This is a genomic window from Halosimplex marinum, from assembly GCF_051414075.1.
Classification (GTDB): Archaea; Halobacteriota; Halobacteria; order Halobacteriales; family Haloarculaceae; genus Halosimplex; species Halosimplex marinum.
Map to the genome: position 1 here is coordinate 653,408 of NZ_JBLKNY010000003.1, position 112,577 is coordinate 765,984.

General features: G+C 70.4%; 99 protein-coding genes and 1 pseudogene (1 of these 100 cut by a window edge). 44 read left to right on the top strand and 56 right to left on the bottom strand.

The window, feature by feature from the left end; genetic code table 11:
* Positions 1–149: 149 nt before the first annotated feature.
* Positions 150–605, top strand: coding sequence for a GNAT family N-acetyltransferase (locus tag ACMGFI_RS04365; RefSeq protein WP_436907624.1), 456 nt, complete (start codon positions 150–152; stop codon positions 603–605).
* Here ACMGFI_RS04365 and ACMGFI_RS04370 read toward each other — a convergent pair.
* Positions 600–797, bottom strand: a complete 198-nt coding sequence (locus ACMGFI_RS04370) for a hypothetical protein (protein ID WP_436907625.1) — start codon at positions 795–797, stop codon at positions 600–602. The genes ACMGFI_RS04365 and ACMGFI_RS04370 overlap by 6 nt on opposite strands.
* A gap of 106 nt (positions 798–903) precedes the next feature.
* Between ACMGFI_RS04370 and ACMGFI_RS04375 the strand changes: the two genes are divergently transcribed.
* The 7 genes from ACMGFI_RS04375 to ACMGFI_RS04405 all read left to right on the top strand — a co-directional run bounded on the left by ACMGFI_RS04375 (position 904) and on the right by ACMGFI_RS04405 (position 6,890).
* The gene (locus tag ACMGFI_RS04375) at positions 904–1,461 is read left to right on the top strand and encodes an HIT family protein (protein ID WP_436907627.1); all 558 of its coding nucleotides are present in this window, start codon (positions 904–906) and stop codon (positions 1,459–1,461) included.
* Positions 1,462–1,575: 114 nt separating this feature from the next.
* The gene (locus ACMGFI_RS04380) at positions 1,576–2,907 is read left to right on the top strand and encodes an erythromycin esterase family protein (protein WP_436907628.1); all 1,332 of its coding nucleotides are present in this window, start codon (positions 1,576–1,578) and stop codon (positions 2,905–2,907) included.
* Between the two features lie 62 nt (positions 2,908–2,969).
* Positions 2,970–3,908 carry a cation diffusion facilitator family transporter gene (locus tag ACMGFI_RS04385; RefSeq protein WP_436907630.1) on the top strand — a complete coding sequence of 313 codons (939 nt, stop codon included), beginning with the start codon at positions 2,970–2,972 and terminating at the stop codon, positions 3,906–3,908.
* A gap of 54 nt (positions 3,909–3,962) precedes the next feature.
* Entirely contained in the window at positions 3,963–5,420 is a 1,458-nt protein-coding gene (locus tag ACMGFI_RS04390) for a carotenoid oxygenase family protein (RefSeq protein ID WP_436907631.1), read from the top strand.
* A 44-nt stretch (positions 5,421–5,464) separates the two neighbouring features.
* Entirely contained in the window at positions 5,465–5,689 is a 225-nt protein-coding gene (locus ACMGFI_RS04395; protein ID WP_436907633.1) for an antitoxin VapB family protein, read from the top strand.
* Positions 5,686–6,069: a type II toxin-antitoxin system VapC family toxin gene (locus ACMGFI_RS04400; protein ID WP_436907634.1), complete on the top strand. Its 384-nt coding sequence runs from the start codon at positions 5,686–5,688 to the stop codon at positions 6,067–6,069. The genes ACMGFI_RS04395 and ACMGFI_RS04400 overlap by 4 nt, the downstream gene beginning before the upstream one ends.
* A 56-nt stretch (positions 6,070–6,125) precedes the next feature.
* Positions 6,126–6,890 (top strand): hypothetical protein, encoded by a 765-nt coding sequence (locus ACMGFI_RS04405; protein WP_436907636.1) that lies wholly within the window; start codon positions 6,126–6,128, stop codon positions 6,888–6,890.
* 18 nt (positions 6,891–6,908) lie between these two features.
* Here the strand turns inward: ACMGFI_RS04405 and ACMGFI_RS04410 are convergent, their stop codons facing one another.
* On the bottom strand, positions 6,909–8,165 hold the full coding sequence (locus tag ACMGFI_RS04410) for a tRNA (N(6)-L-threonylcarbamoyladenosine(37)-C(2))-methylthiotransferase (RefSeq protein WP_436907638.1): 1,257 nt from the start codon (positions 8,163–8,165) through the stop codon (positions 6,909–6,911).
* A 91-nt stretch (positions 8,166–8,256) separates the two neighbouring features.
* Positions 8,257–8,946, bottom strand: a complete 690-nt coding sequence (gene deoC, locus ACMGFI_RS04415; protein ID WP_436907639.1) for a deoxyribose-phosphate aldolase — start codon at positions 8,944–8,946, stop codon at positions 8,257–8,259.
* Positions 8,947–9,142: 196 nt separating this feature from the next.
* Between deoC and ACMGFI_RS04420 the strand changes: the two genes are divergently transcribed.
* Positions 9,143–9,985, top strand: coding sequence for a DUF63 family protein (locus tag ACMGFI_RS04420; protein ID WP_436907640.1), 843 nt, complete (start codon positions 9,143–9,145; stop codon positions 9,983–9,985).
* A gap of 296 nt (positions 9,986–10,281) precedes the next feature.
* Complete coding sequence (locus ACMGFI_RS04425; RefSeq protein ID WP_436907641.1) at positions 10,282–11,007, top strand: guanosine phosphorylase; 726 nt, start codon at positions 10,282–10,284, stop codon at positions 11,005–11,007.
* 93 nt (positions 11,008–11,100) lie between these two features.
* On the opposite strand, the gene ACMGFI_RS04430 is transcribed toward ACMGFI_RS04425, so the two are convergent.
* Positions 11,101–12,300, bottom strand: a complete 1,200-nt coding sequence (locus tag ACMGFI_RS04430; protein ID WP_436907642.1) for an NAD-binding protein — start codon at positions 12,298–12,300, stop codon at positions 11,101–11,103.
* Positions 12,301–12,434: 134 nt separating this feature from the next.
* Between ACMGFI_RS04430 and ACMGFI_RS04435 the strand changes: the two genes are divergently transcribed.
* The 3 genes from ACMGFI_RS04435 to ACMGFI_RS04445 all read left to right on the top strand — a co-directional run bounded on the left by ACMGFI_RS04435 (position 12,435) and on the right by ACMGFI_RS04445 (position 16,012).
* Positions 12,435–13,685 (top strand): potassium channel family protein, encoded by a 1,251-nt coding sequence (locus tag ACMGFI_RS04435; protein WP_436907643.1) that lies wholly within the window; start codon positions 12,435–12,437, stop codon positions 13,683–13,685.
* Complete coding sequence (locus tag ACMGFI_RS04440; protein ID WP_436907644.1) at positions 13,682–15,667, top strand: DUF8167 domain-containing protein; 1,986 nt, start codon at positions 13,682–13,684, stop codon at positions 15,665–15,667. Before ACMGFI_RS04435 ends, ACMGFI_RS04440 begins: the two co-directional genes overlap by 4 nt.
* Positions 15,668–15,736: 69 nt before the next feature.
* Complete coding sequence (locus ACMGFI_RS04445) at positions 15,737–16,012, top strand: ubiquitin-like small modifier protein 1 (protein WP_436907646.1); 276 nt, start codon at positions 15,737–15,739, stop codon at positions 16,010–16,012.
* Between the two features lie 48 nt (positions 16,013–16,060).
* Here ACMGFI_RS04445 and alaS read toward each other — a convergent pair whose 3' ends face one another.
* Positions 16,061–18,835, bottom strand: coding sequence for an alanine--tRNA ligase (gene alaS, locus ACMGFI_RS04450; protein ID WP_436907647.1), 2,775 nt, complete (start codon positions 18,833–18,835; stop codon positions 16,061–16,063).
* Positions 18,836–19,070: 235 nt separating this feature from the next.
* Here alaS and ACMGFI_RS04455 point away from each other — a divergent pair, with 235 nt between their 5' ends.
* A complete protein-coding gene (locus ACMGFI_RS04455) occupies positions 19,071–19,592 on the top strand; it encodes a hypothetical protein (RefSeq protein ID WP_436907648.1) in 522 nt (173 codons plus the stop codon).
* Positions 19,593–19,658: 66 nt separating this feature from the next.
* Here the strand turns inward: ACMGFI_RS04455 and ACMGFI_RS04460 are convergent, their stop codons facing one another.
* Positions 19,659–20,864, bottom strand: a complete 1,206-nt coding sequence (locus ACMGFI_RS04460; RefSeq protein WP_436907649.1) for a DUF4382 domain-containing protein — start codon at positions 20,862–20,864, stop codon at positions 19,659–19,661.
* 316 nt (positions 20,865–21,180) lie between these two features.
* Here ACMGFI_RS04460 and rnz point away from each other — a divergent pair, with 316 nt between their 5' ends.
* Complete coding sequence (gene rnz / locus ACMGFI_RS04465) at positions 21,181–22,125, top strand: ribonuclease Z (protein ID WP_436907651.1); 945 nt, start codon at positions 21,181–21,183, stop codon at positions 22,123–22,125.
* 408 nt (positions 22,126–22,533) lie between these two features.
* On the opposite strand, the pseudogene ACMGFI_RS04470 reads toward rnz, so the two are convergent.
* Positions 22,534–23,277 (bottom strand): annotated as a pseudogene (locus ACMGFI_RS04470) (DNA alkylation repair protein); the annotation flags it as partial.
* Positions 23,278–23,354: 77 nt separating this feature from the next.
* Between ACMGFI_RS04470 and ACMGFI_RS04475 the strand changes: the two are divergent.
* The gene (locus ACMGFI_RS04475) at positions 23,355–24,062 is read left to right on the top strand and encodes a CDP-alcohol phosphatidyltransferase family protein (RefSeq protein WP_436907653.1); all 708 of its coding nucleotides are present in this window, start codon (positions 23,355–23,357) and stop codon (positions 24,060–24,062) included.
* A 22-nt stretch (positions 24,063–24,084) separates the two neighbouring features.
* Here ACMGFI_RS04475 and ACMGFI_RS04480 read toward each other — a convergent pair whose 3' ends face one another.
* The 3 genes from ACMGFI_RS04480 to ACMGFI_RS04490 all read right to left on the bottom strand — a co-directional run bounded on the left by ACMGFI_RS04480 (position 24,085) and on the right by ACMGFI_RS04490 (position 26,298).
* Positions 24,085–24,882 (bottom strand): PHP-associated domain-containing protein, encoded by a 798-nt coding sequence (locus ACMGFI_RS04480; protein WP_436907654.1) that lies wholly within the window; start codon positions 24,880–24,882, stop codon positions 24,085–24,087.
* Positions 24,883–24,988: 106 nt separating this feature from the next.
* Positions 24,989–25,444 carry a ribonuclease BN gene (locus tag ACMGFI_RS04485; protein WP_436907656.1) on the bottom strand — a complete coding sequence of 152 codons (456 nt, stop codon included), beginning with the start codon at positions 25,442–25,444 and terminating at the stop codon, positions 24,989–24,991.
* On the bottom strand, positions 25,441–26,298 hold the full coding sequence (locus ACMGFI_RS04490; RefSeq protein WP_436907657.1) for a YihY/virulence factor BrkB family protein: 858 nt from the start codon (positions 26,296–26,298) through the stop codon (positions 25,441–25,443). The genes ACMGFI_RS04485 and ACMGFI_RS04490 overlap by 4 nt, the downstream gene beginning before the upstream one ends.
* Before the next feature lie 173 nt (positions 26,299–26,471).
* Here ACMGFI_RS04490 and ACMGFI_RS04495 point away from each other — a divergent pair, with 173 nt between their 5' ends.
* Positions 26,472–26,873, top strand: a complete 402-nt coding sequence (locus ACMGFI_RS04495; RefSeq protein WP_436907659.1) for a hypothetical protein — start codon at positions 26,472–26,474, stop codon at positions 26,871–26,873.
* Between the two features lie 37 nt (positions 26,874–26,910).
* Here the strand turns inward: ACMGFI_RS04495 and ACMGFI_RS04500 are convergent, their stop codons facing one another.
* The 9 genes from ACMGFI_RS04500 to hemC all read right to left on the bottom strand — a co-directional run bounded on the left by ACMGFI_RS04500 (position 26,911) and on the right by hemC (position 36,215).
* The gene (locus ACMGFI_RS04500; protein ID WP_436907661.1) at positions 26,911–28,029 is read right to left on the bottom strand and encodes a tRNA (guanine(26)-N(2))-dimethyltransferase; all 1,119 of its coding nucleotides are present in this window, start codon (positions 28,027–28,029) and stop codon (positions 26,911–26,913) included.
* Positions 28,030–28,131: 102 nt separating this feature from the next.
* Complete coding sequence (locus ACMGFI_RS04505) at positions 28,132–29,169, bottom strand: metallophosphoesterase family protein (protein ID WP_436907663.1); 1,038 nt, start codon at positions 29,167–29,169, stop codon at positions 28,132–28,134.
* A complete protein-coding gene (locus ACMGFI_RS04510; protein WP_436907664.1) occupies positions 29,166–30,188 on the bottom strand; it encodes an ABC transporter ATP-binding protein in 1,023 nt (340 codons plus the stop codon). The genes ACMGFI_RS04505 and ACMGFI_RS04510 overlap by 4 nt, the downstream gene beginning before the upstream one ends.
* Positions 30,188–31,105, bottom strand: a complete 918-nt coding sequence (locus ACMGFI_RS04515) for an ABC transporter permease (RefSeq protein ID WP_436907665.1) — start codon at positions 31,103–31,105, stop codon at positions 30,188–30,190. Before ACMGFI_RS04515 ends, ACMGFI_RS04510 begins: the two co-directional genes overlap by 1 nt.
* Positions 31,102–32,082, bottom strand: coding sequence for an ABC transporter permease (locus ACMGFI_RS04520; RefSeq protein WP_436907667.1), 981 nt, complete (start codon positions 32,080–32,082; stop codon positions 31,102–31,104). The genes ACMGFI_RS04515 and ACMGFI_RS04520 overlap by 4 nt, the downstream gene beginning before the upstream one ends.
* On the bottom strand, positions 32,082–33,221 hold the full coding sequence (locus ACMGFI_RS04525; protein WP_436907669.1) for an extracellular solute-binding protein: 1,140 nt from the start codon (positions 33,219–33,221) through the stop codon (positions 32,082–32,084). The genes ACMGFI_RS04520 and ACMGFI_RS04525 overlap by 1 nt, the downstream gene beginning before the upstream one ends.
* A gap of 161 nt (positions 33,222–33,382) precedes the next feature.
* Positions 33,383–34,150 carry a uroporphyrinogen-III synthase gene (locus tag ACMGFI_RS04530; RefSeq protein WP_436907670.1) on the bottom strand — a complete coding sequence of 256 codons (768 nt, stop codon included), beginning with the start codon at positions 34,148–34,150 and terminating at the stop codon, positions 33,383–33,385.
* Positions 34,147–34,989, bottom strand: a complete 843-nt coding sequence (gene cobA, locus ACMGFI_RS04535; protein WP_436907671.1) for a uroporphyrinogen-III C-methyltransferase — start codon at positions 34,987–34,989, stop codon at positions 34,147–34,149. The genes ACMGFI_RS04530 and cobA overlap by 4 nt, the downstream gene beginning before the upstream one ends.
* Positions 34,986–36,215 carry a hydroxymethylbilane synthase gene (gene hemC, locus ACMGFI_RS04540; protein ID WP_436907672.1) on the bottom strand — a complete coding sequence of 410 codons (1,230 nt, stop codon included), beginning with the start codon at positions 36,213–36,215 and terminating at the stop codon, positions 34,986–34,988. The genes cobA and hemC overlap by 4 nt, the downstream gene beginning before the upstream one ends.
* Positions 36,216–36,445: 230 nt before the next feature.
* Between hemC and ACMGFI_RS04545 the strand changes: the two genes are divergently transcribed.
* Positions 36,446–36,991 (top strand): GrpB family protein, encoded by a 546-nt coding sequence (locus ACMGFI_RS04545; RefSeq protein WP_436907673.1) that lies wholly within the window; start codon positions 36,446–36,448, stop codon positions 36,989–36,991.
* Between the two features lie 208 nt (positions 36,992–37,199).
* Here the strand turns inward: ACMGFI_RS04545 and ACMGFI_RS04550 are convergent, their stop codons facing one another.
* On the bottom strand, positions 37,200–37,745 hold the full coding sequence (locus tag ACMGFI_RS04550; protein WP_436907674.1) for a CDP-2,3-bis-(O-geranylgeranyl)-sn-glycerol synthase: 546 nt from the start codon (positions 37,743–37,745) through the stop codon (positions 37,200–37,202).
* A 134-nt stretch (positions 37,746–37,879) separates the two neighbouring features.
* Here ACMGFI_RS04550 and ACMGFI_RS04555 point away from each other — a divergent pair, with 134 nt between their 5' ends.
* Together ACMGFI_RS04555 and ACMGFI_RS04560 are read left to right on the top strand one after the other, a co-directional pair.
* Positions 37,880–38,716: a proline dehydrogenase family protein gene (locus ACMGFI_RS04555; RefSeq protein WP_436907676.1), complete on the top strand. Its 837-nt coding sequence runs from the start codon at positions 37,880–37,882 to the stop codon at positions 38,714–38,716.
* Between the two features lie 145 nt (positions 38,717–38,861).
* Positions 38,862–39,500: a DUF502 domain-containing protein gene (locus tag ACMGFI_RS04560; RefSeq protein ID WP_436907678.1), complete on the top strand. Its 639-nt coding sequence runs from the start codon at positions 38,862–38,864 to the stop codon at positions 39,498–39,500.
* Positions 39,501–39,569: 69 nt separating this feature from the next.
* Here ACMGFI_RS04560 and ACMGFI_RS04565 read toward each other — a convergent pair whose 3' ends face one another.
* Complete coding sequence (locus tag ACMGFI_RS04565) at positions 39,570–40,124, bottom strand: CBS domain-containing protein (RefSeq protein WP_436907679.1); 555 nt, start codon at positions 40,122–40,124, stop codon at positions 39,570–39,572.
* An 82-nt stretch (positions 40,125–40,206) separates the two neighbouring features.
* Positions 40,207–40,689: an 8-oxo-dGTP diphosphatase gene (locus tag ACMGFI_RS04570; protein WP_436907681.1), complete on the bottom strand. Its 483-nt coding sequence runs from the start codon at positions 40,687–40,689 to the stop codon at positions 40,207–40,209.
* A 224-nt stretch (positions 40,690–40,913) separates the two neighbouring features.
* On the opposite strand from ACMGFI_RS04570, the gene ACMGFI_RS04575 reads away from it, so the two are divergent.
* The 4 genes from ACMGFI_RS04575 to ACMGFI_RS04590 all read left to right on the top strand — a co-directional run bounded on the left by ACMGFI_RS04575 (position 40,914) and on the right by ACMGFI_RS04590 (position 45,229).
* Positions 40,914–42,041: an ORC1-type DNA replication protein gene (locus tag ACMGFI_RS04575; protein WP_436907682.1), complete on the top strand. Its 1,128-nt coding sequence runs from the start codon at positions 40,914–40,916 to the stop codon at positions 42,039–42,041.
* A 214-nt stretch (positions 42,042–42,255) separates the two neighbouring features.
* Positions 42,256–43,332, top strand: coding sequence for a metal ABC transporter substrate-binding protein (locus tag ACMGFI_RS04580; protein WP_436907684.1), 1,077 nt, complete (start codon positions 42,256–42,258; stop codon positions 43,330–43,332).
* Complete coding sequence (locus tag ACMGFI_RS04585) at positions 43,329–44,147, top strand: metal ABC transporter ATP-binding protein (protein WP_436907685.1); 819 nt, start codon at positions 43,329–43,331, stop codon at positions 44,145–44,147. The genes ACMGFI_RS04580 and ACMGFI_RS04585 overlap by 4 nt, the downstream gene beginning before the upstream one ends.
* Positions 44,144–45,229, top strand: coding sequence for a metal ABC transporter permease (locus tag ACMGFI_RS04590; RefSeq protein ID WP_436907686.1), 1,086 nt, complete (start codon positions 44,144–44,146; stop codon positions 45,227–45,229). The genes ACMGFI_RS04585 and ACMGFI_RS04590 overlap by 4 nt, the downstream gene beginning before the upstream one ends.
* A gap of 80 nt (positions 45,230–45,309) precedes the next feature.
* On the opposite strand, the gene ACMGFI_RS04595 is transcribed toward ACMGFI_RS04590, so the two are convergent.
* The 3 genes from ACMGFI_RS04595 to ACMGFI_RS04605 all read right to left on the bottom strand — a co-directional run bounded on the left by ACMGFI_RS04595 (position 45,310) and on the right by ACMGFI_RS04605 (position 47,202).
* The gene (locus ACMGFI_RS04595; RefSeq protein WP_436907687.1) at positions 45,310–45,726 is read right to left on the bottom strand and encodes a universal stress protein; all 417 of its coding nucleotides are present in this window, start codon (positions 45,724–45,726) and stop codon (positions 45,310–45,312) included.
* A 21-nt stretch (positions 45,727–45,747) separates the two neighbouring features.
* Entirely contained in the window at positions 45,748–46,383 is a 636-nt protein-coding gene (locus ACMGFI_RS04600) for a DUF8054 domain-containing protein (protein WP_436907688.1), read from the bottom strand.
* An 81-nt stretch (positions 46,384–46,464) separates the two neighbouring features.
* Positions 46,465–47,202 (bottom strand): glycerophosphodiester phosphodiesterase, encoded by a 738-nt coding sequence (locus ACMGFI_RS04605; protein WP_436907691.1) that lies wholly within the window; start codon positions 47,200–47,202, stop codon positions 46,465–46,467.
* A 136-nt stretch (positions 47,203–47,338) separates the two neighbouring features.
* On the opposite strand from ACMGFI_RS04605, the gene ACMGFI_RS04610 reads away from it, so the two are divergent.
* Genes ACMGFI_RS04610 through ACMGFI_RS04630 form a run of 5 tightly spaced genes read left to right on the top strand, consistent with a single transcriptional unit; the run spans position 47,339 to position 52,250 of the window.
* Positions 47,339–48,913, top strand: coding sequence for an extracellular solute-binding protein (locus ACMGFI_RS04610; protein ID WP_436907694.1), 1,575 nt, complete (start codon positions 47,339–47,341; stop codon positions 48,911–48,913).
* Between the two features lies 1 nt (position 48,914).
* Entirely contained in the window at positions 48,915–49,892 is a 978-nt protein-coding gene (locus tag ACMGFI_RS04615; RefSeq protein WP_436907695.1) for a carbohydrate ABC transporter permease, read from the top strand.
* On the top strand, positions 49,892–50,842 hold the full coding sequence (locus ACMGFI_RS04620; protein ID WP_436907696.1) for a carbohydrate ABC transporter permease: 951 nt from the start codon (positions 49,892–49,894) through the stop codon (positions 50,840–50,842). Before ACMGFI_RS04615 ends, ACMGFI_RS04620 begins: the two co-directional genes overlap by 1 nt.
* A gap of 2 nt (positions 50,843–50,844) precedes the next feature.
* Entirely contained in the window at positions 50,845–52,047 is a 1,203-nt protein-coding gene (locus tag ACMGFI_RS04625) for an ABC transporter ATP-binding protein (protein WP_436907698.1), read from the top strand.
* Positions 52,047–52,250, top strand: coding sequence for a DUF8005 family protein (locus ACMGFI_RS04630; RefSeq protein WP_436907699.1), 204 nt, complete (start codon positions 52,047–52,049; stop codon positions 52,248–52,250). The genes ACMGFI_RS04625 and ACMGFI_RS04630 overlap by 1 nt, the downstream gene beginning before the upstream one ends.
* Before the next feature lie 406 nt (positions 52,251–52,656).
* Here ACMGFI_RS04630 and ACMGFI_RS04635 read toward each other — a convergent pair whose 3' ends face one another.
* Together ACMGFI_RS04635 and ACMGFI_RS04640 are read right to left on the bottom strand one after the other, a co-directional pair.
* The gene (locus tag ACMGFI_RS04635; RefSeq protein ID WP_436907701.1) at positions 52,657–53,382 is read right to left on the bottom strand and encodes a hypothetical protein; all 726 of its coding nucleotides are present in this window, start codon (positions 53,380–53,382) and stop codon (positions 52,657–52,659) included.
* A 1,144-nt stretch (positions 53,383–54,526) separates the two neighbouring features.
* Positions 54,527–55,285 (bottom strand): IclR family transcriptional regulator, encoded by a 759-nt coding sequence (locus ACMGFI_RS04640; protein WP_436907702.1) that lies wholly within the window; start codon positions 55,283–55,285, stop codon positions 54,527–54,529.
* Positions 55,286–55,406: 121 nt separating this feature from the next.
* Between ACMGFI_RS04640 and ACMGFI_RS04645 the strand changes: the two genes are divergently transcribed.
* The 3 genes from ACMGFI_RS04645 (at position 55,407) to ACMGFI_RS04655 (ending at position 59,476) form a co-directional block, all read left to right on the top strand.
* Positions 55,407–57,737, top strand: coding sequence for a glycoside hydrolase family 3 N-terminal domain-containing protein (locus ACMGFI_RS04645; RefSeq protein WP_436907703.1), 2,331 nt, complete (start codon positions 55,407–55,409; stop codon positions 57,735–57,737).
* Between the two features lie 94 nt (positions 57,738–57,831).
* Entirely contained in the window at positions 57,832–58,557 is a 726-nt protein-coding gene (locus ACMGFI_RS04650) for a DUF7260 family protein (RefSeq protein ID WP_436907704.1), read from the top strand.
* Positions 58,558–58,666: 109 nt separating this feature from the next.
* Positions 58,667–59,476 (top strand): SDR family NAD(P)-dependent oxidoreductase, encoded by an 810-nt coding sequence (locus tag ACMGFI_RS04655; protein WP_436907706.1) that lies wholly within the window; start codon positions 58,667–58,669, stop codon positions 59,474–59,476.
* 50 nt (positions 59,477–59,526) lie between these two features.
* Here the strand turns inward: ACMGFI_RS04655 and uxaC are convergent, their stop codons facing one another.
* The 6 genes from uxaC to ACMGFI_RS04685 form a co-directional block, all read right to left on the bottom strand.
* Positions 59,527–60,891, bottom strand: a complete 1,365-nt coding sequence (gene uxaC, locus ACMGFI_RS04660) for a glucuronate isomerase (RefSeq protein WP_436907707.1) — start codon at positions 60,889–60,891, stop codon at positions 59,527–59,529.
* A gap of 69 nt (positions 60,892–60,960) precedes the next feature.
* Positions 60,961–62,382, bottom strand: coding sequence for a family 4 glycosyl hydrolase (locus ACMGFI_RS04665; protein WP_436907709.1), 1,422 nt, complete (start codon positions 62,380–62,382; stop codon positions 60,961–60,963).
* A 221-nt stretch (positions 62,383–62,603) separates the two neighbouring features.
* Entirely contained in the window at positions 62,604–62,864 is a 261-nt protein-coding gene (locus ACMGFI_RS04670) for a hypothetical protein (RefSeq protein WP_436907710.1), read from the bottom strand.
* 89 nt (positions 62,865–62,953) lie between these two features.
* The gene (locus ACMGFI_RS04675; protein ID WP_436907711.1) at positions 62,954–63,982 is read right to left on the bottom strand and encodes an LLM class flavin-dependent oxidoreductase; all 1,029 of its coding nucleotides are present in this window, start codon (positions 63,980–63,982) and stop codon (positions 62,954–62,956) included.
* Between the two features lie 2 nt (positions 63,983–63,984).
* Positions 63,985–65,190, bottom strand: a complete 1,206-nt coding sequence (locus ACMGFI_RS04680; protein ID WP_436907713.1) for an enolase C-terminal domain-like protein — start codon at positions 65,188–65,190, stop codon at positions 63,985–63,987.
* 99 nt (positions 65,191–65,289) lie between these two features.
* Positions 65,290–66,318: a zinc-dependent alcohol dehydrogenase gene (locus ACMGFI_RS04685; RefSeq protein WP_436907714.1), complete on the bottom strand. Its 1,029-nt coding sequence runs from the start codon at positions 66,316–66,318 to the stop codon at positions 65,290–65,292.
* Between the two features lie 335 nt (positions 66,319–66,653).
* Here ACMGFI_RS04685 and ACMGFI_RS04690 point away from each other — a divergent pair, with 335 nt between their 5' ends.
* Positions 66,654–68,648, top strand: coding sequence for an ABC transporter substrate-binding protein (locus ACMGFI_RS04690; RefSeq protein ID WP_436907716.1), 1,995 nt, complete (start codon positions 66,654–66,656; stop codon positions 68,646–68,648).
* A gap of 355 nt (positions 68,649–69,003) precedes the next feature.
* On the opposite strand, the gene ACMGFI_RS04695 is transcribed toward ACMGFI_RS04690, so the two are convergent.
* The 4 genes from ACMGFI_RS04695 to ACMGFI_RS04710 form a co-directional block, all read right to left on the bottom strand.
* Positions 69,004–69,276 carry a hypothetical protein gene (locus ACMGFI_RS04695; RefSeq protein WP_436907718.1) on the bottom strand — a complete coding sequence of 91 codons (273 nt, stop codon included), beginning with the start codon at positions 69,274–69,276 and terminating at the stop codon, positions 69,004–69,006.
* 170 nt (positions 69,277–69,446) lie between these two features.
* Positions 69,447–70,493: an ABC transporter permease gene (locus ACMGFI_RS04700; protein WP_436907719.1), complete on the bottom strand. Its 1,047-nt coding sequence runs from the start codon at positions 70,491–70,493 to the stop codon at positions 69,447–69,449.
* 70 nt (positions 70,494–70,563) lie between these two features.
* The gene (locus ACMGFI_RS04705; RefSeq protein WP_436907721.1) at positions 70,564–71,619 is read right to left on the bottom strand and encodes an ABC transporter permease; all 1,056 of its coding nucleotides are present in this window, start codon (positions 71,617–71,619) and stop codon (positions 70,564–70,566) included.
* A 96-nt stretch (positions 71,620–71,715) separates the two neighbouring features.
* Entirely contained in the window at positions 71,716–73,953 is a 2,238-nt protein-coding gene (locus tag ACMGFI_RS04710) for an ABC transporter ATP-binding protein (protein WP_436907722.1), read from the bottom strand.
* A 163-nt stretch (positions 73,954–74,116) separates the two neighbouring features.
* Here ACMGFI_RS04710 and ACMGFI_RS04715 point away from each other — a divergent pair, with 163 nt between their 5' ends.
* Positions 74,117–76,201: a hypothetical protein gene (locus ACMGFI_RS04715; protein WP_436907723.1), complete on the top strand. Its 2,085-nt coding sequence runs from the start codon at positions 74,117–74,119 to the stop codon at positions 76,199–76,201.
* A gap of 42 nt (positions 76,202–76,243) precedes the next feature.
* On the opposite strand, the gene ACMGFI_RS04720 is transcribed toward ACMGFI_RS04715, so the two are convergent.
* Both ACMGFI_RS04720 and ACMGFI_RS04725 read right to left on the bottom strand, forming a co-directional pair.
* Positions 76,244–77,092: a phytanoyl-CoA dioxygenase family protein gene (locus ACMGFI_RS04720; RefSeq protein ID WP_436907724.1), complete on the bottom strand. Its 849-nt coding sequence runs from the start codon at positions 77,090–77,092 to the stop codon at positions 76,244–76,246.
* A gap of 156 nt (positions 77,093–77,248) precedes the next feature.
* On the bottom strand, positions 77,249–78,223 hold the full coding sequence (locus ACMGFI_RS04725; RefSeq protein WP_436907725.1) for an endo-1,4-beta-xylanase: 975 nt from the start codon (positions 78,221–78,223) through the stop codon (positions 77,249–77,251).
* A 175-nt stretch (positions 78,224–78,398) separates the two neighbouring features.
* On the opposite strand from ACMGFI_RS04725, the gene ACMGFI_RS04730 reads away from it, so the two are divergent.
* Positions 78,399–79,247, top strand: a complete 849-nt coding sequence (locus tag ACMGFI_RS04730) for a fumarylacetoacetate hydrolase family protein (protein ID WP_436907726.1) — start codon at positions 78,399–78,401, stop codon at positions 79,245–79,247.
* A gap of 77 nt (positions 79,248–79,324) precedes the next feature.
* Here the strand turns inward: ACMGFI_RS04730 and ACMGFI_RS04735 are convergent, their stop codons facing one another.
* The 4 genes from ACMGFI_RS04735 to ACMGFI_RS04750 form a co-directional block, all read right to left on the bottom strand.
* A complete protein-coding gene (locus ACMGFI_RS04735) occupies positions 79,325–82,579 on the bottom strand; it encodes a family 78 glycoside hydrolase catalytic domain (RefSeq protein ID WP_436907727.1) in 3,255 nt (1,084 codons plus the stop codon).
* Positions 82,580–82,923: 344 nt separating this feature from the next.
* Entirely contained in the window at positions 82,924–85,125 is a 2,202-nt protein-coding gene (locus ACMGFI_RS04740; protein ID WP_436907729.1) for an LUD domain-containing protein, read from the bottom strand.
* Entirely contained in the window at positions 85,118–85,609 is a 492-nt protein-coding gene (locus tag ACMGFI_RS04745; protein ID WP_436907731.1) for an LUD domain-containing protein, read from the bottom strand. Before ACMGFI_RS04745 ends, ACMGFI_RS04740 begins: the two co-directional genes overlap by 8 nt.
* A gap of 110 nt (positions 85,610–85,719) precedes the next feature.
* Complete coding sequence (locus ACMGFI_RS04750) at positions 85,720–86,589, bottom strand: amidohydrolase family protein (protein ID WP_436908840.1); 870 nt, start codon at positions 86,587–86,589, stop codon at positions 85,720–85,722.
* Between the two features lie 567 nt (positions 86,590–87,156).
* Between ACMGFI_RS04750 and ACMGFI_RS04755 the strand changes: the two genes are divergently transcribed.
* Positions 87,157–87,867: a class I SAM-dependent methyltransferase gene (locus ACMGFI_RS04755; RefSeq protein WP_436907732.1), complete on the top strand. Its 711-nt coding sequence runs from the start codon at positions 87,157–87,159 to the stop codon at positions 87,865–87,867.
* A gap of 64 nt (positions 87,868–87,931) precedes the next feature.
* Here the strand turns inward: ACMGFI_RS04755 and ACMGFI_RS04760 are convergent, their stop codons facing one another.
* The 3 genes from ACMGFI_RS04760 to ACMGFI_RS04770 form a co-directional block, all read right to left on the bottom strand.
* A complete protein-coding gene (locus tag ACMGFI_RS04760; RefSeq protein ID WP_436907734.1) occupies positions 87,932–88,675 on the bottom strand; it encodes a helix-turn-helix domain-containing protein in 744 nt (247 codons plus the stop codon).
* Positions 88,676–88,763: 88 nt separating this feature from the next.
* Positions 88,764–89,891, bottom strand: coding sequence for an acyl-CoA dehydrogenase family protein (locus ACMGFI_RS04765; RefSeq protein ID WP_436907735.1), 1,128 nt, complete (start codon positions 89,889–89,891; stop codon positions 88,764–88,766).
* A gap of 70 nt (positions 89,892–89,961) precedes the next feature.
* A complete protein-coding gene (locus ACMGFI_RS04770; RefSeq protein ID WP_436907736.1) occupies positions 89,962–90,528 on the bottom strand; it encodes a rhomboid family intramembrane serine protease in 567 nt (188 codons plus the stop codon).
* Positions 90,529–90,707: 179 nt separating this feature from the next.
* Between ACMGFI_RS04770 and ddh the strand changes: the two genes are divergently transcribed.
* Positions 90,708–91,649 carry a D-2-hydroxyacid dehydrogenase gene (gene ddh, locus ACMGFI_RS04775; RefSeq protein ID WP_436907737.1) on the top strand — a complete coding sequence of 314 codons (942 nt, stop codon included), beginning with the start codon at positions 90,708–90,710 and terminating at the stop codon, positions 91,647–91,649.
* Between the two features lie 120 nt (positions 91,650–91,769).
* On the opposite strand, the gene ACMGFI_RS04780 is transcribed toward ddh, so the two are convergent.
* Together ACMGFI_RS04780 and ACMGFI_RS04785 are read right to left on the bottom strand one after the other, a co-directional pair.
* The gene (locus ACMGFI_RS04780; protein ID WP_436907738.1) at positions 91,770–92,735 is read right to left on the bottom strand and encodes an NADPH:quinone reductase; all 966 of its coding nucleotides are present in this window, start codon (positions 92,733–92,735) and stop codon (positions 91,770–91,772) included.
* A gap of 403 nt (positions 92,736–93,138) precedes the next feature.
* Positions 93,139–93,588 carry a TRAM domain-containing protein gene (locus ACMGFI_RS04785; protein WP_436907739.1) on the bottom strand — a complete coding sequence of 150 codons (450 nt, stop codon included), beginning with the start codon at positions 93,586–93,588 and terminating at the stop codon, positions 93,139–93,141.
* A 408-nt stretch (positions 93,589–93,996) separates the two neighbouring features.
* Between ACMGFI_RS04785 and ACMGFI_RS04790 the strand changes: the two genes are divergently transcribed.
* Positions 93,997–95,304 carry a geranylgeranylglyceryl/heptaprenylglyceryl phosphate synthase gene (locus ACMGFI_RS04790; protein WP_436907740.1) on the top strand — a complete coding sequence of 436 codons (1,308 nt, stop codon included), beginning with the start codon at positions 93,997–93,999 and terminating at the stop codon, positions 95,302–95,304.
* A gap of 32 nt (positions 95,305–95,336) precedes the next feature.
* Here ACMGFI_RS04790 and ACMGFI_RS04795 read toward each other — a convergent pair whose 3' ends face one another.
* From ACMGFI_RS04795 to ACMGFI_RS04810, 4 genes are all read right to left on the bottom strand, one after another.
* Positions 95,337–96,632 (bottom strand): hypothetical protein, encoded by a 1,296-nt coding sequence (locus ACMGFI_RS04795; RefSeq protein ID WP_436907742.1) that lies wholly within the window; start codon positions 96,630–96,632, stop codon positions 95,337–95,339.
* 74 nt (positions 96,633–96,706) lie between these two features.
* The gene (locus tag ACMGFI_RS04800; protein WP_436907743.1) at positions 96,707–97,495 is read right to left on the bottom strand and encodes a hypothetical protein; all 789 of its coding nucleotides are present in this window, start codon (positions 97,493–97,495) and stop codon (positions 96,707–96,709) included.
* Positions 97,496–97,500: 5 nt separating this feature from the next.
* Positions 97,501–98,985 carry an MATE family efflux transporter gene (locus ACMGFI_RS04805; protein ID WP_436907744.1) on the bottom strand — a complete coding sequence of 495 codons (1,485 nt, stop codon included), beginning with the start codon at positions 98,983–98,985 and terminating at the stop codon, positions 97,501–97,503.
* Entirely contained in the window at positions 98,985–99,584 is a 600-nt protein-coding gene (locus tag ACMGFI_RS04810; RefSeq protein WP_436907746.1) for a TetR/AcrR family transcriptional regulator, read from the bottom strand. The genes ACMGFI_RS04805 and ACMGFI_RS04810 overlap by 1 nt, the downstream gene beginning before the upstream one ends.
* A gap of 177 nt (positions 99,585–99,761) precedes the next feature.
* Between ACMGFI_RS04810 and ACMGFI_RS04815 the strand changes: the two genes are divergently transcribed.
* On the top strand, positions 99,762–100,352 hold the full coding sequence (locus ACMGFI_RS04815; RefSeq protein WP_436907748.1) for a TetR/AcrR family transcriptional regulator: 591 nt from the start codon (positions 99,762–99,764) through the stop codon (positions 100,350–100,352).
* A 92-nt stretch (positions 100,353–100,444) separates the two neighbouring features.
* Here ACMGFI_RS04815 and ACMGFI_RS04820 read toward each other — a convergent pair whose 3' ends face one another.
* The 3 genes from ACMGFI_RS04820 to ACMGFI_RS04830 form a co-directional block, all read right to left on the bottom strand.
* Entirely contained in the window at positions 100,445–100,876 is a 432-nt protein-coding gene (locus tag ACMGFI_RS04820) for a DUF7575 domain-containing protein (RefSeq protein WP_436907750.1), read from the bottom strand.
* 60 nt (positions 100,877–100,936) lie between these two features.
* The gene (locus ACMGFI_RS04825) at positions 100,937–101,818 is read right to left on the bottom strand and encodes a VOC family protein (RefSeq protein ID WP_436907751.1); all 882 of its coding nucleotides are present in this window, start codon (positions 101,816–101,818) and stop codon (positions 100,937–100,939) included.
* Positions 101,819–101,897: 79 nt separating this feature from the next.
* On the bottom strand, positions 101,898–102,926 hold the full coding sequence (locus ACMGFI_RS04830) for an LLM class flavin-dependent oxidoreductase (RefSeq protein ID WP_436907753.1): 1,029 nt from the start codon (positions 102,924–102,926) through the stop codon (positions 101,898–101,900).
* 111 nt (positions 102,927–103,037) lie between these two features.
* On the opposite strand from ACMGFI_RS04830, the gene ACMGFI_RS04835 reads away from it, so the two are divergent.
* From ACMGFI_RS04835 to ACMGFI_RS04855, 5 genes are all read left to right on the top strand, one after another.
* A complete protein-coding gene (locus ACMGFI_RS04835) occupies positions 103,038–103,940 on the top strand; it encodes a DUF7351 domain-containing protein (RefSeq protein ID WP_436907755.1) in 903 nt (300 codons plus the stop codon).
* A gap of 199 nt (positions 103,941–104,139) precedes the next feature.
* Complete coding sequence (locus tag ACMGFI_RS04840) at positions 104,140–104,892, top strand: class I SAM-dependent methyltransferase (protein ID WP_436907756.1); 753 nt, start codon at positions 104,140–104,142, stop codon at positions 104,890–104,892.
* A gap of 328 nt (positions 104,893–105,220) precedes the next feature.
* On the top strand, positions 105,221–106,222 hold the full coding sequence (locus ACMGFI_RS04845; protein WP_436907758.1) for a hypothetical protein: 1,002 nt from the start codon (positions 105,221–105,223) through the stop codon (positions 106,220–106,222).
* Between the two features lie 144 nt (positions 106,223–106,366).
* Positions 106,367–109,996 (top strand): tetratricopeptide repeat protein, encoded by a 3,630-nt coding sequence (locus ACMGFI_RS04850; RefSeq protein WP_436907759.1) that lies wholly within the window; start codon positions 106,367–106,369, stop codon positions 109,994–109,996.
* 332 nt (positions 109,997–110,328) lie between these two features.
* The gene (locus ACMGFI_RS04855; RefSeq protein WP_436907762.1) at positions 110,329–111,657 is read left to right on the top strand and encodes a M28 family peptidase; all 1,329 of its coding nucleotides are present in this window, start codon (positions 110,329–110,331) and stop codon (positions 111,655–111,657) included.
* 364 nt (positions 111,658–112,021) lie between these two features.
* Here the strand turns inward: ACMGFI_RS04855 and ACMGFI_RS04860 are convergent, their stop codons facing one another.
* On the bottom strand, positions 112,022–112,577 hold the 3' end of the coding sequence (locus ACMGFI_RS04860) for a M20/M25/M40 family metallo-hydrolase (protein ID WP_436907764.1). 809 nt of this gene lie beyond the right edge of the window; 556 of the gene's 1,365 nt are visible here — the last part of the coding sequence; its start codon lies off the right edge, out of view — the gene reads right to left on this strand; it ends in the stop codon at positions 112,022–112,024.

Here is a 112,577-nt window from a genome sequence, read left to right on the forward strand (position 1 = left end):
GGGACGCGCGGGTCGCCGATAGCCCTTCCGGCGGGTCCGGACGGCCGTCCGGCCGTTCGCCATCCCCCGGCGGCTGACCGTCCGCCGGTGGTGTGCCGCAGTACCACGCCCCAGAAACCGTTTTGCCGGCCCGAAGCGACGAGTCGTCCATGCCGACCGAGGTTCGCGAGGTGACGACCGACGAGGGGTGGGACGAGGCCGTCCCGATACTCCGCCAGCTGTGGAGCCACGTCGACGACGCGTTCGTCCGCGGGTGGCGCGAGGAGGACGACTACCGGCTGTTCGGGCTGTACGAGAGCGGCGGGACCGACGACCCCGACGACTCCGGCCCAGCGGGGGATACGCTCGTCGCGGTCGCGGGCGTCTCGGTCCAGCGGGTGCTCCACCACGAGCGGCACCTCTGGGTCCACGACTTCGTCGTCGACAAGTCCCGGCGCGAGGAGGGCTACGGAACCGAACTGCTCGACTGGCTCGACGAGTGGGCCCGCGACCGGAACTGCGAGAACCTCGCGCTGGCGTGCTGGGACGGGAACGACGCCGGCCGCGAGTTCTACGAGTCCCGGGGGCTGGAGGTGTGGGGGCAGGTGATGGAGCGCGAATTATAGCCCGATGTCGGGGCCGGCGTAGGCGATGTAGACGCCGATGGCGGCGCCGACGGCGTAGCCGAGGCTGCCGAGCGCCGCCCGCTCGACGGGGTCGCCGGCGACGGTGACGCCGAACAGCGTGACGGCGAGGGCGCCGGCGACGAACGCCGCCGCGGCCGCCCGGAGGGGCTGGGTCCGGAGGGAGGGGGACATACCTCCCGCATCGTTCGCCCCGGTCAATAGGTTTTTATTATCGGTTCCGTCGGGGCCGCGAACGCGAGCCCGTCGGGGTTTAGTGGGTCGGTCCCGCAGGGCCGGCATGGACCAGATCTTCGCCCCGTGGCGCATCGAGTGGGTCGAGCGCGAGGGCGGCAACGACGACATCGACGGCTGCGTCTTCTGCGCCTTCGCGGAGGGCGACCCCGCCGAGGACCGCGAGCGGCGGGTCGTCGCCCGCACCGACCACTCGTTCGTCCTCCTGAACAACTACCCGTACAACCCCGGCCACGTGATGGTCATCCCCCACGCCCACACCGGCGACTACCGAGAACTGGACGACGAAGTTCTGCTCGACCACGCCCGGCTGAAACAGCGGACCTTCGACGCGCTGGACGAGGGGCTCGGCCCTGACGCCTACAACGCCGGGCTCAACCTCGGCGGGGGCGCCGCCGGCGGCTCCATCGACGACCACCTCCACACCCACGTCGTCCCGCGCTGGGAGGGCGACACTAACTTCATGCCCGTCATCTCCGACACCCAGGTCATCGTCGAGGCCGTCGAGGACACCTACGAGCGGTTGCACGAGGCGTTCGCCGAACAGGACGACGCCGCGACCGAGGGGGACGACCACGCCGTCCGGCTCGCTCTCGACGGGTGAGCCGTCGCAACGAATAAGTGTCGGCTAATTGATCCACGAGCATGAAACTCGTCGGTCGCGTCTGACCGCCGCCCCGAGCCCGCCTCGCCCGTTGACCGACCAGTGACGACCATCATGACAGACGACACGACGACCGACCGAGCGACCGACGGTGAATCGACAGCCGACGACTGGCTCCCGGCGGACGCGACCCACCCGCTCGCCGACCGCCTCGCGGCCCACACGATACCGATCGACACGACCGACCCCGCGGACGACCCGGACGACCTCGCGCCGGTGACCGACCGCCTCGCGGACGCCCGCGTGGTCGGCCTCGGCGAGGCGACCCACGGGACGCGGGAGTTCTTCCGGTTGAAACACCGGCTGGTCCGCCTGCTCGTCGAGGAACTCGACTACCGGCTGTTCGCGCTGGAGGCCAACTTCACCGAGACGCTCGCCATCGACGAGTACGTCGTCCACGGCCGCGGCGACCCAAAGGAGGCGCTCGACGGCATCTACTTCTGGACGTGGGACACCCGGGAGGTGCTCGCGCTCGTCGAGTGGCTGTGCGAGTTCAACGAGGGCCGGCCGCTCGGCGACCGCGTGCGGTTCTACGGGGTCGACGCGCAGTTCACGGCCGGACCGGCCGGGGCGCTCCTCGACTTCTTCGACGACCGGGACGCCGACTGGCCGACCGAGCACCGCGAGACGCTATCGGCGCTGGCCAGCGACGGGCTGGATGTCGACGAGGCGCCCGCCGAGGTCGACGAGCCACGGCTCGCGGCCGCCGAGGAGACCGTCGCTGCCCTCGACGGGTGGTTCGAACGCGAGGCGACGGCTGGGGACGAGCGGGCGTTCGCGTTGCACCGGCGGCACCTGCGGACGCTCGAACAGACCATCGAGAGCGCGCGAGCGGGGCGCGACGAGGGTCTCCAGGCGAAGGCGCGCCGGCGCGACCGCGCGATGGCCGAGAACCTCTCGTGGGCGCTCGACCGCGAACCCCACGACCGGGTCGCGGTCTGGGGTCACAGCGCCCACGTCCAGCGCGACGGTCGAGACGAACACTGGGGGACCGGGACGCCGATGGGCGCCCACCTCGCCGACCGATACGGCGACGACTACTACGCGCTCGGGTTCGACTTCGCCGGCGGACAGTTCCGGGCGCTCGACGTGAGCGAAGGCCACGAACTCCGGGCGTGTTCGCTCGGCCCGCCGCCCGAGGACGCCGCGACGCGACTGTTCGCCGCGGTCGACGACCCGCCGTGGTTCCTCGACTTCGACGATGTCGACGACGAACGACTGGCCGACTACTTCGAGTGCGAACGCCCCGTGCGGTCGGTCGGGGCTATCTACGACCCCGAGGACGAACACGACCGGCTACACGACGAGTTCCGCCTGCCGCTCGCGTTCGACGGGCTGGTCTTCGTCGCGGGGACGACGCCGGCGCGGCCGGTCGAACGGGAGTGACCGCGCCGCCGGACAGGTCGCGGGCCGACACCGCTTTGACCCGCCGGAGGCAATCCCCGCCGATGACAGACGACCGGCCGCGGGTGCTCCGGCGGGTGGGCCTGTTGTTGCTCGGGGCTAACGTCGCCCTCGCGCTGCTGAAGGGCGGCGCCTGGTTTGCGACGGGGAGCCTCGCGGTCCAGTCTGAGACGGTCAACAGCGCCTCGGACGCCGTCTACTCGCTGGTCACCGTCGCCGGCCTCTATCTCACCACGCGGCCGCCGGACTTCGAACACCCCCACGGCCACGAGCGCATCGAGCCGTTCGTCGGACTGTTCGTCGCGCTGGGCATCTTCGCCGCCGGCGGCACGGTGCTGTACCAGTCCGCGACGGCGCTCGCCTCGGGCGACGTGACCGTCTCGCGCGGGCCGACTGCGGTCGCGGTGCTGGCCGTCGCCGCCGTCGCGAAGTTCGCCCTCTATCGGTACGTCCTCGCGGCGGCCGACCGGCACAACTCGCCGGCGCTGACCGCCACCGCCGTCGACAACCGCAACGACATCCTGACCGCGAGCGCGGCCATCGTCGGCGTCCTCGGCGCCGGCGCCGGCTACCCGATCCTCGACCCGCTGGCCGCGATGGTCGTCGCCGTCGGCATCGTCTACACGGGGATCGAGGTCGTCCGCGACAACCTCGGCTACCTCCTCGGGCGCGCGCCGCCGGAGGAGCTGCGCCGGGAGATCATCCGCCGGGCGCTCGAACACCCGGACGTGGAGGGCGCCCACGACGTGATCGCCCACTACGTCGGCCCGGAGATCGACGTGTCGCTGCACATCGAGGTCGAGGGCGAGCGGACGCTCTACGAGGCCCACGACATCGAGTCGGCCGTCGTCGACTCGATCCGCGAACTCCCGGAGGTCGACGACGTGTTCGTCCACGTCGACCCGCGGGAACTCGACGAGTGGAAGGCCGACGAGGAGGTCGACCAGTTCGCCGACGACCGCTGGCGCTCCCAGCAAGAGTAGCGCCGGGACGGTCCCACCGCCAGCCACTCCCCCCTGGCCGCCCAACGAGCGGGTATGTCGATGGAGGCCGGCTTCGAACTGGGGTTCGCGACGCTCGACGACGAGGTGGGCGACCGCCCGCTCGCGGTCGAGGGGTCGCTGCCGGACTGGCTCGACGGCGCGCTGGTCCGCAACGGTCCCGCTATCTTCGAGGTCGGCGGCGACCGCGTCGCCCACTGGTTCGACGGGCTTGCGATGCTCCACCGATTCTCCTTCGAGGGAAGTTCCGACGGGATCCGCTACACCAACCGCGCGTTGCGCTCGGAGACCTACCGCCGCGCGATGGCCACCGGCGAGATATCGGGACAGTTCGCGACGGGCGGCGGCTACCTCCGTCGCGTCCGGCAACTCCTGTTCGGCGAGCCGACGGACAACTGCAACGTCCACGTCGCCCGCGTGGACGACTCGCTGGTCGCGATGACCGAGGTCCCCCGCTTTCGCTCCGTCGACCCCGAGACCCTCGAAACTCGCGGGGAGTTCGCCTTCGCCGACGCGCTGACCGGCCACGTCAACTGCGCGCACGTCCTCCCGGACCCCCACCGCGGCGAGACGGTCGGCCTCCTCACCACCTTCGGCCGGCCCAGCGAGTACACGCTCTACCGGCTCCCCGACGGCTCGCGCTCCCGCGAGCGGATCGCGACGCTGGCCGCCGAGGACCCGGCGTACGTCCACAGCTTCGCGCTGACCGAGCGGTACGTCGTCCTCACGGAACACCCGTTCGTCACGAACCCCGCCTCCTTTCTCCTCCCCGGGTCGGACAGTTTCGTCGACAACTACGACTGGGAACCCGAGCGGGGGACCCGCTTTCGTGTCGTCGACCGCGACACCGGCGACGTGGTCGCGGCCCGCGTGACCGACGCCTGGTTCGTCTTCCACCACGTCAACGCTTTCGAGGCCGAGGCGGAGAGCGCGACGGGCGACGCCACGACTGGCGGGGCGGCCGGCGACGCCGACGAACTCGTCGTCGACCTCGTCGCGTACCCGGACGCCGACGTGGTCGAGGGGCTGTACCTCTCCGAGGCGGCCGACTGGTTCGAGAGCGGGCGGGACGGCCACCTCCGGCGGTTCCGGGTCCCGCTCGACGGCCGCCCGGTGACGAGCGAACGCATCTACGACGGGCTGGAACTCCCGCGGGTCACCCCGGGCGACCGGACGAAACCGTACCGCTATGCCTACGCCCAGGGGGCCGCCGAGCGCGACGGCAACCACGTCGCGAAGGTCGACGTGGAGTCGGGCGACTCCCGGCGCTGGGAGCAGTCCGGGCTGTTCGTCGAGGAACCGGTGTTCGTCCGCGCGCCCGACGCCGAGCGGCCCAGCGACGAGGGGGTCGTGCTCGTGACCGCGCTGAACACGAACGAGGAGCGGACCGACCTGCTGGTGCTCGACGGCGAGACGCTGGCGGAGCGAGCGCGGGCACCGCTGCCCCACGCCGTCCCGTTCGGGTTCCACGGGCGGTACTTCCCGGAGTGGTGATGGCGGCCGACGATTTTTGTAGACGTACGTCCAGACGTACACATATGGGAACGAAGAGCCTCACGATCACGGAGGAGGCCTACGAGCAGCTGAAGGCGCACAAGCGGGAGGACGAGAGCTTCACGGAGACGATCCTTCGACTCACCGGGGAGGAGCGGGACCTGATGAAAGGGTTCGGAACCATGCGCGACGTGGATGGGTTCCGCGAGGCCGTCGACGGCGCGCGCGGCGACCTCGACGACCACCTCCGGCGGCGCACCGAGCGATGATCGCTCTCGATACCAGCTTCCTGCTGGACTACCTCGACGGCGTCGACGCCGCGGCCACGTATCTCGAAGCCCGCGAAGACAAACCCTTCTTCGCGCCGTCGCTGGCGCTGTTCGAAGTGTACCGCGGCGCGGCCCGCACCGACGGCCGCGAGGGGATCGAGCGGGTCGCGTCCGGCCTCGACTGGGTGGAACCGCTCCCGCTGTCGGAGTCCGCGGCGAGGGAAGCGGCGCTCGTCGAGGCGGAACTGCTCGACGCCGGCGACCGGATCAACCTCGGTGACGCGCTCATCGCCGGGGTCTGTCGCCACCACGGCGCGCGGATCGTCACCCGCGACAGCCACTTCGACCGGGTCGACGGGCTCGACGCCGAGGAGTACTGAGTCCGCGATCGACCCCACCGGTTTAAGCCCGTCCTGATCGAAGGCGGGACCTACGGATGCTCCGGACGGTCCGCGCGCTGGTCACAGCCCCCGCCGAACCCGCCGCCTGGGAGGCCGCGGAGCGCCACCCGGTACTGGGCCGACCGGCGCTGGTGCTGTTCGGCCTCGGCGTCGCGACGCTCGTCGCCGCGTTCGCGCCGGTCCTGTTCGTCGGCCCGGGGAATCTGCCCGACGACACCCTGGTCACCTACGCGCTGGGCGACCAGGTCGTCACGTTCCCCCGACGGCTCGTCGAGACCGTCCTGCTTCTCTTGGCCGTACCGTTCGTCTTCTGCCTCTACGTGACCGTCCTGACCTACGTCCCGACCGCAGTCCTCGGCGCGGTCGCCGCCGTTCGCCGCGGCGAGGCGTCAGTCCCGGGCGGACTCGCGAGCGACCCGATCGGGGTCACGCGTCGGCAGGCGCGGTCGTTCGCGCGCACCTACGGGCTGGTAGCGCTCGGGTTCGTCCCCCAGTTCGCGGCGACGCTGTTCACCGGCGCGGCGCTCGTCGCCGCGCTCGCCGGCGGCGCCGACGCCGCCGACGGCCTCATCAGGGTGACGCCGGCGGGCCACCTCGTCTCGGTCGTCGACGGCGCCCCCGCGCTCACCGCGGCGACCCACGCCGTCGGCGCGGCGGCGACGCTGGTCAGCGGCCTCCTCTGGACGGGCGCCGTCGGCCGCGGCGCGGGCGTCTCCCGACGGGCCGCCGCGGCCGTCGCCGTCCCGGTCACGCTCCTGCTGGTGTACGTCTCCGACCTCGCCGGCCACTTCGGACTCTGAAACGCGTGATCCCGCTCGTCAGGCCAGTTCGCCCAGCGCGTAGACCGTGTTGTGGCCCGTGACCTCGACGTCCACGGTGTCGCCCAGTTCCACACCCTGGTTCTGCGCGTCGGGGACGGCCACCTGCCGATACGCGCGGTCGTAGCCCACCAGCGAGTCGTCGGTGCCGTCCTCGGTCAGCAGCACGGAGCGAGTCTCGCCGACCATCGACTCGTAGACCTCGTCCATCACGTCCATCTTCAGCTCGGACATGGCCTTCGACCGTTCCTTCTTGACGGTGCCGCCCAGCCCCTTCATGTCGGCGGCGTCGGTGCCCGGTCGCTTCGAGAAGCGAGTCACGTTGATCTTCTCCGGGCGAGTCTCCCGGAGGAGGGCCATCGACTGCTCGAAGTCGCGGTCGGTCTCGGTGGGGAAGCCGACGATGAAGTCCGTCGAGAGGGTCCACTCGTCGAGGTGCTCGTCGAAAGTCTCGACGACCTCGACGTACTCGCTGACCTGGTGCTGGCGGCGCATGTCCCCGAGCACGTCGTCGCTGCCGGACTGGACCGGCGCGTGCAGGAAGCTGTAGAGCTCGTCGTGCTCGGCGAACACTTCCGCGAGTTCCTCGCGGATGCCGTGGACGCCCTTGGGGTTGGCCATCCCAACCCGGACCCGGAACTCGCCGTCGATCTCCGAGCAGATCCGGTCGAGCAGGACGTGGAGCTTGCGCTCGCCCTCGTCCCAGCCGTAGACGCCGGTGTCCTGGCCGGTGATCCGGATCTCCTTGGCGCCGGCGTGGACCAGCGCGCGGGCCTTCTCCAGGTTCTCCTCGACCGAGGGGGAGTCTATCTTCCCGGTCGCGTGCTTGGTGATGCAATAGGAGCAGTCGCTCATACAGCCGCGAGCGATGGGGAGGATGCCGACGACGCCGTCGAGGACGGGTTCGGTGTCGGGCGTCGTCGTCGGGCACTCGCCGTTGCGGACGTACTCGGGCACCTCGTCCCAGTGGAGGACCTCGGCCTCCAGGTCGGCCCGCTCGAACTCCTCGCCCTGGGCCAGCGCCATGCAACCCGTCACGACCAGATCGGCGGGTGTCTCGGCGTCGAGTTCTTCGGCCCGCCGGAGCATGTTGCGCTCCGTCTTCTCGACCACGGTGCAGGTGTTGAGGATCGCAACGTCGGCCTCCTCGGGGCCGTCGGCGGGGTGGTGGCCGCCGTCGCGGAGCGCCCGCTCGATCTGTCGGCTCTCCCCGCGGTTGGCCGTGCAGCCGTAGGTCTCGATGTGATAGCGGGCCATCGCGTTACTCCACTCTTGGCGCTCGCGGCCAAAAGCGCGACGGATCGGGGCAGGGATCGCAGTGTCCGCCGCGTCCGCCGACGGACCGGAGCTAGTCGTCCCAGCCGCTCACGTCCGAACGCTCGGCGGTCCCGTGCTGGTCGAGGTACTCGCGAGCGATGGCGTCCCCGCTCGAAGCCCCGATCCGCTCGGCGCCGGCGTCGAGCATCGCCTCCATCTCGGCCCACGACCCCACGCCGCCCGAGGCCTTCACCGGCAGGTACTCGGCGAGCAGTTCCACGTCGGGGACGGTCGCACCGCCCTCCGAGAAGCCGGTGGCGGTCTTGAGGTAGTCGGCGTCGGCTTCGAGCGCGCACTCCGCGGCGCGGCGCTTCTCGGCCTCGTCGGTCAGCAGCGGCGTCTCGACGATCACCTTCACCGGGACCGGGACGGCCGCCACGACCTCCTCGATCTCGTCGGTGACGGCGTCGTCTTCGCCCGCCCGCAGGCGCCCGACGTTGATCACCATGTCCAGTTCGTCCGCACCCGCCTCCCAGGCGTCCTCGGCCTCGGCGACCTTCGTCTCAGTCGTGTGCTGGCCGTGGGGGAAGCCGACGACGGTCGACAGCGGCACCGTCGGTGCGTAGCTGTCCGCCAGGTCGAGGTAGCACGGCGGGATACAGGCCCGCAGGCCGTACTCGATGGCGGCGTCGAGCACGGCGATCACGTCGTCCGGCGTCGTCTCCGGTCCGAGGACCGTGTGCTCGATGCGGCCCGTCACGGCCGCCGCGTCCGTGGTCATGGCTCACTCCTCGCACCCCCACCACTAAAGCCCGTCCGGATCGGCCGCGTCAAGCCGCGGGAGCGGTCGCGTCGGCTCGTCGCCCTCGCGCCCTCCCCCGCCCTGACCGGAACACCGCCGCTCGGCCGAGACCCGACTGTCGGCCGACATCCACGCGACCGCAACCCTTTCGTCGGTCGACGCCGCGCCACAGGGTATGCAGATCCTCCCGAGCGGGCTCGTGGTCCCGCCGCTGCCGTACGCGATCACGCTGGCGGTCCTGTCGGTGGCGGCCGTCGCCGCCCTCTACCTGCTGGACCCGCCGGTCACCGCCCGGCAGACCCTCGCGCTCTCGCCGTGGATGGTCGCCGGGGGCGCCTTCCACGCGCTGTACCAGGCGGGGCTGATTCTCGACCCGCTCGAACCCTTTTTCGCCGCGCCCGCGGTGTACGTGACGACCTTCGTCCTCGCCGCCGGCGTCTGGATCCCCGCGGTTATCCGTGCCCAGATGCTCGATGACCCCGCCCCGATCGCCCGCTATCTGGGGATCGTCGGCGGGGCGCTCGTGCTCGCGCTGACGGCCCTCGCCTACGCCTTCGCCGCCGGCCGCGTCGACTCGACGACCGCGCTGGTGTGGCTCCCGCTCGGCTTCCTCGGCGCCGCCGTGCTCACCGCGCCCGTCTACTACCTGGTCGCGCTGAAGTGGACGGCCGCGGTCGACCGCGCGGGCGTCGCCGGCCCGCTGGTCGTGTTCGCCCACGCGCTCGACGGCTTCTCGACGGCCATCGGCGTCGACGTGGTCGGGACCGGGGAGCGCACCCCCATCCCCCGCCGGATCATGGACTTCGCCGAGACGCTCCCCACCTACCCCTACATCGGCAAGGGGTGGCTGTTCGCCGTCGTCAAGCTCGTCGTCGCCGCCGGCATCGTCGTCCTGCTGGCCGACCTCGTCGAGGAGGAACCCACGCAGGGGAACGTCCTGTTCGCCTTCGTCGCCGCCGTCGGCATGGGCCCCGCCGCCAACAACCTCTTCCTGTTCCTGATCGGCCCCGCGATCTGAGCGGGTGACTCGGTCGCCCCGTGACACCCGGTCGCTCCGTGGCACCGGCCGCCCCAGACCCCCGCTTCGGGTCGAACCCGCCCGCGCCAGCGAACCCCCTCGTTTCGGGTCGAAACCCTTCGTCATCCCCCGGTTTTCGGCCCTCGGATCGCTGCCGAAACGGTCCCCCGTTCGGCTCCGGAGGGATACCCATCGCAGGGGAGCGCTCGGGAGTCCGCGCTCCGCGTGTGCGCACGGCGGCGGCGCGAGCGACCGGAACGGGTACCGTTTTGCCGCCGCCGGTCCCAGGGACGGCCATGGCGAAACAGCCGCACCTGCTTGTCGAGGAGGGCGACGTACACGACATCGCGCTGATCCCGGGCGACCCCGGACGGGTCGACCGGATCGCGAGTCACTGCGAGAACGTCGAGCACGTGGCGGAGAACCGCGAGTACAAACTGGTCAACGCGACCTACGAGGGGCGGGACCTGACGGTCTGCTCGACGGGGATCGGCTGCCCGTCGGCGACCATCGCGGTCGAGGAACTCGCGAACGTCGGCGTGGAGACGTTCGTCCGCGTCGGCACGACGGGCGCGCTGCAGTCGGACATCGAGATCGGCGACATGGTCGTGGCGACCGGCGCCGCCAAGAACGAGGGGACGACCAAGCGCTACGAGGACGTCGAGTACCCCGCGGTCGCCGACTACGACACGCTGGACACGCTCGTCCGCAGCGCGGAGCAGCGGGGCGAAGACGTACACGTCGGCCCCATCGCGACCGACGACGCCTTCTACGCCGAGACCGAGGAGTACGTCGACGACTGGGAGGCCGCGGGCCTGCTGGCCGTCGAGATGGAGGCCGCGGCCGTCTTCACGCTCGCCCGGCGGAAGGGCCTGCGCGCCGGCGCCATCTGCACCGTCGACGGCAACCTCGTCGAGGGCACCCAGAAGGGCGAGACCGACGACGAGGAACTGCCGGAGAAGGCGAAGGACAACGTCGAGCGAGCCATCGAGATATCGCTGGAGGCGGCCACGCGGCTCTGATCGGACGGATGCGAACGGAGGACGCCGCACGACCCCGGCGGACGCGGGTTCGACTCCTTCGTGAGCGGATGCGGCCGAGCGGGCCGCGCCCGGTCAGTCGTCGGGGGTGTCGCCCTCGGACTCGGCGTCGAGCAGTCGCTCCGCGAGCCCCTCCATGTCGGCGTCGCCGAGGGCGGACTCGACGAGGAGGTGGCCGCCGATGACAGCGGGGCTGATGACGGCGTCGGCGCCGGCCCGACGGAGCTTCTCGGTGTTCTCGCGGTCGGTCGCAGCGGCGACGATGCGGGCGTCGGGGTGGAACTGCCGGGCGGTGAGGATCGACAGGGCGTCCTGGGCGTCGTCGTTCGTGGCGGCGATGATGGCGCGGGCGTGTTCGATCCCCGCCTGCTTCTGGGGGTCCTCGTCGCTGGGGTCGCCGACGACGACGTGGAGGTCCCGCGTCCGCAGCGAGGCCGCCAGTTCGCTGTCGGGCGTGATGACGACGAACTCGGCGGCGGTCGAGAGTTCTTCGAGCAGCGGTTCGGTCAGGTCGCCGTAGCCCAGGACGACGACGTGGTCGTCCAGGAGTTCCAGGTCTGAGTCGTTCATGGTACCGAGTGCTTGCGAAAGGCGGGCTTCGATGGCGGGGCCCAGCAACGACCCCAGCGCGACGGTGAAACTGGCGACGCCGAGCACGAGGACGGACATCCCGAACAGCTTCGCCTGCTGGCTCGCGGGCGTCACGTCGCCGTAGCCGACGGTGCTGGCGGTAACGATGGTGTAGTAGAGCGCGTCGGTCAGCGTCGAGAGGTTGTTGAACTCCTCGCGCAGCTGGTAGGCGCCGGCGGTGCCGTAGACGAGCGTCCCCGACAGCGCGGCCGTCGCGGCCAGCTGGGTCGTCGAGAGGTCGGCCCGGCGGTCGAACCGCCGGTAGTTGACCAGCACCGGCGGCAGCGATAGCAGCGACAGGGCGATCAGCGGCAGCGAGTAGCGGCTCGACTGGGCGACCCCCTGCAGGGCGGTGACCGGCAGGAGGACGACCGTCGAGAACCACGCCGCGCGTAGCCGCCGGCGCATCCCCCAGGCACTCAACAGCATCAGGAAGCCCGTCAGCGCGCCGGTGAAGCCGGCCGCGCGCTGCACCTCGCGGGGGATCCGGATGTACGCCTCGATGAGCGGGTTGACCGACGTGGCGCTGATGTTGGCCACGCCGGTCGCAAAGGAGAGGATGGCGACGACGGTCGGCAACCAGATGGCTGCCCGAGTCCCGACGAACACCGCCCGCGGATGGTGCAACACCCGCCTCGCGTCCATACCCACTTCGAGGCGGCCGAGCGGCTAAAATCCCACCGACCCGCGGCGAGTCGTGTCACCACGGGTAGTAGTCCGACCGGCGGCCGCCGCGGGCGCCGATAGGGGTTTACGAGAGGCTACCGTCACACCCCCTCATGGCATCGTTCCCGGTCGAGCTACTCTTCGGTATCTACCTCGGTATCCTGACGGGGATCATCCCCGGGCTGGTCTCGTGGTCGCTGGGGTTCGTCTTCAAGTACTTCACCGGCGTCACGATCCCCGGGTTCGGTGTGGTCGTTCTCTCGGTCGCGCTGGCGGGGGTCAACGGCGGCCTGCTCGCGCTCGCGGACCCGACGATCACCCAGTCGGCCAACGCCGTGACGGTCACGACCGCCATCCTCGTCGTCCTGATGATCTCGCTGTACGCCCACTCGCGGGGCGACCAGATGGGCGCGACGTTCCCCAAGCGGCTGTCGCTGAAGCAACTGCGCGAGCGGACGCTCGCCGCGGACGTGCGCGGGGCGCTGGCCGGCCGCGACGAGGCGCGGGTCCGCGTCGTCGGCGAGGTGGCCGACATGGAGGGATACCCCCCGCTCTCGGACGACCTCCGGGCGGAGATCCGCGACAGCGAGTGGACCTTCCCCGCAGACCTGCGTATTTCGGAACTCGAGACGCGGCTCGCCGAGCGGCTGAAGACCGAGTACGACCTGGGCGACGCCGCCGTCACCGTCGACGAGCGCGGGCGGGCCGCCGTCGTCGCCGCGCCCCCCTTCTCCGGGCTCTCCAAGCGCGTCCCCGACGGGAAGCGGGCGGTCTCGGTGAACGCCCTCGTCCCGACGGGCGTCGCCCGCAGCGACGAGGTGACGCTCATCACCCCCGACGCGCAGGTCCGCGGGACGGTCGTCAGCGCGAAGTCGGGGACGGCGAGCGCCGCCGGGCCCGACCCCGAGGCGAAGTCGGGCGCCAACGGGGACGGGGACGGAGACGACGCCGACGACGAGGGGGGCGTTCCCCAGCCGGTGCGGGCGCCGACGACGACCGGCGGCGAGGGGCGGGTCACGGTCGCGGTCACGCGGACGGACGCCGAGCCGCTGTTGAAGGCCGACCGCGCCCGCGTGGTCGTCGAGTCCCGCGGCGTCCGCCGGGAGTACGAACTGCTCAGCCTGCTGCGGCGGGCGGGCCGGCGCTTCGCGCGGGTGACCGTCGGCGCCGGCGGGCCGCTCGACGGCGCCACGGTCGGCGAGGCGAACGTCCGGAGCGCCTACGGCGTCGCCGTGATGGCCGTCCGGGGCGCGAGCGGCTGGGTCGTCGCGCCGAAGGGGTCGACCACGCTGTCGGCCGGCGACGAGGTGTTCGCCGTCGGGACCCGCGGCGAACTGGACACCTTCAGGGAGGCGGTGGCGTGAGCGGGCTCGCGGGGGTCGCGGCCACGGGACTCGCCGACGGTGTGGGCGCGGTCGTCGCCCAGAGCGGGTCGCTCACCGAGCGGGCGCTCGTGGGGGCGGCGCGCGTGCTCGGCGTCTCGGTGGTCGCCGCCGGCGTCGCGGCGGCGGTCGCGCTCGTCTACCGCTGGTACGTCCGCGAGCGGGCCCCTGGCAGCCTGACGGCCCTGTTCGGGCTCAGCGCCGTCGTCCCGCTGGTGGGCGCCAACCAGCTGCTCCGGGAGGTGATGAACCCCGACGCCGGCGGGGTGCCGTTCGACGAGGTCGCGGTGCTGTCGAACATCGCCGTCGTCCTCGTCGCCCTGGCCGCCACCCGCCTCGGCACCGACGTGGGCGACCGCCTGGGGAGCGACGTGGCCGTCGCCACCGGCGAACGGGCCGTCGAGACGGAGGTCAGCCGCGTCGTCCAGGCCGTCGGCCGCGTCATCACCGTCGAACTCCCCGAGGAGGTCGACGACATCGTCGGCTACGACCCCGTCCCGGCGGAGACCAAGGAGCAACTCGCGGGCAAGACGTTCGTCTTCCCGCGCCGGCTGACCGTCGAGGAGCTGCGCGACCGGCTCGTCACCCGGCTGAAGGCCGACTACGCCGTCGGCCACGTCGACATCGAACTCGCTGCGGACGGGACTGTCGAGTACCTCGCCGTCGGTTCCCGAGCAGCGGGCATCGGCCCGACGCTCCCGCCGGAGACCGCCGCGGTCGCGGTGAAAGCCGACCCCGCGCTGGCCGCCAGCGCCGGCGACCTCGTCCAGGTGTGGCGCACGGACCCCTTCGAGCGGGTCCTCACCGCGGAACTGCGCGGCACCGTCGACGACGTGGCGACGCTGGCCATCGACGCCGCCGACACGCGCAAGCTCGACGCCGAGGAGGGCTACAAGCTGGTGACCCTCCCCGTCGAGACGCGCCCCGACAGGGAGTTCGCGTCGGTGCTCCGGGCCGCCGACGAGACGATGGCCGCCGTCACCGTCGCCGCCGGGAGTGATCTGGTCGACCAGCCCGTCGGCGCCCTCGACGTGACCGTCGTGGCCGTCCGCCCCGAGTCGGGGCCGGTCGAACCGCTCCCCGGCCGCGACCGCGCGCTCGCCGCCGGCGACGCGGTCTACGTCGTCGCCGCCCCCGAGGCCATCCGCAAGGTCGAAGCGGCCGCGGGGCCCCGCGACGGCGCCGCTCCGGAGGGTCCCGCCGCCACCGGCGCGGCGCTGTCCCCCGACGAGCAGGTCGACCCCGGGCGGACGGTCGGCGGGGAGTCGACAGGTGACGGGGCCGACGACGCCGAGGCTCCGTCCGGAGCGGCGCCGTCGGGGTCGGACGCAGGCGCGGGCGGGGAGACGCCGCCCGCGGAGTCGGCCGCCGACCCGCTCGCCGACGCGGACGCCCCCGGCATCGAGGCGCTCGAAGCCGACCGGACGGAGTCGGCGAACGGTGACCCGACCGCCGACGAGGCCGCGGCCGTTGACGAGACTGCGGCCGTCGACGGCGCCGAGTCCGTGGACGCGGGCCCCGGAACCGACGGGACACCGGACGAGCCGCCCGCGGAGCCGACGCGCGAGGACCTGGCCGACCTCCCGGGGACCGACGTGGACGAGCTGACCGGCGCTGACGAGGCGACCGGCGACGCGTCGGACTCGTCGGCCGCCGACGCCGACCCGGGCGACGACCGCGACACATCCGCCGACACCGACGAGGCCGTCGGCGACGACTGGGAGACCCTCGCCGAGCCGAACAGCGGTGGTGGGCCGGACGACGGCGAAGATGCGACCGGACCGGACCCCGGCGAAGACGTAACTGAATCGGACGACACCGTGGAGGAGACCGACGGCGAAGCCGATGGGAGCGACACAGACAGCGACGGCCGGGAGGACGCAGACAGCGACGACGGGGACGACACCGACGGGTCGAGCGACTGGACGGTCGCGGTCGACCAGCGCCGCGGGGACGACGAGTAGCGAACCCGTTCGGGTCGCCCGTCGGCGGAGTGCGGAACGCTCTTTGGGAGGCGGTGCCCTCCCTCGTGTATGCACTGGCGACTGTTCGCCACGCTCGCCGAGACGGCCGGCGACACCGAGATCGCGGTCGAGTCCGACGCCGAGACCGTCGGCGACGCCTTCGACGCGCTCCTCGACGCGCACCCCGACCTCGAATCCGAAGTGCTGGACGAGGAGGGCGACCTCTACGACCACGTCCGCCTGCTCCACGAGGGCCGGGACCCGTTCGCCGAGGCGGAGGGCTTCGAGACGCCGGTCGAGGAGGGCGACGAACTCGCGCTGTTCCCGCCGGTCAGCGGCGGGTAATCCCCGGGAGAACGAGACGAGTGCGAGCGCGGACCGCAGTTTCGATTTCTACGCGTTCGCGACCTGCTGGAGCACGTCGGGCGCTTCGTCCAGCGCGTCGTCGAGGCTGTCGGCGTCGGGGCCGCCGCCCTGTGCGAAGTCCGGCGGGCCGCCGCCGCCGCCGCCGACCTTCCGCGCCAGCTGGCTCACGACCTCGCCGGCGTTGACCGCCGAGCCGTCGGGGACGGCGACGACGAACGTCGCGCCGTCCCGACCCGACCCCAGCACCGCGATCTTCCCCTCCTCGACGAGGGCGTTGGCCGTGGCGCGCAGTTCGTCCATGTCGCCGTCCAGCCGCTGGACGACGGCGGTCTCGTCGTCCACTTCGACCTCCTCCCCGCCGCCCGAGCCTGCCGCGCGGACCTCGGCGAGTTCCTCCTTCAGCTGCTCGATGGTCTTGCCGCGCTCCTTCCACTCGGTGAAGAAGCGCTCGGCCGTCTCGGGCACCTCCTCGGGCGCCACGTCGAGGACCTCGGCGGCCTCGTAGAGGGCGTCCTCGGTGTCCTGGGTGGCCTGGACGGCGGCGTCGCCCGCGGCGAACTCGATGCGGATGACGCCGTCCTGGACGCGCTCGGTGCCGAGGATCTTGATCGCACCGACGTCGCCGGTGCGGGCGACGTGGGTGCCCCCGCAGGCCTGCACGTCCTCGGCGACGTGGATGAGCCGGATGTTCTCGCCGGCGGGGATCCCGCCCTGGTAGAGGTCGAAGCCGTGTTCGTCCTCGGCCTCGTGGCGGTCGGGCCACTCCTGTTTGACCGGCCCGTTCGACCGGACGATGTCGTTGGCGCGGTGTTCGATCTCCTTGACCTCCTCGCGGGAGACCGACTCGTAGTGGCTCACGTCGATCCGGGACGACTCGGTCCCCTTCTGGGCGCCGGCCTGGCGGACGTGCTCGCCGAGCACCTGCCGGGCGCTGTGGATGACGATGTGGGTCGCGGTGTGGTGGGCCATGAGCCGGCGCCGGCGCGCGCCGTCGATCTGCCCGCGGACGAACTCACCCTTGCCGGGGTCCTCGTCGGTCGTGTGGAGGATGACGCCGTCGACGATCTGGACGTCGTCGACCTCGGCGGTCACGTCGTCGGTCGACAGCGTCCCGTGGTCCGGCGGCTGGCCGCCGCCCTCGGGGTAGAACATCGTCTGGTCTAACACCACGTCGTAGCCCTCGCCGTCGCGCTCGAACACCTCCAGTACCACCGCTTCGAACTCCGTGCGCTGCTGGTCCTCGTAGTAGAGGCGGTCGGTGTCGGGCAGCTCTTCCAGCCTGTCTTCGTAGGGCCGCTCCTCGCCTTCCTCGAAGGCCTGGCCGCCGCCGTGGCGGTCGGCGACGAGCGCGTAGAAGTCGTCGGGCGTCTCCACGTCGACGCCCTTCTCGGCGGCGATCTCCTCGACCATGTCCGGCTGGATGCCGTGGGAGTCGTACAGCTCGATGAGTTCGCCGACCGGGATGGGGTCGCCCTGCTGGGCGTAGTCGTCGGCCAGGCGACGGACGCGGCGGCCGCCCTGGTCGAGCGTCTCGCGGTACTTCTCGACCTCGGTGCGGACGATGTCCCGTATCGTGTCGCGGTTCTCGTAGCCCAGCCGCTCGGCCTGCATGTCGACGAGTTCGTCCAGCGGCGCGTCGACGCCGACGTTGTCCACGAGGCGCTTGGTGCGCCGGAGGACCATCCGGGCGAGATAGCCCGTGCCGACGTTCGAGGGGACGATGTTGTCCCCGAGCATGTACGCGAGCGTCCGACAGTGGTCGGCGATGGCGTAGATGTCTTCGAGGGGTTCGAGCAGGTCGGCCAGTTCGCCCGTGGACACGTCGAGCTGGTCGGCGATGTTGTCGCGGGCCGACTCCATGTCCTCGGCCTCGTCGATGTCCATGTGGCCCGCGAGCTTCGCGGCGCGGTGGACGATCTCTTCCTCGCGCTCGGAGTAGTCGAGGCCGGCGTTGTCCTTCAGGAAGTCGATGGCCTCGGGGTAGACGGCCTCGTAGACAGTGGGGGTGCCCTGGGACATCCACGTCCAGCGCTCGATGCCGTAGCCGGTGTCGATGACCCGGCGGTCCATCTGACTGTACGTGTTTCCGTCTTTCATCTCGACGTCGCCGTCGGGGTCCTGCTCGAACTGCATGAAGACGAGCGTCGCGAGTTCGAGCCCGCGGTAGATGACCTCGAAGGCGGGGCCGGCGTTGCCGCCGCCGACCCAGGGGTCCTCGATGAGCGTCACGTCCTCGCGGGGCGCACCGACTTCGGCGAGGAGATCCATGCAGTGCTCGACGCACTTGTCCTTCCAGTAGACCTCGCCCTCGTAGGCGTAGTCGGTGCCCTCGTCGGCGTTGAACGCGTGGTGGCCGCCCATCTCGAAGGCCATCGTGTGGCGGCCGGTCTTGCCGACGTTGTCGATGTCCTGCATGCGGATACAGGGCTGGGAGACGACCAGCGGGTTGGCCGGCGGCGGGGACTCGCCGCTGGTGACGTGCGGCTGGAAGTCGTAGATAGACGCCTGCGTGAGGAGGACGTCGTCGCGCCAGCGGTTGGCCGCGACCGGGTAGGGGTCGATGCGCTCGTGACCCCGATCCTCGAAGAACGAGAGGAACGTCTCGCGGGTCTCTTCGAGCGACATCTCCTCGTCGAAGCCGGGGTCGTCGATGAAGCCGTACTCTTCGCATGGCGGCTCGCCGCAGGTCGCCCGGTCCCCGTCGAGCGTCCAGAAGTGGGCCCCACACTCGGAGCACTCCTTCCGGTGGAAGCCGTGCTCCTCGAAGTAGTCGAGTCGATACTCCTGTTCGAGGTCGCTCATTCGTTGCTAGTTGGCCCAGCGGCGCCTAAAACAGTTCCGAAGGTGCGATCCCCGCTCGCACGGCGCTCGCGGACACTCGCGGCGGATCGCCGGACGGACCGAACTCTTCCGGTCGGTCCCCGGTCCCCGGTCGGCTCCGGCGGGTCGCTCGACCCCGCTTGGCTCCCGCTCGGCCCGAGTCCCACCCCGACCCGTCGGTGACAAGACACATATCGGGTCCGGGTCACGGGCGAGTATGCGCCGCTTCGCCATCGCCGGCGTCGTGCTCATGTTCGCCATCGTCGGCGGCGCGACCGTCGCGCTGTCGGCGCTCACCTCCGAGGACCGCCCCGCGAACGCGACCGTCTCGACGTTCGAACCGCGGGTAGCGGTCGGCAACCAGTCCGAGGACCCCTACCCCGACTCCGACGGGGTCGCCACCTGCAACGACCAGGGGCCCATGCCGGGCAACGCCGGGCTGAGCGGGTCGCTCGTCGTCGAACGCCCGCTCCGCGACGACGGGCCGCCCGAACCCTCGTTCCGGGTGAACGTGTCCGTCGACGACGGGGCGCTCGTCGAAACCCGCACCGTCACGCTCTCGACGGGCGGCTCCGAGCGGCTGGTCCTGTTCAGGATAGCCGACCGGCCGCCGTCGCTGGACGGCGGCGACACCGTCCCCGTCCGCGCGACCGTCACGACGGAGAACACCACCGTCGCCACGGCCTCGCGTACGGTGGAGGTCACCGAGCGCGACGTGCCGTGCGCGGACGAGAACTGACCGCGAGTAAACAGGAGCTGACTGCGAACACTGGCGCGGTCGCCGTTCGCTGTCGTCGTCGCGGCGTCAGTCGCCCTGGCCGTTCCCGGCGCCCTGACCGGGTCCGCCGTCACCCGGACCGCCCTCGCCTGGGCCGCCGTCATCGTCGTCTTCGTCGTCATCATCTCCGTCCTCGAACTCCGCTTCGAGTTCGGCCTCGGCGTCGCCGTCCTCGACCTCGATCTCGAGTTCCTCGGCGTCGCTCGGGACATGCACCACGACCTCGCCATCGGCGTCAGTGGTGCCGGTCGGGCCGCCGTCGACGCCCACCGTCGCGTTCGCGAGCGCCGACCCGTTCTCGGTGACGCGGACGGTGACGTTCTCGCCCGCGGAGACGTTGCCGACGAACGAGGCGTCGATCGAGCGGTCGTCGTCATCGTCGTCCTCGTCGTCGACCCGCTCGATCGGGACTTCGGTACCCGACTCGCTGACGACCGGCTTGAGGATGTACTTCCCGCTGTTGCCCGCTTTGTGGACGGACACGTCGTAGACGAAGTCGACCTCGGAGCCGTTCTCGACGGTGAACTCCGCGTTGAGCTGGAGCTTCCCGCTCGGGAGCTTGACGCGCTGGTCGTCGCCGTTCGTCAGCGTCCCCTCGACCTCGCTGACCTCCATGTGGACCTTGTCGTACTCGCCCGCGGGGAGGTCGAACTGTTCGAGCAGCGTCGCGTTCGCGCCGCGCAGCTGCGAGAGGTCGACCGACGTGGCGTTCACGTCGCGGGTCACCCAGCGACCGTCGCCCTCGCCGGCCTCGTCGTCTTCGCCCTCGTCGTCGTCCATCTCCTCGTCGCGCTCGTCGTCCTCTCGCTCTTGACGCTCCTCGTCGTCTTCTCGCTCGTCCTCGTCAGCGTCGACCTCCTCGCCGGCCTCCGCCTCGTCGGCCGCGGTGCCGTTCGCGGGCGTCGCCGTTCCGTTAGGCGCCACCGTCTCGTTGTCCGGCGTCGCCGTCGCGTTCGCGGTTGACACGTTCCCGTCAGCCGAGCCGTTCGCGGCGTCGACGAGGTGGAACCTGACCGTCGTAATCGTGACGTTCAGGTGCTCGAAGTCGTCCATGTCGTTGGGCTCGTCGCTCACGTAGAAGTTGACCGTCCCGGCGTCGCCGCCGTCGGCCGCGCTCCCGCCGTCGGCGCCCGGTCCCGCTCCGTTCCCGGGCGTCGCCGTGCCGACCGTCCCGGCACAGCCGGCGGTGACGACCAGTAGCGCCGTCGCCACGACGGCGACCGCGCGCCTCATCGCGACACCCCCGTTCGCGGACTCGCTCGCCCGGTCGGTCGCTCCGCCGTCGCAGTCGGTCGGTGGTTCCGTGACATCGTATCCCCCTCTTCCGGCCCCATACCCATATAAAAGGGAGTCGTCGAAGCCGGATTTCGGCGGATTAAGCCGGATTTCGAGCCGCGTAACGACACGCTCGCGACCGTTTCCGTCGAACACGCGTGAACGGGCGAAATGCTTAAATATGGAGTTTGGGGCGGCAGGCGTCGAACCGTCGGGCGCGGCCCGGGGGCGGGGATCCGACACGCGTTTACCGGGTCACGCCGGAAGAGCGGGTATGCGCGTGACGTTTCTCGGCACGAGCGGCGCGGTCCCGACCACCCAGCGCAATACGAGCGCGCTGGGGGTCAACAGGGACGGCGACCGCCTGCTGTTCGACTGCGGCGAGGGCACCCAGCGTCAGATGATGCGCTTCGGGACCGGGTTCGGCGTCGACCACGTCTTCGTCACGCACCTCCACGGCGACCACGTCCTCGGCATCCCCGGCCTCGTCCAGACCTTCGACTTCAACGACCGCGAGCGCCCGCTCGCCGTCCACGCGCCCCACGGCACCCGCGGTCAGATCGAGGACCTCGTCCACGCCGCCGGCAACGACCCCGCCTTCTCCGTCCGGATCAACCAGGTCGGCCCCGGCGACACCGTCCTCGACCGCGAGGAGTACGAGGTCCGGGCCGTCCGCACCGACCACCGCACCCAGTCGGTCGGCTACGCCCTCGTCGAGGACGACCGCAAGGGTCGCTTCGACCGCGAGAAAGCCGAGGAGGAACTGGGCATCCCGCCCGGCCCCAAGTACTCGAAGCTCCACCGCGGCGAGCCGGTCGAACACGACGGCCGGATCGTTCGGCCGGAGGAGGTCGTCGGCCCGCCCCGCCCCGGCCGGACTCTCGTCTACACCGGCGATACCCGTCCCACCGACGCCGTCGCCGCTGCCGCCGAGGACGCCGACCTGCTCGTCCACGACGCCACCTTCGCCAGCGACTGGGCCGACCGCGCGCGGGAGACCGCCCACTCCACCGCCCGCGAGGCCGCCGCCATCGCCGACCGCGCCGGCGCCAAACGGCTCGCGCTGACCCACATCTCCACGCGCTACGCCGGGGACCCCTCCCCCATCGAACGCGAGGCCCGCGAGCACTTCGACGGCGACGCCTGGATCCCCGACGACGGCGAGCGACTCGAAGTGCCCTTCCCCGACGCGGACGACACTGACGACTCCGAGGACTGACTTTCCGAACCGGCGCGCGCTGGAGCGCGTGTTCATGCGCGCGACCGTAATCGCGCGAGGGATGAGGGAACGAGCGAAGCGAGTGAACGAATCGGCTGGGGAGGTTCGTGGCCGTCCGCGGTGCTGTGCGGGGCGGTCGCGGTGCCGTGCTGTGCTGTCCCTGGCGGACTGAAAGGGCGAGGCGCGCTCGCGCTTGCCTGGTCGCCTGAGCGGGCCACTATCCGCGCGGGCGGTGCCGAGAGCGCGGATATCCCGCCTCAGCGACCGCGAGCGCGGCGAGGGCTTTCATCGCCTGCTGTCAGTGACGGTTGCGATTACTGCTAGCGAGCGCGGCGAGGGCTCTCGTCGCTCGCTGTCGGTTGCAGTTCGCGGCCGGTCGCGAGCGGGTCGCGGGTCTGTCGCCGACCGCTACAATCTCGACCGAAAGTCGTCCCGTTGTTCCCACTGGTCGACCCGCTCACGCACTGCCGGGTCGTCTTCGATCAGGTCGCGCAGTGAGGCGGCCGTCGCCCGTCGAACGCGATACTCGTCGTCGCCGGCGAGCCGGTACGCGAGGTCGAGCGCGTGGTCGTTCCCGCGCCCGTAGGCGCCGCCGATCGCCTTGGCGGCGTTCCACCGCGTTCGCAGGTCGTCGCTCCGGCTCCAGCGGTCCAGATACTCGCGGCCGACCGCCGGGTCCTTCGCGGCGACGTGTGTCACCGCGAACGCGCCGCAGCTCTTCTTGACGTAGTCGTCGGAATCGCTCATCAGGCCGTCGAGTATCCGGAGAGCGGCGTCGACCCGCTCCGGCGGCGTCCCCATCAGTCCGACCTCGCAGGCCCGCCGGACGTAGTTGTCCTCGTGGGCGACCCACTCGTCCAGCGCGGATTCGACGCGGTCGAACGAGTGCTCCGTGACGTGCTTGAGCGCCTGCGCCACCCGCTCCCGGACTCGCCAGTCGTCGTCCCGCGCCACCTCCCGGAGATACGTGAGTCGCGCCGGGAGGGCGTCCTCGGCGACGGCTTTCCGGGTCCACGCCTCGACCTTGAACCCCTTCTCGTTCGGATCCCCCTCCGGGAGCGCCTCTATCTCGGCCCACTCGCGGTCGGGATACCAGTCGTCCGCCAGCGCCCGGACCTCCGGGGTACTCAGTCCGTCCAGGTCCATCGTGCTCCGGACGTTCCACCCCCACCGAACGTATAGGTTCGGTGATCGGACGGCGAGGAGTCACGGGAGAAACCGGTGGACACATGAGCGACGCCGGAGCATCCACCCACGAGATGGACATCGACTGGCGGGCGCGGGCGGGCGAGGTGTGGACCGTCCCGAACCTGATCTCCCTCTCGCGGTTGCCGCTGGTCGCGGGGATCGTCCTCGCCCCCGAGTCGCCGGTCCGCTACGTCCTGTTCGCGCTGGTCGTCCTCTCGGACGGCGTGGACGGCTGGGTGGCCCGCCGGCTCGACCAGACCACCGAACTCGGCGCCCTGCTCGACCCGGCGCTGGACAAACTCACCGCGCTGGTCCTCGTCGCCGCCCTCTACCCGGCGACGGGGCTGGACCTCGCGTACCTCGCCTTCTTCTTCGCGCGGGACGCCTTCGTCGTGGCGATGGTACCGCTCGTGCCCGTCCTCGCCTTCGAGACCGAGAAGGTGAAAGCGCGGCTGCCGGGGAAGGTCGTCACGAACCTGCAGTTCCTGGCGATGGTGGGGATGCTCGTCCCGGCGGCGACCGCGACGGAGGCGCTGCTGTGGGCGCTGGGCGTCGCCTCGGCAGTCGCGATCACCGACTACGTGGTCTTCGTCGCGCGCGAGCAGACCGACCGCGCGTGGGTCCACGACTGGCGCGGGGTCGCCGTCGCGGCCGTCGCCGTCGCCGCGGCCTTCGCGGCCGTCGTCCGGCTACTGCTGGCCGACCAGTTCGCCGAGGCGCTGGCGGCGCTCGCGACGCTCACGGCGTGAGGGCGTTTCGATCGGTAAACCCCTACAGAAGGCCGCCGTCGGGTCCGTAGGCGTTCATGTCGGCGAAGCGGTCGGGGTAGTCGCCGGCGGGGTGGGTGGGTTCGTCGCCCGAGAGGACGACGCGCTTGAACTTGTCGTAGGAGTTCTCCCAGCCGAGGTGGGCGAACTCGACGCGGCGTTTGAGCAGGTGCGCGAGGCCGTTCCGGTGGTACATCCGGCGGCGCGCGCCCGAGCGGAGCGCGTCGACGAGGTCGCCGGCGGAGTCGATGGGGCGGTCGAACTCCACCCAGGCCTCGCCGACGGTGGTCGTGAGGTGGGCGTACGACGAGAGGAACGTCGGCAGGCCGGACTCGCGGGCGATCTCGCGGGCGCGGCGGTCGTCCCACGGCCAGTGTTTCGGGTTGTACACCTCGACGGCGTCGACCGCGTCGGCGTAGGTGGCGATGTCCGCCTCGGTCATGCTGAGCGTGAGGAACTCGGGGTGAGGGACCAGGACCGCGGCGTCGTGGCCGGCGATCTCGGCCATGGTGTCGTCGAGGGTGAGGAAGTCCGGGACGGGCTCGTCGGGGTCGACGGCGAGGACGTGCTTGCGGGCGGACCACTTGCCGGTGAAGTACTCGCGGCCGGGCACCACAAGGAGGTCCTCGTCGGAGAAGCGGGCGGCGCGCTCGCGGACCGTCGAGAGGTGGGTGAAGTGGGGGGCGTAGACGATGGCGTCGAGGCCGACGGCCTTGGCGCGGCGGACGACCCCCTCGTCGAGGACCTTGACGTGGAGGTCGACGCGCGACTCCCCGTCGGTCGACGCGCCGCCCTGAGCCATGCCACGAACTACGCAAGCCGGACTTTATGTGTTACGAAGCCCGGAAGCGCGCCGTCGGGCGACTGTGTCCGCGCGTCCGCCGCCGGACGGGTCCCGACCGCCGCGGTTACCGGAACTTTCCGAGGAGGTCGGTCAGCCCGGCGGCCTTGCGGCCGGCGGCGAGGAAGGATCCGAGGACCACCATGAAGACGTAGAGGCCGAGCGTCGAGAGCCAGACGACGAGCATGGCGGCGACGGCGGCCCAGTTGTTCAGGTAGTAGAAGGCGCCGACCGTCATCGCGGTGCCGTAGAGGAGCACGAGATAGGGGCCCCACCCGGTCGCGTGGCCGCGGCGCTGGCGCTTGCGGACGTACCGGCGGAGTTCCTCGCGGATGTCGTCGCGGTGGACCGTCTTCTCGTCGACGCGGGTCCGCAGCGACTCCAGCTCTTCCCGCAGCTCCGCGACCTCCGCGTCGACGCCCGCCTCCTCCGAGCCCGGGCTCGGACTCGTGGTCGAGCCCGCGGAGGCGGTGCGCTCGTCGCCCGCGGCGGAATCGTCGTCGGCACCAGTGTCGGCGGTCATGGGCGCGTACCTCGACTGTCGCCTGGCTCCCCCTTGGTGTTGGTGGTCCGACGGTCGGCCAGGACGGCGTTCAGCGCCGCCCCCACCAGCAGGACCGTCGCCCCCGCGTAGTACCACGTCACCAGCAGGAGGACGACCCCCAGCACCCCGTACACGTCGAACTGGCCCGCCATCCCCGCGTAGAGCCGGAATCCGGTCCCCAGCAGCGTCCAGCCGACCGCGGCGAAGACGGTCCCCGGCAGCGCCTCGGCGAGCCCCGCGTCGGTGTCCGGGAAGACCACGAACAGCGGGAAGAAGACGACGGTGAGCACGACGACGAGGGCGGCGGTTCCCAGCAGCCCCACGAGCGCGACGCCGGCGTAGCCGACGGCGACGCCGACGGCCACGAGCGCCGCGAGGCCGACCGCCACCGCCCCGAGCGCGACCGCCGCGTCGCGCACCTTACCCACCATCGACTCCGCCGTCTCCGTCCCGTAGATCCGCGAGAACGCGATGTCCAGCCCGCGGAACACCTTCAGCGCGCTCCAGACCAGGAGGCCGACGCCGACGAGCGTCGCCGGCGCGGCCCCGGCGGCGTCGACCAGCGCCGACCGCACCAGGTCCTGTCCCACCGGCGAGAGGACGTTTCCGGTCGCCGCCACGACCTCCGCGGCCAGATCCGGCCCGCCCAGCGTCGACGCGACGACCAGCAGTAACATCAGCGCCGGCAGCAGCGACACGAACGCGTAGTAGGCGATGCCCGCCGCCAGGAAGGTCACTTCCCGCTCGCGCACCAGCGCGACGACCGCCCGCGCGACGGCGACGGCTTCCCGGCCGCCCGCTCGCGCCCGCCCGCCGACCGACTCCGGTTGCACGCTCCCGTCTGCGTGCCTCGCGCACTAATAGCCGCGGGCTCCGGCGACCGCGCTCGCGTCTCCGCCGACCGCACTCGCGGGCTCCGGCCGTCCCGCTCGACCCGACCCGGCGACGCTCCCGGGCGCGCTCGTCGTGACGAAAGGACCAAGACGCGTCCGCCGCCCCTACCGGTATGGACCGGGGACTCGACGAGGTCGTGATGCGCGGGACGGTCGTCCTGCTCGCCGGCGGGCTGCCGCTGGTCGCCGCCGGGACGGCCGGCGTCGCCGGCTCGCTCGCGCTCGTCGTCGCGCTCGCGGCCGCCGGCGGCGCCCTCTATCTCGCCGCGGAGCGACTCGACGCGTCCGCGGACCCGGACGGAGCCTCGGGCGCCCTCGACCCGCGTGCGGTCGCGGCCGACCTGTGGCTCGGCCCGTTCCTCGCGGCCGCCGTCGTCGGCGCCTACCTCGGCGCGAGTCCGGGCGAGGTGCAGGCGCTGGGCGGGCTCCTCGGGCTCGTCGGGATGCTCAACTACTTCCTGCGCCCGTTCTACCACCTGGTCTACGGCATCGCCCGCCGCGTCGCGTCGCTGTGAACGGTGCTCGTCGCTCGTTCGACAGTCAGGGCGCCGCTCACTCCTCGACGACAGCGGCGCGGATCTCGGTCACGTCGGCGTCGGTCTTGAACGTCGTCCCGCCGTAGTGGGTCCGCGAGGCGTCGTGGCCGGCCGCCCGCAGTCGCCCGATGAACTCGTCCATCGCCACCGCGCCGACGCCCCAGCGCTTGCACAGGCGGTGCTGGTCGTAGTGGGTCGGCTCCGCCAGTTCCGCCGCGACCGTCTCGCACAGCTCGCGGGCCTCGTCGGCGGTTCCCATCCCGTCGTCCACCGCGTCGCGGACCGCCTCGACGAATTCGGGGTCGCAGGTCCGCCCCAGCCAGATCGGGCCGGCCGTCTGGATCGCCTCGCCGCACTCGGGGCACCAGTCGAGGGGGTCCGCGATGAGGCCGGGCGTCGCCTCGCGGTAGAGACAGTGCTCACAGTGGTCGACGTGGCCGAGTTCGTCGATCAGGGCGTCCGCGGCCTGCGCGCCCGACTCCAGCCGGAGGTAGGTGCGGGCGTAGTGTTTCGTGGCGTGGCTGAAGACCGGGCGGGCGGCCAGGTCGTAACGGGCGGCGGTACGGACGAGCGCCGAGAGCAGTACTCTGAGGCCCATCTCGGCGTGGTACTCGGTGTTTCGGGGGACCGTCGAGTAGTGGCGGACGCCGCTCTCGAAGTGAGCCCCGCAGAGCGGGGCGGTGTCGGTGGCAGTGATACAGACCAGCCGGCTCGCGCCCCTGAACGCAGCGTCAGCGAACGGGATCGGCGTCCCGAACGGGTCCACGTCGACCACGTCGAACGTCTCCTCGTGCATGAGCGCGTTGGCGTCGCGGTGGAGGACGCGCCCGTCGAGGTCGTTGCGCGCGAGGTTCTCGCGGGCGAGGTCGACGGCGTCGGGGTCCACGTCACAACAGGTCGCCTCGAACCCCTCGGCCGCGGCGCGGACGCCCCTGATGCCGGAGGCGGCGGTGGCGTCGAGGTAGCTGAGGGTGCGGTCGGACTCGCGATCAGTGTCGGCTTCGAGCGCGCGCAGGACGGCGACGGTCAGGTCGCGGTTGAGCTCCTGGACGGGGTTGAAGAACACGTCCTCGCCCACGCCGGCGTCGGCCTGTTCGGGAACCTCGACCGTCACGTCGCCCTCGGTCACGCGCATACCCCCACGACTCCGGCGACGGCGAAAAGCCATGGGTTTGCCGGCGCCCCGTGCGGTCCCCGGCGCCCCGGGGCGGCCCCGAGCGCCCCCGACGCCGACCGCTCACTCGCCGACCCCGCCGGCCAGCCGCCGCTCGGCGAGTTCGCAGACGGTCCGCCCCAGCGGTTTCCCGTCGCGCGCGAGCCCGTGAGCCTCCGCGACGCCGTCGGCCTCGGCCAGCGGGACGAGCCGGAGGGTCGTCCCGTCGGGGCCGACCTCGACGTGCAGCGACGCCTGGGGGAACGAGCAGACAGCGGGCGCGAGCGCCTCGACGGTGTCGCCGTGGTCGACCAGCGCCGGGACGTGGTGGTGCGCCGAGAGGGCCAGCGGCGCGTCGTGCTCGCGCAGGAGCGCCGCGACCGCCTCGTCGTCGTAGAGGCGGAAGTTCCGCCAGCGCGGCCCGTCCGGGCAGTCCGGGAGCCCGGCGGCGGGGTGGTGGAGCGCGACCACCGGCCGCTCGCAGTCCGCGAGGCGCTCGGCCAGCCAGGCGCGCTGGGCGGGGCCGACCCGCCCGCCCCAGGTCTCCCGCAGGTCCGCGGGACCGTCGGCCGACGCTACGTCGGTCCCCCGACGACCGTCGCCGGCACCGCCGGTCGCGGTGTCGACGCCCAGCAGCGTCACGCCGCCGACCTCCCACGCGAACGGGAGCGGCCCGTACCGCTCGGCGAACCGCTCGACCGGCGGACTGGCGTGGTCGTCGAAGGCCTTCGGCACGTCGTGGTTGCCGGGGATCGCCCGCCAGGGGACCGACAGATCCGCGAGCGCGCCGTCGACGGCGTCGAACTCCGCCGGGTGGCCGTCCCGGGTGAGGTCGCCGGCGAGCAGCGCGGCGTCGGTGTGGTCGTTCGCGAGCGAGACCGCCGTCCGCAGGCGGTCGAGCGTCCGGTGGTACACCTTCCACGTCCCGCGGGCGGTCACGGCGACGTGCGGGTCCGCGATCACCGAAAGCGTCGCCGGCGGGTCGCTGGTCGGCCGGTCGAGCCGGGCGAAGACGGGGCCGGGCGCCGGTTCCCGTTCGCGGCTCCCGCCCGCTTCCCCGTCGGCGCTCGCCACCCGGCCGGCGCTCGCTACCCCGCCCTCGCCCCGGTCCCCGCCGCTCATGACTCGGGGAGGACGTGGACGCGGTCGGTGTCGAGGGCGAGCGACACCCGGTCGCCGGTCGCCGGCGCGTCGTCGGGGTCGACCCGGAGCGTGACCGACTCGCCGTCGGGGAGGTCCGCGACCGCCCGGACGTGTTCGCCGAGGTAGAACCGCTCGCGGACGGTCGCCTCGAAGGGGCCCTCGCCCACCTCGAACGCCTCGGGCCGGGCGACGACGGTCACCTCGCCCTCGTGGCCGTTCGGCGCGGGGGCCGTCGCGTGGCCGAAGTCGAGGCGGCCGCTGTCGGCGGTCGCCCGCAGGCGGTTCGACGTGCCGACGAAGTCCGCGACGAAGGCGTTGGCCGGCCGCTCGTACACCTCGTCGGGCGTCCCGACCTGCTCGACCCGGCCGTCGTTCATGACGGCGATGCGGTCGCACATCACCATCGCCTCGCTCTGGTCGTGGGTGACGTACAGCGCCGTCACGTCGAGGTCGTCCAGCAGGGCGCCGATCTCCTCCTGCAGCCGGGTCTTGAGCTTCGCGTCGAGGCCGGTCATCGGCTCGTCCAGCAGGAGCACGCGCGGCTCGATGGCCAGCGCCCGCGCGAGGCCGACCCGCTGTTGCTGGCCGCCCGACAGCGTCGTCGGGTCCCGGTCCGCGAGCTCGCCGATGTCGAGCAGCTCCAGCAGCTCGGTCGCGCGCGTCGACCGCTCGTCGGCGGGCACGTCCCGCATCTTCAGCCCGAACTCGACGTTCTCCCGGACGGTCATGTTGTCGAACAGCGCGTACGACTGGAAGACCAGTCCGACCGACCGCTGTTCGGGCGGGACGTGCGTGATGTCCTCCTCGCCGAAGCGGACGGCGCCGTCCGTGGGCGTCTCGAAGCCCGCGACGGTCCGCAGGGTCGTCGTCTTCCCGCAGCCCGACGGCCCGACGAGCCCCAGCGTCTCGCCCGGTTCGACCGTCAGCGACACGCCGTCGACGGCGGTCGTCTCACCGAACGCCTTGGTCACGTCGTCGAGTCGCACTCGTTCTGCCATTATTTGACACCTCCGACGGAGAAGCCGCGCTGGCCGGTCGCCTGCAGCGCGACGGTGACGCCGGCCACGATCAGGAAGTACAGCGAGACGGCCGCGGCCGTCTGCAGGATGCTGCTGTTCGTGATGTTGTTGTAGAGGAAGATCGAGAACGGACGCGGGCCCCGGGAGTAGACCATATAGGAGAAGTTGAACTCCGCGGCGGCCAGCGTCCAGCAGACGATCGCCCCCGAGAGGATGCCCCGCTTGGCGCTGGGGACGATGACGGTGAGGAAGGTTCGCGGCCAGGAGGCCCCGAGCGAGCGGGCGCTCTCCTCGAGTTGGCGCAGGTCCATCGACTCGAACGACGACTGGACCGCGAGGATCATGTAGGGGATCTTCAGCAGGGAGTAGCCGATCACCAGCGCCGCCGCGCTCGGGAGATTCGGGTAGGTCCGCAGGAAGGCGATCCCCAGGATCACGCCCGGCACCAGCGGGAGGACGGCGGCCGTGTTCAGCCAGCCGACGCCGTAGAAGTCGTAGCGGGTCACCGCGTAGGCGATCGGGACGCCGACGACGAGGTTGATCAGCACCCCGCAGAGCGCGATCACGAGGCTGAAGACCAGCGAGGCACCCATGATCGTCACGGAGTACCCCGCCGGGAGTTGGATCGTCGCGCTGCCGAGCGCGCGCTGTGCGCCGACCGACTCCTGCAGGCCGAGGACGTGCAGCCAGTTGTCGAGCGTGCCCAGTTCCTGCGGGAGGACCCCGGTCCAGTCGCCGGCGAACGACGCGACGAGCGTGAGCGCGACCGGCGCGATGAGGAAGACGACGGTCACCGCGATGAGGGCGGTGACGGCGCGGCGACCGATCGCCCCGGAGAGGCGGCCGAAGCGGCCGGGGTCGCGGTCGGGGACCGCCCGCCCGGTGTCGGTGCTCATCCGGCCACCTCCGCGCTGGTGTAGCGCAGGCCGGCGAACGTGAACAGGACCGTGAACGCGAAGAAGACGACCGCGAGCGCCGACGCGATGGGGAGGTTGAACCCGGTCGCCAGTTCCTGGTCGAACCGGAAGGTGACCACCGACAGCGCCTTCAGCACGAGGACGGTGCCGAAGATGGCCAGCGCCGTCCGGAACGTGAGGATGAGCGCGCCGACCACGCCGGGGCGGATCTGCGGGAGCGTCACGTACCGGAACGTCTGCCAGGGGGTCGCCCCCAGCGCGCGGGCGGCCTCCTCGGCGTCGGTGTTGACCTCCGCGTAGCTCCCCCGCAACAGGAAGGTCGCCCGCGGGATCATCGAGTAGCAGTACCCCAGGAACAGGCCGGCGACCGCCAGCGCGGTCCCCGGCGGCTGGCCGGTCAGCGCGAGGGCGACCGGGTCCATCCCGGCGATGGCGGCGAAGAAGTTCGTCAGCACGCCGGTCCGGGCGAACCACACCATGATCATGAAGGCGACGACGATGCCCGGGAGGCTGATGGGGAACGAGATGAGCGTCACGAGCAGGCCCTCGTGGGGCAGGTCGTAGTTCTCCAGGCCGTGGGCGATCGCGACGCCGACGGCGACGCTGACGACGGTGGTCGCCGCGCCGAACCACAGCGAGTTCCAGATCACCTCGCCGTACACCGGGTCAGCGCTCACGCCGCTCCCGACGACAGGCAGGTACGCGGCCACCGACAGCGCGAGCGTCCGGTAGCTCTCGAACTGGAGGCCCTGGATCGCCCCGGCGGACTCGGAGAGGCTCATCCGGACCAGGTACACCAGCGGGACGGCGGCGCCGACGACCGCCAGCGCGAGGAACGGGAGCGTCAGGGCGACGATCCGCCGCCGTTCCCGGTCGCGCTCGGTCGGCGCCCCGATCAGCCGCCCCGTCCCGTCGACGAGCCGGCCGACCAGCTCTCGGTCGTCGAGCGTCGACATCAGTAGCCCGTCAGGCCGACGCCCTTGCCGATCTCCTCGATGATGCTCTCCTGGTTGTCGACCAGCTGCTCGTAGTCGACGCCGAACTGGGTCTCCTCGTAGCGGCTCTGGGCGGGGAACTCGTCGGGCATGTCCAGCTCGGAGGCGCGGATCGGCCGGACGTAGGCGTCGAGGAACTGCCGCTGGCCCTCCAGCGAGAGCACGTAGTCCATGAACAGCTTGGCTGCCTCCGGGTTGGGGGCGCCGTCGAGCATCCCGTAGCCGTAGGGGTTCTGCATGGCGCCGGGCTCGCCGTCCGGCCCGGTGAGCAGGCGCACGCCGACCTGGTCCTCGCCGACCGCGTCGGAGTTGTACTTCAGGTCCAGCCCGGTGTAGTCGTACTCGACGAAGGTGACGACGTTGCCGGAGGTGAAGTCGCCCTCCAGGTTGCCCCGGAAGGTCGCGCCCATCTCCTGGAGCTCGTTGTAGTAGTCGACGACCGGCTGGACGTCGTCCAGCGAGCCGCCGTAGGCGTTGTTGATCGACAGCGCGCCGGCGAGGCCGACCGCCGCCTGGGGCGGCTGAAAGACGAGATCCTGGGCGATGTCGGGGTTCTTCAGATCCTCCCAGGTCTCGGGGGGCTCGATGCCCCGCTCCTCGTAGATGTCGGCCCGGTAGGTGACCGTCGTGGTCATCTGCCGGGTTGCGGTCATGTGGCCGTTGTCCGTCTTGAGCTTCTCGGGCACCTTGTCCCAGTTGGCGGGCTTGTAGTCGGTGGTGTAGTCGTCCTGCATCGCGATGATGCCGTAGGTGTACCCGCCGTTGTACGCCGAGTGGGTCGGGTCCTGGGCGTTGGCGCGGATGTCCTCCAGCGCCTCGCCCGACGACCGCTGGTCGTCGTTGAGCGCGACGCCGTACTCCGACTCGAACGACTCCATGATCGCCTCCCAGTTCGACCACCCCGTCTGGACCGCGTAGATGTACAGCGTCTCCGGGAAGCTGGACGGGCTGACCGTCGTCCGGTAGTCGCCGTAGCCCACCTCGTAGCCGTCGGCAGTGGGGGTTCCACCCGACCCGCCGGAGACCGAACAGCCGGCCAGGGCGGCCGCGGCGGCGCTCGCGCTCACACCCGTCAGGAACTCGCGTCGTGACCGTGACATACAGGTCAGTCTGACAGTCTCCCCCGAAAAGAGGTTGCTAAGACCTCTATATCTCCGTCCGTCGCCGTCCGTTCGGCACACACCGTTCGGTACTCGGCGGGAGCGGTATTGTCGGCTATTGAGACAGTTGCCCGGACCGAACGGACGCGCGGAGGCCGGGGCTACGAGTCCACCGCGTCGACGACCGCCTCCGCCAGCGCCTCGAAGTCGGCGACCTCGGGGACCACGTCGACTGCGACGCCGGCGTCGGCCGCGGTGTCGGCCGTGGGGTCGCCGATGACGCCCACCACCGCGTCGGCAAGCCCCTCGACGGCCTCAGCGCGGACGCCCCGCTCGTCGGCCGCTGCGAGGAAGTGCCGGACGGTCAGCGACGAGGTGAAGAGGGCGCCGTCGAGGTGCCCCTCGGCGGCCAGCTCCGCCGAGTCGCCGGCGTCGGCGGGCCGCTCCAGCCGGTAGAGCACCGTCTCGTGGACGTACGCGCCGGCGTCTTCGAGCCCGGTGAGCAGGACCGCCGAGCCGTGGTCCGAGCGGGCCACCTCGACGCGGGCGCCCGCGACCTCGGCTTCGAGTTCCGCAACGAGTCCCGACGAGGAGAACTCCGCGGGCACCCGGTCGACGCGGTAGTCGCGCGCCCGGAGCGCGTCGGCGGTCGGCTCGCCGATGGCGCAGACGGTCGCGTCGCCGGGCTCCCAGCGCTCCGCGGGGCCGCCCTCGTCGGCGCGCTCGCCGGCCGCGAGTTCGACGCCGGTCTTGCTGGTGAACACGACGTAGTCGGCGTCCGTCCGGGGGGCCGCGCCCGTCGGGTCCACGGCCAGCATCGGGTCCGCGACGGGGTCGGCGCCCAGCGATTCGAGCAGTTCCACGGCGGCGTCGATCCGCTCGTCGGGCGGCCGGAAGACGGCGACCCGCGGGCGGTCGGCGGCGCTCATCGGTCGCTCCCTCCGTTCGACTCGACCCCGTCGGCCGCCCTCGCGGCGTCGCCGTCAGGCGCGCCGTTGCCGTCCCCGGGCGCGTCGCTCCCGTAGCCCCGGAGGAACTCGACGACCCGCTCGCGCTCGCCGGCCACCTCCCCGATCACGGTGACCGCGGGCGGTTCGATCCCGGCCTCGTCGCGGGCGTCGACGATAGTGTCGAGCGTGCCGGTCGCGACCCGCTGGTCCGGCCAGGTCGCCCGCTCGACCAGGGCGACGGGCGTATCGGCGTCCATCCCGGCCGCCCGGAGCGCGGCGGTGTAGTCGGGCAGTTTGCCGACGCCCATCAGGACGACGATGGTCCCGCCCGTCGCCGCGAGCGCGTCCCAGTCGACCGCGGACTCCTCTTTCGTCGGGTCCTCGTGACCGGTGACGAACGAGACGGAGGAGGCGTGGTCGCGGTGGGTCGCGGGGATCCCCGCGACCGCCGGGCCGGCGATGGCCGAGGTGACGCCCGGGACGACCTCGAAGGGGACCCCGTGGTCCGCGAGGTAGGCGGCCTCCTCGCCGCCGCGGCCGAAGACGAACGGGTCGCCGCCCTTCAGCCGGACGACGGTCTTCCCGTCCTCCGCGAGTTCGACCAGCCGCTCGTTGGTGACCGACTGGGGCGTCCGGTCGCCGCCCGCCCGCTTGCCCACGTCCTCGCGTTTCTCCTCGGGGATCAGCCCGAGGATCTCGGGGCCGGGCAACTTGTCGTGCAACACCACGTCGGCCTCCTCCAGCAGGCGCCGGGCCTTGACGGTCAGCAGGTCGGGGTCGCCCGGGCCGGAGCCGACGAGGTAGACGGTCCCGGTCACGCGTTCTCACCCGCGCTGTCGTCGGCGCCCTTCCCGTCGCCGTCCCCGTCGGGCGTGTCCGGCGAGGCGCTGGCGGCGCCGCTCTCCTCGCCGGCGTCCCGGCGGGCGCGCTCGATGATGTCGGCGGCCCCCGCGTCGGCCAGGTCCGCCGCGAACTCGCGAGCGGCCCGGGCGTGCCGCTGGACGGGCAACTCGCGCGTCTCGCGGATCTCCTCGTCGCCCTCGCGGTCGAGCACCCGGACGGAGGCCCGGACGACCGACCCCTGGAGGACGGCGTAGATCCCGATAGGTGCGACGCAACCGCCGCCGAGTTCGTCCAACACTGTTCGCTCGACGGTCGCCTCGACGCGCGTCGGCGGGTGGTCCAGCACGCTCCGCAGGTCCGCCGCGAGGTCGCCGTCCCTGGCCGTGACCGCCAGCGTCCCCTGGCCCGGCGCCGGGACGAACTCGTCGGGGTTCAGCTGCCGGTGTTCGACGTGGTGGAGCAGCCCCGCCCGCTCCAGCCCCGCCTCCGCGAGGACGATGGCGTCGTATTCCACGTCCGGGTCCTGTTCGAGCGCCCGCCGCTCCAGTTCCGTCAGGTCCTCGAACCACTCCTCGACCGTGCGGTCGTACTCGGAGTCGTCATCGTCGTCACCGTCCTCGTCGTCACCCTCGTCGCCGTCGTTCAGGTGCTTGTACTCGGCCAGCTCCTCGACCGCCTCGTCGGCTTCGGCGGCGACGCGGCGCTCGTGTTCGGCCAACAGCGGCGGCGCGAGTAGCTTCTGGATGCGCGTGTCGACGTTCCCGCGCAGGGGCTGCACGTCCAGGTCGTCGCGCTCGGCGAGCAACTGCGCGCCCCGGCGGAGGCTGGACGTGCCGACCGTCGCGCCCTCCGGGAGCCCCGAGAGGGAAGCGCCGTCGCGGGTGACCAGCACGTCCCGCGGCGCGGCCCGCTCGGGGACGCCCGCGACGACCATGTCCTCGGGCATCTCCGTGGGCATGTCCTTCATCGAGTGGACGGCGGCGTCGCAGTCGCCGTCGAGCACCTCCTCGTCGAGCGCGCGGACGAACGCGCCGGTCTTGCCCAGCTCGTGGATGGCCTCGTCGGTGATCTGGTCGCCCGTGGTCTCGACCTCGACGAGTTCCACGTCGAAGCGGCGGTTCTCCAGCCGTTCTTTGATACTGGCGGCCTGGCGCAGCGCCAGGTCGGACCCGCGCGTCCCCAGCCGGAGCGTCGTACTCATTACCTCTCAGTGGTCGGCCCGCCGTGAAAAGGACACCACTTCCGGGATCGCTCGGTCCCAGTTCCTGTCTCTCCACACCCGGACGCCGCAGCGACGAGTAGCGCCCGTTCGGGGCACCTGTGTCGGTCGCCCTCGACTCCGAACTCCGGCGGACCCGCCGCGTTGCCCGCCGGACGGCGCCGACGCCAGGATGCAGAAAACCTTTGACTGTCTCACAAGTACGCCGTCCGATGGACGAGACGCCGATCGAGATCGTCGATCACGACCCGGCGTGGAGCGACCGCTTCCGGGCGGAACGCGACCGCATCGGTCCACTCGTCGAGGAGTACGCGACCCGGATCGACCACATCGGAAGCACGTCCGTTCCGGGGCTGGCCGCGAAACCGATCGTCGACTGCATGGCTGTCGTCGGTGATTCGGACGGGCTGGTCGGGAACGTCGACCGGCTCTCGACGTGGTTCGGCTACGAGATCAGCCACGTCCCGGGCGACTGGCTTCTGCTGCAGCGCGAGGACGACGACGGGCAGGCGTACAACCTGCATCTGATCCCGGAGTCGCGCGAGGAGTGGCAGCGAAACCTGCGCTTCCGGGAGTACCTCCGGCGCTATCCGGAAGCCAGGGCCGAGTACGAGTCGGTCAAACGCGAGGCCGCGGCCGCCCACCCCGAGAACATCGACGGCTACAACGACGCCAAGTCGGACTGCGTGCAGTCAATTCTCGAAGACGCGCGCGCCGACGAGTCGGTCACTGTCCCGGAAGCGAACGCTGACACCTGACCGCCGCCGGTCGGTCGAGACGTTCGGACGGCCGCGGTCATCCTCTCCGTCTGCTGATTTCACCGGGTGTCCGCGCGTCGGAAACCCTGATTTACTGGCAACTCGGTCGCTTCCTCGCATCCGGCTTCGCTGTTTTCGACCCGGGGTGCCCGCAGCGGCGCAGGCGCGAGAAAAATCGCGCGCAGAGCCGGAAAGAGGCGGTATCGGCTCACCAGGGTTCGTCCTTGGCGCCGATGAGGTAGGCGATGCCGTTGGTGACGACGTGCAACAGTGGCGTCACGACCAGCACGGTCACCAGCACCGGCGGGGTGAACGTCGCGGTCACCCACTCGAAGTCGAGGACGGCCGCCAGCGCGAGCGCGCCGACGACGAAGTCCAGCTGGTCGACGCCGGGGAAGGGCGCGCCGCGCTCGCGACCGCTCCGGCGCTTAATAAAGGAGGCGCCGATGTCCCCGAGCATCGCACCAAGCGCCAGTCCGACGGCGGCCGCCAGCGGGAACTCAACCGCGGGGACGCCGAGCAGGTCCGCGATGGCGCCGGACCCGGCGTTCAGGGCGAGCGCGAGCGCGACGCCGGCGGCGGTGCCGGCGGCGGTCCCGCGCCAGGTCTTGCCGTCGCCGAGGACGCGCCGGCCGCCCCAGGTGCGACCGCCGTCGATGGGGCGGCCGCCGCCGGCCAGCACCGCCGCGTTGTTCGGCACGTACGCGGGCCCCATCGCCCACAGCGCCGTGACGACCACCGTGACCAGATCCATACCGACGCCGACAGTCCCGCGCTTCTTAAGTCGCCGTGGTTCGCGTCGGCGCTCCGCGCCCGCGTTCGAGTACCTTGCCCGTTGCCGGACGCGACGCCGGTATCCCTTTCACATCGGCGGCAATACTTACCAGTATGCTTCCGCCGATAGCGAGTCGCTTCGTCGCCGGGGAGACGGCGCCGGCGGCGCTGGAACACGCCCGCCAGACCAACGAGCGCGGGGTCGGGGTGATCCTCAATCTCCTGGGCGAGCACTACGAGGAGCGCGACCCGGCCGACGCGGACGCCGCGGCCTACTGCGAGCTGGTCGACGACCTGGCGCGGACGGACCTGCGAGCCTGCATCTCGGTGAAGCCCTCCCAGCTCGGCCTCGACGTGGGCGAGGAGGTGTTCCGGGAGAACCTCGGACGAGTGGTCGAACGGGCGGACGAACGCGGGGTGTTCGTCTGGATCGACATGGAGGACCACACGACCACCGACGCGACGTTAGACGCCTTCGAGCGCCACGCCCGCGAAACAGGCGGGGGCGTCGGCGTCTGCGTCCAGGCGAACCTCAGGCGCACGCGCGAGGACCTCGAACGGCTGGCCGACCTGCCGGGAAAGGTCCGGCTGGTCAAGGGAGCCTACGACCCCCCGGAGGCGGTGGCCTACCGGGAGAAGTCGCGGGTGAACGAGGCCTACCGGGACTGCCTCGAATACGTGTTCGAGGCGTTCGACGACGGGGTGGCGGTGGGGAGTCACGACCCCGAGATGATCGCGCTGGCCGAGGAGTTGCACGACGAGCACGGGACGCCCTACGAGGTGCAGATGCTGATGGGCGTCCGCGAGGACGCCCAGTACGATCTGTCCGACGAGCGGGAGGTGTGGCAGTACGCCCCCTACGGCTCGAAGTGGCTCTCCTACTTCTACCGGCGGGTGCTCGAACGGAAGGAGAACCTCGCGTTCGCGCTACGGGCGGTCGTGAGCGGCTGAGAACCGGGCCGTTCCCCACCGGTCCCCTTCGTCCAGTCGCCGGCCGTCCGGCCGCCGGCCCTCGGCACCTGTCCGGTCGCCGGCCGTTCGTGTCCGCGGCCTGAAGGGACACGCTTACTACGGTTCGGCGGGCAGATACCCGCAGATGAGTTCGGCATCGTGGAAGCGCGACTTCGCCAGCGGGCTGGTGATCCTCGTGCCGCTGCTGGTGACGGCCTACATCATCGTCTGGCTGTACCTGGCGCTGACCGCCGTGCCGCTGCCGGTCGACAGCCAGGAGATCGAGCTCTGGAACCTCTCGCTGAACGTTCAGGAGCCGCTCCGCGTCGCGCTGACGCTGGTCATCTTCGTGCTCGTGGTCTTCTCGCTGGGCTACCTGATGCGGACGACGTTCGGCGACGTGATCGAGAGCGGGATCGACCGCGTCATGAACCAGCTCCCCGGCCTGCGCGTGGTCTACAACGCCTCGAAGATGGCGGTCGAGACGGTCGTCTCCGGCGCCGACGAGCTCCAGGAACCCGTGAAGATCGAGACCTGGCAGGGGATGCGGATGACGGCGTTCAAGACCGGACAGACAACCGACGACGGCCGCGACGTGCTCTTTCTCCCGACCGCGCCGAACATCACCACCGGGTTCGTCGTCGAGGTCGACCCCGACTCCTACACGGAGACCAACGAGCGCGTCGAGGAGGCGCTGACGCGGGTGCTCAGCGCCGGCTTCGGCGAGGCGGAACAGACCTCGATCCCCGTCGACGTCGGGGCGGACGACGAGGACGAGGAGTAGGAACGGCGGCCGGTGGGGACCCCGGGCGACGGAGCGGACGCGACGGCCCGGACTGCGGGCGGCGCGGACTCAGCTGAGGTGAGCGGCGATATCGGCCTCGGTGATGATCCCGACGGCCTCACCGCCTTTGACGACGAGGACGGCGTCGTTGTGATTGAGGTAGTCGTTGATCTCGTCGATGGTCGCCTCGGGCTCGACGGTCGCGATGGACTCGCGCTTGATCTCGTCGACGGGGTAGTCGCCGACGTTGTCGGCCTCCGAGTCGCCCGAGCGCTGGCGGATGTCCGAGTGGCTGATCAGCCCCAGCGGCGTCCCGTCGCGGATGACGGGCACCTGCGAGTACCCGCCTTCGCCCATCAGCTCCTGGGTCTCGTGGACGGAGTCGTCCGGCCCGACGCTCACGATCGGCGAGTTCATCAGGTCCTCCGCGCGGAGGATGGCCCCCTCCGCCTCCTGCAACGCGTTGACGATCCGCCGCAGCGTCGACAGCCGCGGGTCCACGTCCCCGCCCTCGATGCGCGCGATCAGCGGCTGCGAGACGTCCGCCCTGTCGGCGAGGTCGCTCTGAGTCAGCCCCAGCTCGTTCCGCCGCTCCCGCAGGTCCGCCGGCGTCGGTAGGTCCATGCCGCGGAATAACCGTAGGTAATATAAAAAACCTCCGCCGGCGCGGGCGAGTCGCCAGCGGGGCGAGACGGGTCCCCGCGATTCACTCCACGGCAACGCCGATCTCCATCTCGTAGCGCACCAGAGACTCGCCGTCGTCGCTCAGCACGAACTCGCCGCGGAAGGTCTCGCCGCCGATCAGGTGTGGGAGCCACACCCGGTCGTCGACCCACATCTCGTCGTAGGGCACCGCGTCCGCCGGGTGCCACTCCGGGGCCGCTTCCTCGGTCGCCTCGGGTTCTCCCTCGATCCCCTCGGCGACGAAGACGTGGACGTGCATCGAGTCGTCGTCGACGCGTCCGTCTCGAAAGTGAAAGTCGAACGCGCCGCGCTTCTCGACGCCGACCGGCTCGACCCGCAACTCCTCCCGAACTTCTCGACGGGCGGCCTCCCGGACGGTCTCGCCGTCCTCGACCTTCCCGCCGGGGCCCACCAGCTTGCCGGCGCCGAGCCCGCGCTGTTTCCGGATGAGCAACAACTCGCCGTCGACGACGGGGTGACAGAGCGTCGCCTCGGTCGCCTCCATACCGGGAGACCCACCCACCGGACCGGCTTCAATCCACTGCCGCCGACACGGCCCGCCGGGCCGCCGCCCGCCGTTTCACTTCCGGCGAGCCGAGCGCAGTACTCCCGGACACCGACCAGTTTTCGACCGGGAACTCACGGAAAGATACCGGTTCGTTCGGCGTGCGTTCCACTTTCGCCCCGACTGGCAAACGGTTAAGTGGCGCGGGGAGCGTGGTGAAAGTAATGACGGAGGACCCCGAGGAGGGGATGCTGTCGTGGGACGAGTCGGTGTTCCGCGACGAACACGTCTTCGAGATCGACTACCTGCCGGAGACGTTTCTCCACCGCGACACGCAGATGGAGACGCTGAAGTACGCTCTGCGTCCCGCGGTCCGGGGGTCGCGGCCGCTCAACGTCGTCGCGCGCGGGCCGCCGGGGACGGGGAAGACCACGGCCGTCCAGAAGCTGTTCGGCGAGTTGCGCGCCCAGACGGACGTGAAGACCGTGCGGGTGAACTGCCAGGTCAACTCCACGCGGTACTCGGTGTTCTCGCGGCTATTTGAAGGGGTGTTCGACTACGAGCCGCCCTCCTCGGGCATCTCGTTCAAGAAGCTGTTCTCGCAGATCACCGACCAGCTGGTCGCCGACGACCGCGTGCTGGCGGTGGCGCTCGACGACGTGAACTACCTCTTCTACGAGGACGAGGCCTCCGACACCCTCTACTCCCTGCTGCGCGCCCACGAGGAGCAGGGCGGCGCGAAGATCGGCGTCGTCTGCATCTCCTCGGACCTCGACCTCGACGTGATCGACGCGCTGGACACCCGGGTCCAGAGCGTCTTCCGTCCGGAGGACGTGTACTTCCCGAAGTACGACCAGTCGGAGATCGTCGACATCCTCGACGAGCGGGTCGACCGGGGGTTCCACGAGGGGGTCATGTCCGCGCCGGTGCTCGACCGCGTCGCCGAGTTCACCGAGGAGCAGGGCGGCGACCTGCGCGTCGGCATCGACCTGATGCGCCGGGCTGGGCTCAACGCCGAGATGCGCGCGAGCAAGGAGATCGAGATGCAGGACGTCGAGAAGGCCTACGACAAGTCCAAGTACGTCCACCTCTCGCGGCGGCTGCAGGAGCTGTCCGACGCCGAGAGCGCCCTGCTGGAGGTGATCGCGGAACACGACGGCAAGCGCGCGGGCGACATCTACGACGTGTTCAACGACGAGACCGGCCTCGGGTACACCCGCTACTCCGAGGTGACCAACAAGCTCGACCAGCTGGGGATCATCACCGCCAGCTACGCCGACGTGGACGGGCGGGGCCGCTCGCGGGAGCTGACGCTCAACTACGACGCCGACGCGGTCCTCGAACGGCTGTAGCGGCCCGGCGCAACGGGCCAGCCGGCCACCCCAGCGTTCTCCGAACGGTGAGACCGACCGAGGCGTCGGTTCGGCCGTCCACGCGGGAGACCGGATACCGGTCTCCGCGCGGTCGCGTGCCTCGCCACTGCCGTTTCTCCGACCGCAACCTATAAACACGGTGTCGGCAAACTAGAGATTAGACGGGTCTAATCTTCGAGTTCGGTGCCAAACTATGTCATTCGATACAGACGACAGACGAGGGGTAACGCGGCGGGACGCGCTCCGCGCCGGCGGTGCGGCGCTGGCGGCGGGGCTGGGCGGCTGCACGGCCTTGCCGAGCGCGCCGGTCGAGGCCGGGGGCGGCGACGACGGGGGCGACCCGGTCGCGGTGGCGTCCTTCTTCAGCTTCTTCGACTTCGGTCGGCAGGTCGCCGAGGGGACCCCGCTGACGGTGGAGAACCTCGTCCCGGCGGGGCTGCACGGCCACGGGTGGGAGCCAAACGCCAGCATCACCCAGCGCATCATCGAGGCGGACGCGTTCGTCCACGTCGGCGCGGACTTCCAGCCGTGGGCCGACCGCGCCATCGAGACCATCGAGGGCGACGACGTGGACACGGCGCTGATCAACGTCCGGGAGGGGATCGAACTGGTGGACCTCGCGGCGTCGCTGGACCGCGACGAGGAGGGCGTCGGCGCCCAGCGCGGGAAGGATCCGCACTTCTGGCTGGACCCGCGGCGCGCCAAGCAGTCCGTCGACAACATCGCCGACAGGTTCGCGGAGATCGTCCCGGAGCACGCCGACGCCGTCTGCGAGAACGCGGAGACGTACAAGTCGGACGTGCTCGACCGTATCGACGCCGACTACGAGGCCATCTTCGGCCGGTCCGACCGCGACATCGTCCAGCTGGCCGCGCACAACGCCTTCCAGTACCTCGGTGTGCGCTACGGCGTCGAGATGCGGCCGCTGGTGACGAACCTCGCGGCCAGCGGGGACGTGAAGCCGGCCGACATCCGCGAGGCCGAGCGGGTCATCCGCGAGAACGACATCCGCTACATCGCCAACGGCGTCTTCGAGTCCCAGCGGCCCGCGCGCCAGCTCGTCCGCGAGACGGCGGTGGCGGCGTACTTCCCCGTGACGCCGTACGCCGGCGTCCGCGAGGAGTGGGTCGCTGAGGACTGGGGCTACGAGGAGATCGCCTACAACATCAACATGCCCACCTTCGAGATCGTCCTCGGCAACGAGATGCCCGAGGAGGCGGCCCCGTCGGCCGAGTGGCTCGAACAGTGGCGGAACTTCGAACCAGTATGACCACGCAGGACACCGATTCGGTGAGCGGGACCGACGCGGACGAACGAACGACCACCGGGACCGACGACACGGCCGGCGAGCCGGTCGTCGACCTCGCGAACGTCACCTTCGGCTACACGGCGACGCCCGTGGTCGAGGACGTGTCGCTGACCGTCGAGGCGGGCGAGTACGTCGCTATCGTGGGACCGAACGGCTCCGGCAAGTCGACGCTGATGCAGTTGATGCTCGGGCTGCTCGAACCCGACGCGGGAACCGCTCGACTGTTCGGCGACCGCGCCGACCGCTTCGACGACGGCGAGCGGATCGGGTACGTCGCCCAGCGGGCCAGCGCCGCGACGGGGATGCCCATCACCGTCCGCGAGGTGGTGAAGATGGGCCGGTTCCCCCACGTCGGGTTCGGCCGGCTGTCCAGGGAGGACTGGGCCGTCGTCGACGACGCGCTGGCGACCGTCGGGATGAGCGGGTTCGCCGACCGCCGCATCACCGAGCTGTCGGGCGGCCAGCGCCAGCGCGCGTTCATCGCGCGGGCGCTGGCGGGCGAGGCCGACCTGCTCGTCCTGGACGAGCCGACCGTCGGCGTCGACGCCGAGTCGGTCGACGCCTTCTACGACCTGCTGGCGACGCTCAACGCCGAGGGGATCACCGTCCTCCTCATCGAGCACGACCTCGGGGCGGTCGTCGAGCACGCCGACCGCGTCGTCTGCCTCAACCGCGAGGTGTACTTCGACGGCCCGACCGACGAGTTCGTCGACAGCGACGCGCTGGCCCGGGCGTTCGGGACCGGCGCGCGGTCGCTCGCGGGGGTGTCCGAATGAGCGCGGACGTGGCGGCCGCGTTGCTGGCGACTGTCCTCGCCGCCGCGGACCCGTCGGTGGTCCTTCCCCTGCAGGGCGGCCTGGGCGCAGTCGGCGAGCTCGTCTTCGGGGTCCTCCTGTGGGTCCTGGAGCAGTGGTACTGGCTGATGGACTGGGTGTACTACTTCACCGGGCTGGAGATGCTAAACCCGCGCTACCGGTTCATGCACCGGGCGATCCTCGTCGGACTCTGCGTCGGCGTGATGGCGCCGCTCATCGGAACCTTCCTCGTCCACCGCCAGCTCGCGCTCATCGGCGACGCCCTGGCCCACACCGGGTTCGCCGGTGTCGCCGTCGGGCTGTTCCTCAACGCTGTCATCGACCTGGGGGTATCGCCCTACCTCACCGCGGTCGTCGTGGCGATGATCGCCGCGCTCTGCATCGAACTCATCTCGGAGGTCACCGACGCCTACAACGACGTGTCGATGGCCATCGTCCTCTCGACGGGGTTCGCCCTGGGGACGACGCTCATCAGCCTCAACGCGGGGGGGCTCGCCGTCGGCGTCAACCAGTTCCTCTTCGGCAACCTCTCGACGGTGTCGCCCCAGAGCGCGGCGATCCTCCTCGTGCTGTTCGCCGTCATCGTCGGCACGGTCGCGGTCACGCGCAACCAGCTGCTGTACGTCACCTTCGACGAGACCGCGGCCGAGGTCTCGGGGATCCCCGTCAACTGGTACAACCGGGTGATGGTGATGCTGACGGCGATGGTCGTCGTCGGCGCGATGCAGATCATGGGCGTCATCCTCGTCGCGGCGATGCTCGTGGTGCCGGTCGCCGGCGCGACCCAGGTGTCCCGGAGCTTCTCCGAGTCGCTCGTGGTCTCGGTCGTCCTCGCGGAGCTGGCGGTGTTGCTGGGCATCGCCGCCGCCTACTACGGCGGCGTCACGGCCGGCGGGGTCATCGTCCTCTTCGCCGTGGCGATCTACGTCTGCGCCGTCGCGGTCGGCAAGGTCCAGTCCGCCCGCGGCGAGCGGACCGCGCCCGACATGGGGAGCATCGAGGCCGACGGCGCCGACATCGGGGCCGCGGCCGAGGACGACTGAACGGAGCGACTGCCCGCTGACCGGCGCGGCCGCTGGGAGCGACTCGCCCGACGATCGACGGGGCTAGGGGAACCGCGTCGTCAGGCGGATTCCGACAGTTCGGGCACCGGCACGACCACGACCGGCACGCCCACACGACCGAGCAGCGCGCGAACCGTCGAGCCGGGGGCGGCGCCCATGATCGAGTCGTCGCCCTCGCCGCTCGCCGCCGGGTCGCCCCGCCGCGGTCCGAGGAGGAGCACGTCGGCGTCTCGCTCGGCGAGGACGGTCCGGATTTCCTCGGCGGGCCTGCCCTCGCGCTCCAGCACCTCGACGGTCGCGGGTAACAGTCGGGAACGGGCGACGTTGGCGGCGTCGCCGGCGTCCCGGCCGTCGAGAGCGGGTTCGTCGACGGTCAGGACGACGACCTCGTCGTCCGCCGAGAGCCGGTCGGCGAGGTAGTCGGCGGCCGCGGCGGTCGTGTGGACCGACGCGGTCGCGAGCAGGTAGCGGGTCACGCCCGACGAGTCGCGCCGCGCCTACTCGAAGGCGACGAACTGCGCCCGGCAGTCCGTACAGACGAGCGCCCGCAGCGGGTGGCCCTCGGCGTCGGTGCGCGGCGGGCCGCAGCAACCGCCGGCCTTGCGGGCTTCGAGGTCGGTGTCGCAGACCGGGCAGGCGTCGAGGAAGACCGACAGGCCGTGGGCGGCGACGGCGCGGCGCCCGGGGTCGAGGTCGGTGGTCGCGGCCAGCGCCCGCGCGGCGGCCGTCTCCGCGACCGCCACCGGCCGGCGGACCCACACCTCGCCCGCCGGTTCGCCGGAGCCGTCCGAGAGGACGACGAACGCGCGGTCGCCCTCGGTGACCGCCGTCGCGCTCGTCGCGGCGGGCGCCACCGCCAGCGTCGCGGCCGCGAGCTCCTCGGACGGGAGCCCACGGAGCCGCTCGATCTCCGCCCGCCGGCGCTCGTCGAACCCGTCGGCGAGTCGGGCGTCGTCGGTCCCCTCGACGACGCCCGCGTCGACCAGGTCGGCGAGGACCGCTTCGCCGTCGGCCGTCGTCGCGTCGGCGAGCGTCGACGGGGCCGGCCGGTCGCCCCTCGCGTCGTCCGTTCCCGACACCGAGTCCGCGGGCGCCGCTCGCATCTGTGGGTCGGTCTCCCCGGGTCGTCGCATGGCCCGCGATTGGGCGGTCGGTCGCTTGAGGATGTCGTCGGTTTCGACCCGTAGGCGACAGTTACCGGGCGTAGGCGGTCGCTATGGCTCGGGGAGGTCCCAGGTGTCGGTCGTCACGCCGTCGACGCCGCGGTCGGCCAGCGCCCGGACCACCGTCGCGCGGCGCTCCCGGTCGTCGGCCGCAGGGTCCGCTCCGTCGCCGGCGCGCTCGTCGGCCGCCGCTTCGAGTCCCCACGCGTAGACGCCGAATCCGGCGTCGTGGGCCCGCTCGACGAGCGCGCGGCCGCCGGGGTCGAGGCACAGTCGCGCGTGCGGGTGGACGTTCGCACAGTCCAGGCAGGTCGCGAGATCCAGGTTCGCAGTCGGGTGGGCGCCGAACAGGAGACCGGCCTCGGGGTCCCAGTCGGAGCGCGCGATCTCGGCCAGCGCCGGCGCCGAGAACGATGAGAGCCGGGCGTTCGAACGGTCGTCCGCTGCCAGCGCCGCCCGCACGTCGCGCCACAGTCCGGGCTCCTTGAGCTCGACCTGCAGCGTCACCGCGGCGGGGACAGCGTCGAGGATCTCGGCGAAGGTGGCGACAGACTCGTCGGACCCGGCGACGCGCAGTTCGCGCAGTGCGTCCAGATCGAGGTCGGCGACGCGGCCGGTCCCGTCGGTGAAGCCGTCGACGCGCTCGTCGTGGGCGGCGACGAGTTCGCCCGACCCGCAACGCCGGAGGTCGACCTCGACGGCGGGGAGGTGGCGGGCGGCCGCCGCGACGGCCGCGGCGGTGTTCTCCGGGCCGTGGTCGGGAGAGCCGCGGTGGGCGACGAGTTCCATGGTGTGTGTCGGACTCCCGTCATCAAGTCGGCGGCGACCGTTTCGACAGCGGGAGCGGCGGTAACCCGGGGTTATTCCGAGCGTGTCAGCGGATGCCGGACTATACCTTAGTCTCGCAGGATCGATCGTGGGAGGTATGTCGCACGACTCATCGTCGGGAGCGGAGAGCGGGGCCGGACCGTCGAGTTCGCGGCGGCGCTTCGTCAAGGCCGTCGGCGCGGCCGGCGCGGTCGGGCTCGCCGGCTGTCAGAACGGCGCGGGGCCCGGCGGGGGCAACGAAACGAACGGCACCGGCGACGGCGGCGACGGCGGCGACGGCGCGACGGTCGAGATGGCGATGCCGTCGAACGTCACCGACCGCGCGGAGGACACCCGCCAGGCGCTGTACGACGCCGGCCTCTCCGAGGACATCGAGGTCACCTTCCTCTCGACCTCGGAGATCTCCGGCGACGTGCAGGCCCAGTACCGCAGCTGGCTCAACGCCGGCCGCGAGACGCCCGACATCTTCCGGATGGACAGCGGGTGGACGATCCCCTTCATCGTCCGCGACCAGCTGGTCAACCTCAGCGAGCGCCTCTCCCAGGACGCCCAGTCGATGCTCGACGAGTACTACTTCGAGGCGCCGCTGGAGAGTGCGCGGGCCCCCGCCCAGGCGGTCGGCGGCGGCGCGACCGACACCGACACGGAGGCCGGCGGGGGCGGCGGCCCGCGGGGCGAACTGTACGGCGTCCCCTGGCAGGTCGGTTTCCCCACGATCCAGTACCGGAAGGACCTGGTGACCGACGCCGGCTTCGACCCCGAGGGCGAGAGCTGGGCGACCGAGCCGATGACCTGGCAGCGCTTCTCGGAGGTCATCGCCGAGACTCACGGCAACGCCGACGTGGAGTACGGCTTCAACTGGCAGGGGACCGACTACGTCGGCCTCTCCTGCTGCACGTTCAACGAGTTCATGTCGACCTGGGGCGGCGCCTACTTCGGCGGCCGCGACACGCTGTTCGGCCCAGTCGGCGACCGCCCGGTCACGGTGAACGAGGAGCCCGTCCACCAGGCGCTGCGGATGATCCGGACGCTCATCCACGGCTCCGACGACGAGTTCGCGCTGGACGGCTACCAGCAGATCTCCCCCAACGCCGTCCTCGAGTGGACTGAGGGACCGTCGCTGTCGCCCTTTACGAACGGCAACGCCGTCGCCCTGCGCTACTGGCCCAGCGGCATCTTCGAGGCGGCGACCGCCTTCGAGGAGTCCGAGGACCTCTCGCCCGACGACCTCGGGACGATGCCGATCCCCTACGCGGTGAGCGAGGACGAATCCGAGTACGAGGGTATCGGCGGCACCGCCTCGGCGCTGGGCGGGTGGCACCTCACGGTCAACCCCAACTCACAGAACGTCGACGCCGCGGTCCAGGTGATCGAGGCGACGATGCAGCAGAGCTTCCGCACGTTCCAGTTCAGCGAACTCGGCTACCTCACCGGCGACCGGCGGCTGTTCGACCCCGAGAACGTCGGCGACGTGGACCCGTGGGGCCCGCACCTGGAGACGCTTCGGATCGCCGGCGAGAACGCCATCCCGCGGCCGGTGACCGTCGTCTGGCCGGACCAGTCGTCGCAGATCGCCGGTAGCGTCAACGCCGTGATCGCACAGCAGCAGGAGCCCGAGCCCGCGATGTCCGCGCTCGCGGAGAGCCTGCAGGAGCTCGAAGAGAGCGTCTAACATGGCGACCAGCGACGAACACTCCCGCGGCCGCCTGCGGTCGGCGGCCGTCGCGCCGGCCAACTGGACCGAGCGACTCTCCGAGCAGGGGTTCGCGTACGTCCTCCTGCTGCCGACGCTGCTACTCGTCTCGACGATGGCGCTGTGGCCGCTGGTCAGCACCTTCGAGATGTCGCTGCGCGCCGACGCGCTGTTCTCGGCGGACTACGTCGGCGAGTTCGTCGGCCTCGAGAACTACGTCGAGCTGCTGACCGGCGAGCGCAACGCCGTCCTCGGTAGCCCGTTCGTCGACTTCAGTCAGCCGCTCCAGAGCGCGCTGACGGTCACGCTCGTCTACGTCGCCATCGCGGTCACCCTGGAGACGATCATCGGCTTCGGCCAGGCGCTCGTGCTCGACCAGAGCTTCCGCGGCCGCCGGTGGGTCCGCGTCGCGATCCTCATCCCGTGGGCGGTCCCCATCGCCATCCAGGGGCTGATCTTCTGGCTGTTCTTCCAGCCGGGGATCGGCGTCGGCACCCAGTTCATGCAGGACCTGGGGATCTTCTCGGCGAACCCGCTGATCAACACCACCGACACGCTGATCATCGTCATCGTCGCCGACGTGTGGAAGACCTCGGCGTTCATGGCCCTGCTCATCCTCGCCGGGCTCCAGAGCGTCGACCGCAGCCTCTACGACGTGGCGAAGGTCGCCGGCGCCTCGAAGGTCCAGCAGTTCCGCTACATCACCTTCCCGCTCGTGTTGCCGGCGCTTCTGGTCGCGCTTCTGTTCCGCACCATCCAGTCGATGCGCGTCTACGGTATCATCGAGACGACCGGCGGCTGTTCGACCCTGCCGTCGCTGACCTGCATGGTCGTCTCGACCTTCCGCGCGGGCCGGTACGCGACCTCCGCGGCCGTCGCGTTCATCACCGCCGGCATCGTCGCCCTGGTCGCGCTGGTGTACATCGTCAAGTTCGCCGACCTGGAGGTGGGCACCTGATGGCCTCCCAGACCGTCGAGGAGGGCGAGAGCGACGACGACGGCCCCATCGCCCGCCGCACGCGGGAGGCCATCCGCAACCCCGGCGACGCCTACCAGTTCCTCTTCTACGTCGTCACCGCCTTCTTCCTCGTGACCACCCTCTTCCCGTTCTACTGGCTGCTCGTGCTGGCGCTGACGCCCGGCGACCGGATGACCGACGTCGGGCTGCTGCCCAACGGGTTCAACCCCTACTCGTTCGTCGAGATGTTCCAGCGGCTACCCTTCCACGTCTACATGTTCAACAGCATCGTCATCGCGCTGACGACGACGGTCATCGTCCTGCTGGTGGCGAGCTTCGCCGGCTACGCGTTCGGCCGCCTGGAGTTCCGCGGCAAGACCGCGCTACTGCTCGTCCTGCTCGCCATCTCCTACTTCCCGCCGGCGGCGTTCATCATCCCCCTGTTCCAGTTTTTCACCGGGAACGTCGAGATACTCACGCTCCCGGCGGTCAGCACTATCCAGAGCCCGAACTGGTTCAACACGCCGGGGGCGATGGTGACGCCGTTCAGCGCGCTGTTCCTGCCCCTCTCGATTTTCATCCTCACGACGTTCTACAGTCAGATCCCCGACGGGCTGGAGGACGCCGCCCGCGTCGAGGGCGCGACCCGCATCGGCGCGCTGTTCCGGGTGATCATCCCGCTGTCGGCGCCGGGCGTCGCCACCGCGGGCGTGCTGACGTTCATCGGCGTCTACAACGAGTTCTTCATCTCCTTCCTGATGACCGACGGGCAGGCCCAGAACTGGGCGCCCATCGTCTGGGGCGTCGTCAACTACCAGGGCCAGTACCAGGCGTTCTACAACCTGATGGCGGCGGCGAGTATCGTCGGCGTGCTGCCGGTCGTGATCCTCGTCGTCGTCGCCCAGGAGCGCATCGTGAGCGGACTGACCGCGGGCGCACTCAAGGAGTAACCATGGGAAACGTAACACTCGAACACGTCACGAAACGCTACGCGGACGTCACGGCGGTCGACGACATGAACCTCGACATCGCGGACGGCGAGTTCGTCACGCTCGTCGGCCCGTCGGGGTGTGGCAAGTCCACGACGCTGGAGACCATCGCCGGCCTCACCATCCCCAGCGAGGGGACGATCACCATCGCCGGGCAAGACGTGACGAACAAGCCGCCGAAGGACCGCGACATCGCGATGGTGTTCCAGAACATCGCGCTGTTCCCCCACATGGACGTCCACGACAACATGAGCTTCGGGCTCCGACTGCGGGACTTCCCCGACGAGGAGATCGACCGCCGGGTCGAGCGCGCCGCCGAGATCCTCCAGATCGAGGAGCTGATCGACCGGATGCCCGACGAGCTGTCGGGCGGCCAGCGCCAGCGGGTCGCCATCGGCCGCGCCATCGTCCGCGAACCCGCCGTCTTCCTCATGGACGAGCCGCTGGCCAACCTCGACGCGAAACTGCGGGTCCACATGCGCACGGAACTCCAGCGGCTCCACAAGGAACTGGACACGACGATCATCTACGTCACCCACGACCAGGCCGAGGCGATGACCATGAGCGACCGCATCGCCGTCATGAACGAGGGACACCTCCAGCAGATCGACCCGCCGCTGGTCTGTTACGACGAGCCGGCCAACCTGTTCGTCGCCGGCTTCATCGGCTCGCCCAGCATGAACTTCGTCGAGGGGACCGTCGAGGCCGGCGAGATCCGGACGGCCGGCTTCGACGTGGAGTTCGACCCCGGGCAGGTGGCCGAACTCGCCGCGGGCGACGACGTGACCGTCGGCGTCCGTCCCGAGGACGTCTACCCCGCCGAGAGCGCGGACGAACTCGCGAACCCGACCCGTCCCATCCGCGCCCGGACGGACGTGCTCGAACCGATGGGCGACGAGATCTTCGTCTACCTCGTCCTGCGCGGCGAGGACGCCGCCGGCGACGACACCGGCACCAGCGGCGCCGCCTCCGCCCGCGGCGCCGACGAACTCCTGATGAGCGTCGAGCCGGACAGCGACCTGGCCGGCGACGAGGACATCGAGGTCGTCCTCGACCGCCGGAAGATCCACGTCTTCGACACCGAGACGGGCGACGCCGTCTGCCACGACATCCTCCGCTCGGAGGCGATGGGCGGTGGCCACCGCAGCGCCCGGGAGGAGACCTGATGGTCTCGACCGCCACGCTCCTGTACTTCGGGATGGGGACCCTGCTCTTCTTCTTCTGGGTCTACGGCATCTGGGCGTTCGCCCGCGACTGCCGGCGGACGTACGTTCCGGGGTTCAAGGGCTGGCTCGCCCGCCGCCGGGAGTCGAAGGCCGAACAGGAACGCGAGCAGGAGCGCGAAGAGAAGGAGAAGCAGCTGTACTGACGAACTTTCCGCGGTGGCGCGCGCTGTCGCGCGCTTTCATGCGCGCGACGAAATCGTGCGAGGGATGAGTAACGCAGGAGCATAGCGACGAGTAACGCAATCGGTTGGGGAGGCTTGTGGCTGTCTGCGGAGCTATGCGGGGCGATCCTCCTGGCGGACTGAAAGGGCGAGGCTCGCTCGCGTCCACTTTAGTCGCCTGAGCGGGCACTACCCGAGCGAAGCGAGGGTATCCCGCTCAGCGACCGCGAGCGGGTCGAGGGCTTTCATCGTTTGCTGTCGGTTGCAGTCGCAGAAACTGCTAGCGAGCGCGTCGAGGGGTTTCGTCACTTGCTGTCGTCTGTGGTCGATACAGCCCCTGGCGAGCGATCCTCACCACTCGATCACATAGCGGAGCCACCACCCACGACTAGTACAGCTCGAAGGACTCGACGACGGACTCCCTGCCGCCGCGGCGCCATAGCACGGAAACGCGCTCGACGAGACCGAGCGTCGCCCGGACCGTCGCGCCCGCGACGCCGTCGCCGGGCGCCAGGTCGCCCAGTTCGTGCCACGGGACGGTCCGCCCGCTCTCGGGGTCGGGCGGGTAGTCGTCGGCGACGCCGGTCAGGAACACTTCCTCGGCGGGCAGGTTCTGACCGTCGACGTGGCGGACGGTCAGCCGGTCCAGCGCGTCGTCGGCGCCCTCGTGGAGGCACTCGAAACAGGCCACGCCGCGCTCGCAGTCCGACACGCGGAACGCCCCGAGTTCGACCGGCCCGCCGTCGCGGGTCCACGAGAGCCGGACCGCGTCGACCAGCGCCGGCTCGACGGTCAGCGACCGTCCGGCGATCCCCGCTTCGGGGTCCAGGTCGCTCAACTCGGCCCACGAGTAGGTGAAGCCGGACTCGCGGGCGGGCGGCCAGTCGAACGCGACCCCGGAAGCGGCGACCGCGCCCGCGGACAGGTCCCGACCGGCGACGTGGGTGAGCGTGAGGCTGTCGGGGCCGTCCTCGGTACGTTCGAGGTCCGCCTCGAAGCAGGCCGCGTCGCAGTCCGGCGTGGCGGTCCGTCCGCCGATGGCCCCGCAGCCGGCCAGGCCCCCGAGCGAGCCGGCTCCGAAGGTCCGAAGGAGGCTCCGGCGAGTCGGCGTCACGGTTCGTGGTGTCGCGCCGGGCGGAAAACGGTTCGGGCGGGGTAGTAGGCGGCGCTTAGTTAGTGAATCGTGCCGTCGAGCGGAGGGCCGAAGCCGCGATTCGGCGGTTTCTGGGCCAGCGTGGCCGAAGCAGTTCGAGAACGACGACGGGTTCGACCTGCGCGACGACCCGCCCGACGGATACGGATCAGTCGTGACCGGATGAGTGGCTCCCGACGGTTCGTGGGACCCGATTTCCGGGTCCAAGACCGACCCGATCTGAAAGATAATGGTACGCATATATTCGTATTTTCGTAAGATAAATTATATTCATATTCGCACCGGATCCCGAATCCGAGGATTCTACGAGCGGGACGCCGCCGGCGACCGACGACGTTCGTCGATCCCGTGTCTTCGGCGGGAGATACGACATTCCACACGTCTCTTTCCGGAATTTCCACGGGAACTCGCAGAGGCGTCCGCCGGAAACCGTCTCGGCATCGTTCCAGATCTCGTGGCGGCGGCTGAACCGTTGTAGAGAGTGTAAATCCCTTGGATACGGTGTTCGACGGTGGACTGACGTGCGTCTCCAGCGGACCGGGCCGGATGGGTAAACTAGAATAGAATTTACTGAATACAAATTATACTGTGATTCTTATATATTGGGCCGAATAGAGACGATATCTCGGCCGGAGTATCGGAGTACCGCCACGCCGACGGCCCGACCTCGCAGGGACCGCTACAGACTTCTCTCGACGGAGTCGGCAGTGAGACCGAACCCGCTCTCCGCCCGGAGGTTCCGGTATCACCGGCCTTGCTTCCGCACCTGCCGGAAAACGGTGTTAGAAGGCTATTGAGCGGATCTCGGCGGCGGTAAGAACCGATATGAACGGTATCGCCGTTGTCGCGAGTGGCTAATTACATGACTACAACTGTAATTATGTCCCCCACTGGTTCCGGCCATAGCGGAAGCGCTACCGGTGTAGCAGGCCACCGTCTAGTACGCGGAGACAACACCTGATCGCGCTGGATCGAACCCTGATCGCGCTGGATCGAACTCACGGCGTCAAAATCGGGTGACGGAAACGGTCGGAATTACCGGGGATCGAAGTACTGGTCGGGAGGAGCGATCTCGAAGGCGTTCCGGACAGGGCGGATAGCCCGCTCAGGAGTACGTGAGGTTGACCTCGACGACGTTCGCGGTTCTGAGGACCAGTTCCGGGACCTCTTCGGTGAACCGCTCGCCGCGCATCCTGCTTTTCGGGCCGGAGATACTGACGGCGGCGATCCCGCGGCCCTCGTCGTCCGTGATCGGCGCCGCGACGCAACGCATCCCCTTGACGCGCTCGGCGTCGTCGTACGCGTACCCCCGTTCGCGGATCTCCTCGAGCTGTTCGAACAGCTCGTCGCGGTCGGTGACCGTGTTCTCGGTCACTTCCGGGAGGCCGTGTCTGTCCAGGATCGCCTCCACTTCCTCCCTCGGTCGCTGGGACATGATCGACTTGCCGAGGGCGGTGGTCTGGAGGGGGACGCGCATCCCGGCGTGCGTGTCGAGCTGGACCGCCTCCGAGCCGCAGGCCTTGTAGAGGAACACCCCCAGACCGTGCTCCTCGACGAGCAGGTTCGCGTGCTCGCCGGTCTGTTCCGCCAGGTCCTCGACCTCGGGACGCGCGATCTCGAAGGCCTTCTTCCTGTCGCGGGCGTGCTCCCCCAGTTGCAGGAAGCGCGTGCTCACGTGGAAGGTGCTCCCCTCCTTGACCAGGTACTCCTCCTCTTCGAGCGTCTGGAGGTGGTCGTGGACCGTGCTCGTCGGCTTGTCCAGGTACCTGGCCACCTCGGAGACGCCCGCGCCGTCGAGTTCGCGGAGCGCCTCGACGATCTCGAAGGATATCTTCGCCGCGTTGACCCCGCCAGTTTTTGCCATACGTCACGATCGAACTCTGTGGATGATAAAGCTTTCCGCCACAGCCGGATACCGTTCCCGCCCTCGCGGACTCCGGACCGCTACCAGATCACTTTTGCTACAGCGCATCCCCGAGTAGGCCATGACAGGTTCCGAGAGGCCGCCGTACCAGGACCCGTCGCTGTCGACCGAACGCCGAGTGAGCGACCTCCTCGAACGGATGACCCTCGCGGAGAAGGTCGCACAGCTCGGCGGGCTGGCGCCGTCGCGGCTGTTCGACGACGGCGAGTTCGACCGGGAACACGCCGAATCCCAGCTCGCCGACGGGATCGGCGAGTTCACCCGGCTCTGTGGGGAAGGCGATTTCATGCCGCGGGAGGGCGCCGCGACCGTCAACGAGGCCCAGTCGATACTCGACGACACGCGGCTGGGGATCCCGGCGATCGCACACGAGGAGTGTCTCAGCGGGTACATGGGTCCCGGCGGGTCGACGTTCCCGCAGTCGATCGGGCTCGCGAGCACGTGGGAGCCGGACCTCGTCGAGGAGATCACGACCGAGATCCGCCGGCAACTCCAGTCGATCGGCGTCGCGCACGCCCTCTCGCCGGTCGCCGACCTGGCCCGCGACCTCCGGTGGGGCCGGACCGAGGAGACCTTCGGCGAGGACCAGTACCTCGTCGCCCGGATGGTCTGTAGCTACGTCTCGGGCCTCCAGGGCGACGACCCCGCGGACGGGGTGGCCGCGACGCCGAAACACTTCGTCGGCCACGGCGCCCCCCGCGGCGGGAAGAACCGCGGGTCGATCTCGCTCGGTCCGCGCGACCTGCGCGAGCACCTCTTCCCGTTCGAGGCCGCCGTCCGGGAGGCCGGTGCGGAGTCGATAATGAACGCGTACCACGACATCGACGGCGTCCCCTGCGCGAGTTCGACGCGCCTGCTCACCGACCGCCTCCGCGAGGAGTGGGGGTTCGACGGGCTGGTCGTCTCGGACTACGGCGCCGTCACCAACCTCCGGACCGAACACGGCGTCGCCGCCGACGACCGCGAGGCCGCGGTCGCGGCGCTCCGCGCGGGGATCGACGTGGAACTCGCGAACGTGGAGGCCTACGACGAACTCGTCGGCGCCGTCGAGGACGGCGAACTCGACGAGGCGGTCGTCGACGAGGCCGTCCGGCGGGTGCTCCGGACGAAGGTCCGCAAGGGGCTCTTCGAGGCCGACCCCGTCGACCCCGACGCCGCCGCCGAGGCCTTCGAGACCGACGACCAGCGGGCGCTCGCGCGGCGGGCCGCCCGCGAGTCGGTCACGCTGCTGGCCGACGGGGACGACCTGCTCCCGCTGGACGACGACGCCGCCGTCGCCGCCGTCGGTCCCAAGGCCGACGCGACCGAGGGGTTACTCGGCGACTACGCCTACCTCGCGCACTTCCCGGAGCTGGAAGACGAGGAGGCCGGGATCGACATCGTCTCGCCGCTCGCGGGGCTCGAAGCCCGCCTCGGCGCGGACGCCGTCACGCACGCGCCGGGATGCACGCTCACCGGTCCCGACACCGCTGGCGTCGACGCGGCGGTCGAGGCGGCGGCGGACGCCGACGTGGCGCTCGCGTTCGTCGGCGGCAACTCGACGATCGACCACAGCGACACCGACGAGTCGGTCACCGAGCGCCCCGCCGTCTCCATCAGCGGCGAGGGTCGGGACGTGACCGATCTGGGGTTGCCCGGCGTTCAGGAGGAGGTAGTCGAGGCCGTCGCCGAGACGGGGACGCCCGTGGTCGCCGTGGTTCTGAGCGGGAAGGCCCACGCGCTGGAGCCGGTCGCCGACGCCGCGTCGGCGCTCGTCCACGCGTGGCTCCCGGGCGAGGAGGGCGGCAACGCCGTCGCGGACGTGCTGTTCGGCGACCACAGCCCGAGCGGCCGGCTCCCGGTGTCGCTCCCGCGGGACGCGGGGCAACTCCCCGTCCACTACAGCCGCAAACCGAACGACGTTCGCAACGACTACGTCTTCACGCCCGGCGACGCGCTGTTCCCGTTCGGCCACGGCGAGAGCTACACGACCTTCGAGTACGGCGACCTCGAGCTGTCGACCGACGCGGTCGAACCCGACGGGACCGTCGAGGCGAGCGTGACGGTCGAGAACGCCGGCGACCGGGCCGGTCACGAGGTCGTCCAGTGGTACAGCCACGCCGAACACCCGCCGCTGGTCAGGCCGGTCCAGCGGTTGCGGGGCTTCCGGCGGGTCTTCCTCGAACCGGGCGAGCGCGCGCGGGTCTCGCTCGAGCTCGGGGCGACCCAGCTCTCGTTCCTCGACGAGGCCGAGCAGCTGGCCGTCCACCCCGGCGCGTACGAACTCCGCGCGGGCCACTCCGCCGCGGACGTCCGGGCGACGGAACGGTTCGAGATCACCGGCGAGAAACGGCGGCTCGACGGGGCGGACCGGCGGCTGTTCAGCGACGTGCGCGTCGAAGGCGAGCGGTAGCCCGCGACGCCGCCCCGGCCGTCCGGGCGCGGTGAACCGCCGGCCGGGACGACCGCCGGAACACCTTTCTACCGTGCGACTGTATCCCACGCCGATGGAGACTTCCCACCGTGCGGACGACCCGGTGGTCCGGTCGCTCCGGGACCACGTGCTGGAGCCGCTGTCGACGGCGGCGGACATCGTCGAGCGGGAGCGCGCGGAGGTCGACGCGGAGCGGCGCGCGTTCGCGCGGTTCGGGGAGCGCGTCGCCGGCATCGAGACGGAGGCGCCGAGCGCGGCCGGGCAGGGGCAGCGACAGATGCTGGTCGATACGTCCTCGAACCGGACCGAACGGCTCCGGAGCGCCTTCCGCGAGTCGGTGATGAGCGTCGACCACTACGAACAGCGGTACGACGAGTCGCTGGTCGAACACGTCGCGGCCGAGCTCTCGGCGGACGTGGCGGCGGGGTTCCGCCGGAACTCGGGCGCCGCGTTCACCGAGTTCTACAGGTCGACCCTGGCGACGGCGGTCGAAGAAGCCGTCGACAGGCGGAAACGGCTGTGCGAACAGCTCGAAGCGGAGCAGTCGTCGCTGGAGCGGAGTCGGGAGGCCCTCGACGAACTGGTCGGGGAGTACGACGAGTCGTGGTCCAGCCCCGCGGCTGCCGGGTTGGAGCCCGAACTCGACGACATCGCGCAGGAGCGTCAGGCGCTCGTCCAGCGGCGCGACCCCGCCTCCGGGACCGACGGGCACGACCTCTGTACCTACGTCTACGGCAACGCCGACTGGACCTACCCCGTGCTGACGGCGGTCACGCGGTTCCGGACCGCCGTCGTGTAGCCGTCCCCCTCGCGTCGCTCACCACCGCCCGGTTTCGGGACCGCGGAAGCACCGCCGTGAGTAACATTGAAATGGGAGAGCACCGACGGCACACACGCGAATTCCACCAATGACTCGTTTATCCGGTCAGACGGCTATCGTGACTGGCGCATCGAAGGGTATCGGCAAGGCGATCGCGACCCGGTTCGCGGCGGAGGGCGCGAACGTCGTCGTGAACTCCCGGTCGGCCGAGCGCGCGGAGACGGCCGCCGAGGCGGTCGAGTCCGAGGCAGCCGAGGAAGCCCCGGAACAGGCGGGCGCGGTCGCCGGTATCGCCGCCGACGTGTCCGACTACGAGTCCGTCGAACGGCTCGTCGACGAGACGGTCGCGGAGTTCGGCGGCCTCGACGTCATGGTCAACAACGCCGGCATCACCGACATCCAGCCCGCCGAGGAGTTCGACCCCGAGACGTGGCGGGAGGTCATCGACGTCGACCTCAACGGCGTCTTCTTCGGCGCGCAGGTCGCCGGGAAGCGGATGATCGAGCAGGGCGACGGCGGGGCCATCCTCAACATCTCCTCGATGATGGGCGACATGGGGTTCAAGATGCGGGCGCCGTACTGCGCCGCCAAGGGCGGCGTGAACAACCTCACGCAGACGCTCGCCGTCGAGTGGGCCGACGACGACATCGCGGTGAACGCGCTCGCGCCCGGGTTCATCTACACGGACATCACCGACCAGACCCAGGGGTCGGCGGGCTACACCGACGAGGACGTGCGCAAGCGCACGCCGATGGCCCGGTACGGCTCGCTCGACGAGATGGCGGAGTGCGCGCTCTTTCTCGTCTCGCGGGACAACTACGTGACCGGCGAGGTCCTGACCGCCGACGGCGGCTGGACGGCCGACGCCTGGCGGTACTGGGCCGACCGCGGCGAGTGAGGAAACGAGCGAGGGTCCGCCCGCGAAGCGGGTGAGGAGAGGCGCGGGGCTCAGTCCAACCAGAGCGAGTTCGGGCGGTCGTAGGCGACCCGTCGGACGAGGTCCTCCGCGACCGCCTCGGGCATCTGCTCGCGCTCGACCATGCGGCCGACGCTGTTGGCCAGCGAGCGGCGGAACATCTCGAACCGGGAGCCGAAGGAGAGCAGTTTCCGCGAGTCGCTGACCATCCCGGCGTAGTTCGAGAGCACGTCGACCGTGCCGACGTACTCCAGCTGGTTCTGCATACCGTGGGGGCTGTCGTTGAACCACCAGGCGGCGCCGACCGAGACGTTCGGGTAGGCGCGGGCGATGGTCGTGACCGTCGGGTAGTGGGTGGGGTCCACGCAGTAGAGGACGATATCGAGGTCGCCGTCGAACCGGTTGCAGAAGTGGCGGATGTTGTCGGCGATCTCCACGTCCCCCGTGGAGATGTCGCCGCCCGAATCCGGGCCGAGTTCGTCGTAGAGCGCGTCCCGGTAGTCGCGGACGGCGCCGACGTGGAACTGCGTGACCCAGCCGGCCTCGCGGTTGAGTTCGCCGATCACGTCGAACATCCAGGCCATGAAGTCGCCGGCGTCCGCCTCCGAGAGCGACTGGCCGGCGCGGGCACGCTCGTAGACGTCGGCCGCCCGCCGGTCGCTGACGGGCCGGGTCACGGGCTCGAAGACGCCGTGGTCGCTCGCGCCGCAACCGCGCTCGTCGAAGTAGGCGTGGCTGGCCGCCAGGGCCGCCCTGAACCCGTCGAGGTCGCTCACGTCGGTGTCGGTCACCTCGCCGAGCCGGTCGACGTGGTCCGCCCAGCCGGCCGCGTCGACGTGCATCGCCGCGTCCGGCCGCCACGTCGGCCGCACGGTCACCTCGTCCATGTCCTCGGCGAGTTGCTCGTGCCGTTTCAGCCGCGAGGTCGCGTCGTCGGTGCTCGATACCACCTCGACGTTCATCTCACGCAGGAGCGCCTGGGGACGCATCCCGTCGTCCTCTAGCTGGGCCTTCGTCTCCGTCCAGATCTCGTCGGCCGTCTCCGCGGAGATGGGGGCGTCGATGCCGAACCGCCGCTTCAGGTCGAGGTGGACCCACTCGTAGGTGGGGTTGCCGGCGATCTCGGGGAATATCTCGGCGAGCGCGTCCCACTTCTCGCGGTTGGCGGCGTCGCCGGTGATCAGCTCCTCGTCGACGCCGCGCTTGCGCATCATGGACCAGACGTAGTGGTCGGTCGCGCCCTCGACCTCCCAGATGTCGGCGTAGGGCTCGTTCACCGCGAGTTCGTCCACGTCGACGTGGCTGTGGGGGTCGACGATCGGCAGGTCCGCGATCCCGTCGTACAGTCGTTCGGCCGCCGCTGTCTCGAGGAGATAGCCGTCTCCCATGAAGGTCATACACTACCGTCTGCACCACGGGCAGAAATAAAGCTGTGGTCCGGTGCCGGGGGCGACCGACCCGCTGCGTCAGGAGAGCACGTCGGCGCCCGCGATGTCGTAGTCGTCGAGGTACGGGCGTTCCGCCTCGACGAGGTCGGCGAACAGCGACTCGATCTCCGCCGGGTCGAGCGTGACGAGGGGCTCGTTGCGGAACGCGCGGAACGCCAGGTCCAGGTCCCCGTCGAAGCCGGCCTCGATCAGCGTCTCCTGGTTGGTGACGTGCGTCTCGACGAGGCTGCGGACCGGCGCCGGGAGGGGGCCGGCGGCCAGCGGCGTGACCGAGTCCTCGGTGAGCAGGGCGTTCGTCTCGACGACCGCCCCGTCCTGCAGGTCGGGGCACTGGCCCCGGTTCGGGACGTTGACGTTCGTCTTGACCGCGCCGTGGCCGAGCAGGGCCTTCATGAGCTCGACCATCTCCTCGCCCGGGTCGGTGATCTCGACGGGCTCCTCGCCTGACAGGATCGCCTCGCGCTCGCGCATCGCCTCCGGCCAGCTCTCGACGCGGTGTTCGCTGGGCGTCAGCTTGATCCCCCAGCGGTGGATGTCTTCGGGCTCGTCGATCGGGTCGAGGTACCACGTGACGAACTCGACGAGGTGGCGGTCGCCCGCCGCGGGGAGGATCCCGTAGCGACGGTAGAGATCGAGCGTGACCTCGTTGTTGCCGCCGTAGACGCTCATGTCGGCCACGTCGCCGGGCTCGTAGGAGGGCAGGTCCCGCTCGGCGAGTTCGGCGTCGACCGCCTCGAAGAGGTCGCGGCCGCGCAGGGTCGCCTCGTCGATCCACGTGAAGTGGTTGATGCCCTTCACGGTCACGTCGACCTCCTCGTAGGCGGGTTCGTCCACGTCGAGGTGCTCGACGGCGAGGTCCGCGAGCCACTCCTGGACGTGGTACACCTCGTGGCAGATGCCGATGGCGTTGATGCCGGGGAACTCCTCGTAGAGGGTGCGCGTGCAGACGGTCATGGGGTTGGTGAAGTTGAACACCCACGCGTCGGGGCAGTGCTCGCGGACCGCGGCGGCGATCTCGCGGTACTGGGGGATCGACCGCAGCGCCCGGAAGGTCCCGCCGGGCCCGACGGTGTCGCCGACCGTCTGGTGGATGCCGTACTCCTGGGGGATGTCGAGGTCGTGCGCGAACGTCTCGGCGGGCGGGTCCTGGGTCGAACAGACGACGAAGTCGGCGCCGTCGAGCGCCGCCTCCAGCGTCTCGACGGCCTCGTAGGTCCAGTCGCCGACCGCCTCCTCCTGGGCCTGAATCGTCCGACCGAGTTCGGCGTTCGTCCGCGCGCTCTCGTAGTCGAGGTCGTACAGCCTGACCGTCCCGCCGAACTCCTCGGTGAGCGCGAGCAGGTTCATCAGCTTCTCCGCCCAGTCGCGGCTCCCGCCGCCGACGAAGCCGATCACGACGGACTCTCCCTGCCGGTGCTGGTCACCACTGAGGTCGTGCATACTCGCTGGTCGGAATACATCGGCTTAAAACCGATTGTTCCGGAACCCGACGTGCCGGCGGGGGCGGACCGACCGGGCCGGCGGTCGTCACGGCGAGACGGGGCGGTCACGGCGAGACGGGGCGGTCACGGCGGGACGAGGGGAGGTATCGACCGCGGAGGGCGGTCCGGGACGGCCGCAGCGCGTTCGCGGGGTCGGCGGCCGGCGCTCCCGCCGCGGCGCTAGAACTTGTGGTACGACGGGAGAAAGCGGATGCCGTACATGGGGACGACGGCGAACACGAAGAGGACGCCCGTGACGAGGACGCTCCACGCGACGATCATCCCCGCGATCTCGGCCTGTCCGACGGCGTCGACGACGGCCGCGAGCACCAGGAGTCCGACGAGGAGTCCGGCCACGCCGACGAGGGCCCTGTACTCGTTGACGAACTTCTGGACGCGGTTGTTCCCGCGGTACCGCTCGAGGTCGACACTTGAACTCATCTCTCAGATACGTGTGCACAGTTCACAATAACTGTTTCGGTGGGCCGGACGAGCCCGACGGGTCGACGCCGCTCGGACGACGGTCGCGGTCAGGCGAACGCCGGTATGACCTCGTCGGCGAACAGTTCCATGCCGTCGTGGTCCGGGAAGTCGACGAACCAGCCCTGGAACTTCGTCACGCCGGCCTCGATCCGCTCCTCGATGGCCGCCGCGCACTCCTCGGGCGTCCCCATGACGAAGTACTCGCGGGCGTCTTCCTCGGTCTCGATGTCCGGCTGGTCGGTGTACTCCTCCTCGAACTGGATCGGGAGCATCAGGTCCAGCAGCGCGTCGAGTTTGTCCTCGTCGCGCGTGCAGATGACGTGGCCGTCCCAGGAGTACTCGATCTCCGAGGGGTCGCGGCCGACCGTCTCGCAGTGGTCCTCGATGACGCCGATCTTGTGTTCCAGCGTCGCCACGTCGCCGTTGAACACGTCCGTGTTCCACACGTCGGCGTGTTTCGCGACGAGTTTCAGGGTGACCTCCTCGCCCTGCCCGCCGACGAGGACCGGCGGGTGCGGGTCCTGGACCGGCGCCGGCGCGCAGGGGGCGTCCTCGATCCGGTAGTGGTCGCCGTCGAACGTCGCGCCGTCGCCGCCGGCGGCCCACATCCGCTTCATCAGCCGGATCGACTCGTCGAGGCGCATCAGCCGCTCGAAGCCGTCGCGGTACTCCCAGCCGTAGGCGTCGTACTCGGGGTCGTGCCAGCCGGCGCCGAGGCCGAGTTCGAGTCGACCATCCGAGATCACGTCCAGCGTGGCGGCCATCTTCGCAACCAGCGCGGGGTTGCGGTAGTCGTTACACAGCACGAGCGAGCCGACGTTCACGTCCTCGGTGAACCCCGCGATGGCCGACAGCAGCGTCCAGCACTCGTACTCGGCGCGGTCGCGGCCGAGCATGAGGTGGTCGGGCGCCCAGACGGCGTCGAAGCCCAGCTCCTCGGCCTTCAGGACCCCGGCCTTCGTTTGCTCCCAGTCGAGCCGTTCGTAGCTGGGCGTGTCGCGGTGGACCGGCTCGCTCCCCGCCTCGGGCGCGCCGGCGAACACCGGCGCGTTGTACTCGAAGCTGATCTCGGGCATAGTCACTCGACCGCGTAGTGATCGACCGCCTCGCGGTTGAGCTCCGCGCTGAGGCCGACGCCGTCGGGCAGGGGGATCGTCCCGTCCTCGGCGTTCGGCGGGTTCGCGTAGATGGCGTCGGCGTACGTCGAGTCTTTCTCCTCCTGCTGTTCCTGGTACCACTGCGGGATCGGGAAGTACTCGGCCATCGGCGCGTTCGTCGACGCGGCGATGAAGTGCAGGTGGGGGTTCGTCCCCGTGTGGGGGATCACGGGCACGTCGTGGGCGCTCGCCATCGCGTCGATGCGCTGGAGTTCGGTGAGCCCGCCGCAGCGATGCACGTCCGGCTGGAGGATGTCGACGGCCTCGCGTTCGAGCAGTTCCTCGTGGCCCCAGCGGGTGAACTCGTGTTCGCCGCCGGAGATCGGCATCGGCGCGGCCTCGCGGATCTCCGCGTAGCCGTCGATGTCGTCGGGGATGACCGGCTCCTCGACCCACGCCATGTCGTACTCCTCCAGACGGTCGAGCATCCGCTTGGCGTACTTGACCGTCCAGCCCATGTAGGCGTCGGCGGCGATCTCGATCTCGTCGCCGACCGCCTCCCGGACGGTCCTGACGATCTCCTCGTTTTCCTTCATGCCCGCCCGGCCGGCCTCGGGACCGTGCCGGAACCGGAGCTTCATCGCGTCGAAGCCGGCCTCGGCGTACTCCTGGGCCTCCCGTTCGAGCGTCTCCATGTCGACGGGGTGGAGGTTGCTCGCGTAACAGGGGATCTCCTCGGTCGTGGGACCGCCCAGCAGCTCGTAGACCGGCTTGTCGGCCTCCTTGCCGGCGATGTCCCACAGCGCGAGGTCGACGGCGCTGATCGCCTCGACGGCCGCCCCCTTGCGGCCGAACGGGATCGTCGCGCGGTACATGATGTCCCAGAGCCGCTCGCGCTCGCGGGGGTCCTCGCCGACGACGAGCTTCGAGAGCGTCTCGTCGACGATGGTCTCGATGGCGCCGGTCGCCCAGTTGCCGTGGCCGACGCCCGTGATCCCGGCGTCGGTCTCCACCTCGACGACCACGTCGCCGACCGGCCCCATCCAGTCGCGGCGGGCGTCGGGGTTGTCCCCGGTCGCGTTGTTGTACTCCTCGTACTTGCTCATCACCGTCACGAGCGGGAACTCGACGAACTCGCCCCACGACTCGCTCCCGATCTTGGTCGCTGATACGTCCGTTATCTCCATGGCGGTGTCCCTACCGTCCAGCCAACGCCGTTAAAATCTTTCTGTCAGCCCGGTCGCGGGGACTCGGTGCGTCCGGCCCGCTCCGGCGCGGTCGGCCCGTCAGGAGAAGTGGAAGACGGGTTTGCAGGTCTCCCCGGCCAGGAACGCCTCGAAGGCGGCGGCCGGGTCGGCGGTGCTGTAGGACGTGTCGATGATGTCGTCGACGGGGATCTCGCCGCGCTCCATCAGGCGCAGCGCCTGTTCGAAGTTCGTCCACGTCGACCCGTAGGAGGTGTTGATGTCGACCTCGCCGCGGACGAGCGAGGTGAGCGACAGCTCGCTGGGCTCGTTGGGGATGCCGACGACGACGATCTGTCCCCCCTTGCGCACGTGTTCGGCGGCGGTCCCGATCCCGCTGTGGTGGCCGGTCGAGTCGAAGACCACGTCGAACCCCCGACCGTCGGTCATCGCCTCCGCCCGGGTTTCGAGGCTGTCGACCTCGACGTTGATCGTGTCGATACCGAGGTCCTCGATCAGCGGGAGCCGGTACTCGTCGTCCTGGGCGAGCCCCGAGACCACGACGTTCGCGCCCAGCGAGTCGGCGACGATAGCGACGAGCGCGCCGATGGGGCCGGGCCCCTCGACGAGGATGTCGTCGCCCGGCGTCGTCACCGACTGGTCGAGGACGGCCCGCGTCGCGATGCTGGTCGGTTCCGTGATCGCGGCGTGTCGGAGCGGGACTTCCTCGGGGACCGCGTGGAGGTAGTCCGGGTCGACGGCGACGAACTCCGTGTACGCCCCGTCGCGGTGCATCCCGGTGATCGAGAAGTTCTGACAGACGTTGGCCTGGCCGTTCTTGCACTGGAAGCAGTCGCCACAGTGGTGGATCGGCTCCTCGACTATCTTGTCGCCCTCGGCGAACCCGGTGACCTCCGGGCCGACCTCGACGACCTCGCCGGAGTACTCGTGACCCATGATCCGCGGGATGGGGATCCACTCGTAGCCCCCGTCGTACTCGAAGGCGTGCGCGTCGCTCCCGCAGACACCGGCCGAATGGACCCTGACGAGTACTTGGTCGGCTGCGATCGAAGGGCGCTCCAGTTCCTGCGTCTCGACCGAATGGGCATCGGTCTGAATGATTGCTTTCATGCTCTAGGTCGTGGCGGTCGACTATCGGGTAATAACTTATTGCTGTGGTTAATACTTTTTGCTGTCTCGCATCTGCAACGCCGCCGCCCGGCGGTGGTTCCGAGCGAGCCCCCTCCCTGCCGACGTTCACAGCGACGTGGCGCCGGACCGGCGCGCGACCGCGGTCGGCGCCACCGGGGCCGTCGGCGTCACTGCGGGCCCCGACCGGCAGTTCGACCCGGCGGACACCCGTCCGCGCGACAGTTCCGGCCGTTCCGACCCCGCCGGCCACCGTGACCCGATCGTATCTCGACTCTGACGAAAGTTTTTTCAATGCCCTGTTACACACGTATGTCATGGTCAATAGTACCAATGGCGGTACCGGAGACGATAGTACCAGCAGCGACGACGGCGTCGACAGAGGACGCCGACGGTTGCTGGCCACGACGGCCCTGACGGCGGCTGGCGGCCTCGCCGGCTGTTCGGGCAACGGCGACGGAACGCCGACGAACGGCGGCGGCGACGGCGGCGACGGCGGCGACGGCGGGACCGGGACCTCGACGACGGGTGGACTCCAGGACACGGACGCGACGTTCCGCTGGTTCCGAACGGACCAGGACCTCTCGTCGATGGAGATGAGCCCGTTCAACCCCCGGTGGAGCTACACCCTCCGATACCCCTTCCACGCGTGTCTCTACGAGCCGAGCACGACCCACAGCGAGATCGTCACCGAGGGGATGGACTGTGAGAGCGTGGAGTACGACAACGAGGCCGGGACGTACACGTTCAACATCAGGGACGACATCTACTGGCACCGCGGCGGTGAGATCCTCGACGAGTTCACCTCCGAGGACATCAAACTGCAGTTCGAGATGCGCCACTCGGACAAGCTGCTCGGCCTCTCGGCCCCGGCGGTCGAGAGCGTCGAGACGCCCGACGACAAGACGATCGTCTTCAACATCGGGACCGCTCACTCCCAGAACATCGAGCTGTTCCCGCCGGGCAACAACTTCACGTACGTCTACCGCAACGGGGAGCTCGCCTCGCTGTGGGACGACCTCAAGGACGCGTCGGGCGAGGAGGCCGAGAGCCTCAAACAGGAGATAATCAACTACAGCAAGCCGACCGACGGGACCGCGGTGTCGGCCGGCGCCTGGTACATCGAGAACGCGTCGCCCCAGAGCCTCGAACTCCGGCGGGTCGAGGGCCACTGGCTCGCCGAGTCCGAGGAGATGAACAACAACTGGAACAAGGCGGAGGTCAGGAAGGCGACCGGGACCGGCAACGCCATGCAGCAGGGGCTCGAGCAGAACCGCATCGACTACGCCAACGACGAGTACCCCGCCTCCCGGAGCCTCGAGTCGATCCCGGACCACCTCACGGCCCGCGTGCAGTCGCGCCAGCAGGGCCGCGGGTTCATGATCAACTACCAGGGCGAGATAAACGACCTGATGCGCGTCGAGGGCGACACCGCGTCGAAGCAGATCGCCAAGCTCCGACAGGGCTTCGCGTACGCGGTCGACGGGATGCAGATCTTCAAGAACTTCCGCGGCGAGCGGCTCGCCGAGCAGGTCGGGACCCTGGAGAAGACGACCTACGGTGAACCGTCGTTGATCCAGGAGCACTACCCGGATCTGTGGGAGTCGCTCCCGGACTACGGGTCCACCAGCCAGCCCGAGAAGGCCAAAGAGGCGTTCCGCGCCGGCGGCCTCAAACAGGACGGCGACACGTGGGTGACGCCCAGCGGCGACGAGTTCACCCCCCAGATCCAGGTGCCCAACACCGAGACGGTCTTCGGGATCACGATGCGGGACAACCTCCAGTCGATCGGCATCCAGGCCCAGGTGTCCTCCGAGGACTCGAACAAGTTCATCAACGACCTGTTCGATTACGCGTACAGCATCTGTCACAACTACGTCTTCACCGGGATGGTGGCGCCGGATCTGGAGTCCGCGGAGATGCTGAGCTCGTACGGTAACTCCTGGGCGTGGAAGCGCCACAACCCGCCCGGAAAGTACGAGATCCCGGAGGTCGGCGACATGACCGGCGACGTCGTCGAGACGTTCAACGCCGACTCGGCTCAGGAGACGATCCAGACCAGCGGCATGGTGGCCGACGAGGACCGTGCGACGCTCGGGAAGAAGGCCATCTGGACGGCCTCGTACCACCTGCCCGGGATCCCGCTCCTGCCCGGCATCTCGATCGACCGCTTCAACTACGACAACTTCGAGTGGCCCGGCCCGAACGACACCCTGTTCACCGCCACCGAGGACAGCCCCGTCTCGCTGGGCGTCCGCGGCCGCCACGCCATCCGCGGCCTCAAGGGCCAGTACGTCCCGACCGACGAGTAGCGACCGGAGCCGACCCCTCCCTTCCCCTCTCGCAGTTGGCCGTTCTTCGCGGTGTTCTCCGACGGCGTCACCCACTGGTGTGCCCCCGCGTCCAGTCCGTCGGTGTCTCACCCTCCGCAGTCGCCACGACGGACCGCCCGGACCGGTGGCTCGACCTCTCCTCGGCGCTGACGCCGGCGAGCGGCCGACAGCCCGGTCCCACCGCCGCACCGCCCCACCGCGGTGGCCCGGGAGTGCAGCGACGCGAGAGCGACCAGTGCTCGCCCGGCCGCCCGCCCTCGGCCGGCCGTCGCGCCGGCGACACCCGGCTGCGCCGCAGGGGGCCGTCGCCGCGACGCCGTTCGCGCGGCCGTGTCTACTGGCGGTCGTCCGCCTGACGCTCGTCCGGGTCGACCGTCCTGACGCCGCGGTACCGTCGACACCAGAGTATCATCCCGCTGAACAGGATGATGCTCCCCACGACGACGACGAGCGCGAGCACGGAGATCACGAACGGGGGCGAGTCCAGCGACCACTCGATGACCAGCAGCGAGATACCGAGCAACACGAGCAACACCAGGTTTATCGCGAGGTACGCGGGCCACATCGGCGCGTACTTGCAGATGCGACGGGCGAGGTCGTCGTTCATACGACCCGATCAGCCCCGACAATCATGTATCCTGTGGAACGAGCGACCGCGAGCGTCTCGCGCTCCGGACGCTCCCCGGGCGGTGGAACCGGTCGGTCGGTCGGGAGCGTCGGCACACGCGAGCGGACAGAGCGGACAGCGCCGAAAAGAGAGTTACCGGGCGGTCGCGGTCAGTCGTAGGACGTGATCCCGTCGCCCTCGTCGGAGTGTCGGGCGCGGACGCGGGGGTTGAACAGTCGGTCGAGCCCCTGGGACAGCAGGATCGTCGCGAACCCGAGGCCCCCGATGAGGATGATCGGGGTCAGGACCCAGTTCATGTTGTTGAGGGTGAGCAGGGACACGTAGTCGAACGACTTGTCCAGCATGATCCCCCAGTTGTTCCGGGTCAGCGGCAGCGCGCCGAGGAAGTACAGCGCGACCGACGCGTGGATGACGCGGACGGTGTTGCGCATGAAGTTGATCATGACGTAGGGCATCACGCTCGGGAGGATGTCGTCGCGGATGATCGACCCCGACCCGAGCCCGATGGTGCGCGAGGCCTCGACGTAGGACTCCTCGCGGGTCGAGATGACCTGCGAGTACAGCGACCGGGCAAGGTTCGGCCAGCCGTCGATGCTCAGCAGGATGCCGACGAGGATCGGGTTGCTGGGCGAGAGGGCAACCGCGACGACGATGAGCAGCGGCAGCCCCGGGATGGTGATCTGGATGTCGATGGCGGTGAGGATGACCCGTCCGATGGCGCCCCGCTTGTACCCGGCGAGGGTGCCGGTCAGCACCGCGACGATGGTCATGAACCCGCCGCCGGCGAGCGCCATGAGCAGCATGTCCGGGGTCGCGTGGACCGCCTGCTCCATGATCCCGACCCCCCAGTTGTTGGTACCGAGCGGGAACTTCCAGATGCCCGTGTACGTCCAGCCGAGGATCGTGAACTCCGGGATCCCGAACGGCTGGACGACGTAGTCGGAGTTGAACATACCGAGGTACGCCGGCCCCTCGTTCAGCTCCGGCGGTTCGGTGATCCAGACGCCGACGGTCCCCATCAGGACGTACCCGAGGAGGATGATCGACCCGAGTTTCGTGCGGGAGTCCTCCCAGATGATCTCGAAGGGGGTGACGACCCAGGCGTCGAAGGTCTCACTCCAGCGCTCGCGCCTCGACATCGGCGTGACTGATTCGCTCTCGATACGTTCGAAGACGTTGGCCTCTTTGTCGGACATTCAGATCTCACCCTGTTGTCGTCGCGGTCGCTGGCGGTTCCCCGGGACGGACCCGCCGCCCGGACGCGGTTCAGAAGCTCTCACTGCTCTCACCCTCCTCGATCCGCGGGTCGATCAGCGGATACGTGATGTCCGCGATGTAGATCGCGGTCACCGTCGCGAACGTGAACAGGATGAACCCGCCCATCATCAGCGGGAAGTCCCGGGACTGCAGGGCCCTGTACATGACCCAGCCCATCCCGCGGTACTGGAAGATCGTCTCCAGGATGAGCGACCCGCCGAAGACGTACGAGATGGACAGCAGGAAGTTCGTGTACATCGGCAACAAGGCGTTGCGCGCGATGTACCGGACCGAGATGCGGCCCGTCTCCAGTCCGCGCAGGCGGGCGTTCTTGACGTAGTCGGTGCCCAGGACCTGGATCGAGTTGGCGCGCATCGCGAGCACGCCGCCGCCGAGCGAGGCGATGGCCAGCGAGATGACCGGCAGCGCCGCGTGGTTGAGGATACCGGCGACGTACGGCCAGTTGAGCCCGACCGACGCGGAGGGGTTGACCTTCCCGCTGATCGGGAACATCCCGTACTGGAACGCGAAGACGAACAGCAGGAGGATCGCCCAGACGAAGTAGGGGATCGACTGGACCCAGATGAACAGCGTCGTCGCCCGGGTGTCCAGCGCCGACCCCTCGTAGTTGGCCATCAGGCCGCCGAAGATGATCTGCTGCAGGAACGACATGACGACGGCCAGCGACACGATGAACACGGTCCAGGGGATCACCGGCGCCATGACCTCGATGACGGGCTCGCCGTAGTATATCGACCGGCCGAGCTCCCCCTGCAGGACGCTTCCGAACCAGTCGATGTACTGGATGTGTAGCGGCTGGGTCGGGTTGATGTTGATGTACAGCTGGGCGATCTCCCGGAACGCCTCGACCGCTTCTGGGTCCGTCGGCGAGTTGAACTCCTGGCCCGGGCCCATCGAGCCCATCATCAGCTGCGCGAGCAGGAAGTCCATCGGTCCGCCCGGCATGTACCGGATGATCACGAACGTGATAGTGAGCGTCGCCCACGCCGTGAACAGGGCCTGACCGGTGCGCTTCGCGTAGTACTTGAGGATGCCTTCTCTCATTGTCCTTGCTCGATTTCGGTGTCGGTGTCGGTGTCGATACCGCGCGTGTCCGCCGCGTTCACCGGGGAGCGGTCCCGTCCCGGCCGCCGTCGGCGGTCAGTCATCGGACTCCCCCGTCGCGGCGTTGCTGCCGGTCGGGTCGATCCGCGAGTCGCCCTCCTCGGCGGCGATCGGTTCGCTCTCCCAGTACTCGTGGTCGGGGTCGGCCCGGAAGCAGGCGACCTGCTTGCCGTCCTCGGTCTCGATCGGCTCGGGGTTCTCCCGGGTACACGCCTCGCGGGCCTCCGGACAGCGCGTGTGGAACCGACAGCCGCTGGGCGGGTTCGTCGCGTCCGGGATGTCGATCTTCCGCATCGGGAGCGTCCCGATCTCCTCCTTGTCGAGGTCCGGCGTCGCCCACCGGAGCGCCTTCGTGTAGGGGTGTTCGGGGTTGGAGATGATCGAGTCGACGGGACCGATCTCGACGATCTCCCCGAGGTACATGACGGCGATCCGGCCGCCTGCCTTCTCCGCGAGGTAGCGGGCGTTCGAGAGGTCGTGACTGATGAACAGGAAGGAGGTCCCGAACATCTCCTGGAGTTCGAGCAGCAGGTCCATCGTCTCGACCCGCAGGCTCACGTCCAGCGCCGAGATGGCCTCGTCCGCGAGGATCATGTCCGGGTTCATCAGCAGCGCGCGGATCAGCGCGACGCGCTGTTGCTCGCCGCCCGACAGCTGGTGGGGATAGCGCTCGGCGTAGTCCTCCGGCGGCTCCATGCCGACGAGTTCGAGGAGGCTGTAGATGCGGCGCTCGCGGGCCTCCTTGTCCATCTCGGCGTTCCACTTCTTGAGCGGCTTCTGGAGCGACGAGATCACCCGCTTGTTCGGGTTGAGCGCGCTCGCGGGGTCCTGGTGGACGATCTGCAGCGCCCGGCGGATCTCGCTGAAGTCGATGTCGGCGTCGGACGGGTCCGGCGCGCCGATACCGCCGGTGAGCCGCGACAGCAGCGACCCCCGGTCGTCGTGGGCCTCCCAGATGTCCGTCCCGCGGTAGTTTATCTCGCCGTCCGTCGGCCGCTGGAGCGCGATCGACGCCTTGCCGAGCGTCGTCTTCCCGCAGCCGGACTCGCCGACGAGCGCGACGACGTCCTCCTCGTAGATGTCGAGGTCCACGCCGTCGACCGCGTGGACGGTCTCCGTCTCCCGGGAGATGAACCCCTGGGTCTCCTCGAAGTGGATGGACACGTCCTCCATGGACAGCAGGGGGTCCCCGCCCCGCTCGGACGCCAGCTCGGGCGTCGCCACCTCGGCCGACGGGTCCTCGGGCGCCGACGACCGGAGGTCGACGTTCTCGTCGACCTCGTCCCAGTAGTGGCACGCGGACGTGTGCTCGTCCGTGACGTCGTACAGTCCGGGGTCTTGCTCTCTGCACTTGTCGGTGGCCATCGGACACCGCGGGTGGAACGAACACCCCTCCGGCACGTTGACCGGGTCGGGCGCCGCCCCCTCGATCGCCTCCATCTGGTTGAGCGGCCCCTCCAGGTCCGGCGTCGACCGCAACAGCTTCCGGGTGTACGGGTGCGCGGAGTTTTCCAGGATCTCCTCGGTCGGGCCGACCTCGGTGATCTCGAAGGCGTACATCACCGCGAGCCGGTCGGCGAGGTCCGAGAGCTGCGCGAGGTCGTGGGTGATGAAGACGACCGTGAGGTCGTAGTCGTCCTGGATCTCGTCGAGGAGGTTGAGGATCGACCGCTGCATCAGGAGATCCAGCGCCGCCGTCGGCTCGTCCATCACGACGACCTCCGGCTCGAGGATGAGGCTCAGGGCGATGAGCGCGCGCTGGCGCATCCCGCCGGACAGCTCGTGGGGGTACGAGTCGAGCACGCGGTCGGGCTCGAGATAGAGGTCCGAGAGCAGCTGTCCGGCCCGCTCCATCCCCTCGAGCATGTCGTAGTCGTGGTTGTCGAGGGTCTCCTCGAAGTGCGTCCGGATCTTCATCGTCGGATTGAACGAGCTCAACGCGCTCTGGGACACGATCGAGATCTCCTCCCACCGGAGGCGGCGCAGTCCCTCCGCGTCCTGGTCGAGGACCTCGATCTCCTCGCCGCCCGGCGGGTGGTAGCGGATGGACCCCGCCAGGTCGCCCTCCTCGGGCACGGCGTCGACCAGCGCGTTCGCGAGCATGCTCTTCCCGCTCCCGCTCTCGCCCACGACGCCGAGAACCTCGTTTCGCTTCACGTCGAGGTCGACGCCGTCGAGGACTCGCGACACTCCGCGACTCAGGTCGAACGTGACGCTCGCGTCCCGGATCTCGAGGATGGTGTCCTCGGCCGCCGAATCGTCACTATTATTCATTGATGTTTCGGTCGCCATGCATCAGTCACCATTGACAGGGATCAACATAGGACGAATATAACCTTCTGATTAATAAAAACCACCGGTTACTCCGACGGGCGACACGGCAGTCCGGGACGGGCGGAGCGAGAATATAAGGGGGTGCACTCTGTACCCCGGGTCGATGCCGGACGACACAGCCGACGCTACGGCACCGATAGACCGTCGAGCCGTCGTGACGCGGCACAACCCCGAGAAGGACGCGCTCGAACCGGAGGCACCGCTCCAGGTCGGAAACGGGTCGTTGGCCGTCGGGGTCGACGAGACCGGACTCCAGACGTTCGACGAGGCGTGGACGAACACGCTCTCGGACTGGGGATGGCACACGGCGCCCCCGCCCGAGGACGGGGGGCTCGACGGCTACGAGCGGCAGACGGTCGAGAGCCACGGGCGCGCACTCGAGTACATGCTCCCGGGGGAGGGGCAGGACGAGGCCGTCGAGTACCTCCGGGCGAACCCCCACCGGATCGACCTCGGCCGGATCGGGTTCGCGGGGCTCGGGGAGCGGGCGCCGTCGGTCGACCCGGACGCGGTCGAGGGCGTCTCCCAGACGCTCGACCTCTGGTCGGGCGTCGTCGCGAGCGAGTTCGAACTCGACGGGGAGCGGGTCGCCGTCGAGACCTGCTGTCACCCGTACCGCGACGCCGTGGCCGTCCGCGTCGAGTCCCCGCTGGTCGCCTCGGGACGACTCGGCGTCGCCCTGGCGTTCCCCGGGCCGGACGCGTCCTACATGGCGACGAACGTCGGCGACTGGGACAGCCCGGACGACCACGCGACCGAACTGCGGCGACTGGGGGACGACGCGGTCGGCTTCGAGCGGACCCTCGACGACGACGCGTACAGCGCGGCGCTGGCCTGGGAGGGCGAGGCGGCCGTCGAGCGACGCGGCGACCACCGGTACGCGCTCGTCCCGGAGGGGTCCTCGGAGCTGTCGTTCGTCTGCTCGTTCTCGCCCGACGGGAGCGCCGAGCCGCCCGAACCGACGTTCGGGGGGACGCGGCGGACCTGCGCGGAACACTGGCCGGCGTTCTGGCGGACGGGAGCGGCAGTCGACCTGTCCGAGAGCGACGACCCGCGGTGGGAGGAACTGGAGCGGCGGGCCGTCCTCTCGCAGTACGTGATGGCGGTCAACGCCGCGGGGTCGTCCCCGTCCCAGGAGAGCGGACTCGTCAACAACACCTGGTTCGGCAAGTTCCACCTGGAGATGACCCTCTGGAACGGGCTCCACTTCGCGCTCTGGGGCCGGGAGTACCTGCTGGAGGGCTGGCTGGACTGGTTCCTCGAGACGGGGCTGCCGGCCGCCAGGCGCAACGCCGAGCGGGTGGGCCTCGACGGGGCGCGCTGGCAGAAGATGGTCGACCCCTCGGCGGAGTGGCAGTCCCCGGGCGCGATCAACCCCTTCCGCGAGAACCAGCAGGGCCACGCCATCTACTGGGCGGAACAGTGCTACCGGATCCGGCCCGCCCGGGAGACGCTAGAGCGGTACGCGGACCTGGTGTTCGAGACGGCCGACTACATGGCCGACTTCGCCGCGTGGGACCCCGAGACCGAGCGCTACGTGCTCGGTCCGCCGGTCATCACCGGGACCGAGGGGACCGACGGGCTCGACGCCGCCAACCCGACCATCGAGCTCTCCTACTGGGCCTACGGGCTGGAGACCGCCCAGCGGTGGCGCGAGCGGCTCGGGAAACCCCGGAAGGCGGAGTGGGACGACGTCCTCGAGAACCTCGCGGAGCCGCCGACGGTCGACGGGGAGTACGTCCCGCTGGAGACCCACCCCGAGATGGAGGGGATCGGCGCGAATCCGGCGTGGCTGCAGGCCTACGGCTGCATGCCCGGCACGAACGTCGACCCCGCGAAGATCGAGGCGACCTACGACCGCGTGGTGTCGGCGCTGGACGAGTGGGAGCTCTGGGGCGCCAACTTCCCGGCGCTGGCGATGGCGGCCGCCCGCCTCGGCCATCCCGGGGAGGCGGTCGACATCCTCCTCCACGACCACCCGCAAAACGAGTACGAGACGAACGGGATCAACGTCATGCAGGACGACGAGGCGACGCCGACCGAGGGCGCGTACCTCCCGGGCAACGGCGGAGTCCTCTGGGCGCTCGCGTTCATGATCGCCGGCTGGGACGGCGTCCCGGACGAACGCGCACCCGGATTCCCCGACGGCTGGACCGTCCGCTCCGAGGGGTTCCGGCCGACCCAATAGCGCCGTCTCGGCGGGAGGGGCGGCCGCCCGGCGGCGACGCGGTCACTGCTCGCTCTCGGGCGGCGTCTTGCGCTCCTTGGTCCCGAACGTCTTCACGAGCTGTTGCTGGTAGGGGGTGAGCCGGTCGAGCAGTTCCTCGGACGGTTCGTAGCCGCCGCGGGAGACGCCCCACGACGGGCCGTAGCGGAACACGCACATCCGGCGGACGCCGTCGTTCGTCCGCGTCGCCGAGCCGTGGGTGATGCTGTCGACGAACAGCAGCGCGTCGCCGGCCTCGAGGTAGACCTCCCGCGCCTCGGGGACCGATTCGAGCGTGTCGCCGGTGAGGTCGTCCCAGTTCGGGAGCTGGAAGTTCGACTTGTGGCTCCCCGGGACGACCATCGTCCCGCCGTCGCCCGGGCCGATGTCGTTCAGCGCGACGAGGACGTTCACCTGCCCGCAGCGGAACTCGCCGTCGTGGTAGCCGAACTGCGTGCGCTGGGTGGGCGGCGTCCCGCCCGAGTGCAGCGGCGTCCCCTCGCCCTCGGGGTACTCGCCGAAGAAGTTCTCGTCGATGTACAGCGGCCCGTGGTTGTAGTCGAACGTGCCCTCGCCGCCGACGTAGCGCCGGGCGTACTCGACCCACGAGGGGTGGTCGATGAGCCGTTCGAACGGAGGGAGCTCGTACACCTGCTGGAGCCGAGTCTCCCCCATGGCGCCGCCGGTGGAGTGGACGTGGCCGTGCCACGTGTCCGGCTCCACCGGTAACAGGTCGTCGACCGCCTCGTTGAGGTCGTCGACCTCCGACGCCGAGAGGGCGTCCTCCAGCACGAGAAAGCCCCGCAGGTCGAAGAGGTAGTCGTCCATGTCGCTGGGCGTGTCCGGATCGCGGTCTGGGGTAACGATGTCCACGGGTAGTGCTATCTTACCTGGTATAAAAATCTAGGCCGACTCGAAGGGTCCCCGACAGGTCGGTCGGGTCGACGGTCGCAGTCGGCGGTCGACGGTCGCAGTCGACGGTCGACGGTCGGCAGTCGGTTCCGCCAAGGGGTCCGGACGGCGTGGCGGTCACTCCTCGGCGAGGGCCTCTTTGACGGCGTAGTAGGCGGGTTTGGGGTCGCACTTCCGGTCGAACAGGAGCGGGTCGATCGTGAACCGCTCCTCGGCCTTGTAGAAGTCCCGCACCCAGGAGTTGCCGTCGTTGACGCCCCAGGTGGTGATCGAGTCGACGCCGGCGTCGACGCACGCCCGGACCAGGTCGCGGTAGTACTCCGCCTGCGCGGCCAGCGGGTCGTCTGGGACCGACCCCACCTCGTAGGCCACGTCCAGTTCGGTGAGATGTACGTCGAGGCCGAGGTCGCGGAACCGCTGGACGGTCTCGGCCACGTCCTCGGGGTCGGCCTGGCTCCCGATGCCGTGGAGCTGGAGGCCGACGCCGTCGACGGGGACGCCCCGGTCGAGGAAGTCCGCGAGGAGGTCGTAGACGGCGTCGGCCTTCTCGGGTTCGGTCGGGAGGTCGTAGTCGTTGTAGAAGAGGTCCGAGTCGGTCACCTCGTCGGCCCACTCGAAGGCCTTCTCGATGTACTCGGGGCCCATCCCCTCGTACCACACCGACTCGCGCATCGACCCGTCCTCGTGGACGCCCTCGTTGACCACGTCCCAGGCGTCGATCCGGGTGCCGTACCGGCCCGCGACCGTTCGGATGTGGTCGCGCAGGAACTCGCGGACCTGGTCGCCGGAGTAGTCCCACTCCTGGAACCAGTCGGGCTTCTGGGTGTGCCAGACGAGGGTGTGGCCGCGGACGGTCATGTCGTACTCGTTCCCGAAGTCGACGATGGCGTCGGCGTCGGTGAAGTCGTAGGTCTTCCGCGAGGGCCGCAGCGGCCCCATCTTCAGCTCGCTCGACGTGGTGACGCTCGTGAACTCGGTCCGCGCCGTGTTCCAGTAGTTGCTGTCCTCGCGCAGCGGGTCGGCCGACAGCGCCGCCCCGAACTCGATACCCCGCGCTTTCGCTCGTTCTCGCAGTGTCGCTTCGGACGACATCGTTCGGAGAGACGCCGCCCGCGACCTAAAGGTGCGGGTAGCGGAAGAACCCACTGCGTCGCCCGGGCGGCCGCTCCGCGGCGGAACGGCCGCCGCGGGCGCCCTGCGCCGGGCGCGGCGGGCGCGACGGCCGAGAGCGTAACAGTTAGGCACCCGCCGTCGGAACGGGTAGTCGATGCAATTCGTACGATACACGACGGGAAGCGCCCCGCAGTGGGGCGTCCGCCGCGACGACGAGATCGTCCCGCTGGCCGGCCTCCGCGAGGAGGTCACCTACCAGCAACTGACCGACCCCGGCTTCCTCCGCGTCGTCGAGGACGCGGTCGAGGCCGCCGCGGACAGCGCCGTCCCGGCCGCCGAGGCCGACCTGCTCGCGCCGGTCCCCCGGCCGGGCAAGATCGTCTGCGTCGGGCTGAACTACCACGACCACGCCGAGGAGCAGGACGAGGAGGTCCCCGAGCGCCCGCTCCTGTTCGGGAAGGCCGGCACGGCCGTCACCAACCCGGGCGACCCGATCGTCCACCCTCCCGAACTCGACGAGGTCGACTACGAGGTCGAACTCGGCGTCGTCATCGGGCGCACCGCGAAGGACGTCTCCGCGGCGGACGCCCGCGACTACGTGGCCGGCTACACCGTCGTCAACGACGTGAGCGGCCGCGACGCGCAGTTCGAGGACGGCCAGTTCTTCCGCGGGAAGAGCTACGACACGTTCGCGCCGATGGGCCCGACGCTCGTCCCGGACGAGCACATAGACCCCGGCGCCCTCGACGTGGCCACTCGCGTCAGCGGCGAGACGCTCCAGGACTCCAACACCGAGGAGTTCATCTTCGGCGTCGAGGAGGTCGTCGAGTACATCAGCGGGTGCACGACGCTCCGGCCCGGCGACGTGATCTCGACCGGGACGCCCGGCGGCGTCGGCGTCTTCCGCGAGCCCCAGCAACTGCTCGAACCCGGCGACACCGTCGAGGTCGAGGTCGAGGGGATCGGGGCGCTGACCAACCACGTCGTCGCGGACGGCGAGTAACGCCGCGACGGTCGAGCGGCGGCGGTCGCCCGTCCGCGTCCGCCTCGCTCGCGACGCCTTCTCGGCCGGCGGACCGCTCACTCGACCGTGAACCGGTAGGACCCCGACCCGGCGGCGACCTCGAGGCGGTCGCCGGTCCGCCCGAGCGCTTCGACGCCCGAGCGGCCGGTCCCGTCGCGTTCGGCGGGGCTACCCTCGTCCCCCGCCCTCCAGAGCAGTTCCCCGTCGACACGGACGGCCGAGGCGTCCGCGCCCAGCGGGACGGAGACGCGGCCCTCGGCGTTCCAGGGGATCTCGACGGCGAGTTCGTGGCCGGCGTCGGTCCGCTCCCAGCGCGACTCGACCGGCCCCAGCGGCGTCTCGACGCTGCCCTCGGCCCAGTCGAGGTCGTCGACGAAGGTGGGGGCCACCTCGACGCGGTCGGCGTCGGCGCCCAGGCGCACGTCGATGCCCGCGAGGTGCTCGTAGAACCACTCCGAGACGCAGGCGAACGGGGAGTGGTTGAGCGAGTTCATCCGCCCGCCGATGTGCTCGTCGCTGTCGCTGTCCCAGCGCTCCCAGACCGTCGTCGCGCCCTCGCGGAGCATGTACACCCAGCCGGGGAACGCGGGGTCGCTCGCGACCTCGTAGGCCACGTCGGCGTGGCCGTGGTCGCTCAGGACCGAAAGCAGCGGGCGCGTCCCGAGGAACCCGGTCTTCAGCTTCCGGCCGTCCGCGTGGACCTTCTCGACGAGATTCGCGACGACGTCGTCGACGCGGTCGTCGGGCGCGATCCCGAAGAAGACCGGGAGCGCGTACGCGGCCTGGGTCCGCGCCTCGTAGGCGGCCGCGTCGGCGTCGAAGTACCGGTCGTTGAACGCGTCGGCGATCGCGGCCGCCCGCTCGGCGTAGTGGCCCGCGTGCTCGTCGACGCCCAGCGCGCCGGCGATCTTCGCGAGCAGGTAGACGCTGCGGTAGTAGTAGGCGTTCGTGAAGAAGTCGGTCGGCTCGCCCCGGCGGCCGTCCGTGTTCTCGAGGGCGACCCAGTCGCCGAACCCCGCGCGGTCGTCGGGGAGCAGGTCGTCCTCGGCCACCGACTCCCAGTACTCGACGTAGCGGCGGAACGACTCGTAGCTGCGCCGGAGGACGCTCTCGTCGCCGTAGAACCGGTAGCGGTGCCAGGGGACCGCCAGCAGCGAGACGGTCCAGGAGGGGTCGGCGTCGGCGGGGAGCCGACCGTGGGGGCACTTCGAGGGGACGTAGCCGTGCCGTGACTGGGCGTCGCGGTGATCCCTGGTCCACTTCCCGTGGAACCGGGCGGCGTCGAAGTTGTACTGGAGCGCGCGGGCGGCGATGTGGCCGTCGCCGGTGAACCCCATCCGCTCGTCGCGCTGGGGGCAGTCGGTCGGCACGCTGTGGGCGTTGCTCCGCAGCCCCCAGCGGGCGTTCGACTGGACGGCGGTGAGGTCCTCGTTCGAGCAGGCGAACGCCCCCGCGTCGTCGAAGTCGGTGTGGACCACGCGCGAGCGCACGTCGTCGGCGGTGAGTTCGCCCGGGTACCCCGACACCTGCGCGTAGCGGTAGCCGTGGTAGGTGAACCGCGGCTCGTAGGTCGCGTCGCCCTCGCCGACGACGTAGGTGTCGGTGGCGTCGGCCGACCGCAGATCGACCGTCCGGAGGCCGCCCGACTCGTCCAGCGCCTCGGCGTGTCGGAGGACGACCTCGTCGCCGGGGTCGCCGCCCGTCACGTCGATAGAGAGCCAGCCGGTGTGGTTCTGCCCGAAGTCGATGACGGGGCCGTCCTCGTGGTCGCGGATCTCGACGGGCTCCAGCGTCTCGGTGACCCGGATCGGGTCGGTCCGCTGGGGGGCGAGCGTCCCCGCGGGCGGGTCCGCGACGGCGGCGGCCTCCCAGTCGGCGTCGTCGAAGCCCGCCCGCGCCCACCCCGGCCGTTCGAGCCGGGCGTCGTAGGTCTCGCCCTCGTAGATGTCGTTCTCGACGACCGGGCTCGGCGCGGTCCGCCAGTCGGGACCCGTCGAGACGGTCGTCGTCGTCCCGTCCTCATACTCGACGGTGAGGTCGAGCCGCGCCCGCGGCGACCCGAACGAGAGCCACTGGCGCGCCGACCGCGCGAACCACCCGCGGCCGAGCCAGATCCCGACGGCGTTTGCCCCTTCCGAGAGGTGATCACCGACCTCGTAGGTCGAGTAGAGGACGCGCTCGTCGTACTGCGTCCACCCCGGATTCAGCGCGTCCTCGGACGCCCGCTCGCCGTTGAGGTACAGTTCCCCGTAGCCGAGCCCGACGAACCGCGCCCGGGCGCTCGCGACCGGTTTCTCCAGGTCGAACTCCGTCCGGAACAGCGGCGAGGTCCCCGTCATCGTCGACTCGTCCCTGCCGTCGGTGAGCCGGTCGGCCCCCCACGTCTCCGTCTCGACGCTGGACGACGCCGTGACGGGCCGGCCCCGGGCGAGGTCCTCCCCCGACCCGTCGCGGACCGACAGCGCCGCGAGCGCGAACACCGCCCACGCGTCGAACGACTCCCTGAGGCCGTCGTCGTCGGGGCGGATCTCCTCGGGCGCGGTGGCGACCACGCGGACGTGAGCGGCCGTCTCGCCGCCGATGTCGTGGACCACGGGATCGCGGCGCGGGCCCGGCCGGTCGGCGTCGGTCGCGTCGACGACGGTGCGGGCGTCCGCGAACGACGGGTCGTCGGCCACCTCGACGCGATAGCGGTCGGGGAAGCCGAACGCGACCGGGCCCCGGGCCGTCGTCGAGTCGAGGTACGTCTCCTCCGTGTCGTCGGCGGTCACGGTCCAGCCGTCCGGGGTCTCGGTGTCGGTGAAGGGCTCGGCCGGATACAGCTCGACCGCGTCGATCTCGCGTTCGCCGCCCAGGTCGACCCCGACCCACTCGGTCGGGTCGTCGTCGGGGTCGCGCCAACAGCTCCGGTAGCCATTGGAGTCGCCCCCGCCGGGCTGGGCGGCGATCCAGTCGCCCGACCAGTCGTCCGGAGCGGTCGCGAACGCCGCCGGCTCGGCCGGCGCGGAGCGGTCGCCGGCGTCGTTCCAGACGGTCACCGTCCAGTGGTACGTCTCGTCGGCCGCGAGGGGCGGCCCGTCGTACGGGACGGCCGTCGACCGGTCGGAGTCGACGCGCCCGCTGTCCCACAGCGCGTCGCCGTCGAGCCCGCCCGCCGAGGACGCGACCCGGATCCGGTAGGCCGCCTGGCCGTCGCCCCAGTCCGCCTCGGCGACCCTCCAGGAGAACCGCGGCCGGTCCGCGGAGACGGCCGAGGGCGACGGTCTGAACTCGACGCGAAGCGCTGTCGGTGTGACTCTCTCGCCGGTCATCACTACCAGTTGCCCCGTTCGCGCACATAAGTGTACCCCACTCCCGGACGGGCCCGACACCGCCGTCCCGCAGCGCCGTCACGTTTCCGGCCATGTCGGAAACCCGGATATCCGCCGTTCGCGCCCGCTCGCCCGTTCCGATCGGGAGTCCGTCGGAACGTCGCCATCAAATTACAACATTACGATTGTAATCCGTCGCGGGCCAAATTTCCGGCTCTCCCGGAAGATGTCGCGTGCCGCGGGTCCAGTCGACCCGCTCGCGCGGATCGCGACAGCACTTGCGGCTGCGAGCCGGGTCAGGCTTCCGGCGATGGCGGAACCTTTCCGGGAGAGCCGGAGACGGCTCAGTCGGGGTGAGAACCGGGGTCGAGCAGCTGGACGGGGTGGGTCGACGGGCGGTCGAGGAGGTGGTCGAGCTGGTCGAGACAGGAGGTGCCGCTGGCGACGACCGTCCGGTCGGCGGTGTCCGGCGCGGTGAACTGGTCGGCGAGTTCGTCGCCGACGGCGACGCTCACCTCGTAGTAGTCGGACTTGTAGCCGAAGCTCCCGGCCATCCCGCAACACTCCACGTCGGAGGTCGTCACGTCGAACCCGCAGCGTTCGAGGACGGCGGCCGTGTGGCCCTCCAGTCCGAGGGTCCGCTGCTGGCAGTGGCTGTGGTAGGCCACCCGCTCGCCGGCCCCGTCGCGGAGCGCGTCGGTCGACGCCCCGTTCTCGACGAGGCCGAAGACGTACTCGAGGACCTCGTAGCTGTCGGCCGCCAGCGTCTCGTAGGCGTCCCCGTCGAGCAGGCGCTCGTACTCCCGCTGGAACACGGCGTGGTCGCTCGGCTCGACGACGACGACGTCGCGGCCGGCCTCGATCCGCGGCACGAGCGCGTCGGCGACCCGCTCGGCGTGGTCGCGCGCCGTCTCGACCATCCCCTGGGAGAGCGGCGCGCGCCCGCTCGACGCCGCCCGGGGGACGACCACGTCCACGCCCAGCGCTTCGAGCACCCGGACGGCGGCCTTGCCGCGCTCGACCTGTACGTGGTTGGTGTAGAGGTCCGGATACAGGACGGCGCGGCGCTCGGGGTCCTCGACGGTCCTGTCCCTGTCGGCGAACCACTCGACCAGCGTCTCGCGCTCGAACGTCGGGAGGTCCCGACGCGGGTCGACGCCGAGCACGCGCCGGAGCGCCAGCCGCGCGGGGCCCGTGTCGGCGAGCCAGTTCGACAGCGGCGCGGTCGCGCTGCCGAGTCGCGCGGCCGTCTCGAAGTTCCCGAAGAAGCGTTTCCCCAGCGGCGGGCTCTCCGACTCCGCGTCGGGCGTGAGCCCGTCCACCAGGAAGTCGAACCGGCCGTCGCCGGCGTCGCCGCGGTTGATCCGGTCGCGGACGACCGTGTTGATCCAGGGGATGTCGATCCCGACGGGACAGGCGTTGACACACCGGCTACAGCCGGTACAGAGGTCGTTGAACTCCGCCGCCGTGTCCAGCCCCTCGACGCCGGCCTCCCAGCCGGTGGCGATGCCGCCCGAGTACGTCTCGCCGCCGAAGGCGTGGCCCCCGACCTCCTGGAAGTTCGCGCAGGAGTTCGAACAGGCCGAACACCGGATGCAGTACAGCGTCTCCCGGAGGTCGTCGTCCTCGCGCATCGCCATCCGCCCGTTGTCGATCAGCACGAGGTGGAAGTCGCGGTCGGCGTCGAGTTCCGACAGCGGCGTCTCGTCGTCGGCGAAATCGACGGTCGGCGTCTCGACTGGGGGCGTCAGCAGCGACACGTAGGAGGTGATGTCCTGGCCGGTCCCGGAGCGGCCGATGAGTTCGACGAACGGCCGCAGGTCCGCGACGCTCGGGACGACCTTCTCGACGCCCGCGACCGCGACGTGCGTGTCGGTCGCGCTCACCGTCTTCCGGGCGTTGCCCTCGCTGGTCACGAGCGCGATGGTCCCGGTGTCGGCCGTCACGAAGTTCGCGCCCGTCATCCCGACCTCGGCGTCCTCGATGCGCTCGCCGAGGTTCTCGCGGGCGAACCGGGTGAGTTCCTCGGCGGTCTCCAGGGGTTCGTCGGGGTCGAACCGCTCGTTGAACAGGTCGGCGATGGCCTCCCTGGACTTGTGGATCGCCGGCGCGACGATGTGGCTCGGCGCCTCGTCTGCGACCTGCAGTACCCACTCGCCCAGGTCGGTCTCGACCACGTCGACGCCGTCGGCTTCGAGCGCCTCGTTGACGTCGATCTCCTCGGAAGTCATCGACTTGCTCTTGACGACGCGGGAGGCGTCGCGCTCGGCGACGACCGACCGGACGTACTCGTTGGCGTCGGCCGCGTCGTCGGCGAGGTACAGCGTCCCCCCGTTCGCCTCGACGGCCGCCCGCAGCTCGTCGATCAGTTCGGGGAGCCGCTCGATGGCGTCCTCCTTGATCGCTCGGGCCTCCGCCTTCAGATCCTCGTAGTCCTCCAGTCGGGCGACCGACTCGTAGCGACCCCGGTTGAAGCCGCGGGTGTTCTCGCCGACGGCGTCGCCCTCGGTCGCCATCAGGCGCCGGAGCTCGGTCGCGTCACTCATCGGTCGCCCCCTGCTCGTCGGCCGCCCCGACGACGACGACGCGCACGTCGCTCGGCCCGTGGGCCCCGCGGACGAGGTCGCCCATGTCGGCCGTCGCGCTGGGCCCCGTCGCGACGACGTTGCTGCCCAGTTCGCCGTCGCGGGCCTGCTCGCCGAAGCGTTCGAAGGCCTCGGCCATCCCGGGCACGACGCGGTCCGCGTCGAGGACCGCGACGTGTCGCTCGACGTAGAGACTCACCAGTTCGGCGCCCGCCGGCGTCGACGGGAGGACGACCGAGCCGTAGTCGGCGACGGCGAACGCCGCCGGCGTGACGCCGGTGTGTGCGCGTTTCAGCGCCGCGGGCGTCGGGTCGACCGTCACGTCGGTCCCCGACAGCGAGGCGTCCACCCCGTCGAGCGGGACGCCGACGGCGGGGTCGCCGAGGTGCGACGCGAGCACCGCCTCGAACTCCCCGCCCGCCGCATGTTCACACGGCACATCCATCGAGTCACACGCCGACACGAACGAATCTAGCGCCGAAGCGGCCATGACCGACTATTGCGACGGGGGGAGAATGTAAGTTGCGCTCGCTGGGGGCGTCCGCTCGACGCCCGTCAGTCGAGTCCGACGTGGCGGCGGAACGACCGGCCGGTGAGCCAGGTCCGGTCCGCCTCGGAGAGGCCGTCGACGCGGCGGAGCCACCGGAGGCTCTCGCCGTAGGTCGCCACGTCGCTGACGTTCGGGTAGTCCGACCCCCAGATCACGCGCTCGCGGCCGAACTGGTCGAGGAGCCACCGGACGTGGTCGTGCATGTCCCCGTAGGGGAACGACGCGTCCGAGGCGTGGGGGGTCTCCGAGACCTTCACCGCGACGCCGTCGTACTCGGCCAGGTCGGCGAAGCGGGCGAAGGTCCCCTCGTCGGTCGGCGTCTCGGGCCCGGCGTGGGCGAAGTGGTCGAAGAGGTAGGTCAGTTCGGGGTAGGCCTCGACGAGTTCGAGCGCCTGGTCGAGCTGGCCGTGGTCACAGAGGATCTGGACGGCCGCGTCCGTCTCGACGGCGGCCTCCCAGAAGGCCGTCTCCTCGACCGCGTCGCGCAGCCACGTGACGCTCGGGTCGAACGTCTCCCACATCCGGTCGTAGGGACAGGCGGCCCCGAGCCGGAACCCGACGACCCCGTCGACGCTCATGCACTCGCGCAGGTGGTCGGCGGCCCCCTCGGCGAACGGGTCGACCATCACGATCCCGTAGAGGCGGTCGCGCTCGGCGGCAACCTCCCGGGTGTAGTAGTTGTCCGTCCACTCGGGGAGCGGGTAGCCGACGACGACGGCCTCGTCGACCCCGGTCCGGTCCATGTCGCCGAGGAGCCTGTCGGCCGTGTAGACGCTGTGGACGTCGAACTCGCCGACCGCCTCCGTCAGCGGGCCGTTGACCCACGGGTGGTCGTCGCTCGCCGGCCCCCACGCGTGGGTGTGCGTGTCGAGCACCATACTCGCTGGAACGACGGCGGCGTAGTAAAAGTTGCCCGACCGCCGGACCGACCACGGCACCGACCTCGACCGGACGCCGGATCGGTGAACCGATTTTTGGTAAGAACCTACCTGTATCAGAGTATATTATATATACCGGTATGACTGTAGGCATAGATAACGATCGCGATAGCGAACGTCACACCGCCTCAAGCACCCAGACCCGCAGATTACCGCCTTTGAGCGGCCATATCCGTTGATTCTGAGTTCCGGTCCGATATCGTCGAAGCTGAACCGTCCGCTGGACCACGATTCCGCCATCTCCGGGAATTCGAGGGGTATACCACGTGATTGCGCCGCCGAACCGTTCGCTACCGTGCGAGCGGCGGAGAATCGACTCGATCGGAGACGAAATAATCGAAATATTGTATATAACCTATACAGCCGGATAAATTATAATTCGGAACGGGCCCCGAAGCCGGTCGACTCGTCGCCGGTATCTCCCGCCTGTCCGACAGTTCCACGCCAACGACACCCACACCACCACAGCGGCTTTGCCCGACCGCCCGGTGGCGTTCCGTAGCCATGCCGAGCCCGTTCGCGCAGGCGCTCTACGACCACCACTTCGGCGAACAGTCCGGACCGCTCCGCTACCGGAACGGCGAGGGGATCGAGGAACCAGGCGTCGATATCTACTTCGACGAGGCCGCGCCCGAACCGGACGACTGGCTCCCCGCGCACCTCGACGGGCCGCTCGTGGACCTGGGCGCGGGCGCCGGTCGGCACGCGCTCGCCTTCCAGGAGCGCCACGAGACGGTCGCGGTCGAGCGCAGCGACCTGCTCGTCGAGGTGATGGAGGACCGCGGGGTGCGCGACGCCCGACGGGCCGACATGTTCGCGCTCCGGGAGCACTTCGAGCGCGACCGCTTCCGGTCGGCGCTCGCCGTCGGCACCCAGGCGAGTCTCGCCCGGTCGATGCAGGGGTTGCGGGCGTTCCTCGGCGACCTCGCCCACGTCACCACGCCGGACGGGACGGCCGTGATCGACGGGTTCGACCCCGACCACGAGCGGACGCGGGGGAAACTGGACTACTACGAGGACCCGTCGGACGGCCTCGCCTACCGCGTGATGCAACTCGAGTACGACGGGACGCTCGGCGAACCGTGGCTCTATCGGCTGTTCTCGCCCGACCGCGTTCGGGAGGCGACGGCGGGCACCGGCTGGCGCGTCGCCGACGTGAGATACGGCGACGACGGATGGGACCACCTGTTCGAGGTCGCGCTCGAAAAGCGGTGAGACGGGCCGGATGCCGGTGGCCGTCGCGGCCGTCGACCGCCACGGATCATCCGGGGGTAGCGGGCTACCCTCGCGGGCGCTGTCCGAGCAGTTTCGCCTCTACCTTGTGCAGATGTTCGTGGAGCGTCGACGTGGAGATACCGAGTTCCGCGGCCAGTTCGCCGGCGGTCGCCTCCCGGGGCCAGTCGTAGTACCCGCTGTCGCGGGCGAGCCGGAACACCTCTAGCTGGCGGCGGGTCAGCCGGTCGGTCGGGAGCCCGCTGGCCGCCGACTGCCAGTGCGACGTGGTGATCCGGCGGATGTCGATCACGGCGTCCTTCGCGTCGCTGACCGCGTCGAGCTTCGTCCGGACGGCGTCGCGGTCGTGGTTCGTGACGAGCGACCAGTACTCACGGCCGTCCCGGATGTCGATCGGTTCGGCGCAGACGAACCCCCGCGAGGTCAGTTCGGGCGTGATCTGGGTGCGGCCGTCGTGGTCGACGAGCAGGTCCCGCATCGCGTTGCCCGCGACCGGGGCGGTCGCGTGGCGGTACGTGGGGCGGATCTCGGAGACCTCGTGGACGTGCGGGGAAGCGGCGACGTGGTCGACCGCGGCGTCGATAGTCGCCTGCTCGTCGGCGTAGAGCGTGAACAGCGTCGTGACCCGCTCGCCGGTCGTGTAGATCCCGTACCCGAGCATCCCCACGTCGAACCGCTCGGTCGCCTCGATCTCCCAGCAGTCCGGGTACCACAGGTCCAGCGAGACGTACACCGCATCGTCCGCGCCGTCCGGGCTGTCCGCGCCGTTCGCGCCGTCCGGCTCCGTCATGGGCGTGGGCGCGTACTCCCCCCGGGATATTCGGCTTGTCGGCCGCCCCGGCCCGGACCACCGGTCGCCGTGACCCACTGGCGCGCGGCTACCTCTGCCGGCGCTCGATCACGGCCTCGGCGAGGGCGTCCTCGTGGCCCTCGTTCGGGCCGCCGGCGATGGTGAGCAGTTTCGCGTCGCGGAGGTACCGCTCGACGTGGCGCTCGGTCGTGTACCCCATCCCGCCGTGGAGCTGGACGGCCTCGTCGGCGTTGTCGACGGCGGCCCGCGTCGCGTGGACCTTCGCCATGGCGAACTCCCGGTCGACGTCCCGCCCCCGGTCGGCGCGGTCGGCCGCCCGGAGCGTCAGCAGTCGAGCGGTGTCGACGCGGCGGGCCATCTCGCCGATCCGCCAGCGGACGCCCTGGAAGTCGCTGATGTGCCGGTCGTGTTGCTCGCGCGAACTCGTGTACTCGACGGTGTCGTCGAGGGCCGCGCGGGCGACCCCGACGCCCCGCGCCGGGACGTTCACGCCGGTGTGGACTTCGCCCCGCTGGGTCAGGGCCTCGCCCTCGGCGCCGACCAGTCGGTCGTCGGGGACGCGGGCGTCGGACAGCTCGACCCGCGGGGACTTCACGGGGCGCGCGCCGAGCGTGTCCCACACCTCGTCGACCTCGAACGCCTCGGTCGGGACGAGGAAGGCGCTGACCCCGTCCCCGGAACCCGTCCTCGCGTAGGTGAGCACGAGGTCGGCGTGGCGGAAGTTGGTCACCCACTGCTTGTGGCCGTTCAGCACCCACTCGTCGCCGTCGCGGACGGCGGTCGTCTCCAGCCTCGACTTGTCGCTGCCCGCGTCGGCCTCGGTCAGCCCGAGCGCGCTGACGGTGTCGTAGGTCGCCATGTCGTCGAGCAGGTCCGCCCGCTGGGCGTCCGAGCCGAACCGCTCGACGACCGTCGCGACGCCGAGATGGAGCGCCAGCGCGCTCGCGACCGGCATGAGCGCGGCCGCCAGTTCCTCGACCACCAGCGCCAGTTCGACCAGGCCCTCGCCGCGGCCGCCGTGCTCCTCGGGCAGCGTCAACCCAGTCCATCGCCGGTCGCCCAGCGCGTCGAGGATCTCGGCCGGATACGTCTCCCCGCGGTCCAGTTCGATCGCCCGCGGCCTGATCTCGGACTCGGCGAAGGCCCGGGCGTCCGCTCTGAGGTCCCGCTGGTCGGCCGTAAGTTCGAATCGCATACCCTGAACGGGGACGCCCCGGCGATTAAACGGGGGACCTGCTATGTCCGGCCCGGGACGCCGCCGCCCCTCACGACGGCCGCAACAGGTGTAGCCGCCCCGCGGCCAGCCCGATCAGCAACCCGGCGAAGTGGGCGACCAGGGCGACGCCGGGGCCGGCGGTGGCGACGGTGACGGCGCCGGCGACGACGACGAACACGCCCAACTGCGCCCGCGGGCTGAGCGGTGTCTTGTCCAGCAGCGTGTCGCTCATGCGGTTGCCCGCGAGGACGTACCCGACCAGCCCGGCGATGCCGCCGCTGGCGCCCAGCACGGCGACGCCGGGGCCGACGAGGTCGCTGACCCACACCTGGACGAGCCCGGAGAGCGCGCCGGTGGCGAGGAAGAACGCGTGGAAGCGCAACCGGGAGGTCTGCCGTTCGAGGTAGAGCCCGACCAGCAGGAGGACGGCGACGTTGGCCAGCAGGTGCCCGACCGACAGGTGGGCGTAGACGCTCGTCACCAGCGTCCACGGCCGGGCGCCGACCGGCGGCGCGAGCGCGAACGTGAAGGGGACCTGCAGTAGCGCCACGACACGCTGGACGAGGAAGACGACGACGAAGGCGGCGACCAGCGTCAGGGTCGGACTGCGGGACACGACCGCCCGTTGGGGCAGCGACTACATGAAGGATCGCCCGGAAGTCGCGGCCGGGGCCGGGCGACAGCGGCGGTCTGTGCGGGGAGCGGCGCCCGCTCCCACCCCGGGGAGGCTCGTGCCCGCCGGGTCGGGCCGAGTTCGGAGCAAGAGTTACCGCGGAGCGCCGCGTAGACGCGCTCATGCGACTCGACCGGATCGGCGTCGACGAGTCGGTCGCGGCGGTGTTCCCGCCGGAGCGGCTCGTCGAGCGCCTCGCGGACGCGGCGGACGAGGCGGGGGTCGACGTGGCCGCGGTCGACGGCTCGCCGGCCTCGCTCGCCGACTGCGACGCCGTCGTCACCTTCGAGCACCGCGACGCCTTCCTCGACCTCGAGTGGGTCCACTCGGTCCAGGCCGGGGTCGATCGCTTCCCCCAGGACCGCCTGCGCGAGCGGGGGGTCGTCCTGACCAACAGCACCGGCATCCACGGCGACGCCGTCGGCGAGACGGTCGCGGGGTTCGTCCTCGCGCTCGCGCGGCGGATCCACGAGTACGCCGCCAACCAGGCCGACCGCGAGTGGGACCGGCCCGAGTGGGACGAGGCCTGGACGGTCGCCGGCGAGCGGGCCTGCGTCGTCGGTCTCGGCGGCCTCGGCAGGGGGATCGTCGACCGGCTCACCGGCCTCGGCCTCGACGTGGACGGCGTCCGGCGCACGCCCGTCCCCGAGCCCGGCGTCGGCCGGGTGTACACGACCGACCGGCTCCGCGAGGCCGTCTCCGACGCCCGGTTCGTCGTCCTCGCGGTCCCGCTGACCGACGCGACCCGCGGTCTGGTCGGCGCCGACGAGCTCGCGGCGATGGACGAGGACGCCTACCTGGTCAACGTCGCCCGGGGCGGCGTCGTCGACCAGCCGGCGCTCGTGGCAGCGCTACGCGACGGCGAGATCGCGGGCGCAGCCCTCGACGTGTTCGAGACCGAACCGCTCCCCGCCGACTCGCCGCTGTGGGGCCTCGACGACGTGATCGTCTCCCCCCACTGCGCGGCCTACACGCGCGACTACTACCGCCGCGTCGGGACCATCGTCGCGGAGAGCGTCCGCCGGGTCGCCGACGGCGACGAGCCCGTCAACCGCGTCGTCTGAACCCGCCGCCGGGGTGGGTTCCGCGGGCGGGTTCCGCCGGCGGAACCCCTTCGGCGTCCGTCCGACACAGCCTCGGCGTCCGTCCGACACCACACGGTCCGTCGCCGGACGGTCCGGCGGTCAGGGCTCGATCACGAGCTTCCCGAGGAAGCTGTCCTCCATGACCGCCCGCTGGGCCTCGCCGGCCTCCTCCAGGTCGTACGTGCGGGCGAGTTCGACCGACAGCCGGTCCCGTTCCATCAGGTCGGCGACGCCGGCCAGCCCGACGCGCAGGTCCGGCATGTTGAACATCGACATGAACTGGTAGGACACGTCCTTCGACCGGGCCGCGCCGTCGTTCGTGAACCCGGGGTCGGGGCTGTTCTCGCCGATCCCCACCACGCGGGCGCCCTGCGCGGCCACATCGGCGTCGAACTGGAGGTAATCGTCCAGCCGGTGATCCAGCACCGCGTCGACGCCGCCGTCGGAGGCGTCGAGAACTGCGTCGGCCAGGTCCTCGCGACCGTAGTCCAGCACCGTCTCCGCACCCAGATCGGCCAGGTCGTCGTGATACCCCTCGCTCGCGGTGGTGATCACGCGGGCGCTGACGGCGTCGGCGACCTGGACGGCGGCGTGGCCGACGCCCCCGGATCCGCCGTGGACGAGGCAGTGCTCGGCGGGGTCGAGGGCGGCGTGGTCGACCAGCGCGCGCCACGCCGTGACGGCCGCGACGCCCGCCGCACCGGCTTCCGCCAGGTCGACGCCGTCGGGCAGGGCGACGACGCGGTCGGTGGGGACGGTCGCGTACTCGGCGTAGGCGCCCTGGTGGCCGGCGTTGCCGATCCCGGTGCCGAACACCCGGTCGCCCTCGTCGAACCCGTCGACGCCGTCGCCGGTCGCGGCGACGGTCCCCGCGAAGTCGACGCCGGGAGTGAACGGCAGGCCGACGGGCTCGTAGGAGCCGTCGCGGAAGTAGGTGTCGACGGGGTTGACGCCGGCCGCCGCCACCTCGACGAGCAGTTCGTCCGACGCGGGGGTCGGACGGTCGGTCTCCTCGACCCCGAGGACCTCGGGGCCGCCGTGGTCGTGTAGGCGGACTGCGCGCATCTCGGTCGGACACACGGGTCGACGCGGGTTAACTGTGGGCGTCGCTGTCCGTTCGCCCCGCGCCGTGGCGTCTCCGTTCCGGGCCACCCGCGCCGTCGCCTCGACCGCCCGACCGCTCGGCGGCGCTCGCTCGATGCCTAATTGCTGAGGCCCTGAGAACTTCCGTCTCCGGCCCCAACTACGAAGTGGCTCGTGTGACCGCGAGCCCCATCCCACCACGGATGTGCCTCACCCGCGACCCACCCCGTCCACACCCACCCGTTCCCGCGCTCGGGGGAGCGCAGGAACCCACCCTTTCCGGGTCCCACCGTGCCGGCGACGGAACGCCCGCTCGCCGCACTCCCCGAACTCCCGTTTCTCGCCCGTCGAACGCTCGGCGCGTACCGGAGCCGCGCGTCCGCACTCACTCGTAGTAGCTGCGCCGCTCGACGACCTCGGCGAAGGCGACGTTCTCGCGCACGTCGGTGATCTCGACGGTGACCCGCTCGCCCTGCTCGGTGTCGGGGACGATGACGACGAACCCACGCTCGACGCGCGTGATCCCGTCACCCTGCTCGCCGATGTCCTCGATCTCGACGGTGCGCTCTTCGCCCTCCTCGACCGGCGGCGACCGACCCGACCGGGGCTCGGTCTCCCGTTCGCGGCGCTCGGCCCCCGCGTCGCCGGCGTCGGATCCCCCGCCGGCCCCGTCGTCACCGCTCGCGGGCGACGGGACCAGCGCGACGCGATACGTGTCGCCGGCAGCGACCGACCCGGTCCGGACCTCTCGCTTCGGGACCTCCACGACGTAGGACCCGTCCTGCTCCTCGACTCGCGCGGAAAACAGACAGCGAAGCTGATCGGAGATCTCCATTCGTATCGTCTATCTCGCACGCAAGCGGCCGGCGCACTTGGTTCTATCGTGTGTCGGCCGACGCGAGCGGTCTCCGGTCGCGACCGCGGCGGCCACGGGGACTCGACACCGCCAGCGAGCGGCGGTGCGACGGCTGGAAGCATCGAAAACCGGCGGGCCCGGGCGGGGCCCGCCGCGAAACAACGAACGGTGGGGTGGGCGGGTCCGGGCGGGGTGGTCGCCCGGACGGAGTGGATGGCTTCAGTGTCCGTGTGTGCGGACACGACTGACTGGGACGCTTTCCGGCATAAGCTTTGTCCCGGAACGCCGCGGTGTGGTGATTCCCTCGATCGACGACCGCCTCCGGGTTCGACCCGCGGCGCCCCGGAAACCGGGACCTTAACCTGCGACAGCCACCATCCCGTCGGTATGTCGCTCGGCTCGTCGCTCGGTCGCTCGCTGCGGACCGCGGTCTCCGCGGCCGGGATCGGCGCGGAGACGCTCCTCTCGGTCGACGCCAACCCGGTCCCCGCCGACTGGCGCCACGTCACGAAGGTCGACCCGGAGACGGCGAAGCTGCTGCCGGTCGCCTATCCCCTGTACCTCCGGCACACCGACGCCGTCTCCGTCGGCGGGTCGAGCGCCGTCACCGCCGAGAACACCGAGGAGACGTTCCGCCTGCTGGCCCGCGCGCCGGTCCCCGCCTTCCACGAGCCCAGCGAGGCCCGCCACGTCACCGAGCGGACCCGCGAACTGGCCGCGTTCCTCGCGCTTCCCGAGGTGCTCAACGGCGAGACGGAGGCGCTCGTCGGCACGCTCGGCGAGGGGCTGGCCTACCTCCGCGACGAGCTGGTCCCCGACCTGCTCCGCGAGAAACTGCCCGGCCCGGTCTACCGCGCGGTCGGTGACCCGCTCGCCGACTTCGCGACCTCGTGGCTGCTGGAGGCGGCCGTCTTCGAGGCGTACATCGTCCAGAACCCCGCGAGTGCGGCCGCTCGCCGGAGCGGCGTCGACGAGTCGGACGTGCTCTCGCCGGCCACCGCCAGGGAGCGCGCGATGGTCGCCGACCGCCACCTCGACAGCGAGGTCGTCTACGTCGAGTACTCGGGCACCTACGGCGGCGACGAGGCCGCCGACGTGCTCCGGGCGGTCGCCGACTCGGTCAACGGCGCCCGCGTCTGGTACGGCGGCGGGATCGACGACCGCGAGAAGACGGTCGAGATGCTCGACGCGGGCGCCGACGCGGTCGTCGTCGGCGACTGCTTCCACGACGTGGCCGACGAGGAGGTCGAGATCTGCGCCCGCGCCGTCGAAGCGCTCGGGGCCACGCCGTCCGCGGAGGAAATCCGGTCGTGGTTCGACGGGGAGGTCGACCCTGCGGGGACGGCCGCAGCCCGGTATCTGCGGACGACGCCGGCCGTCGACGACCCCGAGGCCGCCGCCGAGCGCGGCCTGCTGACCGCGCTCGCGCTCTGTTTCGGCGCGCTCCCCGCGGTCGTCGGGGCTGGCGGGGACCAGTCGGACGGCTCGGCGGAGTCGCCGGCCGAGCGGACGCGAGCGCTGCTCTCGGGGATGGGTGCCGACGCGACCGGTCGCCTGGAAGCCGCGCTCGCCGATGACGGCGACGATGCCCTCGACGACTACGCCACGCGGGTCGCGGCCGCGCTGTCGGCCGCCGACCCCGAGCCACGGCGGCTCCGCCACCTGAGTCTCTCGAAACTGTCGGTATCTCGCTGAGCGCGGCGGACCGGACCGAGCAGCGGGAGACCCTATCGGTCGCCGCTGTCCGGGCTCCCGGGGAGGACGCCGGGGTCGCCCGAGAGGTAGATGTACTCGGCGGCGATCCCCGTCAGGATTGACTCGGAGTCGACGGCGTACTCGATCGCCCGGTCGAGGTACAGCGAGGAGATGTCGACGACGCGGTCGTAGGCCGCCCGCTCGGAGTCTGCGACGACGTACTCGGCGGTGACCGGCGTCAGCTGGGTCTCCGCGCGGTCGGCCGCGAAGTCGTCCACGTCGTCGAGCCACACCTGCGCGCCGATGATCGCCAGGACGACCGCGTGTTCGAAGGCGGGTTCGATCCGGATGTCCGCCGCCCGGAACATCTCGATCATCCCCTCGTAGATGACGCCGACCCGCTCGTACTGGGTCTTGCAGTAGGGCCAGCCCCGCTCCTCCGCGGTCAGCGTCCCCGCCTCGCCCTCGAACTCCGCGTACTTGTACTCCGCCTCGATGCGCTCGACGGCCTCGGCGGGATCGTCGGCGACCGGGTTCGTCCCGCCGTCGGCGGCCGCCTCGCCGTCGCTCCCGCCCTCGCCGAGCGCCCGCGCCATCAGCTCCCGGAAGTGCTCGTCGTCGGCCTGGTGGGCGTTCGACTCCGCGACGGCGGCCTCGTAGGCCTCGCGGACCGCGTCGGGGAACCCGGCCATCTGAGCCTCGACGCGCTCGCGCAGCCGGGACTGGGCGATCCGGGCCGCCCGCTCGCGCTCGGCGTCGCCCAGCGGCGGGTCGGTCTCGAAGTCCTCGAACTCCTCGTCGTTGATCGCGTCGCGCATATCGCCGTCGAGCAGCGCCTCCGTACAGAGGCGGGCGACTCGCTCGATGCGGCCGACGAACTCGACCTGCTCGGCCGCCTCGCGCCGCAGTCGCTCCCGCCGGGCCGGGTCGGCTCCGCCGACGAGCGACCGGACGGCGTCCCCGGCCGACCGCGTCGGCTCGTCGGTCACGGGGTTGTAGCCGTCGCTCTCCTCGATCGCCCGGCGGTAGAGATACCCCAGCGTCAGCTCGACCGGCAGGGTCAGCTTCGTCTCGTAGCGAAAGTCGACGTCCTCGTAGCCGAGCTCGCGCTCCAGTTCGGTCTCGATGGCGCCGTAGGCGTCCGCGAGAAATTCGTCGAGGGTGTCGTCGACCCACGCCTTGATCCGCAACGCCGTGAGATCGAGTTCGCCCGTCCGCGCGTAGAAGCGGGCGACGGCGCGCAGCGACAGCGGGAGCCGGTCCCGCTCGGACACCCACCCGGCGGCGGTACCGAGTGGGGACCCCGTCGGGACCGATCCGGAACTCATGACCGTCCTGTTCCCCTGCGGCGTTTGTATAGCTGTTGAAACCGTCGGGTGCGAACCCGCCGTCGGCCTCGCCGTCAGCCGTCCGTCCGCGCGCCGGCCAACCGGCGAAGCGGCGACGCGTCCACGGGCGACGGAAGTTCGCCCAGCGCGCGGTATCCGTCCGCACGTCGTCGGGCCGCGTAGTCGTCGAGTCGCTCCGCCGGGAGTTCGGCGACGGCAACCGTCGCCGGGCCGGCACCGTCTCCGAACGCGTCGCGGACCGCTCGCGCCGTGGCGAAACAGCGGCCGGCCCGCGCGACCGGGTCGCGGTGGCGCTCGTCGGCGCCGGCCAGCCGCGCGCCGAGGACGACGGCGCACTCGCCGATCCGACCGGCGGTTCGTTCGACGGCCGCGGCCGGGTCGGGCGACGGCTCGGTCGGCTCGACGAAGGTAGTCGCGAACGCGACGGCGACGGCACCGAACGCGTCCGTGAGCGTCTCGACGCAGTCCTCGACCGCCGGGTCGTCGGCGGCGGTCAGCGTCGCGTACGCCGCGGCGGGGAGGTGATCGCCCGCGAGGAGGGCGGCGACCTCGTCGCGGCCCAGCGCTCGCGGTCCCGCTCCGGCGAGGTCGACGAGCAGCTCGCTCCGGACCCGACAGTACCCCCGGAGGAGTTCGACCGCCGCCGCGGCGGGGACGACCCGGTCGGGGTCCGGACCGTCCGCCAGCGACCGATACGCGCCGCCGACCAGCCGGCCGTACCAGCGGTCGTCCGCGGCGTCGACCGCCTCCCGGGCGACCGACGGGCCGTCCTCGCCGGGGCCGTCCAGCGCCGATTCGAGCCGCGCTTCGATCGCCGACCGCGGGACGACACTCCCGCCCATGAGCGTCAGTCGTCGCCCGTCGAACCTTCGACGGCCGTCGCTTCCGTGTCGACGTTCCGCTCGGTCAGTTCGGTCCCCTTCCAGGTGCCGCGGCGGTACCAGAGGACGGCGACCGCCGCGCCGACGACGTTCGAGACGGCGAAGGAGACCCAGATGCCCGCCTCGTCGAGCGGGCCGGCGGCGAACCAGGCGACCGGGAACCGGACGACCCCGAGCATCAGGACGGAGATGGCCGCGGCGGTGAGCGTCCGGCCGGCGCCGCGGAAGCTCCCGGTGTAGGCCCGGGTGACCCCGATGAACCCGAAGGTCAGCGCGACGTAGCGGAGGAACTGCGCGCCGACCTCGACCACGCGGTCGGCGTCGGTCTGGTCGGCGCCGACGAACACCGAGACGATCGGCTCCGGCGCGAGGAAGACGGCGACCCCTGCGAGGGTGAGGATCCCGAACAGCACCTTCGCCGCGAGGTTCGCCGCCGCCTCCGCGCGGTCGGGCCTGTCGGCGCCCACGTTCTGGCCGGTCATCGTCTCGACGCCGCGGGCGACGGCGATGGCCGGCAGGACGATGACCGAGAAGACGCGCGTCCCGATCCCGTAGGCGGAGACGACGGGGTCGGGGAACATCGCGACGACGAACAAAAGCAGGTTCATCGACAGCGCCCGGCCCATCCCCTCGACGGACGCCGGGAGGCCGATCCGGACCAGCCGGCGGAGATACGAGAGGTCGGGGACCATGTCGCGGAGGTGGATCTGGACGCCGCGGTGGCCCCGGAACATGATCGCCAGCCCGACGACCAGCGCGAGCCCGCGGGAGAACACCGTCGCGACGGCCGCCCCCTGGATCCCCAGCTCCGGGAAGCTGACCGTCCCGACCAGCGGGGCGTTCTCGACGACCGTCCACCCGAAGATCAGGAACGGGTCGATGACGATGTTGAGGACGACCGACCCGAACATCACGAGCATCGGCGTGACCGTGTCGCCGTAGCCCCGCATGAGCGCGATGAACACGAAGAAACCGAACATGAACAGCAGGCCCAGCGAGATGACCTCCATGTAGCTCGACGCCAGCGGCAGCACGTCCGCGGAGGCGCCCATCAGCGAGAGGAACTCGCCGACGACGAAGTAACCGACGACGCCCAGGACCAGCGACACGATAGCCGCGAACGTGACCGTCTGGGAGGCGGCGTACTCGGCCTCGCGGGGCTCGCCGGCGCCGGTGAACTGCGCGACGAGGACGCTGCCGGCGACGGAGATGCCGGTCCCGAAGGAGATGAGTAGGAATACCATCGGGAACGCGAAGCTGATCGCCGCCAGCGCGTCCGTGCTGTACTGGCCGAGCCAGAACGTGTCCGCCAGGTTGTAGGCCGTCTGGAAGAGGTTCGTGACGACGATCGGCATCGCGAGGAAAAAGAGGGGCTTGCCGATCCCGCCCGACGTGAGGTCGAAATCCTCGGGGCCCTTGAACAGGGCGTCGAGCCGGCTGCGGAGCCCCATCAGTGGGGGACCTCCGTCGGGTCGGCGGTCAGGTGACGCTCGGCGGAGCGGGCCGTCGTCTCCGCGAGCCGGTCGGCCGGACGGTCGACGGCCGCTCGCCGCGCGTGGGCGCCGGCGATCGCCGTCACGAGGAACTCGGCCGCGACCGCCGGCTCGACCGCGTCGTCGAACTCGCCCGCCTCGACCCCGTCGGCGACGATCGACCGCACCCGCTCGTAGAGGGCCTCGTCGAACCGTTCGAGTCGCGCCCGGACCGCCTCGTCGCCGGACGCCTGCGCGTTCGCCGCCAGCATCGCCGTCCGCAACTGCTCGCCGGCCGTCCCCTCCCCGTCGGCGAGGACCGTCTCGAACAGGGCGGCGAGTCGCTCGCGCGGCGTCCCGCCCTCGACCGCCGCGATCCGTTCGGCGTAGCGGTCGTAGAGGAAGTCCAGAAACGCCGCGTACAGCGTCCCCTTGTCGTCGTAGTAGTAGTGGATCAGTCCCGTGCTCGTGTCCGCCTCGGCGGCGATGTCCTCGAGGGTGATGTCGGCGTGGCCCCGGTCGCGGAGGGCCCGATACGTCGCCGCCAGGATCTCCGTCGCTGCGTCGTCGTCGTCCATCGGTCGGTACCGGACTTACTAACTAGTTAGTCAAAAGGCTTTGGACTCGGGAACCGCCGAATATCGGCTCCGAACGGGGACGCGGACGATTATGCGGAACTGATCGACCGGTATCCGGACGGGTCGACTGACGAGGTAGTCACAACTGTTAACCGGGCCAGCGCGAATGTGATCGTGATGGCCGATCCAACGGAGGGGAGCTTCTCGGAGTCGGAAACGGAGATCATGCGGGCGACGTATCGGGCGCTCCGGGAGCACGGGTACGCCGACCTCACGGTCAAGCGGATCGCGGCGGAGTACGGCAAGTCGACCGCCGCGGTCCACTACCACTACGACACGAAAGACGAGCTGCTCGTCGCGTTTCTCGACTACCTGCTCGAACGGTTCGTGGACACGATTCGCGACGTGGAGACGACCGACCCCCACCAGCGTCTGGACCTGCTGCTCGACGAGCTGATATTCGCGTCCGAGGAACACCGGGACCTGGCGGTCGCGATGCTGGAGATGCGGTCGCAGGCCCCGTACAAGGAGGGGTTCCGCGAGCGCTTCCGGCAGAACGACGAGTACATCCGGTACATGATCAAGGCGGTGATCAACCACGGGATCGATAAGGGTGAGTTCGCGGATGTCGACGCCGACCACGTGACGCGCGGCCTGATGACGATTGTCGACGGCGCCCGGACCCGGGCCGTCGTCCTCGACGAGAACGGGGCGCTCGACACCGCGAGACGGACCGCCCAGGAGTACGTCGACGCCACGCTGACCTGACGGGGCCAGTCATACGGATTATTGCAAGCGTTTATCGGGTCGACCGCACGCAGTCGCGCGGTCGATCCCGGGATGTCTTGCAATAATCCGTATCAGTCGTCCGAATCGTCCGCCCCGTCGACCGACTCGATCTCCAGGTGCGAGAGGTCCGCCGTACACCAGTGACAGAAGTCGATGCCGGGGTCCAGCTCCCGGCCGCAGTTCGGACAGTGCGTGACCCGGCCGTCCGGCGCGGCGGTGATCCGGGCGACGGCGTTGTGCGCCCGGGCGACGAGGTAGGCGTCGACCACGCTCAGCGCGCCGACGGAGACGACGGGCGCGACCGCGAGCGGGTCGACCGGGTCGCCGGCGACCAGCGCCGTCAGCGCCGCTCCGTCGACGAACAGGAAAGTCGCGCCCAGCAGGGCGACCAGCCACCCGGCCGCGCGGCGCAGCCGGCGAAGGTAGATGTGTCCGAGCCCCGTCGCCAGCGCCGCGAGCACCGCGGCGAGCCACGGCCGCTTCCGCGAGACGGATCGGTCCATGGGATTACTAACCGGTTAGTCAGTCATAAGTCTTGTCGGGTCGGGTGTGCCGACGGCCGCCTACGGCTCCGGGGAGGTCGGCGGTTCCGGCGTCGCTCGAAACCGGACGGCGATCCCGTCGGGGTCGGTGACTTCGAAGCCGCCCTCGCGGTCCGTCACGGCGACGCCGGCGGCCGAGAGTCGGCGTCGCGTAGCCGCGACCGCCTCGGCGTCGGGCAGCAGGAACTCGAACCACGCCAGCCCGCGGCCGCCCGCCGGCTCCGACCGACTGTTCCAGGTGTTGACGCCGACGTGGTGGTGGTAGTCGCCCGCTGCGAGGAACGAGGCGCCCCGCGCCTCGGTCTGGATACCCAGTCCGAGCCGGTCGGCGTAGAACGCCCGCGCCCGGTCCAGCGACGAGACCTCCAGGTGGACGTGGCCCAGGTCGGTCCCGGACGGGACCGTGTCGGCGCCGTCGGACTCCGCCGCGAGGGCGTCCAGGTCGAGCGGGACCGTCCCGATCTCGACGGTTCCGTCGTCGGCGCGGGGCCACTCCGCCCGCGGTCGGTCGGCGTACACCTCGACGCCGTTGCCCTCGGGGTCGGTGCAGTACAGCGCCTCGCTGACGTGGTGGTCCGAGGCGCCGTCGAGGGCCCCGCGGTCGCGGATCCGTTCGAGCGCGGCGGCGAGCGCCGCCCGGTCGGGGACGCGGAACGCGTTGTGAAAGAGTCCCGCTTGCGCCCGGCTCCTGGGCGGCGCGTCCGCGTCCCGGCGCAGTTCGAGCACCGGCCGCCCGCCGGCGCCGAGCGTCGCCGCCCGTTCGCTCCGGACCAGAACAGTGAGTCCGACGACGTCGCGGTAGAACGCGACCGTCTCCGCCAGGTCCGCGACGGTCAGCGCCGTCCGCCCGATCCGGGCCGTCGCCGGGATCACCGGGCCGTCGCGCTCGGGAGCGTCGTCCATGCCCCGACCGTTAGGCCCGCGTCCGTATGTATTTCAGGCGACACCGACGTAACCGGGTAGCGGCGACCGGCCGCCGCGGTTACCGCCCCGAGAGCCCGACGCCGTCGGCGAGCAACTCGTGGGAGCGCAACGCGTCGTCGTGGTCGGGAATCGAGTGCTGGATCATCACCTCGTCGACGCCGGCGCGGCCGGCGAGCTGGTCGAGCAGGCCGGCCAGCCGCTCCGGACTCCCCGAGATCGCCCGCGGCCACTCGCCGTCGTCGAGCCGGTCCGGCGTCGGCTCGGGCACGCCGCCGAGTTCGTCGACCGCTTCCTCGACGGTGGGCGGGGTCCCGACCTCGCCGCGGGCCATTCGACGGAAGACCGCCTCGGCGACCGCGCGCAGTCGGGCGGCCTCCCGGTCGGTCTCGGCGCAGACGGCGTTGACGGCGACGATCCCCCGCGGCTCGTCGACCCCGCCGGCCAGGTCCGACGGTTCGAACTGTTCGCGGTAGGTCTCGAAGGCCCGGACGGCGTACCCCGGGCGGATGAACGCCGCGAAGCAGTACGGGAGGCCGAGGTCGGCCGCGATCTCGGCGCTCGACGGGCTCGACCCGAGCACCCACGGGACGGCCGGACCCTCGGCCGACCCCGGGATCTCGATGTCGGCGTAGGGGTGGTCCGCGGGGAAGTCGTCGTAGAGGTGCGAGGCGACCGCCTCGACCTTCTCGCGGTGGTCCGCGTCGGGGTCCTCGACCCGGCGGTCGGTCCCGAGCGCCCGGTCGACCGCCGGCGACTCGTTGGCCCGGCCGAGCCCGGCGTCGACCCGGCCCGGCGCGAGCGCGTCCAGCGCGCCGAACTGCTCGGCGACCTTCAGCGGGCTGTAGTGGTTGAGCAGGACGGCGCCCGACCCGAGCCGGATGGCGTCGGTCTCGGCGGCCAGGTGCCCGAGCAACACCTCGGGGGTCGTCCCCGCGAGCGTCCGGGCGCGGCCGTGGTGCTCCGCGACCCAGAACCGAGTGAACCCGAGTCGCTCGGCCTGCTGTGCGGCCTCGACGGTCTGCTCGTAGGCCTCGGTCGCGGTCCCGCCCTCCGGGACCGGCGAGAGGTCGACGGCGGAGAGATCCATACCGAAACTGAAGCGCGACCGGGGAAAACCTCGGCGGTCGCCGGCCCCCGACGGAGCGGCCCGCCGGCTGGCATCTTTTTCCGTCCGGCCGCCCTCTCTCCACCGAAACGGATGGGTTCTGAGGCGTCGGCCGCGGACGCGTTCGCGCTACTGTCCGACGAGACGCGCGTCGCGATCCTCCGAGCCGTCGCCAGGGCGCAGGCCGAACTCGACGAGGTGAACGCGGGGCCCACCGAACTGACGTTCTCGGAGGTGTACGACCGCGTCGACGTGGACAACACATCGAAGCTCTCCTATCACCTCGGGGAACTGGCCGGGACCTTCCTCCGGAAGGGCGAGGGCGGCTACTCGCTGACCCACGCCGGCGAGCGGGTCGTCCGGTTCGTCGTCTCGGGGAACTACGAACGGCCGGCCGAGTTCGACCCCGTCGAGACCGACGGGCGGTGCCCGTTCTGCGGCGAGCGGTCGCTCCGGGCCCGGCTGCACCACCAGTTCTTCCTCGTCGAGTGTACGGCCTGCGAGCGGCCGGTCTCGAACTACGCGGTGACGCCGGCCCAGGTCCGGTCGCTGGAGGGCGAGGAGTTAGTCCGGAGCGTCGAGCGGAAACAGGCCATGGACTACGCGCAGGTCCGCCGGGGCGTCTGTCCCCAGTGCGCCGGGCCGCTGTCGACCGAGGTCCGGGCCATCGACGAGTCGCCGTTCCCCGAGGCCGACTCGCTGCTGGCCGTCGACCGCTGTCGGGAGTGCCTGCGCGGGTACAACGCCCTGCTGACCTACGGCGTTGCCTACCACCCCGCGTCGGTCGCGTTCCACTGGGAACGGGGCGTCGACATCGCGACCCGGGGGCTCTGGAAATTCAACGATCACCTCTACGAGGGGCGGTGGACCGCCGAGCGCGTCGCCGCCGACCCCGCCGAGTACGAGGTCGTCCTGCGCCACGACGACGACGCGCTCCGCTGTCGCCTCGACGAGTCCGCGACCGTCCAGCGGACCGAACGCGTCCGCCGCAGGTGACCCGCCGCCGCGGAACTTCTCGGAACGATTACGAAAACGTCGTTGAGCCGAACCGCCCCGATCCGGGCCGCCGGCAGCGCCAACCCGGCTCGACCCCGGCCCGACCCCGGTCGGCCACTCAACCTCCGTTTTGAAACGGCGCCGTTAATTCATCAAAGATTCGATAATACTTATGCCGGTAGCGGCGCGACCGTTATACATGGACGCAGGCGAAACCGCCCCCGTCGGTCGCCGCGAACAGCCCTCCCCCGACCGCTCCGACCGCTCGCTCGACGGCGATCCCGTCGACGACCCCGCCGGCGAGCGCTCGATGTCGGCCGCGGACATCGAGGACGTGTACGCGACGTACGCCGACCGGATCGCCCGCTTCGAGGCGGTGGACCGGCTGGTGACCGGCCGGTTCCGCCGCCGGCAGTTCGGCGACGCGACCGGCCGCGTGCTCGACGTGGCGTGCGGCACCGGGACGAACTTCCGGTATCTCCCCGCCGAGGTCGACCTCGTCGGGGTCGACATCAGCCCCGAGATGCTGGCGCAGGCCGAGGAGACGCTCGCCGGACTCGACAGGGACGGAACGCTCCGCCGGATGGACGCCCAGGCGCTCGAGTTCCCGGACGACAGCTTCGACACGGTCGTCTCGGCGCTGTCGACCTGTACGTTCCCCGACCCCGTCGCCGCGCTGCGGGAGATGGCGCGGGTCTGTCGCCCGGGCGGGGAGATCCGCCTCGTCGAACACGGCCGCAGCGACGTTGGTCCGCTCGCCCGCTTCCAGGAGTGGCGCGCGGACGCCCACTACGAGAAGATGGGCTGTCGGTGGACGCAGGAACCGCTCGCGCTCGTCGACGAGGCCGGACTGACCGTCGAGAGCAGTTCGACGGCCCTCTTCGGAATCATCACGACCGTCACGGCGACGCCGGGCGGGGAGACCACCGGCGACGGCTCCCGCTCGCGGTGACGGTCGCTCCGGACCGGGTGGGGCGCGACCGCGCCGCTCGCGAGTTGTAGACGGCCCGGGTGCGGGAATCGAACCGGAAGGGACGGCTGTCCCCCGTTTCGCCCGTGGCCGCACCGACGCATCGCTCGCCGGACGAGACGGGCGACGGACCGAACGCGGCGAGGCTGGCGACGACGGGGGGCACGACATCAGGTCAGGGGCCGTCGAAGCGATCCGCGCCCCGGCCGGGGACCCTGGGCGAGCGCCGACACTCACGGGATATACCTCACGCCGTGAGCGACGGCATCAGCCGGTGAGAAAAGGACAGTACAGGGATACGTTGCGGTCGATGGTAGACGCGAATCCGACGGAAGAGGCGAACGGATCGACCGACGCGACTGGCTCGGGTAAGGGACTCAGCCGGCGCCGGTACCTCGCGCTCACGGGCGCCGTCACGGTGGGCGCAACGGCCGGGTGTACCAGCGGATCCGGCGGCGACGGCGACGGCGACGGCGCCACCAGCGGCGGTGCCGGCAACGCCGACAGCGGCTCTGACCCGTTCAGTTCGGTGGAGGCCGACAACCAGACGATGACCGCGACGATAGAGCGGGACGCGACTGTCGACGCAGTCAAGGTAGTCGACGCGAGCGGACAGGACCGCCTGGAGGTCGAGGTGATGCGCGGGAGCGCGGAGATTCCGGTGTCGACGGTCGGGGACTGCGGGTCCTGCGAGGAGTTCGAGGTACGTCTTCCGAACGGCGAGTACGACCTCGTCGCGATCCGGATCCCCGAGGACGACGCCGAGCGACCGACGGAGGTCGGTCGGCGGACGGTGTCAGTCGAGCGAGGCGCCGAGATCAGCGCCGTGGAGATCGCGGACGGTGACGTGGCCGTGACCGTGGAGAACACCGGGCAGTTTCTGATCCGCGCACGGGCGCTGCGGTACGAACCGACCGATCCCGCGACGACCGCCGCGGGCGAGTTCTACTCCAGGGAACAGCTACGGACGAGAGTGGGGATAGAGCGAACCGATTCGCCGGACCACGAGCTCCGCAAGACGGAGGGCAGGCCGGTGCTCGAACACGTCGTGCTGCCGGGGTCGAGCGGGACGTTCACGATCGGTTCCACGCGCCTCTATCGGTCCGAGGGGTTGACGGAGGAGACCGCCTGCACCGACCAGTCGGTCGACTTCCGGTTCGAGTACCTCGGGCAGGGCGAGGACGTGCGCGCCGCGGCGACGGGGACGATGACGTTCACCGGCGGCGTCGAAGAGGCGGACGACGAGTCGTTCGCCTGCACGGAGTCACAGATCGACAGCGTCAGTTCGACCGGGACGCAGGAGACGCCGTGATCGCGGTCGACCGAACCGGGCCGTGACTCCGCCAACAGCCCTGGACCACCGATGAAGCGCTGGCCCTCGTGCGGGACCGTCCACCCGTCCGAGACGAGTGTCACGACCGCTGTCATTAAGGAGCCCCATCGCCATTCGGACGGCATGGATCCGGACGAGGTGCCGTGGATAGCCCTCGTCGAGGAGCGGTTGGCGTTTCTCGATCGGCTGTCGGAGTCGCCGGCTCACAAGCCCCAACTGGAGGCGGACCTCGACTGTTCGCGGTCGACTATCGACCGTGCGGTCCGACGGCTGGAAGCCGCGGGTCTCGTCGACCGGGTCGGTGACGGCTACGTCACGACGCCGACCGGGCGGGTAGCGGCCCATCGGTATCGGTCGTACGTCGCCGACCAGCGGACCGTCGACGAGGCGCAAGCGGTCCTCTCCGTCCTCCCGCCCGACTGCGACGTTCCGCCGGACCTCGTCGCCGGGGGGACGGTCGCCACGGCCGACGACCGCCCCCACCGGCTGTTCGAACGCCTGGCGCGCCACCTCCGCGCGGCCGGTCGCTACCGGGTCGCGCTGCCGTCGCTCGCGGATTCGCGACACCTCCGCCTGCTCCACGCCCGGGTCGTCTCCGACGGCATGGACGCCGACCTGCTGGTCGCGCCCGCGCTGGCCGACCGCCTCCGGGAGGAGTTCCCCGCGCTGGTCGACGACCTGTTCGCCGCGGAGTCGTGTACGATCCGTCGCGCCGACGTCCCGCCGTTCGCGGTCGCCCTCTCGACGAGTGACCCGGCGACGGCGGCCCAGACGGCGGAACCGACGCGGGACGGCGACGTGACTGCTATCGTCGCTACCCACGACGACGGGGCGCTGGCGGGGACAATCGAAAACGACGCCGACGCGGCGATCGACCGAGCGCACGCGCTGTTCGCTTCCCTCGGAGAGGACGCCAGCCCCCTCGTGAGTCCGCCCGCCGGTCGGGAGACGGGCACTCCGCTCCCGGCCGACGACATGCAGACCCACCGCGCCCTCGCCGACGCCGGTATGACCCGCCTCGACCGCGCGCATCTCACGGAGCGCACGCCCAGCGAACCCGAGACGGCCTGGCGACTGGGGTTCGACCTCGTCGACGCCTACTACGGGTACGCCGTCGAGCGGGTCGACCCGTCTCTCGACGAGAGCGCGTCGAACGGCGACGCGGCCCCGAACCGGGAGCGAGACCCCGGCGGCGCGGACGGCGAGTTCCCCCGACCCGAAACCGATGTGGGTCCCGAAGCGGGCGGCGACTGGTCGCTACCGACCCCACCCGATGTCCCGGGGCCGGAAGGACTCGAATCCGAAGACGGCGTCGCTATCGACGCCGGGAGCGAGAACGGGAGGGTAAGCGCCGGCGAAGGCGATGGCGAACCCGGCGAACCCCGGGCGAGTTCGAGCGGTTCGGTCGTGTCCGCGGCGCTCGTCGACCGACTGGCGGCCTGCGACGACCGTATCGTGTTGGGCCCGCCCGGGTCCGGGAAGAGCACGGTCTGTCGCCTCGTCGCCTGCCGGTGGGTGGAGGCGGGTCACGGCCCCGTCTTCTACCGGGAGGCGGACACCTCCGGGAGCGACCTGTCGGACCTGGAGCGAGTCGTGACGACGGCGGAGGGCCACGCGCTCGTCGTCGTCGAGGACGCCGCCGGCCCGGTGACGGAGCCGACGCTCGAGTTTCTGCGGGCGGTACGGGACGACCCGGCGGTGAGCGTCCTCCTCGAAGGGCGCGAAGGGGCGTGGCGCGGTGCTGTCGACGAGATCGCCGACCCCCGGTTGCGCGATCTCGCCCGGCGCGTGCTGGGGACGTACCGGCTCCCGGACATCGACGAGAGGACGTGTCGCCGGGCGATCGCGGCGTTCGAAGCCGCGACCGGACGGGACGTCCCGCTCTCACCGGCCGCGCTCCACGACCGGGTGACGACCGAGGACGGGATCGGCGAGATGTACGTGCTGAGCTACCAGATCGTCGCTCACGCCGTCTCGGCGCCGTGGCTCGACGACGCGACAGCGCCGTCGGCGCTCGAGGGCGACGTCAGAGCCGTCTACGACGCGCTCGCACCGCCAGAGGGGGCCGCCGAGGGAGACGACGAGACGCTCCCGCTCGAGGCGGGACTCCTCGTGGCGACGCTCACCGCCGCCGAGTGGTCCGTCACGCCGGGGCTCGTCCACGCGGTCGCCGCCGCCCGCGCCGACGCCGGGCGCGCCGACCGGGCCCACCGTCGCGTCGAGGAAGTGCTCGACGACCTCGACGGGCGATTGCTCCTCGGGCGCGAGGACTCGGACGCCTACCGGACCCAACACCCCCGGTGGGCTATCCGGTTTCTCGAACACGCGACCGAGCGGGCCGAACGCGAGACTGTCGCGCTGTTCGAACGCGCGGTCAACGCCGTGCTCGCGCTCGCGGACGAGCCCGAACGGCGGGCACACGTCACCGATTGGCTCGGCTTCGAACCGCCGTCGGTCAGTCGGCTGACGGAGACCGAATCGGTCGACGAACTCGTCGAATCGCTCTTCGGCCTCGCGTTCTCCCGCTCGACGCTCGCCCCGCTTTTCGGGACGACCGAACACTCGGGCATCGACCTGCCGGACGCCTGTTCGACGGCGGCCCGCCTCGAGTCGGTCTCCTGTCGCGGGAAGATGTGGTACGACCACGGCGACGCCGACCGCGGCGAGACCGAGCTGTCGCTACTCTGTGACCGCGCGGCGGAGGCGGCCGACGAGGAGACGCGCTCGACGTATCTCGCGGAGGGATACCGGGGGGTGGGGGAGGTCGTCGTCGACCGCGGCGAGACCGAGACCGCGCGCGAGTTCCTCGAACGCAGCCTGGCAGCCGCCCGCGACGGGGCCGACCCCCGGCACGAGGTCGGCGCGCTGAACTCCCTGGCGTGGGTCGCGATGACCGACGACGACTACGAGCGCGCACGGGAACGCCTCGACGAGGCGCTCGCTATCGCCGAAGACCTCGGGCCCTGCGGCGACTACTCGGACACGCTGTACTACCTGGCGCGCCTCGAACGCTCCCGCGGCGACCTGGCCAGCGCCGAGGAGCGACTCACCGAAACCATCTCCCTCGATCGCAGGATCGGCAACCGACAGAACATCTCGTCGTCGCTCAAGCTGCTCGCCGAAATCGCGGCGGAGCGGGGCGGCGATGACCGCGCCGAGCGCTACTACCGTCGAAGCATCGAACTCAAGCGCGAAGTCGGCGACCGCCAGGGGTTGGCGAAGGCCCTCTACGGGTTCGGTGACCTCGTCCGTTCCAGCGGCGATACCGACGCCGCCGAGCGGGCCTTCGAACGGGGCCTGGAACTCGCGCAGGAGAACGACATGCGCCGCCACGAGGGGCGTGTCCTCGGTGGACTGGGCCGCCTCGCCCTCGACCGTGCCGACCTCGATGTTGCCGCCGAGCGGTTCCGCGACCAGCGAGCGATCCACGCGGACCTTGGCTACCGGCGCGGCGTCGCGGACGCGACCGCCGGGCTGGGCGACGTCGCGTGCGAGCGAGACGCGCTCGAACGGGCACGGGAACGCTATCGCGAGAGCGTCGAGGCGTATCGCGAGGTCGGCGACCGGCGTCGCGCCGCGGAGCGGATGGACGACCTGATCGAGGTCTGTCGGGCGGCCGGCGACGAGGCCGCCGCTCTGGAGTGGTGCGAAACCGCCGTTGAACTCTGTTCCGGGGCGGAACTGCCGGATCTGGTGGAGACGTTCCACGACCACCGCGACGCCTGCGCCCCCGAGACCGGACAGGACGACTGAGGCCAGCGGACAGGGGCTGGTCACCGTCGTAGCGCGGCCGCCCGGTTCGCTTACCCTCTGATACGGATCTGCCGACGAAGCGAGACTATCCCGAGTTCACCCGCGACTTCCGGGGTGTTCCGAACCCGTGGTGGTTCGGTTGGGAACCGACCCGGTACCGCTCCCGACGAGGACAGCGGGTTTGGGAGCCTTGCCCTCGTGCCGACACGCGAACCAACGGACGACAGTGAATGGTTTGTTTCCCCTACTGTCGGCTTCATTCGTCAACCACATCCAAAATTTCGTATACGAATGCGAAATTAAAATATATCTCTCGCCCCAGTTGGTAAGATATGTCCAGTTCTAAATGGATTGAAGCGTGTGCTACGTCCGAGGTTGGATGGAACTTCCTGGAGGATCTTGTAGATATCGGGGATAGAATGGCCGGCAGTGACGGCGAACGAGAGGCCGCAACGTTCACGGCAGACACTCTCGAGACGCACGTTCGGGAGACCGATATCGAACCGTTCGAGATTCAGGGGTGGGAACGAGCGAACAGTGATATTACAGCCGACGGGACCACCCTCCTCACGAATAACTGGGAGATGGTTGCGTTACCGCGGTCGCCCGCCGGACGGGCCAGCGGTCAGTTAGTGGACCTCGGTTTCGGTCTGCCGAGAGATGTCGCAGACACGGATCTCAGCGGGAAGGTCGTTGTCGTCCGATCGGGCACTCCGGATTGGTATCGTCGCAGTATTCATCGGCGGGAAAAGTATTATCGGGCGGTCGAAGCCGGAGCCGAGGCCTTCGTCTTCCAAAATGGCCACGAGGGACACCTGCCAGTGACCGGCAGTGTCGGAACACCGGATACCCCGCTCGGAGAGATCCCCGCGATCGGTGTTTCGTACAGGGCCGGGAACGACCTCACTTCCACGTACGAAGGTGAAGAGGTGACGGTCGCCGTGGACTGTGAGACGCCGGTTGCGACGAGTCAGAACGTACACGCTAGGATGGGGCCGGAAACTGACGAGCGAATCCTGGTCACGAGCCACATCGACGCCCACGACATCTCCGAGGGGGCCGTCGACAACGGAGCGGGGACGGCGGTCCTGGTCGAGATCGCCCGTCTGCTGGCGATGCGGGAGGACGACGTCGGGACGCAGATCGAGTTCGTCGGCTTCGGCGCCGAGGAAGTCGGGATGAAAGGGTCGGAGTATCTGTCCGACAAGACCGACCTGGAGTCCATCAAGGCTATCGTCAACCTCGATGGGGTGCTCTCCGGGCGCGACCTGCAGTTTTACACGCACGGATTCGACAGGTTGGAAGCGGTCGTCGAGTCCGTCGCCGACAGATTCTCCCATCCGGCTCTGACGGCTCCCGTCGACAAGCCCCACAGCGACCACTGGCCGTTCACCCGCTGGGGGGTGCCGGGATACCTCGTCAGTAGCATATCGGACCGCTCAGGTCGAGGGTGGGCCCACACGCCGGTGGACACGCTCGAGAAGCTGGACGTTCGGGATCTGCGAGAACAGGCGCTTTTCCTGACTGAACTCGTCTGTCGATTGAGCGACCCCGAGGTCGAGATCGCGCACCAGGATCCGGCCGACGTCGCCGACCGACTCAGTCAGAATGGATACAAGGAAGCGATGCAGGTGACCGGTGACTGGCCGTACGACACGTAGCCGTACGGCCGTTCACCGTCGGCATCCCGCTCCGACCGGCGACCAGTGAGGAGCGTCCGACACCACAGAACGCCGTTGCCGGCCGTGTGGTAATTCCGAGGTGACGCCAGCCGCTGAAAAGCTAAGTAGGTAGCGAGAAAATCCCGGAATATGAGCGTGAAATGACCCCAGACAGGACGCACTGTCAACCCTCAGAGACCAGTACGGCGAGGAGTTCCAGCCCGAACAGTACCGAGCCGTCGTCCGTATTCTAGACCAGCGACGCGGGCCGGCCGAGTCGTCGATCCGTGAGACAGGATCAGAGCAGGGACCGGAACGCTACGTCGAAGGTCACACTGACCCCGCCGAGTCTACCGGAGTTCGGTCACGTGTCGCTCAGTTCCCGTTTGTCGTACCGCTCGATCGCTTCGACTAACCGGTCGGTCCCGAATTCGACCGCTTCGACGGGAATCCGTTCGTTGGCCGAATGTATTAGCTCCAGGAATTCGATGTCTTCGGGGATATTCATCGGTAAAAACCCGTACGACTGGACGCCTACCTTCGTCAGGTGTCGCGCGTCGGAGGCTCCGAACAGCACGAACGGGAACGGCGTCGCCGACGGGTCCGCTTCCGTCAGTATCTCCGACAGCATATCGAACATATTCAGGTCGGATTCGGAGTCGATCGGTTCGTACCGGACGGTATCGAACTCGTACTGGATGTCGTCGGGGATCACGTCACGGAGCTCCGACTCGAGGTCGGCTTCCGTCTGTCCGGGCAACAGACGGCAGTCGAGTGTCACTGTGACCTCATCGGGAACGACGTTCGCCTTGTCGCCACAGGAGATCCCGGTCGTGTTAGCCGTATTGTGAAGCAGCGCATCGAACATGGTTGCGGACTCACCCAGGCTAGAGAGGACCTCGTCCGTTTGATCTCGGTCC

Bases quoted from the DNA above. Each gene is read 5' to 3' on its own strand.
- ACMGFI_RS04585 (WP_436907685.1), top strand. From the start codon at position 43,329: ATGACCACGCAGGACACCGATTCGGTGAGCGGGACCGACGCGGACGAA.
- ACMGFI_RS04425 (WP_436907641.1), top strand. From the start codon at position 10,282: ATGGCGAAACAGCCGCACCTGCTTGTCGAGGAGGGCGACGTACACGAC.
- ACMGFI_RS04505 (WP_436907663.1), bottom strand. From the start codon at position 29,169: ATGAGCGGCGGGGACCGGGGCGAGGGCGGGGTAGCGAGCGCCGGCCGG.
- ACMGFI_RS04515 (WP_436907665.1), bottom strand. From the start codon at position 31,105: ATGAGCACCGACACCGGGCGGGCGGTCCCCGACCGCGACCCCGGCCGC.
- ACMGFI_RS04615 (WP_436907695.1), top strand. From the start codon at position 48,915: ATGGCGACCAGCGACGAACACTCCCGCGGCCGCCTGCGGTCGGCGGCC.
- ACMGFI_RS04630 (WP_436907699.1), top strand. From the start codon at position 52,047: ATGGTCTCGACCGCCACGCTCCTGTACTTCGGGATGGGGACCCTGCTC.
- alaS (WP_436907647.1), bottom strand. From the start codon at position 18,835: ATGAGCGACCTCGAACAGGAGTATCGACTCGACTACTTCGAGGAGCAC.
- ACMGFI_RS04735 (WP_436907727.1), bottom strand. From the start codon at position 82,579: ATGACCGGCGAGAGAGTCACACCGACAGCGCTTCGCGTCGAGTTCAGA.
- ACMGFI_RS04745 (WP_436907731.1), bottom strand. From the start codon at position 85,609: ATGGATGTGCCGTGTGAACATGCGGCGGGCGGGGAGTTCGAGGCGGTG.
- ACMGFI_RS04435 (WP_436907643.1), top strand. From the start codon at position 12,435: ATGGCATCGTTCCCGGTCGAGCTACTCTTCGGTATCTACCTCGGTATC.
- ACMGFI_RS04475 (WP_436907653.1), top strand. From the start codon at position 23,355: ATGAGCGACGCCGGAGCATCCACCCACGAGATGGACATCGACTGGCGG.
- ACMGFI_RS04715 (WP_436907723.1), top strand. From the start codon at position 74,117: ATGCCGGACGACACAGCCGACGCTACGGCACCGATAGACCGTCGAGCC.
- ACMGFI_RS04665 (WP_436907709.1), bottom strand. From the start codon at position 62,382: ATGCACGACCTCAGTGGTGACCAGCACCGGCAGGGAGAGTCCGTCGTG.
- ACMGFI_RS04685 (WP_436907714.1), bottom strand. From the start codon at position 66,318: ATGAAAGCAATCATTCAGACCGATGCCCATTCGGTCGAGACGCAGGAA.
- ACMGFI_RS04680 (WP_436907713.1), bottom strand. From the start codon at position 65,190: ATGGAGATAACGGACGTATCAGCGACCAAGATCGGGAGCGAGTCGTGG.
- ACMGFI_RS04455 (WP_436907648.1), top strand. From the start codon at position 19,071: ATGCGCCGCTTCGCCATCGCCGGCGTCGTGCTCATGTTCGCCATCGTC.
- hemC (WP_436907672.1), bottom strand. From the start codon at position 36,215: ATGAGTACGACGCTCCGGCTGGGGACGCGCGGGTCCGACCTGGCGCTG.
- ACMGFI_RS04830 (WP_436907753.1), bottom strand. From the start codon at position 102,926: ATGGATCTCTCCGCCGTCGACCTCTCGCCGGTCCCGGAGGGCGGGACC.
- ACMGFI_RS04740 (WP_436907729.1), bottom strand. From the start codon at position 85,125: ATGAGTGACGCGACCGAGCTCCGGCGCCTGATGGCGACCGAGGGCGAC.
- ACMGFI_RS04560 (WP_436907678.1), top strand. From the start codon at position 38,862: ATGAGTTCGGCATCGTGGAAGCGCGACTTCGCCAGCGGGCTGGTGATC.
- ACMGFI_RS04705 (WP_436907721.1), bottom strand. From the start codon at position 71,619: ATGAGAGAAGGCATCCTCAAGTACTACGCGAAGCGCACCGGTCAGGCC.
- ACMGFI_RS04800 (WP_436907743.1), bottom strand. From the start codon at position 97,495: ATGGGCGGGAGTGTCGTCCCGCGGTCGGCGATCGAAGCGCGGCTCGAA.
- ACMGFI_RS04790 (WP_436907740.1), top strand. From the start codon at position 93,997: ATGTCGCTCGGCTCGTCGCTCGGTCGCTCGCTGCGGACCGCGGTCTCC.
- ACMGFI_RS04390 (WP_436907631.1), top strand. From the start codon at position 3,963: ATGTCGATGGAGGCCGGCTTCGAACTGGGGTTCGCGACGCTCGACGAC.
- ACMGFI_RS04755 (WP_436907732.1), top strand. From the start codon at position 87,157: ATGCCGAGCCCGTTCGCGCAGGCGCTCTACGACCACCACTTCGGCGAA.
- ddh (WP_436907737.1), top strand. From the start codon at position 90,708: ATGCGACTCGACCGGATCGGCGTCGACGAGTCGGTCGCGGCGGTGTTC.
- ACMGFI_RS04780 (WP_436907738.1), bottom strand. From the start codon at position 92,735: ATGCGCGCAGTCCGCCTACACGACCACGGCGGCCCCGAGGTCCTCGGG.
- ACMGFI_RS04480 (WP_436907654.1), bottom strand. From the start codon at position 24,882: ATGGCTCAGGGCGGCGCGTCGACCGACGGGGAGTCGCGCGTCGACCTC.
- ACMGFI_RS04620 (WP_436907696.1), top strand. From the start codon at position 49,892: ATGGCCTCCCAGACCGTCGAGGAGGGCGAGAGCGACGACGACGGCCCC.
- ACMGFI_RS04525 (WP_436907669.1), bottom strand. From the start codon at position 33,221: ATGTCACGGTCACGACGCGAGTTCCTGACGGGTGTGAGCGCGAGCGCC.
- ACMGFI_RS04410 (WP_436907638.1), bottom strand. From the start codon at position 8,165: ATGGCCCGCTATCACATCGAGACCTACGGCTGCACGGCCAACCGCGGG.
- ACMGFI_RS04555 (WP_436907676.1), top strand. From the start codon at position 37,880: ATGCTTCCGCCGATAGCGAGTCGCTTCGTCGCCGGGGAGACGGCGCCG.
- deoC (WP_436907639.1), bottom strand. From the start codon at position 8,946: ATGACCACGGACGCGGCGGCCGTGACGGGCCGCATCGAGCACACGGTC.
- ACMGFI_RS04840 (WP_436907756.1), top strand. From the start codon at position 104,140: ATGGACGCAGGCGAAACCGCCCCCGTCGGTCGCCGCGAACAGCCCTCC.
- uxaC (WP_436907707.1), bottom strand. From the start codon at position 60,891: ATGACCTTCATGGGAGACGGCTATCTCCTCGAGACAGCGGCGGCCGAA.
- ACMGFI_RS04765 (WP_436907735.1), bottom strand. From the start codon at position 89,891: ATGCGATTCGAACTTACGGCCGACCAGCGGGACCTCAGAGCGGACGCC.
- ACMGFI_RS04590 (WP_436907686.1), top strand. From the start codon at position 44,144: ATGAGCGCGGACGTGGCGGCCGCGTTGCTGGCGACTGTCCTCGCCGCC.
- ACMGFI_RS04640 (WP_436907702.1), bottom strand. From the start codon at position 55,285: ATGGCAAAAACTGGCGGGGTCAACGCGGCGAAGATATCCTTCGAGATC.
- ACMGFI_RS04795 (WP_436907742.1), bottom strand. From the start codon at position 96,632: ATGAGTTCCGGATCGGTCCCGACGGGGTCCCCACTCGGTACCGCCGCC.
- ACMGFI_RS04625 (WP_436907698.1), top strand. From the start codon at position 50,845: ATGGGAAACGTAACACTCGAACACGTCACGAAACGCTACGCGGACGTC.
- ACMGFI_RS04835 (WP_436907755.1), top strand. From the start codon at position 103,038: ATGGGTTCTGAGGCGTCGGCCGCGGACGCGTTCGCGCTACTGTCCGAC.
- ACMGFI_RS04380 (WP_436907628.1), top strand. From the start codon at position 1,576: ATGACAGACGACACGACGACCGACCGAGCGACCGACGGTGAATCGACA.
- ACMGFI_RS04690 (WP_436907716.1), top strand. From the start codon at position 66,654: ATGGTCAATAGTACCAATGGCGGTACCGGAGACGATAGTACCAGCAGC.
- ACMGFI_RS04695 (WP_436907718.1), bottom strand. From the start codon at position 69,276: ATGAACGACGACCTCGCCCGTCGCATCTGCAAGTACGCGCCGATGTGG.
- ACMGFI_RS04430 (WP_436907642.1), bottom strand. From the start codon at position 12,300: ATGGACGCGAGGCGGGTGTTGCACCATCCGCGGGCGGTGTTCGTCGGG.
- ACMGFI_RS04530 (WP_436907670.1), bottom strand. From the start codon at position 34,150: ATGAGCGCCGCCGACCGCCCGCGGGTCGCCGTCTTCCGGCCGCCCGAC.
- ACMGFI_RS04550 (WP_436907674.1), bottom strand. From the start codon at position 37,745: ATGGATCTGGTCACGGTGGTCGTCACGGCGCTGTGGGCGATGGGGCCC.
- ACMGFI_RS04580 (WP_436907684.1), top strand. From the start codon at position 42,256: ATGTCATTCGATACAGACGACAGACGAGGGGTAACGCGGCGGGACGCG.
- ACMGFI_RS04510 (WP_436907664.1), bottom strand. From the start codon at position 30,188: ATGGCAGAACGAGTGCGACTCGACGACGTGACCAAGGCGTTCGGTGAG.
- ACMGFI_RS04810 (WP_436907746.1), bottom strand. From the start codon at position 99,584: ATGGACGACGACGACGCAGCGACGGAGATCCTGGCGGCGACGTATCGG.
- ACMGFI_RS04605 (WP_436907691.1), bottom strand. From the start codon at position 47,202: ATGGAACTCGTCGCCCACCGCGGCTCTCCCGACCACGGCCCGGAGAAC.
- ACMGFI_RS04500 (WP_436907661.1), bottom strand. From the start codon at position 28,029: ATGCGCGTGACCGAGGGCGACGTGACGGTCGAGGTTCCCGAACAGGCC.
- ACMGFI_RS04395 (WP_436907633.1), top strand. From the start codon at position 5,465: ATGGGAACGAAGAGCCTCACGATCACGGAGGAGGCCTACGAGCAGCTG.
- ACMGFI_RS04405 (WP_436907636.1), top strand. From the start codon at position 6,126: ATGCTCCGGACGGTCCGCGCGCTGGTCACAGCCCCCGCCGAACCCGCC.
- ACMGFI_RS04520 (WP_436907667.1), bottom strand. From the start codon at position 32,082: ATGTCGACGCTCGACGACCGAGAGCTGGTCGGCCGGCTCGTCGACGGG.
- ACMGFI_RS04570 (WP_436907681.1), bottom strand. From the start codon at position 40,689: ATGGAGGCGACCGAGGCGACGCTCTGTCACCCCGTCGTCGACGGCGAG.
- rnz (WP_436907651.1), top strand. From the start codon at position 21,181: ATGCGCGTGACGTTTCTCGGCACGAGCGGCGCGGTCCCGACCACCCAG.
- ACMGFI_RS04645 (WP_436907703.1), top strand. From the start codon at position 55,407: ATGACAGGTTCCGAGAGGCCGCCGTACCAGGACCCGTCGCTGTCGACC.
- ACMGFI_RS04710 (WP_436907722.1), bottom strand. From the start codon at position 73,953: ATGAATAATAGTGACGATTCGGCGGCCGAGGACACCATCCTCGAGATC.
- ACMGFI_RS04760 (WP_436907734.1), bottom strand. From the start codon at position 88,675: ATGACGGAGCCGGACGGCGCGAACGGCGCGGACAGCCCGGACGGCGCG.
- ACMGFI_RS04700 (WP_436907719.1), bottom strand. From the start codon at position 70,493: ATGTCCGACAAAGAGGCCAACGTCTTCGAACGTATCGAGAGCGAATCA.
- ACMGFI_RS04445 (WP_436907646.1), top strand. From the start codon at position 15,737: ATGCACTGGCGACTGTTCGCCACGCTCGCCGAGACGGCCGGCGACACC.
- ACMGFI_RS04730 (WP_436907726.1), top strand. From the start codon at position 78,399: ATGCAATTCGTACGATACACGACGGGAAGCGCCCCGCAGTGGGGCGTC.
- ACMGFI_RS04725 (WP_436907725.1), bottom strand. From the start codon at position 78,223: ATGTCGTCCGAAGCGACACTGCGAGAACGAGCGAAAGCGCGGGGTATC.
- ACMGFI_RS04420 (WP_436907640.1), top strand. From the start codon at position 9,143: ATGCAGATCCTCCCGAGCGGGCTCGTGGTCCCGCCGCTGCCGTACGCG.
- ACMGFI_RS04545 (WP_436907673.1), top strand. From the start codon at position 36,446: ATGGACGAGACGCCGATCGAGATCGTCGATCACGACCCGGCGTGGAGC.
- ACMGFI_RS04675 (WP_436907711.1), bottom strand. From the start codon at position 63,982: ATGCCCGAGATCAGCTTCGAGTACAACGCGCCGGTGTTCGCCGGCGCG.
- ACMGFI_RS04815 (WP_436907748.1), top strand. From the start codon at position 99,762: ATGGCCGATCCAACGGAGGGGAGCTTCTCGGAGTCGGAAACGGAGATC.
- ACMGFI_RS04400 (WP_436907634.1), top strand. From the start codon at position 5,686: ATGATCGCTCTCGATACCAGCTTCCTGCTGGACTACCTCGACGGCGTC.
- ACMGFI_RS04820 (WP_436907750.1), bottom strand. From the start codon at position 100,876: ATGGACCGATCCGTCTCGCGGAAGCGGCCGTGGCTCGCCGCGGTGCTC.
- ACMGFI_RS04805 (WP_436907744.1), bottom strand. From the start codon at position 98,985: ATGGGGCTCCGCAGCCGGCTCGACGCCCTGTTCAAGGGCCCCGAGGAT.
- ACMGFI_RS04385 (WP_436907630.1), top strand. From the start codon at position 2,970: ATGACAGACGACCGGCCGCGGGTGCTCCGGCGGGTGGGCCTGTTGTTG.
- ACMGFI_RS04370 (WP_436907625.1), bottom strand. From the start codon at position 797: ATGTCCCCCTCCCTCCGGACCCAGCCCCTCCGGGCGGCCGCGGCGGCG.
- ACMGFI_RS04565 (WP_436907679.1), bottom strand. From the start codon at position 40,124: ATGGACCTACCGACGCCGGCGGACCTGCGGGAGCGGCGGAACGAGCTG.
- ACMGFI_RS04670 (WP_436907710.1), bottom strand. From the start codon at position 62,864: ATGAGTTCAAGTGTCGACCTCGAGCGGTACCGCGGGAACAACCGCGTC.
- ACMGFI_RS04850 (WP_436907759.1), top strand. From the start codon at position 106,367: ATGGATCCGGACGAGGTGCCGTGGATAGCCCTCGTCGAGGAGCGGTTG.
- ACMGFI_RS04855 (WP_436907762.1), top strand. From the start codon at position 110,329: ATGTCCAGTTCTAAATGGATTGAAGCGTGTGCTACGTCCGAGGTTGGA.
- ACMGFI_RS04375 (WP_436907627.1), top strand. From the start codon at position 904: ATGGACCAGATCTTCGCCCCGTGGCGCATCGAGTGGGTCGAGCGCGAG.
- ACMGFI_RS04485 (WP_436907656.1), bottom strand. From the start codon at position 25,444: ATGACCGCCGACACTGGTGCCGACGACGATTCCGCCGCGGGCGACGAG.
- ACMGFI_RS04650 (WP_436907704.1), top strand. From the start codon at position 57,832: ATGGAGACTTCCCACCGTGCGGACGACCCGGTGGTCCGGTCGCTCCGG.
- ACMGFI_RS04655 (WP_436907706.1), top strand. From the start codon at position 58,667: ATGACTCGTTTATCCGGTCAGACGGCTATCGTGACTGGCGCATCGAAG.
- ACMGFI_RS04460 (WP_436907649.1), bottom strand. From the start codon at position 20,864: ATGAGGCGCGCGGTCGCCGTCGTGGCGACGGCGCTACTGGTCGTCACC.
- ACMGFI_RS04825 (WP_436907751.1), bottom strand. From the start codon at position 101,818: ATGGACGACGCTCCCGAGCGCGACGGCCCGGTGATCCCGGCGACGGCC.
- ACMGFI_RS04365 (WP_436907624.1), top strand. From the start codon at position 150: ATGCCGACCGAGGTTCGCGAGGTGACGACCGACGAGGGGTGGGACGAG.
- ACMGFI_RS04575 (WP_436907682.1), top strand. From the start codon at position 40,914: ATGACGGAGGACCCCGAGGAGGGGATGCTGTCGTGGGACGAGTCGGTG.
- ACMGFI_RS04610 (WP_436907694.1), top strand. From the start codon at position 47,339: ATGTCGCACGACTCATCGTCGGGAGCGGAGAGCGGGGCCGGACCGTCG.
- ACMGFI_RS04845 (WP_436907758.1), top strand. From the start codon at position 105,221: ATGGTAGACGCGAATCCGACGGAAGAGGCGAACGGATCGACCGACGCG.
- ACMGFI_RS04495 (WP_436907659.1), top strand. From the start codon at position 26,472: ATGGACCGGGGACTCGACGAGGTCGTGATGCGCGGGACGGTCGTCCTG.
- ACMGFI_RS04600 (WP_436907688.1), bottom strand. From the start codon at position 46,383: ATGCGACGACCCGGGGAGACCGACCCACAGATGCGAGCGGCGCCCGCG.
- ACMGFI_RS04785 (WP_436907739.1), bottom strand. From the start codon at position 93,588: ATGGAGATCTCCGATCAGCTTCGCTGTCTGTTTTCCGCGCGAGTCGAG.